This window comes from Chelativorans sp. ZYF759 (assembly GCF_012911015.1).
Lineage (GTDB): Bacteria > Pseudomonadota > Alphaproteobacteria > Rhizobiales > Rhizobiaceae > ZYF759.
Genome location: NZ_WVVV01000004.1, coordinates 57,146 through 169,228, shown reverse-complemented (window position 1 = coordinate 169,228; position 112,083 = coordinate 57,146). Strand labels below are relative to the sequence as shown.

The window sequence follows — 112,083 nt, the reverse complement described above, 5'->3', positions numbered from 1 at the left end:
TTCCTCGTGGAAGTCGTAGGGCATAGCGCTTCAGCCACCAGGCGATTGTCGGCAGCCGGACAGGACATCTATGCCTTCACCGCCCCGCTCGTTGGCGAAGCGATCGAGCGCATCCTGGATGGCCGCATCCGCGCCTTTGGAGCTCAAGCCCCCGGTGGCGTCTTTGATGCGGCGTCATTCCTGAAATCCCTTGCCGCGCACGGCCTCGTCACCCGCGCCGAGATCGCCCCTGATGATGAGAGGGATCGTCCCCACTCGGCGATGGGCGACCGAGCGCGGTAGTGTTGGAGATGAGCCAACCCGCTCACGCCTTCACATCGCCTCCTTCACCAGGTGCGGCCCGTTCCAAAGGTCTCGTTTGCTTGTTCACCGACACTCTCGGGATCTAACTTTTCGGGCCAGGCGCTCATCGCCACGGTGACGATTTCGTCCAGTTCGGATTCGGTCGCTCCATCGCGCGCCTTGATCGACATGCCCTGCAGGATGGTGGTGTAGAAAGCTGCAAGCCCTTTTGAATCGGCATCGGCGGGCACATCGCCGTTGGTCTTTCCGCGCTCGATGCGATCACCCAGTTCGGCCTCTCCCGCCTCTCGCCGCGCGACCAGGAGCGGGCGGATTTCCGTGCTCTCCGGTGTCCCGACCAGGTGCGAAAGCACGATCATGCAGCCACGCGGTCGTCCTTCCTCGACATAGACACGCGCATTGTGGCGGAGCGTTGCCTCGATGCCGGCACGCGCGGTCTGCGCATCGTCGAGCAGGCGCGTGATGACGCCGCCTTCGATGTCCTCGTAGAGCGCCAAGGCCTCCGCAAAGAGCTTCTCCTTGCTGCCAAACGCCGCGTAGAGGCTCGGGCGGTTGATGTTCATGGCCTGCGTGAGATCGGTCAGCGACGTTCCCTCATATCCCAAGGCCCAGAACATGTTCATTGCCGCCAAGAGGGCGGCATCGCGATCGAAGGATCGTGGTCTTCCAACTGGCGGCATGAGCACCCCTTTCTGTACCGTTCAGTAAATAACACTTGACCGGCAACCACAAGGTGACTTTTATGTACCGATAGGTACAGAAAAGGGCTGATCCATGAAGGAACTGAGAGGCAAGGCCGCGCTCGTGACCGGCGGCAGTCGCGGAATGGGGGCGGCGATAGCACGCGTGCTGGCCGCGCGCGGCGCATCGGTGGCCATCACCTATCGTGCTTCCGCCGACGCGGCTGAACAGGTGATGGCCGATCTGCGCCTGAATGGTGCGGATCACGTGGCAATTCAGGCCGATCATCGCGACGATGAAAGTACGGTCCGGGCAGCCGAGGCAGCGATCGCCCGGTTCGGACGGGTCGATATTCTGGTCAACAGCGCGGGCGTCTTTCCTTACGGCCCGATCGAGGAAACCGCCTTGGACGAGATCGACGACGTTCTCGCCATCCATGTCAGGACACCCTATCGGCTGGTGCAGGCCGTACTCTCCTCAATGGGCGAGGGCGGCAGGATCATCTGCATCGGTTCTTCGCTGGGCGGTCATGTCCCGGGACCGGGCGTAAGCCTTTATTCCATGAGCAAGGCCGCGCTGGTCGGGCTGACCAAGGCTCTGGCGCGGGAACTCGGGGGACGCGGCATCACGGTCAATCTAGTGAACCCCGGCTCGATCGATACCGACATGAACCCGGCCGACGGGCCGCAGGCCGATGCCGAGCGAAGCCTCATTCCGCTGGGCCGCTACGGCAGCGCCGGCGAGATCGCCGAAGCGGTCGCTTTCCTCGCCAGTCCCGCGGGCGCCTTTGTCAATGGCGCCATCCTTGCCGTGGACGGGGGAGCGACCGCATGATGGCGTGGGTTTACCTCATCGTGGCCGCGGCGGTCTCGAGATCGTCTGGGCGGTGGCCCTCAAGGCATCCGACGGCTTCTCCCGCCCCCTTCCGGCTGCCCTCGGGATGGCAATGGCGACATTGAGCCTCATCCTTCCTTCCCTTGCCTTGCGGTCCATGCCCGCGTCATGCTGGACGGAGTTGCCGCACTTCCGCGAAAGCCCTTGAAACTCAAGGGCGACCCAATCGCGACGGTGTGCGACATCAAGAAGGCCCTTCAGGGTCCCGACTCATTGAATGCAATGGTAGCGGAGGACTGCCACCGCCAATCCCTGCACCTGCCGGAATCCGTTACAGGCTCCGATGGTTCTCTCGGTTCATAGCGGCGTAGGCATGCCTGTCCCCGCTAACTCCCGCATTGCAACAGGCGCGCAAGAACCGGAGGAACGCAAGATGGGCCAACAAACGCGCTAATCCGCCCCGCTGCTCCTCGCCGTCGCGCTTCCGCTCCTTTTTGTGCCGGAGCTAGTTCTGTTCCTGCCGAAGGCGATCTTCGGTGCAAGAACTGCGTTTGAGACACCGCCCTGTCTGAAGGCAGTGTTGCTCGACGGAAAAGCTCTATCCAAAAATGGACCTAATCGTGCCGCCGTCAGCGCGGTGGGTCACACCGTTCATCGCGGCATTGGTCATGAGTTGTATCACGCCGCGCCCATGGAGCGCCGGATCGATCAGCTTCTGGGTCAGGTTGGATGGCTGCACCTCGCGATAGAAATCGCGCAGCGTCTCCTCGACACTCTTGCCCTGTTGCTTCGCCAAATCCGCGAAATAGGTCTCGACCGATTCGGTTGCGGTCGTTCCCGGCATGTAACTGTTGACCCGCACCGAGGTGCCGCGCGTCAGCTCGGCCAGAGAACGCCCGAGCCCGAGCATCGCCGTTTTGGTCACCGAATAGGGCACCATGTTGCCGATGGACCGGATCGCGGCCTCCGAAGAGATGAAGCAGATCGAGCCCTCGTCGCGTGCCAGCATGTCCTTCATGACGATGCGGGTGATGCGGATCGCCGTCATCAGGTTGTGCTCGAAATACTCGTGCCAGCGCTGGTCGGAGACTTCGAAGAAATCGTTGACGTCGAAGACGCCGACATTGTTGACCAGGAAGGAGACCGGGCCGAGTCGGCCTGCCTGTTCGGCCAGGATCTCCGACCCTTCCGCCGTCATCAGGTCGGCCACCACGCCGTGCGCATTCGGACCGATCGCGGAAGCGGCCGCCTCAATGCGGGCCTTGTCGCGGCCGTTGATGACCACCGTCGCACCTTCCTCAGAAAAAGTGCGGGCGATCGCGTTCCCGATGCCGGTTCCGCCGCCCGTCACGATCGCGATCTTGCCGTTCAAGCCGAAATCCATTTCTGCCTCCCTTGCGATGGGTTGCGCCGGTTTACGCGGCGCGCGTTGCCGTCTGCGCCGCCGCCCAGCCGGCCTTCATCAGATCGAGCGCAGAGCGCGCCGCCGCGTCGGAATCCGTCCAGGCTTCACGCCACAGGCGCACCCCGCCGACGAGATCCGGCCCCAGCACCTTCGAGGAAAACCCCTCGAAGGTGAGGTCGCCTTCATAACCGGCGGCTGCGAGCGCGCGGAAATAGGCTGCGAGATCGAAATTGCCCGTGCCGAGCGCGCCGCGGTGGCTGTCGGCGACATGCGCGTAGCCGAGCAGGCCGCCATTGCGGCCGATCGCGGCGGCGATGTCTGGCTCCTCGATGTTCATGTGGAAGGTATCCATATGAACGAACATGTTCTTGCCGCCTGATCGTCCAATCAGCCTCGCCGCCTGGTCGAGCGTGTTGACCATGTAGCTCTCGTAACGGTTGACCGGCTCGACGCCCAGCCGCAGACCGAGCTCACCGGCACGTCCATCGAGGCGCAAAAGGGAGGCTGCGACTTGGTCGAGCTGCCTGTCCGTCTGCGGTGCCGAATAGGTATTGAATGCCGCATAGGTGATGCCGCTCACGGCCGGCGCGCCTAGTTCGGAGGCTATCTCCAGTGCCAGCGCGACCGTTTGCTCGCCTCGCCTGGCAGTCTCTGGATCGTCGGAGGAGATGTCGGCATCTGCGCCCAGCGCCATGCCGAGGCGCAGCCCGAGCCCGGTTTCGGCGATCGCGCGGCGCGTCGCCTCTCGGTCCAGCGTCGCTGGGTCGAACATCAGCACCTCGATCAGATCGTAGCCGATCTCGGCCGCCTTTCGGCAGATCGCCGGCGCCGTTTCTCCGTCCCACCGGTCGGAGAATACGAGGCTGTGGACACCGAACTTCATGTTCATCGCGCTTCTCCCCGAGTTCCTGCTCACTCGCCGTAGGGTATCCAGATGTTCTTGACCTGCGTGGCTCTGGCCAGGAATAGTCGGCCCTGGCCCTCCGATCCGCCCCAGTTCCGGGCCGCACCGTCTTCGACCCATGTCTGCTTGAGATTGCCTGCGGAGGCCTCTTCGACCGCGCGACCGCCATCTTTCGTGCCGAAATACCAGACGGCATCGACGTCGTCGTGCTCCGCCAGCGTCTTTGTCAGCACCTCGCGCTCGCCGGTGACGATATTGACCACGCCGCCCGGCAGGTCGGAAGTGTCCATAACCTGGTAGAGATCGGTCGCGGCCAGCGGATGGATCTGCGAGGGAACTGCGACCACCCGGTTGCCCATGGCAATCACCGGCAGGACGAGCGACACGAAGCCGAGCAGGGGATGTGCGGTGGGGCAGGCGATCCCCATCACGCCTACCGGCTCGTTCATGGCCAGCGTGACATGGGCCGACTTGGTCGCGTGCACAGCGCCATCGAACTTGTCGGCCTGGGCGGCGTACCAGAAGATGCGCCGCAGCGCGGTCTCGACCTCACTCCTGGCCGCGGCGGCGGACTGGCCGAAACTCTTCAGCCGTTCCTCGAATTCCTTGGCGCGCGCTGACAGGTTCTCTCCGAGGAAGTAAAGCACCTGCGCCCGGTTGTGACCTGTCTGCGCACCCCAGCTTGAGGCCTTGTGAGCGGCTTCAACCGCATTGCGGATGTCCTTGCGGTTGCCCAATCCAGCGAGGCCGACAGGTCCTTTCGGGCCATTGACGGGATAGCTGTAGCCGCTGTCCGGCCGCGCCTGCTTGCCGCCCACATAGAGTTTCGCCGTGCGGTCGATATCGCCGCCCGCGATCGTTGCGGCCGGGACCGGTTCGAGCTTCTCGGGCGCGGCCTCCGGCTTCCTGGCCTGGGGCGCCGGCCACGCCAGATAGGCGGTCATGCCCTCGCGCCCGCCTTCGCGTCCAAAGCCGCTTTCGCGATAGCCGCCGAAGCCCGCGCCCGCGTCGAAGAGATTGGCGCAGTTCACCCACACCACGCCGGCCCTTATTTTCGCGGCAATGTCGGTCGCGAGATTGATGTTTTCCGACCAGACGGAAGCCGCCAGCCCGTAGCGGGTATTGTTGGCCAGCGTCACCGCGTCCTCGGGCGTGCGGAACGGCGTCAGCGTCACGACCGGGCCGAAGATCTCTTCCGTCGACAGCACCGAGGCGGGGTGCACGTTGGTGACCAGCGTCGGCGGGAAAAAGCAGCCGCCCGGCGCATCGGCCTGATGCAGCACCGCGCCTTCGGCGACGCCCTGTTCGACCAGCCCCCGGATGCGCTCGAGTTGCACTGGGTGAACGATGGCGCCGACATCGGTCGATTTCTGCAGGGGATCGCCCGTGCGCAGCTTTGCCAGGCGTCGGCGCAGCAATACCTCAAAACGCCTGGCCACGGCCTCGGCGACGAGGATGCGCGTGCCGGCGCAGCAGACCTGTCCCTGGTTGAACCAGACGGAATCGACGACACCCTCGACGGCCGCATCGAGATCGGCATCGGCAAAGACGACGAAGGGCGACTTGCCGCCCAGTTCGAGCGTTAGCGCCTTGCCCGAGCCGGCGATCTGCCGGCGGATGATTCGGCCGACCTCGGTCGATCCGGTGAAGGCGACCTTGTCCACGCCTTCATGCCCGACGACGGCTGCCCCCGTCTGCCCGTCGCCGGTGACGATGTTGAGCACGCCGGCCGGCAGGCCGCACTCACGCGCGATCTCGGCGAAGGCGAGGGCGGTCAGCGGCGTGTACTCGGCCGGCTTCAAGACCACCGTGTTTCCGGCCGCCAGCGCCGGCGCCACCTTCCAGGCCAGCATCAGGAGTGGGAAATTCCATGGAATCACCTGACCGCACACGCCATGGGGCCGGGCGCCCGGAAACTCGTCCTCCAGGATCTCCGCCCAGCCGGCATGATGATAGAAATGGCGGGCGACGAGCGGGATGTCGATGTCGCGGCTCTCGCGGATCGGCTTGCCGTTGTCGATCGTCTCCAGGACCGCCAGGAAACGGCTGTGCTGCTGCACGTGGCGGGCAAGGGCATAGAGATGCCTGGCACGATCGTGGCCCGATAGCGCCGCCCATTTCGGCTGGGCGGCGCGCGCCGCCTTCACCGCGGCGTCGACATCGGCCTTGGTGCCTTGGCTAACGCTGGCGATCTTTTTGCCGGTCGCCGGATTGGTGACGTCGAAGGTCTTGCCGGACGGCGTGAACTCCCCGCCGATGAAATGCCCGAAGCCGGATTTGTGCTGATCGAGCCACTTGCCGACAAAGCCGCAATCCTCTGGCGCGAGCCCGTAATCCATCGTTTCCAGTATCTTCGTTATCGCGTTCATCCTTGCCCCCTCAGCCGACCGCGTGGCGTGACGACGACGCGTAGCGTCCGGTGACGAAATGCTCGAGCTGGCGTTCGATGTCGGCCAGCATGGAAGAGGCGCCCAGGCGGAACAGGTCGGGCTCCAGCCATTCGCGGCCCATTTCCTCCATCATCAGGAACTGCCAGTTCAGCGCGTCCTTGGCACTCTTCATGCCGCCGGCCGGCTTGAAGCCGATTCTGTGGCCCGTCTCGTCGAAATAGTCGCGCAGCGCGCGCACCATGATCAGGCTCACGGGCAGCGTCGCATTGACACCTTCCTTGCCGGTCGACGTCTTGATGAAATCCGCGCCTGCCTGCATGGCGACCATGGAGGCGGCATAGACATTGCGCAGCGTCTGGAGGTCGCCGGTCGCGAGAATGGCCTTGAGATGCGCATGACCGCAGGCCTCGCGCATGGCCCGCACCTCGTCGTGCAGCGCCGACCAGTCAGCGTTGAGCACATGCTCGCGGGTGATGACGATGTCGATCTCGTCGGCGCCTTCCTCAACTGCGTAGCGGATCTCCGCAAGGCGCAGTTTCAGCGGCATCAGGCCGGCAGGAAAGCCCGTGGCGACCGAGGCGACCGGGATGCCGGAGCCCGACAGGGCCTTCACCGCGTGGGAAACCATGGTGGGATAGACGCAGACAGCTCCCGTGGTCAGCTCCAGTTCCTCGATACCCAGCCCCTTGACGATGTGCGGTGCGAGCGGCCGTCGTGCCTTGGCGCAGAGCCTGCGCACGCGATCGGCCGTGTCGTCGCCCGAAAGCGTCGTCAGGTCGATGCATCGGATGGCGTTCACCAGCCAGGCCGCCTGCCATTCCTTCTTCACCGAGCGTCGGGCGATGAGGCTGGCGGTGCGCCGCTCGGCGGCGCTGCGGTTGGCCGGATGGCCTTCGAACAGTACGGGCCGCAGCGCCATGCCGGGATTGCGGCGGTTGCTGGCGACGGAAAGCTGCGGGGCGGGTTGTGTGCCGGGTTCCATGTTCATCGTCGTTCTCCCGTCCTGGGATCGTCGTTCCGCTTAGGGCCTGAACAGCACCTTGGAGAAATGAATGTCTCTGGCGGCAAAGCGCCGGAAAATCTCGGGCAGTTCGGCGAGGTCGAGATCGTGAGAGATCATGAACTCCCATCGCAATTCGCCGGTGCCGAACTTTTCCAATGTCGTCGTCCATTGCGGGCCAGGGAAAGGGGGCCCGAAGCTGTTCCAGGACCCGTGCAGCGAGATCTCCTGGCGCAGGAAATGCTGGAAGGTCTTGTTGTCGAGCTTCACCTCGGGCACCGGAATACCGATGAAGGCGACATGCCCCCCAGGGCCGGCCAGCATGACTGCCGCGTTGATGGTGGCATCCAGCCCGACCGCCTCGATGACCATGTCGGCCCGGCGCGTGTTGGAAGCGAGATCGCCCGACAGGATGCAGACCGAGGCGCCGGCCTCGCGCGCAAGGGCGAGTTTCTCCTCCGAGACATCGACCGCGATCACCTCGCTCGCACCCATGAGCTTCAGCCATTGGATGGCGAAGAGGCCGATCGGCCCGCAGCCCACCACCGCGCCGGTCTTCCCCACAGTAATGCCGCCCGCTTTCCAGATGGCGTGGAGGGCAATCGAGGCCGGGTCCGTCATGGCGATGGCGCGCGGATCGAGATGCTGCGGCGCTTTGATAAGGTTTTCGACTGGCACGGCCACATATTCGGCATAGGCGCCGTCACGGCGGCTGCCGAAATAGTCGTAGTCGACGCAGCGCGAAAAATTGCCGGTCCGGCACTGGCTGCATTGACCGCAGGGCAGGAGCGGGGCGATGGCGACCAGTTCGCCCATATCCCAGCCTTCTACCCCTTCGCCGATTTCGCTGATGTGGCCGGCGAATTCATGGCCGGTAATTAGCGGCATCTTCCACGCACCCTTGACCAGCATCCGCGGCAGGTCCGAGCCGCACACGCCGACCGAGGCGACGCGGACCAAAACCTGTCCCGGACCGGCTTCGGGCCGCGGTCGCTCTTCGAGGCGGATGTCGCCGGGCGAATGCAGGACGATGGCGCGCATGGCGTCGTTGCTGGCAGCCGGTATTGTCATTGTCCTCCTCCCATCACGTTGTTTTCGGCAGAAAGCATCCGGTTCATCCGCGCGAAGAACGGTGAAAGTGTCGCTAGCGCGTCGATATAGGCGTCCACATAGGGGGCGTAGGCGGCCGTGACCTCGGGTCTCGACTTCGTCTCCGCCACGACCTTGCCGGCAAATTTCCTCGCCGTTTCTGCAATATCCGGGAACAGCCCTACGGCATGGCCTGCGATGATGGCGGAGCCCAGCGTTCCGAACTCCTCGCGCTCCAGTGAGTGGTAATCGATGCCCAGCGCATCGGCCTTGATCTGGCGGAGCAGCGGGCTGCGGGCCCCGCCGGCGATGTTGATGGCATGGCGGGCATCGTAATCCGGCGCGATCTCGCGCACGGCGCGCAGGTAGAAGGCATATTCGTAGGCGATACTCTCCATGATGGCGCGCACCATGTGCGGCTTGCCGTGCCGCCATGTCAGTCCCAGGAACGCGCCGCGCATGTCGGGATCGATCGGTGTGTTGCGGCCGGACAGATGCGGCAGGAAAAGAAGCTTCTCGGCGCCGGGCGGAATGGCAGCGGCCTCCTCCGCCAGCGCATCGTAGGGATTGATCCCCTGGCTCTCGCTCTGCGCCTTCTCAAGCGGAGAGACGCTGTCGCGGAACCAGCGGAGATTGAGTCCTCCGCCAGCCACATAGGCCATCGGGAAATAGAGGCCCTTGATGACATGCGGGCAGGTCATCAAGCATTTGTATTTCGTGTCGGTGCCGAAATGGTCGATTATGGTCGCGAAGACGGAAGCCGTGCCCGATGTGTCGAACACGACGCCCGGGTCGACGAGCCCCCCGCCCAGTACGTTGGCGCTCTGATCGCCGCAGCCGGCTGCGATCGGCAGGCCGGCCGGCAGGCCCGTCTCGCCTGCCCAGCGCGCAGTCAGGTGGCCGATGATCTCCCAGGGCTCTACGATGCGCGGGAATTTCGCGCGGTCGAGGCGGAAACGGTCGAGCAGGGCTTCGTTCCATTCGGCCTTTTCACCGGAGCCGAAGCCGGAAAAGACGAGATAGGTCCGGTCTGTGAAGGCATCGGCTCCGCTCAAGCCCGCCAGCCGTCCCGCGACATAGGCTGCAGGCTGGATGAAGCTGTGGATGCGCGCCCAGATATCGGGCCTGTCGCGCCAGTAGAGGAAGCGGGGGGCGTGGTTGAAGGCGAGAGCCATCCCGCAGGTGCGGATGATCTCGTCTTCATGCGGACGCAGCTCCTCCAGCCAGGGCGCACAACGCGTGTCCAGCCAGCTGTCGTAATGGGTCACCGGCTGCCATTCCGCGTCGATGGCCATGATCCCGGCCATCTGGCCGTCGAGCGCCATCGCCGCGATCCGCGAGGCATCAAGACCGGATGAAGCCAGCGCCGAGCGAATGGTGCGCACCGCCGAACCGAAGATCTCGTCGGGATCCTGCTCCACCTGGCCCGGCCCCGGATAACGCAGGATGGATTCCTCGAACGCGTCGCCGACCAGGCGTCCTTCTCGATCATAAATGCCGGTCTTTGTGCCGGTCGTACCGATATCGATGCCGATCACATGATCTCGCATGGCGGTCCTCCCTATTCTTCCCGCTCTGCCTGACTGGAACGGTTCCCCAGCATGCTCGTCTCTTGGCGGTCGTCCCAATTGGCGGCCAGCCGGCGGAACGGCGCCTCGGGCGCTTGCGGATAGATCACGATCTTGCCCGACACCTCGCCGCGATCGACGGCCTCCAGCGCCCGCGGCAGTTGCCTGAGCCCGCCTATGGCCTTCAGATTGGCGAGAAGATCCAGTTCACCCCGCTCGACCCGGGCGAGCACGTCTTTCATGTCGTCCACGGAACAGCCGGTCGAGCCGGTGAAACGTTTGTCCGAAACTGCCACGCCCGCCAGATCCAGCAGAACCGGGTTGCCGTAGGCGAAGCCGGCGAAGATGGCGAGCAGGCCGCCCGGTGCCAGCCACCGCGCGGCTTCCGCTACGGCTGAGGGGTCCGGCACCACGACCACCGCATCGTCCAGGCCCGCCGGCGCCTCGCGGGAGAGGGCAGCCGCAATGTCCGTGTCCTGAACCACAACGAGTCGCTTGGCCTGTGCCTGTGCCAACGCGGCGAAATCCTCTTCCAGGTCGCTTTGCCGACGCCGGCTGCGCGAGGTTGCGATAACGGTGGATGGACCGTTTTCCAGCTGCAGCAGGCGATGGACATGGATGCGGCCCATCGCCCCGCCGGCGCCATGGACCAGGACCGTTCCACCCGGCCTGACGTCGAAGCGCTGCCGTTGTGGGGCGAGGGCCTCCAGAATGTCGGGGGATGTCGTTCCTACGAAGGAGAGCGCGTCGTAGTGGATGCGCGCGGCATCGACCGGCACCGGATCGGCGGCACTGAGACGCGCCTGAAGCAGCATGCCGCCTTCGTTGAGGAGGGCGGGCAGTCGGGCGAGTTCGCCGGCATCCAGTTCTCCGAGCCCGACGATGTCGTCGAAGGTCTCGTTTCCGAGTTCGGCAAGTGACGAGACATGGAGGTCCGCGCTGCCGAGATTGGCCGGCAAGCATTTTTCGCTCGTTCCCACGACCACCGTTCGTCGCCAGCGCAGCGGCCGCGAGGCGTCGAAGGACTCCGAATTAGGACCCAGCACGATCAGGGCGGAACCCTCCGGCAGCAGCTCCTGGCGCGCATTCGGCCGATAGGCGCGCTCCACGCAACCATAGGGTTCCAGCAGCGCGATCTCTGCCGCCGTCAGCTTTTCGGGAACGTCGAAGACGTAGGCGTTCAGCGCTTCGGCGTCGAGGCGGAGATACTGGGCGAAGCCGCCCGGCACGTCGAAGCCGATCGTCTTGCGTTTGCCGTCCACCCGCATCGCCGGTTGCAGACCCAGCCGCTGGCCTGGTCGAAAGCGGTCGCGTTGCAGAGCGCCCACTTCCTCCACTCGCAGGCTGACCTCGTGGCCGAGTACCGTATCTCCTCCGTTCTCGGCTTGAGCGAGCAGCGGATGATCTACACCCATGCGAACGGCCTTGATGTCCGACGAACAGATCGAGACAGCCTCCACCCGCGCGATCACTTCGCCGGGTGCTGGCGGCGCGAGCGGCAGCGTTTCGGGCCGCGAGCGGAGCAGCGCATCGAGAGGCTCGCCGCGATAAGTCCAGCGAAGGTACTGCTTGCCTGCTGCGCCGGCGTCACTCGCTTCCATCATACTGCCTCACGCGACGGCTCTGCTGGATAAAGGCATCACCCCGCTGCAGCGAAGCCAGTGAAGTGTCGTAGTCCTGTACGGCGACGAGCGAGTAGAGGACGTCGATGGTCAGGAGCTGGCCGAACTTGCTGACCATGCTTTCGTACAGCGGCTCGTCGCCGGCCGCTGCGTAGCCCGTCGGGGTCACGAGGACGGCGTCAGCGGCTCGTGCAATCGTCGATTCCGTGAAGGATGTGATGGCGATCGTCTTGGCGCCCGATTCCTTGGCAGCTGTCAGGGCCAGGACCGTCTGGTGCGTGCGGCCTGAATCGCTGATCGCGATCGCCACTGCTCCGGGACGGATGGCTGCCGCGGCCAACAACTGGCTGTTGCGATCGCGATGGAAGATGGCGGGTTTGCCGATCCGAGAAAAACGCAGGAGCGCGTTTTCCGCCGCCAGCGCCGATAGGCCGGCTGCAAAGAAATAGATGGCTGGTGCTTGCTGTATCAGCTTGGCGGCCGTCTCGAGAGCAGCAGCATCCAGGGTCAACAAGCACGCCCTGGCGACATCGGCGTTGCGATGAGCCACTTTGGTGAGGATCGTCGAGGCGGTGTCGCCGCGCCCGATGGTCTCGTAGATCGAGCTTTGAGCACGCGGCAAATCTTCCTCGGCTGCCCCGCGCTCCTCTGCCATGCGGATCTGGAACGCCCTGAAGCTCGGCAGGCCGACCTCGCGTACAAATCGGCTGATCGAGGCCTCGGAGACGTCGCAGGCGGCGGCAAGATCCTTGATGTTCATGCCGCTGACCTGAGACGGACGCGACAGCACCGTATCGGCAACTGCCTGCAAAGTAGGCTTCAGCCGTCCACGGATCATCTGGATGTGCTCGAGGAGCCCGATCTCTCCACTCATTCTGTCGCTGGCCTCTCCCTTCAGCGCTCCGGCAACGCTGATGGACACACCATAGCCCGGTGTGAAATTTTCTTTCAAGGATTTTTCTTGCCTCGACAGAGAATTTCATGATTGCTATCGTTCGGTAAGGTTGCCGGATCGAGGACCGGCATCGTCACGTCACGGCGTCACGTTCTGGGAGGAGAACCGACGATGTTTTGCAGGGCTTCGTTCGCTGTCGAGGCACGTCTATTCGCGGGCGATCGCTTTCTCCCGATGACGGGCGGCCCCGCGCCGCGCGGCATCCTGTCGGCGGTGAAGTGATGGCCGAGCTGCGCATCGAGAACCTGGCAAAGACCTTCAAAGGCGGTTTCCAGGCCTTGAGCGGCATCTCTTTCGACGTGGCGGATCGCGAGGCCGTGTTCCTGCTCGGCCCTTCGGGCGCGGGAAAGACGACGACGCTGCGGCTCGTCGCCGGGCTCGAGCTTCCCAGCGAAGGCAGGATCACCATCGACGGGAAGGACGTCTCCGGGTGGCAGCCGCGCGAGCGCAACCTCGCCATGGTCTACGACAAGCACTCGCTTTTCCCCCACATGACGGTCTTCGAGAACCTTGCCTATCCGCTGCGCAACCGGAAGCTGAAGGACGCCGAGATCCGATCCCGCATCGGGACGGTAACGGAGACGCTGCAGGTCAGCGAATTGCTCGAGCGCTATCCGTCCCAGCTTTCCGGCGGCCAGATGCAGCGCGTGGCCATCGGGCGGGCCCTGGTTCGGGAAGCGAATGTCTATCTCCTCGACGAGCCGATCTCGCATCTCGACGCCAAGCTGCGCGCCCGCATGCGCGTCGAGTTCAAGCGGCTGCAGCGTGACTACCGCGCCACCATGCTCTACGTCTCCCATGACCAGCTCGAAGCCATGACCATGGCCGACCGGATCGTGCTCATCAATCAGGGGCGCGTGGAGCAGATCGCCCCACCCCAAGAGCTTTTTGACCGTCCCGAGACGCTCTTTGCCGCCACCTTCGTCGGCGAGCCGTCCATGAACGTCTTCGAGGCCCGGCTTCTCCAGCAGGATGGCGGCTTCGGACTTTCCTTGGGCAAATCGCGGATCGCGCTTGATCGCGACTGGTTTGCGACAGGCGAGCCGATTTCGCCCGACAGGGCCTATCTCGCGGGCATCCGTCCCCAGCACGTCACGCTGGCCGATGCCGGCGCGACGGGCGTGAACGTCGTCCACGGCACCGTCTTTGCCGTCGAGACGCTCGGATCGCGGATCATCTTCGACATCGAGGCGGAAGGTACGGTCGTTCGTGTTCTGACCTCGACGGACACGGGTCGCCAGTATTCACACGAAATCGGCACGCCGATCGCCTTCCGGGTCGCGCCCGAACTCATCTATCTTTTCGAGGCGCAGACCGGCCGCACCGTGCGCCAGGCGCAGTTCACGGACCCGGCAGGCCAGCTCGAAAACGGCTTCGCTCCCCAGGGAGCAAGAAGGCAGTGAAAAGAATGTCACGCTCATATCAGGAGGAGAAAACCATGAGACGGCGCATTCCTATAGCCATGGCCACGGCTCTGACGTTTTCGGTGGCTGCATCGGCAATCGCATATGCCCAGACTGAAGCGCAGCAAGAACTCGCCGGAGCCGAGATCCGGTTCTTGCAGCCGGCCATGCCGCAATTCGCGGCCCTGGAACGCTTCATCCCCGAATTCGAGGAGAAGTTCGGCATCAAGGTCACGGTCGACGAGATTCCGTTCGACCAATACCGTCAGCGCTCGCTGGTGGAAATGCAGCAGGGCACGGGCGCCTACGACATCTACGCTGTGGATGTGATGTGGCTCGCCGAATACGCCACGGCGGGTTTCCTGGAGCCGCTGATGCCGCTGGTCAGGAACGAGGATCTGACCGATCCGGACTATGACATTGATGACTTCCTGCCCCGCGTGATCAGCGGGACGGGCGTGTGGGACGACGTGCTCTACACCATTCCGCTCGGCGCGGGCCCGGTGGGCACGACCTTCCGCAGGGACGTCGCCGAAGAGGCCGGCATCACCATGCCCGAGCGCTTCTCGCCAGAGTTCACGACCGACTTCATGCACGAGGCGGCGACCAAGGTCCACAATCCGGAATCCGGCATGATGGGTTTCGCGCAGATGCCGGGCAGGTGGTTCTGGGGCATCACCTATCTGCCCTATCTCTACGCCTTCCAGACGCCGGAGACGGTGGGCGACGAATATGTCGATGAAGACTGGAACATCACCATCAATAACGAGCGGACGATCGAGTCGATCGACTATTTCGTCAGCTTCCGCGAGTTCATGCCGGCCGACAGCGCCAATTGGGGCATCGACGAGGCGACCTCGATGTACCAGTCGGGCCGCGCCTTCGGTCTGTGGAACTATCAGGACTTCATCAAGGGCTTCTTCGAGGACGAGGACGCGCATCCGGAGATCGCCGGCCAGAACGTTCATCTGCACACGCCGGCCGGTCCCCATGGCGTGATCGATCCGTGGTTCGGCGCCTGGTCGTTCGGCCTCTCGGTCGATTCCCGCAACAAGGAAGCGGCCTGGGTCTTCGTCCAGTGGATGACCTCCAAGGAGATCCAGGAGCGGGCCACCGAATTCGGAGCTGGTCCCTCGCGTCATTCGACCTACCGCTCGGAGACGCTCGCCCAGCACCAGCCCTGGTGGGTAGACGTCTATGACTTCATGCTGAACGACACCAACCCCGACGAGCGCATCCGCGTGCCGGAATGGGCCGAGATATCGGACATCATGGGCGAGGAAGGCAATCGCGTCTGGATAGGTGAGATCGATTCCGCAACTGCCGCGGCCAACATGGAACGGCGAATGACGGAAGTCATGCGCAGGGGCGGCTACTTCGTCCCCGGCCGCGAAGATCTGCCGCCGCAGCACTGGCGCGACCTGTCCTACTACGATCGTCTGCCGTCCGAGTGGAACTGACGATCCGCGAAAGATGAACTCGATCCGGGCGCGCGATGCGCCCGGATCTCCCGGCCCGACCAGATGCGCTCGCCGAGACGAGCTACGAGAACGAGCGGATGACCGACACCAAGCTGATCGAAGGCGAGAGATTGGCCCCCGTGGGTCCCATTGCGGGCGGCCCCCGGCGACGGCTGCTGGCCCGCCTCGGCCCGTCCAATCCGGCGGCCTTTCCGTGGGTCCTCATGGCGCCGACGCTGATCGTGCTTTTTGCCTTCGGCGTCTATCCGTTCCTGAATGCGCTCTACATCGCCAGTCAGAACATCATCCTGTCGCGACCGAACTCCCCCCGCTTCTTCGTTGGTCTCTACCAGTATCAGACAGTCATCCAGGATCCCGAATTCTGGCATGCGCTGCGCATCACCATCTGGTTCACGGTCCAGGCCGTCTTCATCCAGTTCTGGCTGGGGCTGGGATTGGCGCTGCTGTTCCGGCGCATCGTGCTCGGGGCCAGCATTCTACGTATCTTCATCCTCATCCCGATGATCCTGCCCCCGCTCGTGGCCGCGCTGATCTGGCGCTACATGTTCTATCCCGGGGGCGGGCTGGTCACCTATTATGCGGGCGGCATCACCCGCGCGCTCGGTCTGGGCGAAATACCGTTCCTGTCCGACCCCAGCATCGCCTTCCACACGCTGGTCTTCGTCGATGTGTGGGAGTGGACGCCCTTTATGTTCCTGATGATGACGGCAGGCCTCGCCTCCATACCGCGCCAGCCCTACGAGGCGGCCGAAATCGACGGCGCGTCCTCCTGGCGGGTATTCTGGACCATCACGTTGCCGCTCCTCAAACCTGCGATCCTGATCGCCGTGATCATCCGCACGATGGATGCCTTCCGCACCTACGAGCTGATCGTCGTCATGACCCGTGGCGGGCCCGGCAATGCGACCACCACGCTCAACGTCTATCTCACCAAGACGGGTCTGGAATTCTTCGACGCTTCGAAGGCGGCGGCCATCTCGCTGATCATGATGATGATCATCATCGTCATGAGCCTGATCTTCATTCGCGCCATGCGCATGCGCTCGCAAAGCGCGGCCTAGGGCTCGGGGAGTAATCATGACCAAGTCCCATACCCTGATGGTCTCTCCAGACGCCCCACCGGTCCAGCGCAACTGGTGGGCCTATGTGATCATCCTGATCATCTGTGTCTTCAACTTCCTGCCCTATCTCTATGTGGTCATGACGGGCTTCATGGATGCCACGACGTCCAACCGACCTGAACCCCAATGGTTCTTCACGCCGACGCTGGAAGCGTTCCGCTTCTTGCTCTTCGATAAGAACCTCATGCACAATTTCCGCAACAGTCTGGTGGTCTCGCTCTCCGCCACATTCCTGTCTGTCACGCTCGGCATGTTCTGTGCCTACGCCATCGCCCGTTTTGATTTCGGCGGCCGCGACGACGTTTCCTTCTGGGTGCTGACCAACCGGATGATGCCCCCGGTGGCCGTCCTGATCCCCATCTTCGTGACGTTCCAGACGCTGCGCCTGCTCGACACGTTGACCGGCCTCATCATCCTCTACACCGCCATGCAGCTACCCTTCGTGGTGTGGATGCTGACGGGCTATTTCAGGGACATCCCTCGCCGCTACGAGGAATCGGCGATGGTCGACGGCGACACCTGGTTCCAGGCCTTCCGCAAGGTGACCCTGCCTCTCATGATGCCGTCCATCACGGCGACCGCGATCTTCGTGATGATCCTGTCGTGGAACGAGTATGTGTTCGCTCTCTTTCTCACCTCCACCGGCGCCCGGACCATGCCGCCCGCCATCGTCGCCTATTCGATCGGTGCCAACATCTCGTGGAACGTTCTGGGCGCAGCCGTCGTCCTGATCACCGCGCCGCTCATATTGTTCGTCCTGATCGTCCAGCGGCAGCTGATCAGCGGATTGTCACAGGGAACCTTGCGCAAATGATGCCTGCATTCATTCCCATAGTGCAAATGAAGACCGCCAATGGCTGATCTCCTGATACGCGACCTCGTGAAGCGGTTCGGCGGTTTCACCGCCGTCGACGGTGTCGATATTTCGGTCGGCGACGGCGAATTCGTCTTCCTGCTCGGGCCTTCTGGCTGCGGCAAGACGACAACACTGCGCATGATCGCGGGCCTCGAAATGCCGACCGGCGGGCGCATCGAGATCGGGGGACGCAACGTCACCTACCTCCGGCCCCGCTATCGCAATGTCGGCATGGTCTTCCAGGATTACGGGCTCTACGCGCACATGACGGTGTTCGGGAATATCGCCTACCCGCTCAAGGTGCGCCGCATGTCGCGGGACGTCATCGCGCAGAAGGTCAGGGCGGTCGCGCAGACCATGCGGATCGTCGATGTGCTGGATCGCATGCCGGACCAGCTGGCCGCCGGTCAGCTTCAGCGCGTTGCCATTGCCCGCATGCTGGTGCGCGATGCCGACATCTTCCTGATGGACGAGCCCATGTCGCATCTCGACGCCCAGTTGCGCGGCCACATGCGTGCCGAGCTGCGCCACATCCAGAAGGAGATCGGCACGACCACCATCTTCGTGACCCATGACCAGCTGGAGGCCATGACGATGGCCGACCGGATCATCGTGATGAACGACGGCAAGATGCTGCAGTTCGCTACCCCGCTCGAGATCTTCGAGCGACCGGCGGACGAGTTCGTGGCCACCTTCGTGGGCGAGCCGCAGATGAACGTGATGAATGCAACTCTCCGCCGGGGTGAGGGGGGCTTGGTTGCCGACGTTGGAGCGTTCGTCGTTCCGCTCGATGCGGATTGGACGCGAGCCAACGCCCTCGGCGACCAGGAGGGCAAGGAGGTGCGGCTTGGCATCCGCCCCGAGCATATCAGGCTCGCGGCGGTCGCCGACGCGCTGCGTCCCGTCGAAGTCGAACTCTATTCCTTCGAGCCCACCGGCCCGGAGAACATCTTCGTCCTGCGTACCGGCGATGTCGAGTTGACGACCCGGAACCCGACAGCCGAGACTGTGGCCCTTGCCAGGGACGAGGGCTCGCCCATGGCCATCGGCTTCGACCCGAGATGGATCTATCTCTTCGATGCGCAGACGGGCCGGACGATCGCGCAGGCGGCAGCGAGCGTGAGCGAGGAGGAACTGGCGGCATGAAGAACGCGGTCGGAGTGTTCATCATCCTGGCTTTCCTGCTCGGCTCCTGCAGCGTGATGGCCGGCGACTTTTCGCACTGGCCGGCCTCGGTGATCGCCGTCGGCCTCATCGTCACGATGAAGGTCGTCAACGACAGGGTGCAGATCCTGCGCTGGCCGATGGAGTTCCTGCTGGCCTCCGCGGTCACCATGATCGTCGTCAATCTCGCCCGCCTCTACATGATCGACCCGGTCTTCTGATGATGGCAGTCGAGCCCGCGCTGAAGATTTCGGGACTGACGCGCTCCTTCGGGCGCAAGCGGGCCGTCGATGGCGTCGATCTGTCGGTGGCACGCGGCGAGATACTCGGTTTTCTGGGCCCGAACGGCGCCGGCAAGACGACGCTGATGAACCTGGTGATGGGGCTGCTCGCCCCCGATGGCGGCGAGATCGAACTGCTCGGAGTCAAGGGCGGCGCGCGCACCCGAGAGGTGAGGCTGCAGGTCGGCTATCTGCAGGAAAAACCTCGCATCTATCCCGAGATGTCGGCCAAGGCCTATCTCGACCTTTTTGCGAGGCTTTACGGAGTGCCCGGCCGGGATGCACGGGTAGCGGAGGTTCTGGCGCGCGTCGGGCTTTCGCAGGCGGCCGGAAAGCCGCTCGCCACCTTCTCTCGTGGCATGCAGCAGCGGGCTTGCCTGGCGCGCGTCATGCTGCACCGGCCCGAGTTCCTGCTGCTCGACGAACCCACGCTCGGTCTTGATCCGAGGGGCGTTGCGGAGATGCGCGAGATCCTGCTCGAGATGCGGGCCCAAGGCACGACGCTCTTCTTCTCGTCCCACCAGCTTGCCGAGATGGAGAGGATCTGCGACCGCGTTGCTTTCATGAAGGATGGGCGGCTCGTGGCCGTGGGCACACCGGCGCAGTTGCTGCCCGACGGGCGCCGCAACGTGATGCTCCTGGAGATCGCCGAGGTGGTCGCGGACCATCTCGATAAATTGCAGGTACCCGGCTGCCAGTCGGTTCGCGCGACCGGAGCATACACGGCCGAACTGGTCATGGATCCGGCGGCAAGCGAAGACGATCACGCTGCGCGTGCCGCCATCTCGCGCGCGGTGAGCGGATGCGGCCTGACCGTTCTGGCGGTCAAGACGGCCAGCCCTGGCCTGGAGGACATCTTCCTGGCCCTCGACAAATCCGGAACCACGACGACGCATTAGGAGCATAGAGATGGATTTGGGCTATAATGGCAAACGCTGCCTCGTCACGGCTTCGACCGGCGGGCTCGGTTTCGCGATCGCCCGCTGCATGGCGGCCGAAGGCGCGACCGTGGTGATCAATGGCAGGTCCGGCGAAACCACGGCAAAAGCCGCCGAGAGGATCGTCACGGAAGTGCCCGGCGCCTCGGTGGAGACCGTGGTGGGCAACAGCGGCACTGCCGAGGGATGCACGGCCATCATCGAGGCATGTCCGGACGTCGACGTGCTGGTGATCAATCTCGGCATCTACGAGGCCGTCGACATCTTTGAAGCAGGAGATGATCGCTGGTACGACCTGATCGAGATCAACGTGATGAGCGGCGTCCGCCTGGCGCGCCACTATCTGCCGCGCATGCTGGCACGCGACAGCGGCCGGGTCATCTTCATGGCCAGTGAATCCGCCATCAATCCGGCACCGGAACTGCCTGCCTACAGCGCTACCAAGACCATGCAACTGTCGCTTGCGCGCAACCTCGCCGAGACCACCAAATCGACCGGCGTCACGGTCAATTCCGTGCTCCCTGGCCCCTGCCGGACCGAGGGTGTCGCCAAGCTGATCGCCGGCCTCTATCCCGGCGTGGCGACGGAGGAGGCCGAGCGGCGCTTCGTCGCCGAGAATCGGCCCACCTCGCTCATTCAGCGCCTGTCGCGTCCGGAGGAGGTCGCGGACTTCGTCACCTTCCTCGGCAGCGCGCGCACCGGCATCGTCAACGGCGCGGCGCTCAGGATTGACGGCGGCCTCATCCGCACCGTCATGTAGGAGCCATGTCGCCCGCGTTGAACCCGCCTGGCCTTGTCGGCACCACCCTGCTGCTCACCCGCAGGAAACTTGCCGCGCGACTTCTGTCTCCCTGGCTCTACATCGTGGCGAGCCTCATCTGCCTGATCGCGTTCTTCTATGGCGGTGGCTTCCTGCGCAGCTTCGAGACCGAATCCGTGCTGGTTACGACCGATCCGCTGGCGGCGCTCAATGCGGTGGTGGTCGCGGTGCTGGCCGTGGTGCTGGGTCTGCGGCTCGCCACGAGCCTGGCCTGGGAGCGCGAGCACCGCACCATGGAGTTGTTGCTGGTCGGTCCCGTTTCCCACGAGGCGATCCTGCTGGCCAAGTTCTGCGCCGAGCTCATCCTTCTTGTACTGCTCATGGTCGTCTATGCCGCCTATCTCGTCGTCGCGCAGCCGCTCGGCGCCGGCGTGGTCGGTCTGGCCGATGCCGCCGCGATCGGGCGTATGCCACTCCATGCGCTGCCACTGATGGCTCTGGGCCTGCTGGTGTCGGCTTGGGCGCGCAGCGTGCGTGGCGCGGTCGTGGCCTATCTCGCGATCGTCGTCATCCTCGCCCTGTTCGAGATCGTGCTGGGCTTGCTGACGGCGCGCCAGCCCCAGGAGCTGAGCCTGGCCGCGGCCTATCTCCGCAGCGTCATGAGCGTGGCGGCGACGGTGGTCGATCCCGTGTCGGCTGTGTCCCGCCTGGCCGATCTGGCCGCGGGCCTGACCGTGCAGACGCCGATACCCGCTTCCCGCACGCTCATGGCCGTTGCTCTGGCAGTCGGCACGCTGGCGCTGGCTGCGCTCGTCTCCCGTGCCCGGGGAGCGGTCTGATGGCGCGCCTTGTCATGCTTCTCGCCGTGCTTGTCTCGATGCTCTCGGATCCCGCGACGGCCATGGAGCCCGAACAGCGCGAGGTGATCGTCATCAGCGCCAGGGCCTGGGAAGGCCATGAATATCGCGAGACCTTCATTCCCTCCACCGTGGGAGAACTCGTCCTGATCGCCGGTAACGACAGTGCGATCACCTATGCCCGGACGCTGGAATATTACTGGCCGCTGTCGCGCCAGGTCTATGTCGACTTTCAACGCCAGCGCGACATCGTCGAGGGTGAACTGGTCATCCGGCGCGGCGGCGCAGAGGTGGGGCGCCAGGAATTGCAGATCTTTTCGATCCATTATCCGGAGGGGGCGACCCGCGGCAAGGCTGAGCTCCTGTGGGGCGAGGGGGCGGAGCGCGCTCATGAGGAGCATCGCGAGGCCGAGCGTGCCTTCGCCCGCGACTTCGCCGCCGCGCGGCGCGCCCACACTGCCTATGAGCGCCAGCTGGTCGAGTCCGCACGTGCCCGCCAGGCCGGCGAGGCGCCTGAGGCGATCGAGCCGCCGCCGCCATTACCCGAGCCCAGCCTGAGTCTCGTCACACCGCCGCAGCCCGGCTTCCGCATCGCGCTCGAGCCCGGCGACTATACGATTTCGCTGGAGCGCGCTGATCGGCTCGTGCCGGGTACCGAGCGGCGGTTGCGCATGGTCAGCCCTTCCGGCGGGGATGTCCTGGTCGCCGACATCGTGCCCGCCGAGCGCTGGACGCGGCCGCTCGCCGCCAACATTGCGGCCGCGCGCGTCTATGCCCGCCCGGGTACGGTCTTCTACCTCACCCTTGCCGAGGCGAGCCGACATGCCGAGACCGACTATGTGCCGGTGGTGCGGCCGCAGGCCGAGCCTGTTGCTGGCCGGATGCTCTGGATCAGGCGCGGCCCGGCGTCCGTCGAGGAGCTAGGCATCGTCTGGCATGGGGCGGGCAACGGCACGCTTCATCGCGAGGCGCTCAAGGTCGAGCAGACTCGCGGCACGGGCTTCGGTTACCGGGTTCGTACGGCGCGCGAGGACGAGTCGCCTGATCTGAACGCCTTTACCGTCTCCGTGCCGGAAGACGCGGCGGTCGGGCGCGGCATAATCGGCGGCGCCGATCCGCAGCTTCGCCGCGAGATCGTCGTGGTCCACCCCCGCAACACCATGTTGGCGCTTTTCCTCGCGCTGGTGCCGCTTGGCGCATTTCTGGCCTACAAGAGACTTGCCGCCCGCCGTGCCGCGCGCGTCGATCCGTAGGACATGCCGGCTCGGTGGCGTACCAGGACGTTCACCAAGCTCTAGGGTTCTCTCCGCGGTCACCTGCAGCGGACGCCGCAGATTTGCGTCCAGGGTCGGGTAGAGCGAAATGGGGTGCGCGGATCTAGACGCACTCTGTCGTGTTCGGGAATGCATTTGCGCAGTGGTCTGCACACGCAAATCCGGTCAACCGCACAAGTGATAAGCAGGGTGGAGGCCTAATGTAACCTCCGCCATTGCGTCGTGCTCCATACGCCGACAACGCGGCTGCGGTCGCTGCGGTCGTGATTCCCACACGAAGGGGGCAGGGCGCACGTTTGGCAGCGAGTCCGGTCAGAACTTGGGCATGCCCTTGGGCGGCAATTCGCGCTTCTGGGCAGCGATTCGGAATGGAGCGTTGGGTGCGCCATATCCGCGGTAGCCGCCGCGCCTCTCGACGATCTCGAAGAAGAAGCCGTCGCCCTGGATGTGGCTGTAGAACTGGAAGTACTCGCCTGCCTCGTCACGGTCATACAGGATGCTGAAGTCCAAAAGACGCGCGGCGAATTCGGGCTCAAGCCCCAGCCTCGCTTCCAGATCGTCGTAATAGTTGCGCGGTATCTCGAGTGGCTGGAAGCCAAGATCGTGCATCGCGCGTGCGGTGGCAAAGATGTCGTCAGTGGCGAGCGCCAAGTGCTGGACGGAGGAGCCAAAACTCTCGGCCACGAAATGTCCGGCCAGCGTCTTGCGGTTCTCCGCCCCGTTCAGTGTCAGCCTGAGCGTGCCATCGCCATTCTCGATGACCTGGCTGCGCACCAGGCCACCCGGATCGACCACGTCCACCATGGGCAGCTTCCTGGCCCGGAAGATCGAGGTGTAGAACAGGACCCAGGACAGCATTTCCTCGTAGTTCATCGTCTGGGCGACATGGTCGATGCAGGTCAGGCCGGCCTGCGGCGTCGGGTCAGCCTCCGTCGGCTCGAACTCGATGTCCCAGACACGCGACAGCTCGCTCTTGCCATCGATGAAATAGATCACCCCCCCGCCTATGCCGCGTATGGCGGGAATGTGCAGTTCACCCGGCCCCCTGCGCTCGGCGAATGGCTCCGCGCCCAAGGCACGCGCACGCTCGACGGTCGCCGCCGCATCGTCCACCCTAAGGCCCATCGCATAGGCCGACGTGCCGTGCACCAGCCAGGAGGAATGGGCAAAACCCTCCTTCTCCAGATTGACCACGATGTTGATGTCGCCCTGGCGAAACAGCAGCACGTCGCGGCTCCTGTGGCGGCCGCGCTCCGCAAAGCCCATTACGCGCAGCAGGATCGAAAGCGTCTCCGCCTCGCTTTCGTCGGCGACGAATTCAACGAATTCGACGCCCTCGACCGCAATGCGCGGCGGAAGGTCGGGAAGTCCGGCCGCTGTGGTTGCGAGCTCGGGCTCAACGCGCCTGACCTCGTCCATCAGTGCCACCAGGGACCGCCTGCCGTCGATGGCGATCGACTTGGGCGAGCCGCCGCGGAACTGGTCGTTGAAGACCTCGAGCGAGATCGGTCCGTCATAGCCGGTGGCCATCACCGCGCGCATGAAGTCGCTCACCGCGAGGTCGCCCTGACCGGGCATGTTGCGGAAATGGCGGCTCCAGTAGAGAAGATCCATGTCGATCATCGGCGCGTCGGCAAGCTGCACGATGAAGATGCGGTCGCCGGGGATGGAACGGATCGACTCGACGTCGATCTTCCTGGCCAGTGTATGGAAGGAATCGAGGATGAGCCCGATCGATGCGTGGTCAGCCCGGCGAACGATTTCCCAGGCGTCGCGATGGTCGCTGACATGCCGACCCCAGGCCAGCGCTTCGTAGCCGACGCGCAGGCCCCGGCCTGCCGCGCGTTCGCCCAGTTCGCGCAGATCGGCGGCTGCCCGGTCGATGCCGCCCAGCGCCAGCGGCGAGACGCTGGAACAGATCAGCATGAGGTCGGTGCCGAGTTCGCCCATCAGGTCGAACTTGCGTTCGGCTCGATCAAACGCACGTGCGCGCTGCGGCTCCGGCAGTCCTTCAAAATCGCGGAAGGGCTGGAACAGGGTGATCTCCAGCCCGTGGTCACGGATCATGCGCCCGACGTCGCGCGGGCTGCCATCGAAGGTGAGGAAGTCCTGCTCGAATATCTCAACCCCGTCGAAGCCGGCCGCCGAGATCGCGGCCAGCTTCTCGGCAAGATCGCCGCTCAGGCAGACTGTGGCGATCGAGGTTTTCATGGATCGGCCTTCTCCAGGTTTCCCGATGCAAGCGCTTGCCTCAGTGCGGCGGCGTCCACCTCCAGCCCCGTGAAGAGGCTGAAGGCATCGATCCCCTGATGGAAGAAGAGTTCATAGCCGCTCATGATTTGGAGACCGGCGGAGGCGGCATCAACGAGCAGTTCTGTCTCGACAGGCGTATAGACGGCGTCGAAGGCCCAGGCGGCACCTTTCATCAGATGCTTGGGAATGGCGCTGCCGGAATACCCCGTCATGCCAAGCGGCGTGCAGTTCACCAGCCCATCGGCTCCCTGCGTGGCATCATCGATCGTGGGCGCAACCGTGACATTCATAGCCGAACCCGCCGCGGCAACCGAGGCCGCGAGCCGGCGCGCCTTGGCGTCGTCATGGTCGAATATCCGCAGCTCGCTGGCCTGCAGTTTGCCGAGTCCAAAGGCGACCGCCTTGCCGACCCCGCCGGCGCCCGCCATGGCCACGCGGCCCGGCGAAACTGACCCGAATGTTGCCCGAAAGGCTGCCATGAAGCCGGAATAGTCGGTGTTGTGGCCTTCGGGCTGCCCGTCGCTGAACAGGACCGTGTTGCACGCCCCAACGGCGGCGGTGGTCGGATCGGGCACACGCAGGCGCGCCACAACCTCCTCCTTGTAGGGATAAGTGACGTTGATCCCCCGGAAGCCCTGATCGACACAGCGCTCGAACACGGAACCGAACGGCAGGTCGAGATCGCGGGGAATCAGCCGCTCGTACGTCACCTCAATGCCACACAGCCTGCCGGCCTCGACATGAAGCCGAGGGGATTGCGAGCGCGCGATGTTGTCGCCGATGAGTCCAAGCCGCATGACTGGCACGGCATTCTCCTTGCTCATCCGGTTCAAGCCGGCTGGGGCAGGTTAAGACCGCGAGCTCACCAATTCAACACACAATTGCAGATTTATCCGATGATTCCATGTTCATCTGATTTTATCGAATGGTTCCAGTCGCGAGCGCGTGCTCGACACCGCCCTCGACGTGGCGTTTGAGAACCTCGCGCGCCGTTGCCGCATCCCGCTTGAGCGCGCTGTCATGCATGATCTTGTGCTCTTCGGCAGCGATGTCGCCGCGAAAGGACAGAGCGATCATCTGGTAGCGCAGATATTTGTCGAAAATGGCGGCATGGGCATCCATCAGCACATTCGAACCGCAGGCCGAGATGAGCGCCTGATGGAACTCCCAGTCATAGCGCTTCCAAAGCTCGGTTTCGCTGCGGTCGCCCTCGCGCATGCGCGCTTCGAGGCGCGCCAGCTTGTGATGTGCGGCAACGACCCGTCCCTCCCAGTCCATATCGCCGGCGGCGAAGGATTCTTCCAGGGCATGGGTCTCCAGCAGCAGGCGCAGCGCCGCAATCTCCTTGAGATTGTCCACGGACACAGGTGCGACCTCGAAACCGCGCTGGCCTTCGGCGATCACAAGGCCTTCGGAAGACAGGCGATTTAGGATTTCGCGCAGCGTACTGATGCTGACACCGTAAGGGACCCGCAGCTTCTCCAGCTTCAGTTTCTGGGCAGGCTGCAAGCGCCCGAAAATGATATCGGACCTGATCCGACGATAGGCGTTCTCTCCAATGGTGAGGAGAGTTCCAGCGTCTTCGTCCGTCTCGGCGTTCTTCATAGGAAACTGTTATTATCGGAGGAAGGGCGATGCAATGGCAGGGATGTGTGGTTGCGCCTCAGGCTGCGATCAGTCCGTTTTCAAGCGTGTGTTTCACGCAGGCTCCAATATGCCGCTTGAGGACGATGACAGCCGCGTCGTGGTCACGGTCCAGTGCGTGCTGCAAGAGACTGCGATGCTCGTCGGCGGCATCCTTGCCACGGAAGATGACGGCGATGATCTGGTAGCGCAGATACTGGTCGAAGATGCGCGCATGCGCGGCCAGGAGCGCGGATGAACCGCAGGCCGAGATCAGCGCGTGGTGGAATTCCCAGTCATATCGTTTCCAGGTCTCGGCCTCGGCGCGGTCACCCGCCAGCATCCGATCTTCCATCCGCGCCAGCTTGTGATGCGCCGCCACCACTTCGCCTTCCCAATCCACGTCGCCTTGGCGGAAGGATTCCCGCATGGCATGGCATTCGAGCAGTTCCCTCATCGCCGCGACCTCGCGGAAATTCTGCTGGGAAACGGGGGCCACCTCGAACCCGCGCTGCCCTTCCGCCGTGACGAGGCCCTCCGAAGAAAGGCGAAACAGGATTTCCCGCAAGGTGCTGATACTGGCCATGTACGGACCCTTGAGACGTTCCAGTCTCAACCGGGAACCAGGCGCCAGCAGCCCGAAGATGATATCGTGGCGAATGCGCCGATAGGCCGTTTCTCCGGCGGTATCCGGCGTTTGTGCGGGCGTCGCCATGCGGGTGTCCTCGTTCCGTATGCAGCGTCAATGCCAGCTTGCCACGGCTTGGGCAATGTCTCGGATCAATTTCAATTTCCAAATGACGTAGCTAATAATATCAGACGTTTTCCGTAACACCTATTGATTCAGTTTCTGTCTAGTGTCATGACTGCCGATCATGGCCAGATGCCGGCGCAGTCCGGCGGCCATCGAGCCAATTGAGGGAGGATCGACATGCACAGTTTCACAAGACGCACCCTGATGGTCGCGGGCGCAGCCCTGCTCGCAGCGGGCATATCGACATCCGGCTACGCGCAGGACCGGGAAACGCTGCGCTTCTCGGCCGTGTTTTCCGAACAGGACATTCGGGCACGCATGATGGAGCGCATATCCGAAGCGGTGGCCGAGGATTTTGAGATTGAAGTTCACTATGGTGGCACGCTGTTCAGCCAGGGCACCGAACTCGTGGCCTTGCAGCGCGGCAATCTGGAGATGGGCAACATCGCACCCCAGGATGTGGCCAACCAGATTCCGGCCTGGTCCATCCTGACCTCGGCCTATCTGTTCCGCGATGCCGATCACCTCATGACTTTCTTCGACAGTGAAGTTGGCGAGGAGATGAAGGCGATGGCCGAGGATCAACTCGGCATTCACATTCTTGGGCCCACCTTCTTCGGGACCCGCCATGTCGGACTGGTCCCCGACCGCAAGATCGACACGCCAGAAGACATGGCCGGCATCCGCCTGCGCATGCCGCCCGGCGAAGCCTGGCAGTTCCTGGGGGAGTCACTCGGCGCCAACCCGACCGCCATGGCCTACGCCGAGGTCTATACCGGCATGCAGACCGGAGCCATCGACGGCCAGGACAACCCGCTGCCCAACGTCGAGAACATGCGTTTTTACGAAGTCATGTCGCAGATCGCGCTGACCTCGCATCTCGTCGCCTTCGATCTGCTCACCATCTCCAAGACGGCGTGGGACGCGATGAGCGAGGAGCAGCAGGCCGCCCTGGAAGCCGCAGCCGATGAGGCGATGGCCTGGAGCGCAGCCGAGCACCAGCGACGTGAAGAGGAGCTTGCCGAGTTTATCCGCAGCGAAGGTGTGGAGGTCTATACCCCCAACATCGACGCCTTCCGCGAATACGCGCAGCAGCGCTATCTCGAGTCACCGCTTTCGGCCGACTGGCCCGAAGGCGTGCTGGAGCGCATCAACGCGCTCTGATCGTGACTGACGAGCCCGTCGTCCTTCGGGACGGCGGGAACGGAGGGCGCCATGCCACAGCTTCTGAGAAATGCAGCCAGCTGGTTTGCCCGCTGTGCCGAATTCGTAGCGGCCATGATGCTTGCCGTCATGTTCATTTCGTTCCTTGTGACCATCCTGTTCCGCTACGTGCTCAACTGGCCAGCCGGTTGGGCGTCTGAGCTTTCGACGGTCATGTGGATATGGCTCGTTCTCTGGGGCGCGGCTCTTGTAACGCGGGAACGGGACGAAATTCGCTTCGACATCTTCTACGGCGCCGTGCCGCCGACCGCCCGGCGGATCATGCTGCTGATCTTCGCGACGACCGTCATCGGTCTCTTCCTGCTCTCACTGCCGGCTGTATGGGACTACGTGACCTTCATGCGGGTTCAGCGAACCGCCTATCTGCGGATCCGCTACGACTGGCTGTTCTCGATCTACGTCATCTTCGCGGTGGCAGTCGTCATCCGCTACAGCTGGCTTGCCGCGCTGGCGGCGCGCGGTCACGACCCCATCGCCGACGAGCCCGAAATCCCAACCGAACCGCGAGGGCAATGATGGACCCCTTCACAGCCGCAGTTCTCGTCATCGGTGCGCTTGCACTTCTGGGTCTTCCGATCGGGCTGTCGATGATTTCAGGCTCCATCGTCTATCTGTTCGTGCGCGGCCAGGACATGGGCCTCGTCGCAGAGCGCCTGCTCAATTCCATGTTCACCGGCTATGTCATCCTGGCGGTCCCGCTCTTCATCCTCGCCGCCGAGATCATGAACATGGGTACGATGACGGACCGGCTGCTGCGGTTCTGCAACGCGCTCGTGGGCCGCTTTCGAGGTGGCTTGGCGCATGTCAACATCGTCCAGTCGATCATCTTTTCCGGCATGTCCGGTTCGGCGCTGGCGGACGCTGCCGGCTCCGGACGGATCATCGCCAACATGATGACCAAGGATGGCCGCTACAGCCGCAGTTTCGCGGCTGCGCTGACGGCCAGCGCCGCGGTGATCGGCCCGATCATCCCGCCCTCCATACCGATGGTGTTATATGCGCTCGTTTCCGGCGCCTCGATAGGCTACCTCTTTCTTGCGGGCATCATTCCCGGCCTGTTGATGGGGCTGATGCTGATGATCGTCGTCGTCTACATGAGCCGGCGGCGGAGCTTCCCCGTCGAGGAACCGGTGCCTCTGCGAGAACTTCCGGGGCTTACCGTCCGCTCGTTCCCCGCTCTGATGATGCCTGTTGTCTTGTTGGGTGGCATTTATTCGGGCGTCGTCACGCCCACGGAGGCGGCGGCGGTCGCTGCGGCTTACGCCCTATTGATCTCGGCGTTGCTCTATCGCAGCGTCAGCCTTGGCACGCTCTATGCCGGGCTGGTGCGCGGCGCGCGGTCCTCCATCGCCATCGGCATGCTGATCGCCGGAGCCCTGGTGTTCAATTACGTCGTCACTGCCGAAAACATCCCGCAGACTCTGCGGCTCTACCTGGCCGACTATAATCTGACGCCGCTACAGTTCCTGCTACTGGTCAACATCATCCTGCTGCTGTTGGGCGCGATCCTGGAAGGTACGGCGATCCTGCTCATCATCGTGCCCGTCTTCTTGCCCACGGCGACAGCACTTGGCATCGATCCTGTCCATTTCGGCGTTATCGCCGTCGTCAACATCATGATCGGCCTCGTTACGCCGCCCTATGGCTTGCTGATCTTTGTCATGCAGAGCATCACCCGGGCGCCGCTTAGATCGATCTTCCGAGACCTGATGCCGTTCATCGTCACGCTGCTGGCGGCGCTCGCCATCATCACCCTGTTCCCCGACCTCGTGCTGTGGCTGCCCCGGCAGTTCGGCTATTCGGGCTAGCCTCCAGAAGAAGAAGCAAGATGAGCAAGCCGATCTATGTCATCAACGGCCCGAACCTGAACCGCCTCGGCAAGCGCGAGCCGGACATCTACGGCCACACCACGCTCGCAGAAGTGGAGGCGATGTGCCGCGAGGCGGCGGGCGACACCGGCATCGTCTTTCGCCAGTCCAATGCCGAGCACGAGATCATCGGCTGGATCCATGAAGCGATCGACGAGGGCGCGGGGATCATCATCAACCCGGCCGCCTACACCTTCACCTCGATCGCCATCCTCGACGCGCTGAAACAGTTCGATGGGCCGATCATCGAGCTGCATATCTCCAATATTCATCGCCGCGAGGCGATCTACCACAATTCGCTCGTCTCCAAGGTGGCCACGGCCATCATTGCGGGTCTGGGTCCCCATGGCTACGAGACGGCGGTGCAGGCAATGGGCAGGCTCGTTACAGACAGTACCAACTAAGACTGGCCTGCCATCGCAAGCCTGGGATTCGACTGGTGCTAGACTGCATCGTCGAAGACGGCAATGGCATAGGGGTGCGAGTTTGGGCCGCTGGGTGAGTCCCATTCCTGAATGTCGCCCGTCACCGGGTCGTAGCGGCCCAGCCGCCCAAGCTCGGAATTGGCCCACCAGATGATCCCGTCCCCGTCGATGTCGAGCCTGCGCACGGTCGTGCCGGCTTGCGCCAAGGGGATCTCGCTGACCTCAAGCGTCTCGGTATCGACGCGCAGCAGACAGTTCGCACCATTGCAGGCCGCCGAGACCGAGCCATCCGCCGCGATCTTTACGCCGTAGGGCCGCGAATTTTTGCGCGGACTGTCAAACAGTTGTACGTCGCCGGCTGCCGGGTCCAGCCTGCCGTAGCCGAAAACCCTGGCTAGTCGAACAACCGAGACCGGTCGCCCGAACCGTGGACATTCCATCCTCCAGCGGTCAAAATCGGAGGCTGCCTTTATTCTGAGTGAACGCGGCTTGCTGGCTGCATTGTCTGGAAGTTGCATGACGAACTCGTTTCCACATGGCACCGTCCACGAGGCGGGTGAGGATCTTCAGGCAGCCTTGCGATCGGACCCGGATATCTTTGCCCTATGGCAAAGCCTGACCCCACTCGGTCGGAACGAGTTCATCTGCTGGGTCGATGACGCGAAACAGGCAAAGACGCGCCAGCGCCGCATAAAACGCACCTGCGAAGAACTGCTGGAGGGCATGAGGCGCCCCTGCTGCTGGGCGGGCTGCATTCATCGCACCGACAAGGCGCCGAGCCGATGGCAACAAGCGGTCCTGATCGATCGGAAGGCGAAGAACAGGCCGTAAGCAGGTCCGAGCGAACCGGGAAGATCCAGCCAGTCCGCAAGCCACCCCGTTGCAGATGTCGTGGGCGAACAACCTGCCGTACGAAGCGGTCATCCGGGGCGATCGTATGACCGCTCCATGTTCAAATTTCGGCCCGCTCAGCCAGAAGCAACGCGTGCTTGACGTCCACACCGAGGTACCGCACCGTATTCTCGATCTTGGTGTGGCCCAGCCGGATCTGGATGGCGCGCAGATTGCCCGTTGCCTTGGAGATCATGGCAGCTTTGGTTCTGCGGAGCGAGTGCGTGTCTTCCCGATGGCAGGGAGCGCGCGCCCCTCGATTTCAGCCGTCCTGATGGACTGCCGGCCCACAACCCATCCTGTGTCCACCAGCGTCGTTCCTGGCCCGAAAGCACACCTGCGCCGGACCTGCCCATCGAAGATCAAGCATCTCCGATGCATTGCGCGGCCCGGACGAGGCGGCACATTAGTTCACTGCATTCCTCGTCCGGCAGGCTCTGCTCCAGCGCCAGCGAGCGCCAGACAGGGAAAGAGAGCGCGTGGCCTATCGCAGCCTTAACGGTATCGCGTCGGGGGGGCGGGATCGTACGGCCGTCGAGGAGGATGTCGCGCGCGGCTTCGAGATATGCCCGATAGCCGCCCATCATCTGCTTGACCATCGGCATCACCTCCTCGTCGCGGTGGATGTTTGTCATCATCTGCCGTGTGCGCCGGTAGTAGGGATAGAGCCCGTTCAGAGCCGTGCTCAGCCGCTGCTCTGGGTCGGGTATTGTCGACCACGCAGATGGATCGGGCGGCGGGTTGATGCCCATCCAGTGCGATGTGCAGGCGGTGAAGAGCGCCAACTCGTCCGGAAAATGCCGATAGACGGTGGAGCGGCGGACACCGGCATGTTCGGCGATCGCGCTGACGGAGGTGCGCGAGGGTCCCAGCGCCTCGTGCAGGTCGACCGTGCTTTGCGTGATGCGCCTTCGTGTCTCCTCCTCGGCTTCGGCCCTCTTCTTCATCCTGTAGCGTCGCTTTTCGTCAGTCACCATTGTCCTTTCAATATTGACAGGAGATCGCTGATCTGCCTAACTTTCACAAGCCACCACTGTAGCGCGAAAGGATGCGATGATGGAAGCGGCGAGTGTAACGACCTCGGACGTGCACGTAGTCGGACCAGGCGATGGAAAAGCCGGCTTTCTCGGCAGCATCGGGGTACGGTTCATGGTGGATAGTGAGGCATCCGGCGGCGGCTTCTCTCTCGTGGAGCATCCAATGTCGTCTCGTGCTCTAGCGGCCCCGCTGCACCGGCACCTCAACGAGGACGAATACAGCTACGTTCTGGAAGGCCAGGTCGGCGCCCTGTTGGGAGACGAGGTCGTAACCGCCGGCCCCGGCACGCTGATCTACAAGCCCCGCAATCAGTGGCATACTTTCTGGAACGCCGGCGATGCCCCGGCAAGGATCCTGGAGATCATCTCGCCGGCCGGCTTCGAGCAGTTCTTCGCCCAAGTCGTGGAACTCGGCGGCATCATGAAAGCCGATCCGCAGCGGCTGGGCGAGCTTTCGGCCCAATACGGGCTGGAGATGGACCCTTCCTCGGTTCCCTCTCTCATCGAGCGGTTCGGCCTCAGATTTCCCGGAGAGCCGGTGGCGGCATCGTGAGCCGTCGACAGGCGCATAGTTGAATCCCAACACCAAAGGATAGCTCTCATGCCGCGCGTTTCGCAGCTCTACTTCAAGACCGCCATTGTCTTTCTGATCCTTGGCATCGGCTTGGGCTTGCAGATGTCGATCTCGGGAACCCACAACGTCACCGGCGCGCATGCCCACGCCAATCTGCTCGGCTGGGTGACCATGGCCCTCTTCGGCGGCTACTACGCGCTCAACCCCGCCAAGGCTCAAGCCAGGCTCGCCCTCGTCCAGTACGGCGTCTACACGGCGGGCGTGGTCATCATGATCCCCGCGCTCTACCTGATGCTGTCGGGCGATCCGTCGCTCGAGCCGGCCGTGGCGGCGGGCTCGCTGATCGCCTTCCTTGGCGTCATCCTGTTCGCGGTCGTGGTGTTCGGCCCGGATCGGAAGCAGGCGTCAAGCGCAACGCATCCTGCGGCAGCTGAATGATCGCCGGACGATGGCAAATGGGCGTTGCTTGAACCTAATCTAGCGGACGGTGGGTGCGAATGGTCGTGCGCCAGCGTCCGCTTTCTCCCTATGCCAACCAAAAGGGGAAAGGCAGGAAACCACTCCGTTCAGGGCCTTCAGGGGCGCGAACCCTGCTGTGGTCGGAGACTGGCAGGAGTCGACCCCGTTGTCGCCGTTCCAGGTGCTAATGGCGCCGCCCGAAACCTGCCATTAGTTCGGCCTCATCGGGACAGCATAGCTGGTCCATTAGCGGTTGACTCCGCTCGGGCTGTGAGCCGATGAGCAAACGTTCCTGCATGCCGGCTGTCGCTCTCAGGGAGGCTTCAAGGTGATAGGGAGGTTGCGCAGTTTCAAGAGCCGGTCGGGCCATCAATTCAGTCTATGGTCACGACAATCTTCCCAAACTGTTCGCCGGATTCGAGGAACTCGTATGCCGCACGGATGTCGTCCAGTGAAAAGCTCCGCGAGATAATCGGGCGTAGTGCACCTGAATCTAAGTGCTTGAGGATGAACGCCTTCGCGGCACTTAAGGCGGGCGCGTCACGGATCAGTTCGTGAACCAGATAGCCGCGAAGCGTGAGGCTCTTCGCTAGGAGCGACGCCGGGGGAAGCTCACTGGTCCGGAGATCCTGGGCGCCGTAACTGACGACGATGCCGCCGACCGCAGTGGCGGACACCAGCGTCGGTAACAGCGCGCCCCCAACAGCGTCCAATGCTATGCGCGCGCCGCTTGGACCGGAAACATCTCGGATTGCATCGGCAATGCCGCCCTGATCGCTCATCGCGACATGCTTGGCGCCAGCTGCAAGGAGTGCCTCGCGCTTGCGGTTCGAACGCGTAACGGCAATGGGCACGCCTCCAACCGCGTTCACGATCTGGATGGCCGCGAGCCCGACGCTGCTGGACGCCGCAGTAACCACCACATGATCACCTGGGCAGAGACTGGCTATTCCGAGGGCGCCGTAGGCAGTTAAGTAGGCCATCCAGGTCGCGGCGGCCTCTTCAAAGGATTGAGTGGCGGGGATTGGAACGGCAAACTCCGCCGGGAAATTGATCAGTTCGGCGTGCACTGGCCGCTGCCGCATCGAAACTGGAGGGACAAGCGCCACGCGATCACCCCTGACCAATCCGGTTACGCCGGGCCCTACGCTCTCGATCAGGCCAGCGGCCTCAAGGCCGCTGGCCGAAGGGAGATCGGGTTGTTCGATGTAGGAGCCGCTTCGAAACAGCGATTCTGCCCGGTTGAGACCGAGGGCTCGGACCGCAATTCTGACCTCGCCTGCCTTGGGAGGGTCGATCTCTGCCTCCTCGATCTCAAGAACTTCGGGACCTCCTAGGCGGCGAAAGCGAATGATTCGCGTCATCACAATACTCCTGCGGTTCTGACGTAATTCACTTAAGTTGGACCGAGTAGCGGGATAAACGGCATCTTCAGCGATGAACTCAGTCACAGGAGTGCGTAATGGATCGGCTATCGAGCATGGCGACCTTCGTGAAGGCCGCGGAACTTGGATCTTTCGCGGCCGTCGCGGAGGCGACCGGGCTCTCGGCGACGATGGTCGGAAAGCACGTGCTGTACCTGGAGACACGACTTGGGGTCCGGCTCATCAGCCGAACGACGCGTCGGCAGAGCCTGACGGAGTTCGGCCGAGCCTACTACGACAGATGCCGCACGATTTTGGAGGAAATCGAGGCCGCCGACGCACTGGCGTTTGATCACTTGAACGCGCCTCGGGGAACGCTGCGGGTGACGATGCCTGCCCTTCTAGGTCGCATCTGCGTGGCGCCGCTGCTGCTGGACTTGGCACGAAAGTATCCTGCGTTGCGACTGGAGATGTCGATGGACGACAGGATCGTCGACCTCTTCTCTGCCGGCTACGACCTCGCGGTGCGCACTGGTTTCTCAAGGGATCAGCCCGGCTTGAGACGTAAGCTGCTTGGGAGCCACCGAATGATCATGTGCGCCGCACCAGCTTGCCTTGATGCTGAGGGAACGCCTCAAACGCTGGAGGACCTTCAGGACCGTGCAGCCGTGACCTACGCCCGGCCAGGCTGGGACTACGCGTGGTTGTTCCGAGGCGACGATGATAAGATTATTAGCGTAGTGCCCCAGAGCCATCTCTTCCTCGACGACCTGGCTGCCGTCACCGACGCCGCTGTCGCAGGTGCCGGTTTGGCGTGGATCCCGTCGTGGCTGGCTCGGCCACACCTTGATAACGGCGAACTGGTGGAAGTGCTCCGGGACCAGCCGTCCTTCGCCTTCAACAACTACGCGATATGGCCCGAAGCACGCCACCTGCCGCTCAAGGTGAAGCTGGCGCTCGACGTTCTTGCAGCCGATCTCCCATCAAAGCTCGATAGGCGACCTTGATCGCGAACGATTGGCAAACTTCAGAATGGCGCTCCGCACACTGTGCGCTTGCCACAAGGTCTGGAAATGAGACTGCTCACGCGTCAGTGTCTAAGCCTGCTCGAGATCTAGTTAGGGATCGCTGCGCGACTCGTTGCCCCCGAACGCGTTGACCGGGCTTTAGCCCGAGCGGGGCGCCCGTTTCCATGATCCGCTCCCACAGCTCATCGCCGCGCGCGCCGTCGCGCAGATAGAGCTCATAGCCAAGCTCGCTCGACCAAGGGTGACACATCCGGTTCGTGGATTGTCACATCCAGCCCCGCATGCACCGCCACGCCCTTTGCCCAGAGCAGGATGTCGCTGTCGGCCAGCGAAAACCAGTAGTGGTTCTCGCCGAGCCTGAGCAGGATCGGATCGTAGAGAATGCCGCCCTCGGCATGGGTGATCAGTACATATTTGCACTGCCCGACCGCCAACTTCGAAAGGTTGCGCGGGGTCAGCATCTGGGTGAGACGGGCCGCGTCCGGGCCGGTGATCTCCACCTGGCGCTCCACCGCCACGTCGCACAGGATCGCGTCGTTCACGAGGTTCCAGAAGTTCTGCACCGGATCGCCCAGCCGAGGCACGCAGTAACCGCATCCGTTCACATCCGCCGGTTTAGGATACGCGCGCAAGCGGCGTGCACAGTTCGGCAATGGCCGATAATGTCGAGGGGGTCGCCGGCATGGGGCCACCAGAGGCAAACATACCGCAAGATCAGTGCCTTTGGAGCAATCGCTGCTTCGCGGGCGTCACCGGTGGTCGCTACATTCAACGCATCCGAACAGTGGGTCCCGACTTGCCCCTGATGAAACCCGTGGCCGCCCGCTTGTCCGATGAAGACATTGCAAATCTTGCAGCCTTCGTCTCGGCCAGCTTTCGGTAGTGCGTGTGCAGAAACAGCAGGAGCGACGAATTGAACGAATTGACCTATCGGATTGTCGAACACGACGGCGGCTGGGCCTATCGTGTGGACGGCACTTTTTCCGAGACCTTCCCCAGCCACGATGTGGCCTTCGGCGCGGCGCGACGGGCGGCCTGCAGACAGTTGCGGCCGGGAGAGACTAGGGGAATCGTTTGGGAAGACTCGACCGGCCACTGGCACGCGGAGCTCTCGCGCGCCGACGACAGGCCCAACCCAGGGGTCATCGGCTGATGTAGAGCTGCGGCCAAGGCGACTGCTGCGACGGTTCCCCGAACCGACACGCCCGAGCCCACTTCGAGGCCGTGGATCACCCGATCATTGAGGGTTATGGTCCTCCTGAGGGCTGGTCTTCCAAGGGAGGCCAGTGCCCCCAATGCGGAAGCGGACGCCGGCAAGCCATTGATCGCGGAGATTCATCGCCCCCCCCCGTCGTCGCCAACGCATCTGCCTTGTGTGAGAGAGGCCGGCTCATCGGGACGCACTCCAGAGCCTGCCTTGTTGGCCTCATCCTTCAAGTCCCGACGAATTTTTGGGTCAGCTACACGAAACTTTGTTCAGCAGCCGATTGAAGCGGTCTCGTCGACACGCAAAGGTCATGACGGGATATGAAGTCGCGCAGGAAATGGAGGGTGAGATGGCGGGTAGGATGAAGTTCGGTCTATCGATACTGGCGGCAACCTCCATGTGGTTGTCAGCCTCGGCTGGCGCTGAGAGCTTTCGTTGGTCAGCCACGACCGATCCGCAGACGATGGACCCGCACGCTGCCAATCTGGCGCCAGTCACATCGTTTCTGAACAATATCTACGAAGGCCTGGTGAGGCGCGCCCCCGACATGTCGATCGAGCCGTCCCTGGCCACCTCTTGGGAAAGGCTGTCGGATGAAAATGGCTGGCGCTTCACCCTGCGTGAAGGCGTTACCTTCCACGACGGATCCGACTTCAACGCCGACGATGTTCTGTTTTCCTATGAACGCGGGATATCCGAGCAGTCGGATGTCAAATCCTGGTTCGCTCCCGTTACCGAAGTCCGGGTGATCGACGACCATACCGTCGACTTCATAACGGCAGCGCCCAATCCGCTCTTTCCCGAAAGCATCGCCAACTGGTTGATCATGGATCGCGACTGGGCAGAGGCCAACGACGCGACCGAGCCGGCACGGGATCGGGAAACGGCTGCGACACGACAGGCAAACGGGACCGGGCCATTTCGGCTGGTCTCGCGCGACCCTGGGGTCGAGACGCGGCTCGAGCCAAATCCCGACTGGTGGGATGAGGCCGAGCACAATCTGTCCGAGGCGATTTTCAATCCGATCGAGAACTCCGCGACAGCGCTTGCCGCACTGCTTTCGGGAGAGGTCGACATGCTGCAGACGGTCCCTGTGCGGGATGTCGAGCGTCTGCGGCAAACCGATGGCATCGCGACTTTCGAGGGCATCGAAACGCGGGTCATCATGCTCGGCTTCGGCCATGACAAGGAAGATTTGTCATACTCGCAGGATGTCGAAGATGAAAACCCGTTCCAGGATGTGCGTGTTCGCCGGGCCGTTGCCCATGCCATCGATGTCGACACCATAATCCGAGTGCTCATGTCGGGCCTGGCGGAGCCAGCCAGCCAGTTGCTGCCTGCCGGACTCTCGGGATATTCCGAAGCCAATGATGAGCGTCCTTCCTTCGATCCTGATCTGGCGCGCGAATTGCTGGCAGAAGCCGGCTTTGCCGACGGCTTCTCCTTCAGCTTCAGATGCACGAACGATCGCTACCTCAACGATTCGGACGTGTGCCAGGCCGTGACATCCATGCTCGCGGCGGTCGGTCTCAATGCGGCGCTGGAGGCCATTCCCGTGGCGCAGTATTGGGGCGAACTGCGCGACGGCAATTACGACATGTTCCTGCTCGGCTGGTCACCAGGCACCTTCGATGCCGAGCATCCGATCCGCTTCCTGGCCCATACGCCGACGGACCAGCTCGGAACGTGGAACTTCGGCGGCTACTCGAACGCCCGCGTGGACGAACTCCTGCCATTGATACAGCAGGAGCTCGACCTGAATGCCCGGCAGGAGATGCTGGACGAGGTCGCGGCCACCCTTCAGGACGAGGTGGCCTATGTGCCGCTCTATACCGAACCGCTGCTGTGGGCTGCACGAGACGGCGTCGAGGTCACGCTGAGGCCTGACAACTTCTTCATGCTGCGCTGGGTGCGTGTCGACTGAGTTGATGACTGGAGCGGGTGGCTAGCCTCATTGTCGAGATCGGGGTCTTCAGAACATCGGTCGCGACGCGGCTCCTGTCGCTCTTTCTCGATGACTACCTTGTCGCTGAATTGCTACCGCGGATCTCGACCAGAGACGCAAGCAACTCCGTAACGGCTTGGGAGATTGCGTCATGGCCGCTCACCGACCGGTGAGGTTCGTGAAGAAACGCCCTCTCGTCATGGAGTTTGCGGATTGATTCGATGCGCCGGGCGGGATCGCGTTCGCTGAAGACCAACTCAAGGTTGGCCTGCATGATTGTTTCATAGTCCATCGGTGGCTTTCTCCAGCGTAGACATTCTTGCTTCACTCTGGAGACGAGAGACCGAGATGCCGCGGATCCCCCGCCATCTTCCTATGGCCGACGCACCACGTCATGCCATTCCGGATGGCGTTCGATCTGGGCCTTTGCGAACGGGCAGAGCGGAATGATGGTGACGCCGTCGCGCCTTGCATCCTCGATCGCTTGGCGCACCAGGCGCTCGCCGACCTTGCGGCCGCGCAGGGCGGCGGGAACTTCCGTATGGTCGATGATAATCTGGCGCTTGCCGACCCGGCTGTAGGCCATTTCCGCCTCGACGCCATCGACGACCAGGCGGTAGCGCCCCTTGGACGGGCCATCTTCGCGCTCGACCTTCTCGTCGCCCACCGAAGGCGCAACTGTCACCGACCCGGCATCCGGCCTGCGCACCTCGCGCGGCCGGCCCTGTGCGCATTCCAGAAGATCGCGGTCCCAACCGCCCAGATCAGCCGCCGCCTCGTAGGTCGAGACGAGGAAAGCCATCAGGTCCGCGTCGGGGTCGGCCGCGGACTGCACGGCCTCGTAGGGGAGGACAAATTCCGACAGGCCCTCGTGCCAGAACGCGGCATCGGGCTGGACGGCAGCGGCGCGGTAGCCGCCGGGCGCCGGGTAGGCGTAGGCGTAGAAGGCGGGGTAGTCGATGCCGTTGCCGCCCGGCCAAAAACCCGCCGAGGAGACCTCGCGGTCATAGGCCTCCTGCGCCACGTCGTCCGGCAAGGCGGGGATGCCGGCCGGGTGGAGCGGCGCGCGCCGGCCCGAAAATCGGGTGACAGCCAGATCGAGCGCGCCCCAGAAGAGATGAACCGGACTGGACTTGCCCAGAAACGACGTGCGGAACCGGTTGAAGACCTTGTCGACCGCGATCAGGGCCTGATGAAAGCGCTCGATGGCATCGCGGTCATAGGGCCGGTCGCGATCATCCTCGGCGAAGGGAACCGGGTAGGGCACTTCGTTCGGGCTGCCGTTGAAAGTGGGCGTGCCGCCGAGGTCGGAAATCAGCTGCACGAAGCTCGCATGGAATGTCGCGACCGTGGGCGGCCCCAGATCGAACGACGCCTTGCGGCCGTTGCCGCACGTGCCCACGACCTTGTGCTCGCGAAGGTCGAACAGGATTTCGATGCCCGGACCGTCGGGTATGGGCGAGGAGGCGAGCCCTTGGGGCGTGACGTAGAAGGTCGCGTTCCACGAATGGTTGAGCCAGGGCGTGTGCGCCAGCCGGTACTTGCCTGCAATCTGGAGATAGAGATGCAGCGCGGAGCACGTCTCGCGCCAGCCGAGATAGTCGAGTTGGGGCCACTTGTTCATTTTGATTTCTCCAGGCTGGTTCCGCTCAATCCGGAAGCGGAATGTGCTCTTCACGATCGTCGACAGGGAGGTCGAAGCGCCCTGCGCCCCAGTTCGCTGCGCGCCATTCGGCCTTTGCGACCTCAATCCGCTCCTTTGAGGAGGCGACGAAGTTCCACCAGATGTAGCGCGGTCCGTTGAAGGTCGCGCCGCCCAGGATCATCAGTCGCGCGCCCCGCTCTCCCGCGGCCACCGTGATGCGGTCGCCCGGACGGAACACCATCATCTGGCCGGCCTCGAATTCCTGTCCGGCAACCGATATCGACCCTTCGACGATGTAGATGCCGCGGTCCTCGTGATCGTCCGGCATGGGCAGGCGGCTTCCCGGCTCGAGCTTCACGTCGGCATAGAACGTCTCGGAGAGCATCGTCGCCGGCGCGGACTTGCCATAGGCGTTTCCAAGAATGAGCCGAACGGAGACGCCACGATCCTCGATGACGGGCAGGGTGTCCTTGCCGTGATGCTCGAAGCTGGCGTCGACGTCCTCGTGGCTGTCCGGCAAGGCGAGCCATGTCTGGATGCCAAACAGGCTGTTCGGCCCGGTCCGCGCCGTCGCGGATGTACGTTCGGAATGGGTGACCCCGCGCCCGGCGACCATCCAGTTCAGCGCGCCAGGGCGGATGATCTGGTCGGCGCCGGTGCTGTCGCGGTGGTGGAAATCACCCTTGAACAGGTAGGTGACCGTGCCGAGCCCGATATGCGGATGCGGCCGCACGTCGACGCCTTGCCCGGTCAGCAATTCGGCCGGCCCGGCCTGGTCGAAGAAGATGAACGGCCCGACCATCTGCCGCTTCGGCGCCGGCAACGCGCGGCGGACCTGAAAGTCACCGAGGTCGCGGGACCGCGGGACGATCAGTGTCTCGATCGCGTCGATGCCGACCTCATCGGGACAGCCCGGTTCGAGTGATGGGTTCCAGCTCATGCGCTCATCCTTTCTTGTCGGATCGCCTGATCCGGCCGAGTGATCGTGGTACCCGGCACATCGCCAGGCAGCTAGGCCCGCGAGCCGCCGAGCTGTGTCGCTTAAACCGGAACGCCTTCGCGACGACACGAGCAGGCATGGCTAGCGGCCCACCGCTGCCAGGCGCGGATCTTCCGCCAGGCACTCGATCAGAAGTTCGGTCAGCACGCGCACCTTTCGCGACGAATGCTGGCCCGGCGGCCGCACGACATAGACACCGGCCGATGGCACCGGGTAGCGTGTCATGATCGGCACGAGCGCTCCCGAGGCGACATAGGAATCGGTGACGCAATCTGGCAGCCATGCCACACCCAGACCGGCGGCTGCGGCCGCTGCCAGCGCGATGCCGTTGTCGGCCTTGTAGCGACCCTGCGGATTGACCGTGACCACCTCGTCGCCGTCCAGAAACTGCCAGGCCTCGGTGCCCTGCATCAGCGCCGGGTGGGCGGCGATCTCCGCCGGAGCCTCCGGCGCGCCATGCGCCTTGATGTAGTCAGGGCTGGCAAGCAGCTTGCCATGGATGGCGCCCACGCGCCTTGCGATCAAGTTGGAGTCCTGAAGGTAGCCCACCCGAACCGCGCAATCGAACCCCTCCGTGATAAGGTCAACGAAACGGTCGCTGTAGGAGGAATGGATGTGAAGTCTTGGGTGGCGACGCGCCAGTTCCGCCAGCACCGGCGCCAGATGCGTTGGGCCGAAGGTCAGCGGGATGGCAACGCGCAGCCTGCCTGTCAGGTCGCCTGCCGGTAGGAGCGTCTCCCTCGCCGCATCGATTTCAGAAGCCGCTCTCGCTGCGTGCTCTCTGAACGTGGCCCCGGCTTCGGTGAGAGCGGCGCCGCGAGTGGTTCGGGCAAGAAGCTGAACGCCGAGCTCGGCCTCGAGCCGGAAAAGCCGGCGGCTGACGATCGACTTCGATACGCTGAGCCGGCGGGCGGCGGCCGAGACGCCGCCTGCATCGGCAACTTCCACGAATGTCCGAAGGTCGTCGATATCCATCCGGCGTTTCCCGTTTCGCGACACTGCATGGCAGGAACAAGCTCTACCGTGTCGCCGATGGAGATGTAGTCTGTTCCGCTACCAGACAGTCTGGCGTCTTTCGGCAGATCGTCGTGGCACCGTCTTCGAGAAACCGGACGAACTCAAGCCTGCGTGCCTTGGGGCGCCGGATTAGGAAGCAAGAATGGCAACGGCCCGGCAGATACGGCACCGCAACGCTCGAGGGCGCCCTCTAATTTGAGTGGCCAGCCGCGTGGCCGATCGCCTTTCACCGGAGCCCTCGCGGCTGCCGAACTCCAGATCCATCAGGATCGACAACGCATTGCGAGAACCACCATGGAAATAGGCGTCGACAGCTTTGCAGCCATCCTTCCCGACCCGGCGACCGGTCTGCTTCCTTCCCCGACCGATCGCATGGCGGATCTGCTTGACGAGGTTGAAACCGCCGACCGTGTCGGGCTCGACGTCTTCGGCGTCGGCGAGCACCATCGCGCGGAGTTTCTCGATTCCGCGCCGGCCATCATTCTTTCGGCCGCCGCCGCCCGGACGAGCAAGATCCGTCTGACGAGCGCGGTGACGGTGCTGAGCGCAGCCGACCCGGTACGGGTTTTCCAGGAATTCGCGACGCTGGACCTGATTTCCAGGGGACGCGCCGAAATCGTCGTCGGGCGAGGCTCGTTCGGAGAAGCCTTTCCGCTGTTCGGCCTCGACACCCGCGCCTATGACGACCTGTTCGCCGAAAAGCTCGACCTGTTCCTGAAACTCGGCGAGGAGACCAACATCTCCTGGTACGGGCGCTATCGGCCGGCACTCCACGGAGAGGGCGTCTTCCCGCGTCCCCATCAGCCGCGGCTGCCGCTGTGGGTGGGCGTCGGCGGCACGCCGCGATCCTTCGAGCGCGCGGGCGAGCTCGGCCTTCCGCTGATGATCGCCATTATCGGCGGCACGTTCGACCGTTTCCGTCCGCTCGTCGATCTCTACCGCGAGGCCGGCAGGCGCGCTGGACACGCTCCCGAAAAGCTCGTTGTGGGCGTGCATGCGATGGGTTTCGTCGGCGAGACCGACGCCGAGGCCAAGGAGGCCTTTTTTCCCGGCTGGGCGCATCTGACCGGGACCATCGGACGCGAGCGCGGGTGGTCGACGCCTACGCGCCAGCCGTTCGAGGCGATGGCCAGCCCAGAAGGCGCTTTCCTGATCGGTGCCCCCGCGACGGTCGCCGCCAAGATGCTCGAGGCGAGCGAGACGCTCGGTGGCATCACGCGCGTCACCTTCCAGATGAGCACCGCCTCGCTCGAGACTGCCGCCATGAAGCGTTCGATCGAATTCCTGGGCACGGAAGTCGCGCCGATTGTCCGGGCCGCGCGAATAGCCGCAGCATAGACGTCCCCGGAATGGTCCCGCCTCGTCAAGCCGTGGCGCATCGTGCCTGCCCATGTATGATCGCCGCAGCGTTTCCGTCGATTGATCAATGCGAGGATTTAGACGATGCCCAAAGGATCCGACCTTCTTGTTGCCGCGCTGGAGAACGAAGGGGTGGAGCGCATCTTCGGCGTGCCGGGCGAGGAAAACCTCGACCTTCTTGAATCGCTGCGGACCTCCAGAATCAAGCTGGTCCTGACCCGCCATGAACAGGCGGCCGCCTTCATGGCGGCGACCCATGGTCGTCTCACGGGCAAGCCCGGCGTCTGCCTGGCGACGCTTGGGCCCGGCGCGCTCAATTTCTCGACGGGCGCGGCCTATGCGCATCTCGGCGCCATGCCGATGATCCTCATCACCGGCCAGAAGCCGGTGATGAGCGCCAAGCAAGCCCGTTTCCAGATCGTCGATATCGTCGCCTCGATGAAGCCGCTGACCAAGATGACGCGCCAGATCGTCAGTGCCGCCGCCATACCCTCGACGGTGCGCGACGCCTTTCGCGTCGCGATGGAGGAGCGGCCAGGTCCGGTACATCTGGAGCTGCCGGAGGACGTTGCGGGCGAGGAGGTCGCAAACGTCCCGGTCATTCCGGTCCACGCGACGGATCGGCCCGTTGCCTCGGCCCGGTCCCTCGACAGTGCGGCGGAGATAATCCTTGGTGCCAGCCGTCCGCTCGTCATGTTCGGCGCGGCAGGTAACAGGCCGGCGCTGGTCGATGCGCTTTCGAGTTTCGTGAGGCGCACGCGGTTGCCCTTCTTCAACACACAGATGGGCAAGGGGGCGGTGACCGGCGGCTCGAACCTCTACATGGGAACCGCTGCGCTCTCGGAGGGCGACTATGTCCACGAGGCGGTGGAACGCGCCGACCTGATCATCGCCATCGGCCACGACACGATCGAGAAGCCGCCCTTCCTCATGAAGAGCGCCGGCGGGCCGAAGGTCATCCATGTCGGCTATCAGTCGGCCACGGTCGAACAGGTCTACCATCCTGATTTCGAGGTGATCGGTGATATCGGGGCCGCGGTTGAGGGGCTTGCCGAGCGTCTCGAAGGGAAACTTTCGCCCGACGAGGGGATGCTCGACCTGCGCCAGCGAATCCTCGCCCGCATCAACGACCGTGCCGAGGAAGAACGCTTTCCGCCAACCCCGCAGTGCATCGTCCATGATGTCCGCAAGGTGATGCCGGAAGACGGCATCGTCTGCCTGGACAACGGCATGTACAAGATCTGGTTCGCCCGCAACTACCGGACCCATGTCGCCAACACGCTGCTGCTCGACAATGCGCTGGCCACGATGGGGGCCGGGCTTCCCTCGGCGATGATGGCGGCGATGCTGCACCCGGACCGGCGCGTCATGGCGGTCTGCGGCGATGGCGGCTTCATGATGAACTCGCAGGAGATGGAAACGTCGGTGCGACTGGGGCTGAACCTCGTCGTCGTCATCCTCAACGACAGCGCCTACGGCATGATCCGCTGGAAGCAGGCGGTGGACGGTTTTGCGGATTTCGGCATGAGCTTCGGCAATCCCGATTTCGTGCGCTATGCGGAGGCCTACGGCGCCAAGGGCTCGCGGGTCACGGTGGTCGAGGATCTTGTCCCCACGCTCGAAGCCGCTTTCGTCGGCGGCGGTGTTCATCTGGTCGATGTGCCGATCGATTATTCCGAGAACACCCGTGTTCTCGTCGACGAGTTGCGCAACCGCAGCCCCATGGTGGAACTCGGGTAATCCAGCAAAGGGAGACCGACAATGCTGACAGTCGTGCAGGCCTTCGATCGTGCGCCGATCGCCGAGATCGAGACAGACGATGCCGCCGCGCTGGAGCGAAAGTTGCAGGCCGCCGAGCGCGCCTTTAGGGACCGCGACGGCTGGCTGAAGCCGCATGAGCGCATGGCGATCCTGCGCAAGCTCGCCGCGCTGATGGAAGGCAAACGCGACCATCTCGCCATGCAGATCGCACGCGAGGGCGGCAAGCCGCTGCCCGACGCGATCATCGAGACCAACCGCGCCATCGACGGGGTCCACAATGCCGCCGATGAGCTGCGCAATCTCGCCGGCCGCGAGATTCCGATGGGCCTTTCCGCGGCCGCCGAAAACCGTTGGGCCTTCACCACCAGGGAGCCCATCGGCATCGTCGCGGCGATCTCCGCCTTCAACCATCCCTTGAACCTGATCGTCCATCAGGTGGCGCCGGCCATCGCTGTTGGCTGCCCGGTCATCGTCAAGCCGGCCTCCACGACGCCGCTGTCCTGCCTCGATTTCGTGGCGCTGCTGCGCGAGGCGGGCCTGCCCGAGCCTTGGTGCCAGACCTTCATCACCGATGACAACGCACTGGCCGAAAGACTGGCGACCGACGGACGCGTCGCCTTCCTGAGCTTCATCGGTTCAGCTCGGGTCGGCTGGTCGCTGCATTCCAAGCTCGCCCCCGGCACGCGCTCGGCGCTGGAGCATGGCGGCGCAGCACCAGCCATCGTCGATCGCAGTGCCGATCTCGGCAAGGTTATCGAGCCGATCGTCAAGGGCGGCTACTACCATGCGGGACAGGTCTGCGTGTCGACGCAGCGCATCTTCGTTCATGCCGACATCGCCGAGGACTTCACGCAGAGGCTCGTCGCGCGCGTCGAGAAACTGCGCACAGCCGATCCGACCCGGAAGGACACCGAAGTCGGCCCGCTGATCCTGCCGCGCGAGGCGGACCGGGTCGCACAATGGATCAAGGAAGCGGCCGAAGGCGGGGCCACGCTGGCCACCGGCGGCAAGCGCCTGTCCGAAACCATGCTTGAGCCGGCGGTGCTGCTCGACCCGGCTGCCGACGCGAAGGTTTCGACACTGGAGGTTTTCGGCCCGGTGGTCGCGGTCTATCTTTATGCCGATCTGGATGAGGCCATCCGTCAGGCCAATGCGCTGCCCACGGCTTTCCAGGCCAGCATCTTCGCCCAGGATATCGACGTCGCGATGCGCGCGGCCAATCGGCTCGATGCCTCTGCCGTGATGATCAACGATCCCACCGCCTTCCGCACTGACTGGATGCCGTTTGCCGGCCGCCGCCAGTCCGGATACGGCACCGGCGGCATCCCCTACACCATGCGCGACATGACGCAGGAAAAGATGATCCTGATGCGCAGAAGCTGATCCCCAGCGGCCGTCAGACCCGGCCTCGCGAAGCCTGCTCGCGCGGTTCGTTCCGGTGAGGGCCGACGAGAGCGCTTGGGGAGGGGCGGGGCTTGGCGCTCTCGTCGGCACACGTTCCGGCGGGAGGGGGACGGCCGGACGTGATCAGAATTGCGGGTCCACTGCATCCAGAGCAGCGCAGATTCCGGCGGCGAAATCCGGATGGACCTGGCGGAAAAGCTCGATCTGGCGTTCGACAATGAAGTCCGGGACGCCCTTCATTGCGGCGGCGACGTTGGCAAACAGGCGGGCCTTCTGCCCGTCGTCGAACAGCAGGAACAGCGCGCGCGGCTGGCTGAAATCGTCGTTCCCGTCCCGATGATCGAACCGGGCAGCCGGTCCCTCAATCGCGAGCGGCGGATCGCCGAACGCGACGTCCTCCACCGGGCCGGCGAAGCTGTTCGGCTCGTAATAGGCGTCCGCGTTGGGCATGTTGCCGAAGAAGCGCATCGCCCCGTCCTTGTGGTAGTGATGGACCGGGCATCGCGGTCGGTTGACCGGCAGCGCCTCGTAGTGCGTGCCCAGTCGGTAGCGATGGGCATCCGCATAGGCGAATATCCTGCCCTGAAGCATTCTGTCGGGCGAATGGCCGATGCCGCGAACGACGTTTGACGGGCTGAAGGCGAGCATCTCGATCTCGGCAAAGTAGTTGTCGGGATTGCGGTTGAGTTCGAGCACGCCGATGTCGATCGGCGGAAATTCGGCATGTGGCCAGACCTTGGTCAGGTCGAACGGGTTGGAGGGAAATTCCTCCGCCTCGGCCTGTGTCATGATCTGCACCTGCACGATCCATTACGGGAATTCTCCCGCCTCGATCGCGCCGAACAGCGCTTCCTGGTAACCTTCCCGGGTTCTTCCAACCACCTCTTCCGCCTCGGCATTCGTGTAGTGGCGATGGCCCTGTGACGTCTTGAAGTGGAACTTGACCCAGACCCGCTCGCCCTTGTCGTTCCACAGGCTGTAGGTGTGGCTGCCGTAGCCGTTCATGTGCATCGGGCTGACCGGCAGGCCGCGGTCGGAGAAGAGGATCGTCACCTGATGCAGGCTCTCCGGCGATAGGGACCAGAAGTCCCACATCGCCGTCGCCGATCGCAGATTGGTGCGCGGGTGGCGCTTCTGAGTGTGAATGAAGTCGGGAAACTTGAGCGGATCACGAACGAAGAAGACCGGCGTGTTGTTGCCCACCAGATCCCAGTTGCCTTCTTCGGTATAGAACTTGAGCGCGAAGCCGCGGACGTCCCGTTCATGGTCTGCGGCACCCATTTCTCCGGCAACCGTCGAGAACCGCGCGATCATGGGCGTCTCGGTGCCGGGCTGCAGCACCTTGGCGCAGGTCAGGTGCGATATGTCGCCCGTTATCCTCAACGTGCCATGCGCGCCCCAGCCCTTGGCGTGGACCACCCGCTCGGGAATCCGTTCGCGGTTCTGGTGGGCCAGCTTCTCGATCAACTGCCAGTCCTGCAGGAGGACCGGACCGCGATCGCCGGCGGTCAGGCTGTTCTGGTTGTCGGAAACCGGCGCGCCGGCGGTCGTTGTCAAGCGCAGCTTCTGATCGTCGTGTGGAGGCATCGTCAGCTCTTTCCTGGGTTCCCACCGGGTGCCGGCTGGCAGCGTATTGACCGGACCCTTCCGCGCCATTCACGTCTGTGGCTCGATAATATCGAGCCACACCGGCAAAGCGTCGCGGAGCCTGCTGTGACGAAGCAGTTCTTGCGATGAACAACCCAAGGTTGGAGACGGACGGACGATCGCGCGGTTGAACAAGACCGGCCTACTGCGTGCTCACACTGCCTGGTGCAAATGCCGGTTCAGCAGGCCTTTATGGCGGCTTCAACGGCTATGCCCAGTCTCTGCAGGTCGGCGCCCGTGCAGTTTTTCCCTCGGACGATCATGCGCGAGTAGAGGGGGGCAAAGAGTAGATCGAGCGCGAGCTCCCTGTTGAGGTCCGCATGCAGTTCGTTGCGGGCAATGGCGCGGTCCAGAAGCCGATGTCCGAACTGACGCCGCGCCTCGGAAATGCGATCCAGCATCGTAGCCAGGTCTTTCGACCGCAAACGTTCAGCCACCAGATCGGGGACAATTCGACAGACGAGAGGATGTCTCAGCACCGCGCGCGTTGCTCGCAGATGTGCGGTGACATCCGCGTGCAGAGACCCCTGGTCGTGGGAACCCAGCCGCATCACTTCGACGCTTTGTATCGCTTCGCACGCGAACTCCAGTTTAGATGGCCAGCGACGGTAAATAGCCGCCTTGCCCGCGCCCGCCCTGGCAGCCACACGCTCCAGGCTCACTGCGGCATATCCGGTCTCTGCCCACTCTTCGAACAATGCCCTGTACAGCGCGGTGGTCAGTTCAGGCTGCATGACCGCCGCACCGCTCGGGTTTCGCTTCTTTTTGCCGTCGATACTCTTGCGTTCCATCCAGAGTTCCTCCATCGTGGATGAGACGGTAGCGTTTCAACCATCAAGCGACAGAGGTTGAAGCAACCTTCAACGGATATTTTTCGGGTGGCCGAATACGAGCCTCGCCGCATTGCCTTTCGCGTGCGACCCCCGGGAAGAATTCTTGCTTTGACCCATGTCGCGCGATCGATCCCGGAGCGTGCAGTATGCGCGGCTAGGAACGTAGGGCTGCAGGTCGCATAGGAGACACAGCATGACTGTGCATGCCTATTCCTCCTTCGTGCAGTGGTTCCGTGATGGTCCATTTGCGCCCTATGTGCGCACCATCAAGAGCTCCGGCGGCTTCCTCAACATGATGGAAACTGCCATGCCTGCAGTCGAAATGTCGGACCCCGCCGTACCCGACCTGGTCCTGCATTACGATCTGAGGGGTGGCTTTGCCGTCAACGCCGACCTCGGCTCAGGTCGTTTCAGTGCGACGACCCGCCCGGGGGATCTCTTGCTGGCCGCGCCAAACTTCGCCAACTCGATCAGCGTCGACAGTGATCACCATGTTCGTTCGATTGCCTTCCCGATCGCATATTGGACGCGGCTTGTGGAGGACATTCCTCAGCGGGCTACCCACCTCGATTTCGGGGCACTACACCGAGGAACGTTCAACTCGTCCAGAATCCGGTCAGCGCAGCGCCAGCTTTGGCGCCTTTGTGACGACGAGGGGGCACCTTCGCGGTTGCTGGCGCAGGCCGCCGGCTGCGAAATTCTGGCCGAGCTTTGCAATTTGGCCGGTTCGCCGCTTGCCTCAGCGCGCGGAGGGCTTGCTCCTTGGGCGCAGCGGCGCTGTCTGGAACTGCTGCATGCGCGGCTTTCGGAAGACATCGGCCTCGACGAACTGGCGGCCGAGGCGCGGCTGTCTCCGTTCCATTTCGCACGCATGTTCAGGCAAAGCGTCGGCGTGCCGCCTCGGGTCTATCTGACGCGACTGAGGATGGAGAAGGCCTGCGAGCTCCTCGAGACGACGGACATGTCGGTCACCGAGATCGCGCAGGAGGTGGGATATTCGTCGAACCAGGTGCTCGCCCGTGTGTTCCTCAAGCACCAGCGCATGAGCCCGACCGACTACCGCCGGGCGGTCCGTGATCCGGTGCACCGAAGCTGACGTGTTGCGCGGGCGAGCGACCCTTCAGCATGTGAGATGACTGGGGACTGTGCCTGTCGGGTTGCGTTCAGCCTCAAGCAGGTATGCGCGCGATGGCCTTGATCTCGAAGTGGAAGCCCGAAAGCCAGGTCACGCCGACCGCGGTCCAGTTCGGATAGTCGGGGCCGGGAAAGACCTCGTCCTTGACGGCCATCATCAGCCCTGCATGGCGTTCGGGGTCGACATGAAAGGACGTGACGTCGACCACATCGCGGAACGTGCAGCCCGCTGCAGTCAGAACCGCACCCAGATTGTCGAAAGCCAGCCTGATTTGCGCGGCGATATCCGGTTCCGGGCTGCCATCCTCGCGGCTGCCCACCTGTCCTGACACGAACAACAGATCACCAGACCGGATCGCGGCCGAGTATCGGTTCTTTTTGTACAGCTCTTGCCGTCCTTCGGGGAAAATCGGAGTTGGTTTGGTCATAATGGGGTCCTTTCGCTGTCATGGTCGATGCGAGGCGCTGCTCGCTACGGTGTCAATGCTCGAGATACGACAGCCAGTCGGTCAGCATGGCCGCTCCGGCCGTTTCGAGATCGTCGGCATATCGCTGTGCATCGCGGCGCAGCGTGATGGGATCGATGCCCGCGCTGGCCAGTTCATTCGCGTGGCCCAGAAGCCAGTGCTCAAACCGCGCGCCAAGGAGCTCCGGGTGGAACTGGAGGCCGAGCACGTTCGGTCCGCGCGAAAAGGCCTGATTTGTGCAGAGCGCGGTGGAAGCGAGCAGAGTGCTGCCTTCCGGCAGGTCGAACGTGTCGCCATGCCAGTGAAGCACGGGAACGTCGCGCAGCGCGGCAAGAGGGTTGGGCGATGCCGTGTCCGATAGATCGAGTGCCGACCAGCCGATCTCCTTAGCCGGACCCGGATAGACGCGCGCGCCGAGGGCCGCCGCCATCAACTGCGCGCCGAGACAAATGCCGAGCGTCGGCCGGTCGGCCGCGAGCCGCGCCCGCAGCAGGCCTATCTCCTCGGTGACGACCGGATAGGCGTCATGGTCGTAGACTGCGATCGGGCCGCCCAGAACCACCAGGAGATCGGCGCCGAGAGGGTCGAGCGTTGCCGGGTCGCGCTCTGCCACATCGATGTATTCGATGTCGTAGCCGGCCTCTCGCAAGGGGGCCGCGAAGCTGCCCAGGTCCTCGAAGCCTATGTGCCGGATGGCCTGCACGGTCTTCACTGTCATTGCTCTCCTGCCTAACCGCCGATGCCCCGCGCTGCTCTTGCCGTCAGGATGTGTTCGAGATCCTTGAGCGCGGCGGCCGCGGTGGCGAGAGGCTCGGTTCCGGACCCGATGGCGATCGTCTCGCCCATTGCGTCCGTGGTGATGCGGATTGCCTTGTTCTTTCCCGACACTTGCGCGAGCGGATCGCTCAGTGGGTAGGTCCGGACACCGACGGCCGCCCGCGTCGCGCCATCCGTCCGGACCAGGCTTCCGACGAGTTTTGGAACGAGCCCCTGCTTCCGCCACGTTTCGATGTCGCGCGCGGCCACCGACTGAATGCCCTCGACGACCAGATCATCCATCGTCAGGTCGGCGTCGAGGCCGAAATTGGCGATCAGGATCAGCTTGCTGGCGGTGTCCCAGCCCTCGGTGTCGTTGCGTGGGTCGGCTTCGGCGAAACCGCCCGCCTGGGCGCGCGCCAGGGCTTCCTCGAAGCCGAGCTTCTGGTTCATCATCGCGTCGAGCAAATAGTTGGTGGTGGCGTTCAAAATGCCTTCGATTTCGAGCACTTCGCAGCCCTTCAGGCTGTGCTCGATGAGGTCGATCGTCGGCAGCGCGGCGGCGGCCGCGCCGCTGAGCTTCAGCATCGCGCCTGTGGAACGCGCGAGGGCCCGTAGTTCCGGCCCGCTATGGACCAGTGCGCCCTTCGAGATGACGATGGCGTCGCGTCCGGCCGACAGCGCCGAATGGATGTAGGCGAGGCCCGGCCCGCCGGTACGGAAATCGCTGGGGCCAGCCTCGATGAGAATGTCGGCGCCGCTTGCCTCGATGAATGCCGGACCCGAGAGGCCCGGCTCGAGCGCGTCCAGAAGCTCGGGCTCCAGGCCGCCTGCATCGGCCAATCCGGATCGCGATCCGCAGACCGCGACGAGGCGCAAGTCGACACCATGGACCTGCCGGTAGCGGTCGCGGCGGGCCAGGAGAAGGTTGGCCGTGGCGCGGCCCACGCCCCCGAAACCGGCGATCGCGACCTTGATGATATTCATGGTTTCCATGCGTCATCTTCCAGCATCGAGCACGGCTTGCCAACGCTTGCTAGAGCACCGAACACACTCGCCTCGAAAGCCGAGACTATCCGGAAGCGCCGATCGGCGGTCGCCATCCGTGCGGCCGCCGATCATCTCGGTCGAAGCCGTCTCAGGCGCGGATGAAGGCCAGCATGTCCGGGTTCACCACTTCGGGATGCGTGGCGAACAACCCGTGCGAAAGGCCGGGATAGGTCCTCAGCGTGCCGTCACTGACAAGCTTGATCGCCTTGTGCGCCGAATTCTCGATTGGGACGATCTGATCATCCTCGCCGTGAATGATCAGCACGGGAATGGTGAGTGCCTTCAGGTCCTCCGTGAAGTCCGTCTCCGAAAACACCACAATGCAGTCATGATGCGCCTTCGCGCCGCCGGCCATCCCCTGGCGCCACCAATTGTCGACCAGCCCCTGGCTGACCTTCGCGCCCTCTCGGTTGAAGCCGTAGAAGGGCCCGCTCGGCAGATCGCGATAGAACTGCGCGCGATTTGTCTCCAGGGCGGAGCGCAATCCGTCGAAGACCGCCATGGGAACGCCGTCCGGGTTCGCATCGGACTGAGCCATCACCGGCGGGATCGCGGCGATCAGGATGACCTTCGCCACCCGGCCACGCTCGGCCAGGGCCGCATAGCGCGTGACTTCGCCGCCGCCGGTCGAATGGCCGATATGGACCGCGTCGCGCAGATCGAGCGCCTTGGCGATCTCGGCCACGTCCGCGGCATAGGTGTCCATATCGTTGCCGGTATCGGTCTGGTCGGATCGGCCATGGCCACGCCGATCATGCGCGATCACGCGAAAGCCCTCGGAGAGGAAGAACAGCATCTGGTTGTCCCAGTCGTCGGCGCTGAGCGGCCAGCCATGATGGAACACGACAGGCTGCGCGTCCTTCGGCCCCCAGTCCTTGTAGAAGAGGGTAGTCCCGTCGGATGTCGTGATGGTTGCCATTGGATGTCTCCTTGCAAGCCAGATTGATCAGGCCGAGAAATTGGCGGGGTCTGAGCAGCCGCGATCTCATCTGGTCGGAACACGCGCCTGCGTCACGTGACGGTTCTAGCGTTTTGGCAAATTTGCCGCGGCGCGGAAGCTGCCATGAACGTGCCGATCTTGCGGACACCTGCTTGCAGCCAGGCATTCCGACCAGGTTTTCGGTCTCTGGTCGCCGGACCTTATTGCTGTGGATCCAATCGGTGATCGCGCTTACCCGCATTTCGAACTGCATCGCGTGCTTCGTCCCGGCCGGGTCGGCCGATCGAACCGAGGTGGGTGTGGCGGAAGCCGGCGGCATATTTGAGCCCGAAGCCCAGGCTGCGATCGAAGGCGGCATGAGCCACGAATATCAGGGCGACTTGCCAGAGCATGGCGTTACCGGTCAGAACACCGGCGACGCCCAGCGCGGCGTGCAAGATGTAGCTGTGGACGGCATTGTACAGAACCGCGCCCACCTTCCTGCCCGCCACATAGCCAACCAGACTGAGGTCTGGAGCAAAAAACAGGAGGGCGAATATCCAGAGCTCGCCGCCCAACAGGAAAAAGAGCGCGGTGCTGGCTGCGAACACCGAAAGCGCTTCCACACGAAGAAGCCGCTGGACCTGGCCGGTCGCCTGACCGTGGTCGCTTTGCCCGAAATCCGTTTTGGTGTTCATCGGCGGTCCAGTCATGCAGGAGAATTCGAGGCGATAACCGCCCGTATCGGCCCGGCTCGAGCACCAACTGTTGGCCATTGGCCGGCCCGCATCAGCGGTCGGTCAAACGTTCTGTTTCTTATTCACCCTAGCGACATCCGGGGCGCGGCGCGGTGCGGATGCTGCTGTGAAGGTGCACGGCTTGCTCCGCTCAGCCTCGGCTTGCTGGAGACGGTCCGCCCGGCAGCCGAGGCGCGTCTATCCGCCTCGTTCACTGCGGCATCTCGACATGCCCACCAAAGCCGAAGCGCATCGCCGAGAGAAGCTTGTCGCCAAAAGTGTGGTCGACGCGGCTGCGATAGCGCGCGAACAAGGCCGCCGAGAGGACATAGGCCGGGACGGCTTCCTCCATCGCCGCGTCGATCGTCCACTGTCCCTCGCCCGAATCCGAGACATGGCCGGAGAACTGTTCGAGCATCGGATCCTCGACCAGGCTGATAGCGCACAGGTCGAGCAGCCACGAAGAGATCACGCTCCCGCGGCGCCAGACTTCGGCAACGTCGGTCAGGTTGATGTCGAAGCGTTCCTCGGGCGCGAGCCGTTCGGAGGACTTGCTCTTGAGAATGTCGAAGCCTTCGGCATAGGCCTGCATCAGGCCGTATTCGATCCCGTTGTGGACCATCTTGACGAAATGGCCGGCGCCGGTGGGGCCGGCATGGATATAGCCGCGTTCGGCGCGATCGTCGGACGCGTCGCGACCGGTGGTGCGGACGACCGAGCCAAGGCCAGGCGCGAGGGTATCGAAGATTGGATCCAGGAGGTCGACGATCTCCTTGTCACCGCCGATCATCATGCAATAGCCGCGCTCAAGCCCCCAGACCCCGCCCGACGTGCCGACATCGACGTAGTGGAGCTGCTTGTCCTTTGCTGCGGCACCACGTTTGATGTCGTCCTTGTAGAAGCTGTTGCCGCCATCGATGATGATGTCGCCAGGCTCGGACAATTCCATAAGCGCGTCGACCGCGCTTTGGGTAGCAACGCCCGCCGGGAGCATCACCCAGAAGATACGCGGGGCAGTGAGCTTGGCGACGACTTCTTCGAGCGAACTCGCTCCGATGGCGCCTTCACCAGCGAGCGTGGCGACCGCGCCAGCATCGCGGTCGAAGGCGACGATCTCATGGTCGCCGAGCATCAGCCGGCGCGCGATATTGGCTCCCATCCGGCCGAGGCCGATCATTGCAAGACGCACCATCCTATTCCTTCTGTCAGAATTTCCACACGGCCTGGAAAGGCTAGACCAGGCACGTCGACGATGAAACCGTTGAACGTCTTCACGCCGTCCACGCGGAGCCGATCTTGGTTCCGCTGCGAAACACACGGTTGCTTGTTCAAATGTCCGCTTGTGGGTGAGGGTGAAGCTGAACTGAACGTTGGGCTTGAGGGCGCATAGCTGCCAGTGTCTGCTGAGCTCGAACGCATCAGCTTCCCACCCTGATGATTTCGTTGGAGGTCGATTCCAAGGCGGCTGTTCGGGTACGAAGCGCGATAGGGATGGCGACCCAGAAGGCTGCCACATGACGGGAGAACCTGGCTTGGACGTAGTAGCGACCATCACGCCGGAAAATGCCAGCCACGAGACATCTCCACGTGCATCGCCGCGAGATGTCTCACATTACCGGAACCTCCGTTCCGACTATGTGATTGATTTTCCTATCCGGGATCAATGGTAGCGGAGGAGGGATTCGAACCCCCGACACAAGGATTATGATTCCTCTGCTCTAACCTACTGAGCTACTCCGCCCCGTGTCCCCGGGCCGGCCGAAGGGCGGTGGGGTGGTCGCGAGGACGGGCGGATATAAGGGGGGTGCGTCCGGCCTGTCAAGCGTGGCCCGGGCACCTTTTGCCGGCTGGCGGCAGGCCGCCGGCGCTTCGCTTCCGCTCAACCCTGCGGACGCTGCGTCTCGGCGTCCTCATCCACCGACGGGCCGAGCGTATCGGCCATCACGGCGCCGCGCCTGCCCATGGGCCGGGGCTTGCCCGTCGTCGTGTCGACCGCCGTCTGGTGTTCGATCTCGGCGTTGAGCTGCGCGCCGACCAGCAGAACCATGACCGAAATCCATGTCCACATCATGAAGCCGATAGCGGCCCCCAGCGAGCCATAGGTGGCGTTGTAGTCGGCGAAACCCTGGAGGTAGAAGGAAAAGCCGGCCGAGGCCACGATCCAGACCAGGCAGGCCAGCATGCTGCCCCAGCTCACCCAGCGCCACTGCGCGCGCGCGCGGCTGGGCCCGAAGCGATACAGGACGGAAATGCCGATGCCCGCCACGACCAGGAGAATCGGCCAGCGCGCATAGCGCAGGATGAGATCCGTGAACTCGTCGACCGGGAGCAGCGCCAGCAATGCCGGCAGGATGCCCACCACGGCGATCAGCACGACGGCCACCAGCATGACGCCGATGGTGAAGACGAAGGACAACAGGTTGAGGGCCACGAAGGATCGTTTCTCGCGCTCGCGATAGGCGATGTTAAGCGCCTCGAAAAGCGTCTTCACGCCGTTATTGGCGCTCCAGAACGCGACCGCGAAGGCGATCAGGAAGCTGATGCCCAGCGTGTCCTGGCCCTCGCGGGCGAACTCCATCAGCTGGCCCTCGATCAGCTCGAGCCCGCCCTGAGGCAGAATGCCGGCGAGCATGCTCAGATGGCCGGCGATCGTCGTGGGATCGGCGAAGAAGCCGTAAATGGAGACGAAGGCAGCCAGGGCGGGAAACAGCGCGAGAAGAAGATAGAAGGTCGCGCCGGCCGCGATCAGCATGACGCGATCCTCGTTGAAGCGCGCGATCATGCGCCACATTATGTCCCGCCAGCCCAGCCGGGGAATCTGCGATGGCCATTCGGCGCCGCGTCCTCGAATGTCCTCGTTGCCGTCGCTCATGCCGCCCTCGATTGCCTCCTCAGAAGAACAGACGAAGGCGTTATCGGTTCCCGTATGCCGCGGCGGCCTGCGGTCGGGGGTCGCTCAGGCCTCCTTGCAGCAGGCGCAGCCCGGCGCCTTTTCCAGAAGCAGCCTGTCGACCTCGCAATCGACCTCGTGGAAAAAGGCGCCGACCGCCTCGTCCTGTTCGCATTCGCTCAGCCCGAGCGCCGCCAGACGGGCAAACATCGCGTCGGAGACGCGCGCGCATTCGCGGTCGGCGGCGGCCTGGCTGCGCTTGCGCGCCAGACGCCGGGCCAGATCCTCGATCTCTCTGGATTGCCTGGACAGCGGAAAAAGAACCACTGCGCGCTGCGGTTCTGCGACGATAAGCGACTGATTGTGAAACATGTTTACCCCAACTGTCCCCAAAAATCCGAATGCGCCAACCGCTGATCTTCGCACGAGCCCCTCGTTTTCGCGAATCAGCCGTCGGGCTTCAGTCACAATCGGCTCCACCCCTTTACGAGACGTTACCCTTGGCTGGCATCGGATGCATCGCGGCCCGCCCGATCCTGGCTCAGGCGCTTCAGTTCGGCGAGCAGTTGCGGTCCGTGCGCCACGGCAATGAAGCCCCCGAGCTCGCCCATGCCGGTCGATGGCGGCGTGTCGTGGAGGCCACGCGATCGCGGCTCGCGGATGAAAAGAACCGTGGTGGCGCCGTTTCCATGTTCACGGGTGAGGGGGGCATCGGCGAAGCGCGACGGCGCGGCATCCTCGATGCGCGAGTTGGCGCCGCCCACGAGCATGACCGCGCGGCGGTCGGTGAGGCCATAGGTCACGTATCTGGCCTCGGACCACCGGCGCAGCGGGCGCATCGCGAGCAGCCCGGCTGCCGCCATGCCCGGCACCGCGAGCATCAGCACCAGAAAGGCGCCGAACTCGAGCGCGACCATACGCGGCAGGACCAGCAGCACCAGCGCCCACCAGGCAAGCACAAGGCAGGCCATGCCAGCCAGGGCAACGGGCGACGGGCCGAAACCGTGCAAGGCATAGCGCGTCCGATCCGGGGCACCCGCCCAGAGCAGTTTCTCATCGGCCGCCAGATGACTGCCCAGTTCCCGGGCCGCGCGCGTATCCATGGCTGCTTATAGCGGCGGGGGGCGACCGGGATCAATGAACGAGGACCATGGCGTGACCGCGGGCACCGCGCTACCATCGCCAGATCGCGGCATGATGGCGGATTCGACATGAAGGACATTCTCGGGCTCGAGGTAACCGGCGCCGACGCCGGGAGCCTCGAAACCTATCACCAGGCACTGGCGGGGCTGCAGTGCTTCGTGGGCGATCCCGTGGCCAGGCTGAACTCGACCCTCGCCGCCCGGCCGGATTTCGTCATGGCGCATGTCCTGAAAGGCTATCTCTTCGCCCTGTCGACGGAAGCGGCGGCCGCCGAGACCGCCCGCAAGGCAGCAGCGGCGGCGCAGGCGCTGGCCGCCAACCAGCGCGAGGCGCGCCACGTCGGCGCGCTGTCGGCGCTCGCGGCGGGCCGATGGCACGAAGCGGGCGGGATGCTGGCGGCGCTGACGCGCGACCACCCGCGTGACGTGCTGGCGCTGCAGGTCGGCCACCAGATCGACTTCTTCACCGGCAGTTCGGTCATGCTGCGCGATCGGATCGCGGCGGCACTGCCTGCGTGGGACGCTACCATGCCCGGCTTTCACGCCATTCTCGGCATGCACGCCTTCGGGCTGGAGGAAAACGCGGATTATGCGCGCGCCGAAGCCGAGGGGCGCCGGGCGCTCGAGCTGGAGCCGCGCGACGGCTGGGCGCATCATGCGGTCGCCCATGTGATGGAAATGCAGTGCCGCCAGCGCGACGGCATCGCCTGGATGCGCGACAATGTCGACAACTGGTCGGCCGACAGCTTCCTCAAGGTCCATAATTGGTGGCATCTGGCGCTCTATCACTACGAGCTGGGCGAGGCCGACGAGGTGCTGGCGCTTTATGACGGGCCGATCTATGGCAGCCGATCGACGCTGGCGCTCAACATGGTCGACGCCTCGGCGATCCTGTGGCGGCTGCATCTGGGCGGCGTGGATGCGGGCGAGCGATGGGGCACGCTGGCCGACAACTGGCAGGCGGCAAGGCCCGGCGGCCATTACGCCTTCAACGACGTCCATGCCGCGATGGCCTTTGTCGGCGCCGGGCGCTGGCGCGACCTCGATGCGCTCGTGGAGGCGCAGGAAGCGGCGCTGGCGGGCGCGGGCGACAATGTGGTCTTCACCCGCGATGTGGGGCACCCGGCGACACTCGCCATTGTCGCCTTCGGCCGGGGCGACTACGCCGCCGCCACGCGCCATCTCCTGCCGATCCGCAAGCTGGCCAGCCGGTTTGGCGGCAGCCACGCCCAGCGCGACGTCCTCGAACTGACCCTGATCGAGGCCGCCATCAGGGCAGGGGAAAACGAACTGGCGGGGCTTCTGACGGCGGAGCGGCAGTCCGCGCGCGCCCACAGTCCCCTCAGCGGCCTGTTCGCCGCCCGCGCCGCAAAGCTGTCGGCGACTTGAAAAGCCTGCCGCTTCCGATTTATTTTGTGATGCGAAAAAAATCGGATGGCAGGGTCGGCGATTTCTGCTAGTCCTGCCGAAAGGCCCGCTTGGGAGGCGCGGCCCGTGGGAGGAAACCATGTTCCTGGGTATCGATCTCGGCACGTCCGGGGTCAAGGCTCTGCTGATCGACGCCAACCAGAAGGTGATCGGCGCGGGCACCGGCCATCTCGATGTCTCGCGTCCGGTCCCCGGCTGGTCCGAACAGGATCCCGCACACTGGATCGCCGCAACGGGGGCCGCGCTCGACGCGCTGAAGGCGCAGCACAGCCGCGAGCTTGCCGCCGTCAAAGGCATCGGCCTCTCCGGCCAGATGCACGGCGCGACCCTCTTGGACGCTTCCGACAATGTCCTTCGGCCCTGCATCCTGTGGAACGACACCCGCAGCCATGTCGAGGCCGCCGCGCTCGACGCCGATCTTCTGTTCCGCAAAATCACCGGCAACATCGTCTTTCCGGGCTTCACCGCGCCCAAGCTCGCCTGGGTCAGGAACAACGAACCCGAAATCTTCGCAGCCGTCGCCAAGGTGCTGCTGCCAAAGGACTATCTGCGCCTCTGGCTGACAGGCGAGCACATCTCGGAGATGTCGGATTCGGCCGGCACCGCCTGGCTCGACGTCGAAAGGCGCGCCTGGTCGCCCGAGCTCCTGGCCGCCACCGATCTGGATGAGGCCCACATGCCGCGCCTGGTTGAGGGCACCGAGCCCGGCGGGCACCTGCGCGCCGAACTCGCTTCGCGCTGGGGCTTGTCCGGCCCGGTGGTCGTGGCCGGCGGGGCAGGGGACAATGCGGCGTCCGCCTGCGGCATGGGCACCGTGGCTGCCGGCCGCGCCTTCGTCTCGCTCGGCACGTCCGGCGTGCTCTTTGCCGCCAATGATGCCTACCTGCCCAACCCGGAAAGTGCCGTCCACACATTCTGCCACGCGCTGCCTGCGACCTGGCACCAGATGGGCGTCATCCTGTCGGCCACCGATTGCCTCAACTGGCTCGAAGGCGTGACCGGCACCGATGCCGCGCAGCTCACCGGCGCGCTGGGCGATGATCTGCGCGCGCCGACCGGCGTGACCTTCCTTCCCTATCTGTCCGGCGAGCGCACGCCCCACAATGACGCGACCATTCGTGGCGCCTTTGTCGGGCTTGCCCACCAGACCGACCGAATTGTTCTGACCCAGGCCGTGCTCGAAGGCGTGGCCTTTGCGCTGCGCGACAATCTGGAGGCGCTGAAGGCCGCCGGCACCACGCTTCACCGCGTCACCGCGGCCGGCGGCGGCTCGCGTTCGCCCTACTGGCTGAAGGCCATCGCCACGGCGTTGAACATCCCCGTCGACGTGCCGGCTTCCGGCGAATTCGGGGCCGCCTTCGGCGCCGCGCGGCTTGGTCTGATCGCGGCGGAGAAGGCCGATCCGCTCTCCGTCTGCACGCCGCCCGCCACCGCCCTTTCGATCGAGCCCGACCGCGATCTGGTCGGCGCCTTCGACGATTCCTACGCGCGTTTCCGCGCTCTTTACCCAGCCATCAAGGGAGTTTCCTCGTGAGCACAGGCTATTTCGGCGACATCCGCCCCATCACCCATGAAGGCCCGCAGAGCGCCAACGATCTGGCCTTCCGCCATTACGATCCCGACGAGATGGTGCTGGGCAAGCGCATGGAGGACCATCTGCGCTTTGCGGTCTGCTACTGGCACAATTTCGTGTGGCCCGGAAACGACCCGTTCGGCGGCGAGACGTTCGAGCGCCCGTGGTTTCCGGCCGACACGATGGACCTGGCGCGCCAGAAGGCCGACGTTGCCTTCGAGATGTTCTCGCTGCTCGGCGTGCCCTATTTCTGCTTCCACGACGCCGACGTGCGCCCCGAGGGCGCCACGCTTAAGGAAAGCGTGTCGCGGCTCGACGAGATCGGCGACTATTTCGCTTCCAAGATGAGCGAGACCGGCATCAAGCTCCTCTGGGGCACGGCCAATCTCTTTTCCAACCGCCGCTACATGGCGGGTGCTGCCACCAATCCCGATCCGGAAATCTTTGCCTATTCGGCGGCCACGGTGAAGGCCTGCATGGACGTGACCCAGCGCCTCGGCGGCGAGAACTACGTGCTGTGGGGCGGGCGCGAGGGCTACGAGACGCTGCTCAACACCAATATCGGCCAGGAGCTCGACCAGCTCGGCCGGTTCCTGTCCATGGTCGTCGAGTACAAGCACAAAATCGGCTTCAAGGGCACGATCCTGATCGAGCCCAAGCCGCAGGAGCCCACGAAACACCAGTATGATTTCGACGTCGCCACCGTCTACGGCTTCCTCAAGCGCTATGGGCTCGAGGACGAGGTCAAGGTCAACATCGAGCAGGGCCACGCGATCCTGGCTGGCCATTCCTTCGAGCACGAGCTGGCGCTGGCCAATGCGCTCGGCATCTTCGGTTCCATCGACATGAACCGCAACGACTACCAGTCGGGCTGGGACACCGACCAGTTCCCCAACAACGTGCCCGAGATGGCGCTGGCCTTCTACGAGATACTCAAGGGGGGCGGCTTCACCACCGGCGGCACCAATTTCGACGCCAAATTGCGTCGCCAGTCGCTCGACCCGGCCGATCTGCTGCACGCCCATATCGGCGGCATGGATTGCTGCGCCCGCGGCCTGAAGGCAGCCGCGAAGATGATCGAGGACGAAGCGCTCTCGAAGCCGCTCAGCGACCGCTACGCCGGCTGGCAGGGTGCGGAAGCCCAGGCCATGCTCAAGGGCGAACGCACGCTGGAAGAGATCTCCGCCCGCGCGCTGAAGGAGGGGCTCGATCCCAAGCCGGTCTCGGGTCGGCAGGAATGGCTGGAGAATGTGGTGAACAGGTATGTGTGAGGGGAGTCCAAGCGGGGTTTTTGCAGCGGCACCTTAGATCTTGAGTCGCTTAAAGAAGGCCTCATTGCGGAGCCGCGCGTCCTTGAGGACATACCTATAACTGAGAGCTTGTATGAATGCATTGTACTCAGGGTTGTACCCGTAGAAGCCGCCGCCGCCGGGCAGTGGAACGTTGATCTGCGCCATTCTCAGCCACTTGCGTAGGTTTGGCGTCAAGTCAGCTATGATGTAGCAGAAGAACGGAGTTTTGTTGTCGACCTCCTGGATAACTCCGCCATCCCTGTCTGCGGCGGCGCCACCTCGCAGTTCCTCAATGTATCCGTATATCTGAGTAAACGGATTTTCATCCTCATTGTACTCATTGCGCGCAGGCTTCTTGAATTCGATAATTACGACGGGCTGATCGGTGCCTGGTCGGTGGAATGCAGTGCGGCCGTTAAAGAGAAGAACGTCGGGCCGATTCGATGACCCTTCTTCCTTAATGATCCTCTTCATCTGCTTGTCGGACGCCCAATGCTCATAGTAGGTGAGCTTATCGTCGACTATCCAGAGATTGTGGCTATCGATATGAACGTCGGTGCTCGTCACTTTCATCGGCACGACGAATTTGTGCAGCGCCTCCTCGGCGTGGTGCTTCATGGTTCCATCGGGCTTGTAGCCCAGCCTTTTTTCAAGCAAGTCGAGGACAATTTTTCTGCGAACCGTGTAATCGGCCAGAACTGAGAACTCCTGCTGTGAAAGGCGGTTGAGGAGGGTCGCAACACCGGCCTCGACGGGATCGTCATCCTCCGAACCCCGAGACATAGTTTCGACCTTTCTCTCGAGGTCGCGGTTTTCTCTGTAGTCATAGATCGCGAGTTGCTGATAGATTTGTTCTGCAGAGTTGAAGTTTCGTGGTACCTTGGCCTCGACGAAGGCACGGGGGTCGCCGACCAGGTATGAAAACCGTGGGTACTTCTTGATGACGTTTCGGGTAAGCTCTGTCTGGCGCTGAATGACCCGTCCAATCTGGGGGGATAAGATTTGCCGGATCCCCGTCAGTGCTGCTCTCTTGATCTCATCGATCAGATCGTCCTCTAGGTCGAAGGCCGTCCTTTCTGTGTTCACAGATTGATCCAGCATCTCGCCTGAAATAACCCCGGCATATACATATTGCTCGCCGTCCCGCTCGACGTATGTGTTGAGTCCGAGGGGTAGCCCAATCTCGTACTCCGCGACGACACGGCCGTTGGCGGCCAGGTAGATTTTGTGTGCTGCTTTGCCCTCTACGACACCGCGATCCAATAGATTGTGGGTAATGGTCAGGTTGCCGCTCTCAGCAATATCGAAATCGTCTGTGCCGAGTTCCACCTTCTTGGAAGCAAGAACCTCGACGAGGTCTTGGCTACTTTCGTCAGTCTCGATGGTTATAGACGGCACTTCCTGAGCGACGAGGTAGGGCAGAAAGTGTGCGACAATCTTGCGAAGGATTGTATCCATCTTTGTGGGCATGTGCCGGACGTATTCCGGTCTCATGCTCATCAGTTGGATGGACGTCCCAGTTGCAGTAGCTTCGGAGGGAGCCAAGGAGTAGTTTCTGATCGGGCTGGCATTGTCTAGCGCGACGGCGAACTGTCGCCGGTACATTTTCCCGTCGACGCCGAGAAAGTCGCTCACGACGGCCGCATGGTCGAAAACCTTCAGCCAAGAAAGCCTCCCTACGCCTTTTCCGCCCCTCCTGGCCTTATGGTCGCTGTCGTAGGTACGGAACGAAACAAAATTCTCGTCATCCAATCCGACGCCGTTATCCCGAATCTCAACGCTGGGAGAAGACCCGCCGTAGTCGATCATCGCAATGGCAATGCGGCCGGCGGTGCACCACTGATCTCCGAAGCGGTCCTGAATCGCATGCAGCGAGTTGTAAATGGCCTCGAAGATCGGCACCAAAGCGTTTGAGGGCGTCTTCGGTCCAAGGGCGAGATTGCGCACTCGACGGACGAGATCAGACTTAAAGGACAGATCAGGCTGCATGGTGCGCTCGCGCTGCGGTTGTCTTGGTTAGATCAGAATGTCGTAGGCGAAAGCAAGTGTGGTGCTGTTCCGGCATCAACTGAGAACTTGTGTCGCCTCACCCCATTAACCATTTTGTCCGCCCCCGCAAAATCCATCTCCAAATGGTCACGGGAACGTCAAGAGCTTGTCTTCCGAGCGTCACGGGACGGGTGCTATATCCCGCGCCATGATGAGGAACGAGCAAGACAACCGGCCGCAGGGGGCGCATCCAGCCCCGGAAAAAGTCCCCGCCAGTGCGGGCGAGGGCTCGCTGGTCGACGCGCTTCTGGCGCTGCCGGACGATGCGGAAGCCGCGCGGCAGGCGGCCGATGGCAGGCTGCAGGCCGAGCTTGCCCGCAAGATGCGTTCCCTGCTGCGCCGCCGCCCGCCCGAGGCGGCATGAAGCCGCTTGAGCCTCACTGCACCACGAAATAATCCTCGATCCGGCCCGCCGCTTGGCTAAGCAACGGCAGGAACTTCTCCTCCATCTCGTCGACGCTGGTGCGGGCCGACTGGGTCGAGACGTTGATCGCCGCCACGATGCGCCCCGAGAGATCGCGGATCGGCACGGCCAGCGAGCGCAGGCCGATCTCCAGCTCCTCGTCGACGATCGCAAAACCGTCCTGTGCCGCCTTGCGGATCGCGTTTGTGAGGGCGGCGGGATCGGTGATCGTCTTCTCGGTCTTCTTCTCGATGGTCGCGGAGCTGAGGAATTCGGCGAGTTCGGCGTCGGGGAGTTCGCAAAGCAGCACGCGGCCCATCGAGGTGCAGTGGGCCGGCAGCCTGGTGCCGACATGCAGCCCGACCGAGACGAGGCGCGCGCCCGCCACGCGGGCGACATAGACCACGTCATGGCCAGACAAGACGGCGGCCGAGCAGGATTCGCCCAGCCGTTCGGACACCTCGCGCATGATCGGCTCGGCGAAGCTCCACAGCGAGGCGCCGGAAACCCAGTTGCGGGCCAGCGAGATCAGGCGAGGGGAGAGCAGGAAACGTCGGCCGTCCTGCGTTGCATAGCCGCTGGAAGCGAGCGTCAGCAGCAGCCTTCGCGCGCCGGCGCGCGTGAGTGAGGCCTTTTCCGCCACCTCGGAGAGCGTCAGCCCGGCGCGGTGCGCGGCCAGGATCTCCATGACCGTCAGCCCCTTCGCCAGCGAGCCGACAATGTCCCTGTGCTCGCCCTCTTCCATTGACTCCTCACCTGCTTGCGACTAGTCATGTATCGCATGAGAAACTTTTGTTCGCAATACGAACGTTGTGGCGCGGACCAGGGAAGCGGGAACTGCACATGAACAAGATCTGCCCCAGCCTCGAGGAGGCGGTGGCCGGCATTTCGGACGGCATGTCCGTGATGATCGGCGGGTTCGGCGGCGCGGGCGCGCCGATCGAGCTAATCCACGCCCTTGTCGACCGCTACAAGAAGACCGGCTCGCCGGCCAACATCACCGTCATCAACAACAATGCCGGCAATGGCGCGGTCGGCATCGCGGCCATGATCTATGCCGGCATGGTGGCCAAGATGGTGTGTTCCTTCCCGCGCTCGTCGGACCCGAAAGCCTTCACCGACCGCTATCTGGCGGGCGAGATCGGGCTCGAACTGGTCCCGCAGGGCACGCTGGCCGAGCGCATCCGCGCCGGCGGGGCGGGCATCCCGGCCTTCTACACCCCGTCGAGCTACGGCACCGACGTCGCAGACGGCAAGCCGGTCGAGGAATTCGACGGCAAGCATTATGTGCGCGAGCGCTGGCTGAAGGCCGACGTTGCGATCCTCAAGGCGGAGACGGCCGACAGTAAGGGTAACCTCACCTACCGCAAGGCGGCGCGCAATTTCTCGCCGCTGATGGCGATGGCCGCCACCACGACCATCGTGCAGGCAAGCCGCATCGTGGAGCCCGGCCAGATCGACCCCGAACAGGTCATCACGCCCGGCATCTTCGTGAACCAGATCGTCGAGGTGCCCAATCCTGCCCAGGAAGAAGCCCTCTTGCGCGAGGAGACCAAGTGATGAGCGCCAAGCTGACTAACGCACAGATCGCCTGGCGCGCCGCGCAGGACCTGCCGGACGGCGCCTATGTCAATCTCGGCATCGGCTTTCCGGAGATGATCGCCAAGTTCAAGCCGGAAGGCCGCGAGGTGACCTACCACACCGAAAACGGCATTCTGGATTTCGGCGAGGCCCCGCCCGCCGGCTCCGAGGACTGGGACCTCATCAATGCCGGCAAGAAGGCCGTCACGCTGAACCCCGGCGCGTCCTTCTTCCATCATGCCGACAGCTTCGCGATGGTGCGCGGCGGTCATCTCGATGTCGCCGTGCTCGGCGCCTATGAGATTGCCGAGAATGGCGATCTCGCCAATTGGAGCACCGGCCCGGGCTCGGTCCCGGCCGTCGGCGGCGCGATGGACCTCGTCCATGGCGCCAAGCAGGTCTGGGTGGTCACCGACCACGTCACCAAGAAGGGCCAGCCCAAGCTGGTCGAGCGCTGCTCGCTGCCCTTGACCGGCGTCGGCTGCGTGACCCGCATCTATACGAGCCTGGCGGTGATCGACGTGGTCGACAAGCATTTCGTCCTGCGCGACAAGCTGCCGGGCATGAGCCTGGAGGAACTGCAGGCCGTCACCGGCGCGAAACTGCATATCGATGGCGACATCGCCGATCTCAACGTACCGGAGGTTTGACATGGCCGACGCCTATATCTGCGACTATATCCGCACCCCCATCGGCCGCTTCGGCGGTTCGCTCTCCTCCGTGCGCGCCGACGATCTCGGCGCCATCCCGCTGAAGGCGCTGATGGAGCGCAACGCCAATGTCGACTGGCAGGCGATCGACGATGTCGTCTATGGCTGTGCCAACCAGGCCGGCGAGGACAACCGCAACGTCGCGCGCATGGCGCTGCTTCTGGCCGGCCTGCCGAAGGAGATCTCCGGCTCGACCGTCAACCGGCTCTGCGGTTCCGGCATGGATGCGCTGACGATTGCCGCCCGCGCCATCAAGTCGGGCGAGGCCGAGATCATGATCGCCGGCGGCGTGGAATCCATGTCGCGCGCGCCCTTCGTGATGCCCAAGGCCGAGACGGCCTTCTCGCGCAACGCCGAGATCTACGACACCACCATCGGCTGGCGCTTCGTCAACCCGCTGATGAAGAAGCAGTACGGCATCGATTCCATGCCGGAGACCGGCGAGAACGTCGCCGAGGACTTTTCCATCAGCCGCGCCGACCAGGACGCCTTTGCCGTGCGCAGCCAGGAAAAGGCGGTTCGAGCACAGGAAAGCGGGCGTCTCGCCAAGGAGATCGTCCCGGTCACCATCCCGCAGCGCAAGGCCGATCCGATCGTCGTGGACAAGGACGAGCATCCGCGCGCCGGCACGACGGTGGAAAAACTCGGCAAGCTGGCCACGCCCTTCCGCGAGAACGGCACGGTCACGGCCGGCAATGCGTCGGGCGTCAATGACGGCGCGGCGGCGCTGATCGTGGCTTCGGAAGCGGCGGTCAAGAAATATGGCCTCACCCCCATCGCCCGCGTGCTGGGCGGTGCGGCGACCGGCCTCCTGCCGCGCATCATGGGTTTTGGTCCTGCCCCGGCAACGAAGAAGCTCTGCGCGCGGCTCGGCATCAAGCCGAGTGATTTCGACGTGATCGAGCTCAACGAAGCCTTCGCCTCGCAGGGCCTCGCGACACTGCGCGATCTCGGCATCGCCGACGACGCGGCGCATGTGAACCCGAATGGCGGCGCCATCGCGCTCGGCCATCCGCTCGGCATGTCGGGCGCCCGCATTTCGGGCACGGCCGCACTGGAGTTGCATGAGCGTGGCGGCAAGCTGGCACTCGCCACCATGTGCATCGGCGTCGGCCAGGGCATCGCCATCGCGATGGAGCGCGCCTGACGCTTAACGAATGCCGGCGCGGTCCTTCAGCTGCTTTGCATAGCTGTTGAGCGCCTCGCCGGCGCCCCAGCCCTTGCCGCCCTGGCTCGCCGCCAGCGCCCGCATGATGGCCACCAGATTGTCGTCGCGGATGGTCTCCAGTTCGCGGATCGACAGCCCGGCGGCCTGTTCGTCCGACTGGGTGGCAATCGTGTCGACCAGCTCGTCGGTCAGTTCCGGCACATCCGTCAGCTTGGTCCACGGCCATTCCAGGCACGGCCCGAACTGGGCCATGAAATGGCGCATGCCGGCCTCGCCGCCGGCGATGCGGTAGGTCTGGAACAGGCCCATCTGCGCCCAGCGCAGGCCGAAGGAATAGCGGATGATGTCGTCCAGCTCCTCGACCGTCGTCACCCCGTCCTTGATCAGCCACAGCGCCTCGCGCCACAAAGCCTCCAGCAGGCGGTCGCCGACAAAGGCCTCGATCTCCTTGCGGATGACGACGGGCTTCATGCCGATGGCGGCATAGACGTTCCTCGCCTTCTCCACCATGGCCGGGTCGGTCTTCTCTCCGGCCACGATCTCGACCAGCGGCAGCAGATAGACCGGGTTGAAGGGGTGGGCGACGACCAGCCTTTCGGGATGGGTCATCGGCGCCTGCATGTCGGTCGGCTTCAGGCCCGAGGTGGACGAGCCGATCAGCGCGTCGGGTCGTGCACGGGCGTCGATCTCCGCCAGCACCTTGTGTTTCAGGTCGAGCCGTTCCGGCACGCTTTCCTGGATGAAATCGGCCTCCTTCACCGCATCCTCGATGCTTGCCGCAAGGGTCAGCCGGCCTTCCGCAGGCAGCGTGTCGGTCATGGCACCATAGGCGCGTCGTGCGCCCGCCATCACCTCCTCGACCTTGCGCGCGGCATCGGGCGCCGGATCGAAGAGCGCCACATCGATGCCGTTCAACAGCAGCCGCGCCACCCAGCCGGCGCCGATCACCCCGCCGCCGATGCAGGCGGCCTTGCGAATGTCCTGCATGTCTACCACCGCTTCGTCAGCTTGAGTTTTTCGCGTACTTCATCGGGGCCGATCACCCGGCAGCCCATGCCGTGGGCGACCTGCATCGCGCGCTCGACCAGCTGTCCGTTGGTGGCCAGTTCCCCCTTGCCGAGCCAGAGATTGTCTTCGAGCCCCACCCGGATGTTGCCGCCGGCCAGCACGGCGAGCGCCGCATAGGGCAGCTGGTTGCGGCCGATCGAAAAGGCCGAGAAGGTCCAGCCCGCGGGCAGATTGTTGACCAGCGCCATGAAGGTCGCGATGTCGTCGGGCGACCCCCAGGGCACGCCCATGCAAAGCTGCACCATCACCGGATCGTCGATCAGCCCCTGGTCCTTCAGCCATTTGGCCAGCACCAGATGCCCGCCGTCGAAGATCTCGATCTCGGGGCGCACGCCGAGATCGCGGATGCCGGCGGCCATCGCCTTCAGCATGGCCGGCGAATTGACCATGATGTAGTCGCCCTCGCCGAAATTCATCGTGCCGCAATCGAGCGTGCATATCTCGGGCTTCAGCTTCGCCACATGTTCGAGCCGCTCGGTCGCGCCGGCCATGTCGGTGCCCTTGTCGGACGGCGGCAGCGGCGCCTCGGGTGAGCCCAGCGTCAGGTCGCCGCCCATGCCGGCGGTCAGGTTCAGCACCATGTCTGTGCCGGAAGCCCGGATCAGCTCGACCACCTCCTCGTAGAGCTCGATCCGCCGTGCCGGCGCGCCCGTCTCCGGATCGCGCACATGGATATGGGCGATTGCCGCGCCGGCCCTGGCCGCGTCGATGGCCGAGTCGGCGATCTGCCGGGGCGTGATCGGCACATGGGGCGATCGGGCGGTCGTGTCGCCTGCGCCAGTCACGGCACAGGTGATGAAGATGTCGCGGTTGGGTGTGAGCGGCATGAAGTCCTCTGGGCAAACAGGTTTCGGAGGCGGGGCGTGGTTTCGCAGACTAGTGGCGGTCGGGCGCCGGTGCTTTCCATTCTTCGTCTGGCGATGGCGTTTTCCAGCCATCGCGATCCCGTTTCGGGCGGCGGCGGGAACCAGATGCGCTGCCATCGGCGAGGGAGGCAGCACTGTCGAAACACGACCGATGCTGAAGCCATGCTGTCAGCACGGGGCGGCTAAGAAGCCCGTCCCGTGTCGGAACCGGCCGGCCCGGTGCGTTCTAGGTCGACCGCGGCCGTCGAGCAAGGAAATCCCGAATGTCGACAATCGAAATGCCATCCGCCAGCGCCTTCGTGCCCCGGAAGGCCACCCGCAAGGACTGGCTGGGCCTCGCCGTCATCGCGCTGCCCTGCATGCTCTATTCCATGGACCTGACGGTCCTCAATCTCGCCGTGCCGCAGATCGACATCAGCCTGCGCCCAAGCGCGGCGCAGATGCTGTGGATCGTGGATATCTATGGCTTCATGGTTGCCGGCGCGCTCATCACGATGGGCACGCTGGGTGATCGGATCGGCCGCAGGCGTCTCCTGATGATCGGTGCCGTGGCCTTCGGCGCGGCGTCGGTGCTGGCGGCGTTTTCGACCAGCGCGACCATGCTGATCGTCGCGCGCGCGCTGCTCGGCCTCGCCGCCGCGACGCTGGCGCCATCCACGCTTTCGCTGATCAGCAACATGTTTCATGACGCCCGCGAACGGACCTTCGCGATCAGCGTCTGGATCGCCAGCTTCTCGGCCGGCGCGGCCATCGGGCCGGTGGTCGGCGGCGTGCTCCTCAATTGGTTCTGGTGGGGATCGGTGTTCCTGATCGCGGTGCCGGTCATGGTCCTCTTGCTCGTGCTGGCGCCGCTGCTTCTGCCCGAGTACCGCAGTCCCGAGGCGGGTCGGCTGGACCTGACCAGCGCGGCACTCTCCGTCCTCGCTGTGCTGGGCGTCATCTACGGGGTGAAGGCGGCGGCCGAAGGCGGGCTCGACATGCAGTCGCTCGCCATCATGGCGGCAGGGCTCACCGCAGGCTGGATCTTCGTGCGCCGGCAGACACGGCTCGACGATCCGCTCATCGACCTCTCGCTCCTGCGGGTTCCTGCCTTCAGCGCCTCGCTGGGCGTCAATCTGGTGTCGTTCTTCGTGGCCTTCGGCTCGTTCCTGCTGATCGCCCTTTACCTCCAGCTGGTGCTTGGCCTCTCGCCCCTGATGGCCGGCATCTGGTCGCTTCCCTCGGCCGTGGGCTTCATCATCGGGGCCATGGCGGCCCCGGCAATGGTGGGAAGCGTGCGGCCGGCCTATCTGATGGCGACGGGGCTGACGGTGGCGGCCTGCGGCTTCGCTCTGCTTTCTGTCGCGGCCGGTGCGTTCTCGCTGCCGCTCACCGTGTCTGCCCTGTTCATCCTGTCGATTGGGCTGGCGCCCGTCTTCACACTGGCCACCGACCTCATCATCGGCGCGGCCCCGGGTGACCGTGCGGGCTCGGCCGCGGGCATGGCGGAGACGAGTTCGGAACTCGGCGGGGCGCTCGGCATCGCGCTTCTCGGTAGTCTCGTCACCGCGCTCTACCGCCTGAATCTCGGCGGCGCCATGCCGGAAAATACGGCGATGGCATCCACCGGCACCGTCGGCACCGCGCTGGTGGAGGCGGAGGCGCTGGGCGGATCCGCGGGAGAAACACTCGCGGCCGCGGCCCGTGTGGCTTTCGCGGAGGGGATGTCGACGGCGGCGATGATCTGCGCCGCAATCGCGCTGTTGGCAGCCGGGGTGACGGCGCGGGTGTTGCGCCGCGTCGGCCAGTAGCGGCGGGAGGGGGGAGCTGAGCCGCCGCCTAGTTGCCGCCGCTCTCCATGCGGCGTCCGGCAATGGCGTTTTCCAGCCAGCCGAGCTGCATTTCCGGCACGGAGGAAAGAAGCAGGTCGGTGTAGTCGTCGAAGGGCGGCTTCAGGACCTCGCTCTTGGTTCCGTAGCGCACCACCTTGCCCTGGTACATGACCGCGATGGAATCGGCGATCGCCTTCACCGTGGCGAGGTCGTGGGTGATGAACAGATAGGCCACCTGTTCCTCGCGCTGCAGTTCGAGCAGGAGCTTCAGGATTTCGTTGGCCACCAGCGGGTCGAGCGCGCTGGTCACCTCGTCGCAGATGATCAGTGTCGGCTTGGCCGCCAGCGCGCGGGCGATGCAGACGCGCTGCTTCTGGCCGCCGGACAGTTCGGCCGGGTAGCGGTCGGCATAGCCGGTGCCCATCTCGATCTTGTCGAGCAGTTCGGCCACCCGCCGGTCGCGCTCCTTGCCGCGCATGTTGAAGTAGAACTCCAGCGGCCGGCCGATGATGGTCGCCACAGTCTGGCGCGGGTTCATGGCCGTGTCGGCCATCTGGTAGATCATCTGCAATTCGCGCAGATCGTCGCGCGTGCGCTGGGCGAGTTTGGGCGAAAGCGTGCGGCCAGCGAACTCGATCTCGCCTTCCCGGGGCGTTAGCAGGCCGGTGATCACACGCGCCAGCGTCGACTTGCCCGACCCGGATTCGCCGACCACGGCCAGCGTCTGGCCGGGGAAGATGTCGACCGAGACGTCCTTGAGAACGTCGATCTTGCCCCCGCCATAGGCGGCGGTAATGTTCTTGACCGAGAGGGCAGGGGAGCCGGCGGGCTTCTGCTCCTCATGGTCGATGGCGTGTGCTGCGACCAGTGCCTTGGTGTAGTCTTCCTTCGGCGCCTCGATGATCTGGCGCGTCTCGGCCCATTCGACCGTCTTGCCATGGCGCAGAACCATGATCTCGTCGGAGACCTGGGCGACGACGGCAAGGTCGTGCGTGATGTAGAGCGCGGCCACGCCGGTGTCGCGGATCGCCTCCTTGATCGCCGCCAGCACGTCGATCTGGGTGGTCACGTCGAGCGCGGTGGTCGGTTCGTCGAAAACGATCAGGTCGGGCTCCGAGCACAGCGCCATCGCGGTCATGACGCGCTGCAGCTGGCCGCCGGAGACCTGGTGCGGATAGCGGTTGCCGATCCGCTCGGGCTCCGGCAGGCTGAGCTTGCGGAACAGCGCGACGGCGCGTTTTTCGGCTTCCTTGCGCGAGGCGCGGCCGTGTTCGACGGTGGCTTCCACCACCTGGTCCATCAGCTTGTGGGCCGGGTTGAAGGCGGCCGCCGCCGACTGGGCGACGTAGCAGACCTCGGCGCCGCGCAGGTGGCGGACGCCGCGCGTCTTTTCCTTCATGATGTCCCGGCCGTTGAGGATGACCTCGCCGCCGGTGATGCGCACGCCGCCGCGCCCATAGGCCATGGCCGACAGCCCGATGGTCGACTTGCCGGCCCCGGACTCCCCGATGAGGCCGAGAACCTTGCCCTTTTCGAGCTTCAGCGAGATGCCGTCTACGATGGTGATGTCGTGCGGGTCCTCGTCGGGCGGATAGACGGTTGCCTCGATCTTCAGATCGCGGATCTCGAGCAGGGCGTCGCCATGCGTCTTGTGTTTCAGGGCCTCAGCCACCGCGGCCTCCCTTCAGGCTTGAGGTGCGGTTGAGAACCCAGTCGGCGACCAGATTGACCGAGATGGCCAGCGCGGCAATGGCGGCGGCCGGGATGAGGGCGGCGCCGATGCCGAACACGATGCCTTCGCGGTTCTCGCGCACCATGCCGCCCCAGTCGGCGTTCGGCGGCTGCACGCCGAGCCCCAGGAAGGAGAGGGCGGAGAGGAAGAGCACCGCGTAGATGAAGCGCAGCCCGAGTTCGGAAACCAGCGGCGACAGCGCGTTGGGCAGGATCTCGCGGAAGATGATCCACATGCGCCCTTCGCCGCGCAGCTTGGCCGCCTCGACGAAGTCCATGACGTTGATGTCGGCTGCGACGGCCCGCGACAGGCGGTAGACGCGGGTCGAGTCCAGAAAGCCCATGACGAAGATGAGGACGGGAATGGTCGAGGGCAGGACCGACAGCACGACCAGCCCGAAGATCAGCGTCGGGATGGACATCAGGAGATCGACGAGGCGCGACATGATGGAGTCGAACCAGCCGCCGATGACGGCCGCCGCAAATCCGAGGATGGAGCCGAGCGAGAAGGCGAGCGCGGTCGCCATCGCCGCGATGAACACGGTCACCTGCGCACCGTAGATCATGCGCGACAGGAGATCGCGGCCCAGATTGTCGGTCCCCAGCCAGTGGCGCGACGAGGATGATTCCCACACGCCGCCGATGATGAGAGAGCCCGGATAGGGCGCGATCCATTGCGCGAAGATCGCGCAGAAGAGGAAGACGATGGTGAAGAAGAGGCCGATGGCCGCTCCGATGGGCACGCGTCCGAGCCAGGGCAATGCGATCATCTCGGATGCCTCAGGCGCGGGTTGGCGATGATGGCGGCGATATCGGCGATGAGATTGAGCCCTATGTAGACGGCGGCAAAGATGAGGCCCACGGCCTGCACCACCGGCACGTCGCGCTTGGAGACGTGATCGACCAGATATTGCCCCATGCCGGGATAGACGAAGATCACCTCGACGACGACCACGCCGACCACCAGGAAGGCGAGGTTGAGCATGACCACGTTGACGACCGGCGCGATGGCATTCGGCAGCGCGTGTCGGCGGATGATGTCGAACTGCGACAGGCCCTTGAGCTCCGCCGTCTCGATATAGGCCGACTGCATCACGTTGAGGATCGCCGCGCGGGTCATGCGCATCATGTGCGCCAGCACGACCAACGTCAGCGCGGCGGCCGGCAGGGCGATCGCCTGCATGCGCTGCCAGAACGGCATGCCTTCATAGACGGTCGAGAAGCTCGGGAACCAGTTCAGCGTCACGGCGAAGATGAAGATGAGGACGTAGCCGATGAAGAATTCCGGCAGCGAGGTGGAGGCGAGCGCCAGGCCGGAGATCGTCTTGTCGACGACGCCGTTGCGGTAGCGCACGGCGATCAGCCCGAGCAGGATCGCCAGCGGCACCGAGACGGCAGCCGCCCAGAAGGCCAGGAACAGCGTGTTGGCGAGCCGTGGCGCGATCGCGGAGGCGATGTCGCGGCGATTGGAAAGCGCCACGCCCAGATCGCCCGTCAGCACGCCGCCGAGCCAGGAGAAATAGCGCACGATGGCCGGCTGATCGAGGCCGAGTTCGCGGCGCAGATTCTCCAGCGCCTGCGGCGTCGCCGCCTGGCCGAGAATCGAGCTTGCGACGTCGCCCGGCAGGATCTCGGTGCCCATGAAGATGAGCACCGAAACCGCCAGAAGGAGAAGGACGCCCAGCGCGATACGCTGGGCGATCAACTTCAGTATGGAGCCCCAGCCCCCCAAGGTCCCGAACCTACGCCTGTTGGAGCCAGACGCGGATCGCCGCCCTCAGATTGGACGTCTCGTGGTTGGGGTCGCGGACCCAGCCCTGAACCTCTTCGCGACGCGCGTCGAGGAAGTCGTTGAACATGGGCAGGATCAGGCCGCCATCGTCACGCACCTTGGTGGCGGCGTCGCGATAGAGTTCCGCGCGGCGCGACGTGTCGAGCTCGGCGCGCGCCTCGAAGATGATGTCGTCGAAGCCTTCGTCGAAGAAGCGCGTGTCGTTCCAGTCGGCGCCGGTAATGTAGGCGGTCGAATACATGGAATCCTGCGTCGGGCGGCCGCCCCAGTAGGAGGCGCAGAAGGGCTGCGCGTTCCAGACTTCCGTCCAGTAGCCGTCGCCCGGCTCGCGCTGGACCTGGATGTCGATGCCGGCGGCCGAGGCCTGCTGGGCAAAGAGCTGGGCTGCGTCGACGGCACCGGGGAAGGCGACTTCCGACGTACGCAGCAGGATCGGGCCTTCATGGCCGGAGCGCTCGAAATAGTGGCGCGCCTGATCCGGATCGTAGGTCCGCTGCTCGATGCCCTCCGGGTAAAGCGCGTAGGACTCGTTGATCGGGAAGTCGTTGCCAAGCGAAGCGTGGCCGAGCAGGACCTGGTTGATCATCTGCTCGCGGTCGATCGACAGCTTCAGCGCCATGCGCAGATCGGCATTGTCGAAGGGCGCCGTGTTGCAATGCATGATGAACACGTAGTGGCCCTTGGAAGGCACGCCCTCGATCACGACACCCGGGGCGCGCGACAGGAGTTCCACGGTGCGCGGCTCGACCCGGTTGATGATGTGGACCTGGCCCGACTGCAGCGCGGAGATGCGCGCGGTCGAGTCGTTCATCACGATGATCTCGACGGAATCGACATGGCCGACATCGTCGCGCCAGTAGCCGTCATATTTGGTGCTGACGTGGCGCACGCCCGGTTCGTTGACCTCCACCTTGTAGGGTCCGGTGCCGATGCCGGCATCCGGCTCGTCCATGCCGCCATTGGGCTGGATCACGAGGTGGTAGTCGGTCAGGAGCAGCGGGAGATCGGCATTGCCGCGCGCCAGCTTGAAGACCACTACATTGCCGTCGACGGAAATGTCCTCGATGTCGCGCAACACGCCGAGAGCCGCGGATTCGGTGTTCTCGTCGGAGTGGCGGCGGATGGTCTGGGCCACGTCCTCGGCGGTCATTTCCTGACCGTTGTGGAAGGTCACGCCCTGGCGGATGTTGAAGCGCCACTCGGTGGCGTCTTCGGACGGTTCCCAGGACTCGGCCAGGACCGGCTCCGGCGAGCCGTCTTCGGGCGACTGGATCACCAGGGTCTCGCCCCAGGTCGAGCCGAAATTCTGCGGTACCTGGGTGAGCCAGGTCGCGGGGTCGAGGCTGTTGGTGGATTCGCCGCCCGTCAGGCCCATGCGCAGCGCGCCGCCTTTCTGGGGCTGCGCCTTGACGGCCTTGGTCAGCAGGGACGTGGCGAAGGGCGTCGCGATGCCGAGTGCTGCGGCGCGGCCAAGAAAGTCGCGGCGGCTCAGCTTGCCGGATGCAACGCGGTGGCTAAGAAACTTGAGTTCTTTGGACATGTCGTTCCTCACTCTGTTGTTCGTAAACGGTCTTCAGACCGCCGGGTGCTATTTCCGCAGCCTCTTTGGACGCGATAATGACGCGATATTTCGCGCTGCCGCAAGGTCATCTGCGACATCGCGCGACGTATTTGTCAGGAACACCCCTTGGCCATTTAATAGCCTCAGCAGGGACACTGATGCAACCGGATCGGCCAATTTATCATGAAAATTTGCCCCGAAACGGCTATCGCCGACCCCCGCTGCGACGGATCGAAAGCCTAGCGGAGACACGTGACAGCGCCATGAAATCCCGTGTCCGGCACTTGCCTGGCTGTCAGGGCAGGCGAACCTCGAAAGGCGCGTCGAAGGAGAATTCCTGCAGGTTCTCGCCGGCGCCGCCGCGGTCCACGACCAGGAAATCCTGCGGCGCGCCAATGGGCGTCAGGACCGCATGCCAGACGTTCCGATGGTAGTTCACGCCCTGGCCCGGCGCCGTCAGGAAGGCCTGCGGCGCGCCGGGTCCCTTCGTGCCCTCGTCCGGGCAGACGACGACGAGGAACGGCGCGGGCGAGAGCGGCATGAAGGCCTGGCTGCCGAAAGGATGGCGCTCGACCATTCCGAGCTTCAGCGGAAAATCGTAGGGCTTTCCCCGAAAGATCGAGATGATCACCTTTCCCTCCGGCCCGGTCGCCTCGACCTTCGCCATGTCGTGGAAGCGCTCCGTCATGCCCGCATTGATGGGGAAGCTGTTCTTCCAGTCGGTGTCGAGCACATCGCCGAAGGGCGCGAAGGCTTCGCGCGTCAGCGGGGCGGCGGTGAGGCTGCGGGTCATCGGAGATCGAGCCTCGGATGCCGGTTCACGTCCTTGTAGAGGAGATAGCGGAAGCGGCCCGGGCCGCCGGCATAGCAGGCCTGCGGGCAGAAGGCGCGCAGCCACATGAAGTCGCCGGCCTCGACCTCCACCCAGTCTTGGTTGAGCCGATAGGCCGCCTTGCCTTCGAGCACATAGAGCCCGTGCTCCATCACGTGGGTTTCCAGGAAGGGGATCACGCCGCCCGGCTCGAAGGTGACGATCGTGACATGCATGTCGTGGCGCAGATCTTCCGGGTCGACGAAACGTGTCGTGGACCAGCGCCCATCGGTGCCGGGCATCTGGGCGGGCTCGACCTCGTCATCATGCGAAAAGAGGGCTTCCGGCCCGTCGAGGCCGTCGACCTTCTCGTAGCGCTTGCGAATCCAGTGGAAGCGCGCGGCAGTGTCTCCGTCATTTCGCGCCGTCCAGCTGGAAGCGGGCGGTAGATAGGCGAAGCCGCCCGGAGTCAGCACGCGGTCGTTTCCGTCGAGCGTCACCGTCAGCTCGCCTTCCACGACGAAGAGCACGGCCTGGGCCTCGGCGTCCGGCTCAGGTCGATCGCTGCCACCGCCGGGCGCGACCTCCATGATCATCTGCGAAAAGGTCTCGGCAAAGCCCGAAAGCGGGCGCGCGAGAATCCAGGCGCGGGTGTCGTTCCAGAAGGGCAGGCGGCTCGTGACGATATCCTGCATGGTGCCCGCCGGCAGCACCGCATAGGCTTCCGTGAAGACCGCGCGGCCTGTCAGCAACTGGCTTTGGGGCGGATGGCCGCCATGGGGGGCGTAATAGCTTCGATCTGCCATGGCGGGTCCTTCAGGCGGGCAGGATGTCGTTCAGCCGGAGACGGGCGATGCGCTCCACCTGCCGGCAGGCGGTCGCAAATTCCGTCTCGCGGTCGTTGTCGATGCGCGCCTTGAAGGCTTCAAGGATGCTCGACTTGGTGTTGTCCTTCACCGCGATGATGAAGGGGAATCCGTGTTTTTCGACGTAAGCCGCGTTGAGACGCTCGAAGGTCGCGCGTTCCTCGTCGGTCAGCGCGTCGAGACCGGCGGAGGCCTGCTCGGCGGTCGATTCCGCCGTCAGGCGTTTGGCCGCCGCTAGCTTGCCGGCCAGGTCGGGATGGGCCTTGAGCACGCCGAGCCGCTCCTCCTCGGAGGCCGAGCGGAAGACACGCGCCAGCGCGTTGTGCAGGCCACCGGCCGAATCGTGGGCAGGTCCCAGTTCGCCGTCGAAGGCGCGTTCCGCGATCCAGGCGGAATGCTCGAAGATGCCGCCGAACCTGCCGACGAATGCCTCGCGGTCCATGCGGCTCGGCCGCAGGGCGGGCGGTGCATGGGGATGGGTCTTCATCCAGTGTTCGGCGATGTCGATGCGTCGGGCGAGCCACACCTTCTCATGCCCCTTCACGTAATCGATGAAGCGCTTGAGCGCGGCCGCGCGTCCCGGTCGCCCGATCAGCCGGCAGTGCAGCCCGACGCTCATCATGGCCGGCCGCCCGGCCTGTCCTTCCGCATAGAGCGTGTCGAAGCTGTCCTTCAGATAGGCGAAGAACTGGTCGCCGGAATTGAACCCTTGCGCGGTCGCAAAGCGCATGTCGTTGGCGTCGAGCGTATAGGGGATCACCAGTTGCGGATCGATCGGATTGCCGTGGCCGTCATGGTCGAGCCAGTAGGGCAGGTCGTCGTCATAGGTGTCCGAGATCCAGGCAAAGCCCCCTTCGGCTGCGGCGAGTTTGACCGAGTTGACGGATGTGCGCCCCAGGTAGATGCCCTTGGGCCGTTCGCCCGTCACCTCCTCGTGCAGGCGGACCGCCTCGACGAGATCGCGCATCTCGTCCTCTTCGTCATGGTCGCGATAATCGATCCAGCGCAGGCCGTGCGTGGCCAGTTCCCATCCCGCATCCTGCATGGCGGCAACCTGGTCGGGAGAACGCGCCAGCGCGGTCGCCACACCATAGACGGTAACCGGGACCCCGGCCTCGGTGAACATGCGGTGCAGGCGCCAGAAGCCGGCGCGCGCGCCATATTCATACATGGACTCGATGTTCCAGTGCCGCTTGCCGGGCCAGGGGGCGGCACCGACCACTTCCGACAGGAACGCTTCCGAGGCGGCATCGCCATGCAGGATGCAGTTCTCACCGCCTTCCTCGTAGTTCATCACGAACTGGACGCAGATTTGGGCGCCGCCCGGCCATTGGGGATCGGGCGGGTTGGCCCCGTAACCGCGCATGTCCCTCGGATATCGCATCCTGCTTGCCACCCTCGCGCTTGTCATTCTCAACTCTCGGGCGCAATGATAGACGAAAGGAATGAAGACGCATTCCCCTTTGAAAAATTGAAAGTCTTTCGAGGGGCGCTGCCTCTTATCCCGCGCCGCATTGCATTAGGCTTGCGCGGTGAACCATAACGAGAGTGCCGGATCACGGCAGCGAGGAGCATTCATGTCGAACGCCTCGGGCGGACGCCTCACCACCCATGTTCTCGATACGGCCTCGGGGCGCCCCGCCGCGGGACTGAAGATCGCCCTCTACGCGGTCAGCGGCAATTCGCATCGCAAGGTCAAGGAAGTCGTGACCAACGCCGATGGCCGCTGCGACGCGCCGATCCTGGAAGGCAAGGACTTCAAGACGGGCCAATACGAGCTGGTGTTCTTCGCCGGCGACTATCTGCGCGGCCTCGGCGCCGATCTGCCCGATCCGCTTTTCCTCGACCAGATTCCGATCCGTTTCGGCATGGCGGAGGCGTCGCACTACCATGTGCCGCTTCTGCTTTCGCCTTTCGGCTATTCCACCTACCGGGGAAGCTAAGTGGCCCGTTCCGAAATACGTTTCATCCTCAATGGCGAGGACATCGCCCTGTCGGCGGTGCGTCCCGACGAGACGCTGCTCGATTTCCTGCGCCTGCGCCGTTCGCTGCGCGGCACGAAGGAAGGCTGCGCGGAAGGCGATTGCGGCGCCTGCACGGTGCTGGTCGGCCGGCTTGCCGATGGCGAACTCGTCTATGAAGGCGTCAATGCATGCATCCGGTTCCTCGGTTCGCTTGATGGCAGCCATGTCGTCACCGTCGAGCATCTGCGGCGACCGGATGGCTCGCTGCATCCGGTGCAGCAGGCCATGGTCGATTTTCACGGCTCGCAATGCGGCTTCTGCACGCCGGGTTTCGTGATGTCGCTTTATGCGCTGTGGATGCGCGAACCGGCACCTTCGGATGCGGCGATCGAGAAGGCGCTGCAGGGCAATCTCTGCCGCTGCACGGGCTACGAGCCGATCGTGAAGGCCGCGCGGGCATTCGACACCTATGGCGATGCCGCAAGCGATCCGCTTGCGACCGAACGCACGGAGATGGCGCGCCGGCTGGCCGATCTGCGCGACGGTTCGCGCGTCGAGATCGGCGAGGGCAAGGACCGCTTGGTCGTGCCGTCCTCGCTCGACGATCTGGCCGATATTCTGGAAGCCGAACCGAAGGCGACCATCGTCTCCGGCTCCACCGATGTCGGACTCTGGGTCACCAAGCACATGCGCGACATCGCGCCCGTGGTCTTCATCGGCGGTGTCGAGGAGCTGCGCACGGTTATCGAAGACGAGACGTCGATCACGCTCGGCGCCAATGTAAGCTACACCGATGCCTATCGGTCGCTGGGCGCGCGCATCCCCGCCTGGCGCAGCCTGCTCGACCGCATCGGCGGCGATCAGGTGCGCAACATGGGCACCATCGGCGGCAACATCGCCAACGGCTCGCCCATCGGCGACACCCCACCGCCGCTGATCGCGCTCGGCGCCACGCTGACCCTGCGCAAGGGGGCCAAGACGCGCGACCTGCCGCTCGAGGATTTCTTCATCGATTACGGCAAGCAGGACCGGGGGTCAGGCGAATTCGTCCAATCCGTCACCGTCCCCTTGCCGAAGCCGGGCGCGATCTACCGCGTCCACAAGGTGACCAAGCGCCGCGACGAGGACATCACCGCCGTGCTGGGCGCCTTCCATCTCGAGATCGAAGGCGGTCGCTGCGTCTCCGCGCGCATCGCCTATGGCGGCATGGCGGCCACGCCGAAGCGGGCGAAGGCCGTGGAGGCCGCCCTTGTCGGGCGCGACTGGAACGAGGCGGCGATCGAAGAGGCCGTGGCGGCACTGGCCCAGGACTTCGCGCCCATCTCCGACATGCGCGCTTCGGCCGAATATCGGCTGCTCGCCGCCCAGAACCTGATCCGCCGGTTCTATCTCGAGACCGCCGGCGAAGAACGCGTGACGCTCCAGCGCTACGAGGAGGCGTGATGACCCGCCACCAGCCCAATCTCACGGCCGAGAAGATCGTTGGCGGCGTCGCCACCGACACGCGGCACGATTCCGCCCACAAGCACGTCACCGGCGAGGCGGTCTATATCGACGACATGGCGGAGCCGGCCGGCACGCTGCATGCCTGCCTCGGCCTTTCCACCGTGGCCCACGGCAAGATCATCGGCATGGACCTCACCGCCGTTCGCGCGGCGCCCGGCGTGGTGGAGGTGCTGACCGGGCATGATGTGCCGGGCGAAAACGACATCTCGCCCTCCGGCCGCCATGACGAACCCATTCTGGCGACCGAGAAGGTCGAGTTCTTCGGCCAGCCCATCTTCGCCGTCATCGCCGAGACGCGGGAAGCGGCGCGCCGCGCCTGCGCCAAGGCAAAGGTCACTTACGAGGAACTGCCCTTCGTCACCGATGTGGGCGCGCTCGATCCGGCCAGCGACAAGCTCGTCACCGAGCCCCTGACGCTGAAGCGCGGCGAGGCGGCAGAGGCGATCGCCGCAGCACCCCGCCGCCTGAAGGGCTCGATGCGGATCGGCGGCCAGGATCATTTCTATCTCGAGGGCCACATCGCCATGGCCGTGCCCGGCGAGGACGACGACGTCACCGTCTATTCCTCGACCCAGCACCCGAGCGAGGTGCAGCACATGGTGGCCCACGCGCTGGGGACCTCCTCGCATTCCGTCACCGTCGAGATACGCCGCATGGGCGGCGGCTTTGGCGGCAAGGAAACACAGGGCAACCAGTTCGCCGCCATCGCCGCGATCGCCGCCAAGAAGCTGAAGCGCGCCGTGAAGATCCGGCCCGACCGCGACGACGACATGATCGCCACCGGCAAGCGCCACGATTTTCTCGTCGACTACGAGGTCGGCTTCGACGAGGCCGGCAATATTCTGGGCGTCGACTATCTCTACGCCGCGCGGTGCGGCTTCTCGTCCGACCTTTCAGGCCCCGTCACCGACCGGGCGCTGTTTCACTGCGACAACGCCTATTTCCTGCCGGCCGTGAAGGCGGTCTCGGCACCGCTCTACACCAACACCGTTTCGAACACCGCCTTCCGCGGCTTCGGCGGGCCGCAGGGCATGGTCGGCATGGAGCGGGTCATCGACGAGGTGGCCTTCGCCACCGGCCTCGACCCGCTGGATGTGCGCAAGCGCAATTTCTACGGGACCGACGAGCGCAACGTCACGCCCTACCACCAGACGGTCGAAGACAACATTCTCGACCGCATCGTGGGCGAGCTCGAGAAAAGCGCGGATTATGCGGGACGGCGCGAAGCCATCGCCGCGTTCAATGCCGGGTCGAAAATCATCAAGCGCGGCATCGCGCTTACGCCGGTCAAGTTCGGCATCTCGTTCACCGCCACCCATTTCAACCAGGCCGGTGCGCTCGTGCATGTCTATACCGACGGTTCGGTGCATCTGAACCATGGCGGCACCGAGATGGGGCAGGGGCTCTACGTCAAGGTCGCCCAGGTGGTGGCCGAGGAGTTCCAGATCGACGCGTCCAACGTGAAGATCACCGCCACGACCACCGGCAAGGTGCCCAACACCTCGGCCACGGCGGCCTCGTCGGGCACCGATCTCAACGGCATGGCGGCCCAAAACGCGGCGCGCCAGATCAAGGACCGTCTGACGGCCTTTGCCGCGGAAAAATACGACCTGCCGGCCGAGCAGATCGTGTTCCTGCCCAACCGGGTCAGGATCGGCAACCAGGAGATCCCCTTCGGCGATCTGGTCAAGCAGGCCTACATGGCCCGCATCCAGCTTTCGGCGGCCGGCTTCTACAAGACGCCCAAGATCCACTGGGACCGGGACGCGGGTAGCGGACGCCCCTTCTATTATTATGCCTATGGCGCGGCCTGCGCGGAAGTCTCCATCGACACGCTGACGGGCGAATACATGGTCGACCGCGTCGACATCCTGCACGAGACCGGCCGCTCGCTGAACCGCGCCATCGATATCGGCCAGATCGAGGGCGGCTTCATCCAGGGCATGGGCTGGCTCACCACCGAGGAGCTGGTCTGGGACGACAGGGGCAGGCTGCGCACCCACGCGCCGTCGACCTACAAGATCCCGCTCGCCTCCGACCGCCCGAAGATCTTTAACGTCACGCTCGCCGACTGGGTGGAGAATGACGAGGAGACCGTCCACAAATCCAAGGCCGTGGGCGAGCCGCCTTTCATGCTCGGCATGTCCGTCCTCCATGCGCTGTCCGATGCGGTGGCCAGCGTCGCCGACCACCGCATCTGCCCGCGCCTCGACGCCCCCGCCACGCCTGAACGCGTGCTGATGGCGGTGGAACGGCTGAAACGGGAGGCATCTTCATGACGCGGATCAGGAAGGAGCAGCCTTTGACTTTCGAAGAGAAAACAGCCCGGCCTTCCACTGCCCAGGCGATCAAGGAACTGCAGCAGGGCAGGGGAAAGCGCTTCGAAAAGCCGGAAGCGCTGCTCGAGGATCTGGACATCTAGCCGATGCGTGCCGTCCTCCGCTCCGATCTCTTCAGAGAGTGAAAGCAGCGACAATAGCCATGACCTTCCTGTCTCGCTCCCTGCATGCCTTCCTCGCCTCCTCCCCGGCCGTGGCGCTGGTGGAGGTCGTGTCGGCCAATGGCTCGACCCCGCGCGAGGCGGGGGCGTGGATGCTGGTCTCGCCCGTGGCGATCTTCGGCACCATCGGCGGCGGGCAGCTCGAATTCATGGCGATCGACCGTGCGCGCGAGATGATCGAGGCGGGCCGGCCGGCAACCGACCTGCTCGACATTCCGCTCGGACCGGAGATCGGCCAGTGCTGCGGCGGCCGGGTGAAGATCGACATCGCGCTGGTGGATGAAGAATTGCGCGAGGCGATCCCTGGACGCATCGAATGGGAGGATGCACAGCGCCCGCATGTCTACCTCTTCGGCGGCGGCCATGTCGGCACCGCCCTGGCGGCGACCCTGTCGCTGCTGCCGCTTCATGTCGTGGTGGTCGAGACCCGCGCCGATGCTCTTGGTGACATGCCGGAGGGGATCGAGACCCGCCTGACGTCGGTCCCGGAAGAAGTGGTGCGCGATGCGCCTTCTGGTTCCGCCTTCATCGTGCTCACCCACGACCACGCGCTCGATTTTCTCATCGTCGGCGAGGCGCTCGCCCGCGCGGACTCCGCCTATGTCGGCATGATCGGATCGAAGACCAAGCGTGAGACCCTGCGTCGCTGGTATCTGAAGGAGGCCGGCGGCGACGAGGCGACCTTGTCGCGCCTCGTCTGCCCGATCGGCGGTGCGGACGTGAAGGACAAGCGCCCCGCCGTCATCGCGGCGCTGGTGGCGGCGGAGGTGGTGCGAGAGCTTTCCGCCGCATCAGCCCTCGGATCAGCGTGACGAAGAAGAAGATCGCGAAGCCGGGAATGGCGGACGCGATGGCGAAGGACGCAGCCCCCATCTCGCACCCGCCCGCATCGCCCGGTCCGCAGCCGCCGGCCGCATAGGCAAGCGCCAGCACGCCGAAGAAGGCGAGGATGGGGATTGCGATCAGGCCGGCGAGCCCGAAGAGCGTCGATCGCAGAAGCAGCATCGGCATGCGGGAACCTCGGCCGGATGATCGTTGTCACACTCTAGAGGCTCATGCATCGATGCGCCATCGGGATTTACGGCCATGCCATGTGGTGACTCTGGCCGTCATCGCCCGGCCAGGATCTCGCGGATCATGCGCTGGCAGCGCTCGGCCATGAAGTCGAGCAGCAGGCGGACCTTGGGATCCTGATAGTTCTTGTGCGGGTAGACGGCGGCCAGCTGCACCGGTGGGGGGGCATAATCGGCGAGCACGATCTTCAGCCGCCCGTCGCGGATGAAGGGCTCGATGTCGAAGCGCGGCTTGTTGATGATCCCGCGCCCGCTCAGCGCCCAGCCGGTGATGACGTCGCCATCGTCCGAATCGAATGGGCCGGCCACTTCGAACTTCTTTGGCCCTTCCGGCGTGTTCAGGGTCCAGTAATGCTCGAGCGTGCCGGGGAAACGCAGCATCAGGCAGTCATGGCGTTCACCGACAAGTTCTTCGGGGCGCGTCGGCTCGCCGCGCCGTGCGAGATAGGCGGGGGAGGCGGCCAGCACCCGTTCGCACTCCATGATGCCACGCCGCTTGAGGCTGGAATCCTCGAGCAGGCCAAGGCGGAAGCCGACATCGATGCCTTCACGCATGATATCCACGTTGTGGTCCGACAGGCGCAGCCGGACCTCGATCTCGGGATAGCGGTCGCGAAACTCCGGAATGCCGGAGGCGATCAGCCGGCGGCCGAGGCCGAGCGGTGCGGTCACCTTGATCGTGCCCCGCGGCTGGCCGGAGATGGCGGAGATCGCGGCCTCCGCTTCAGCGACCGCGTCGAGCACCCGCTTGGCGCCGTCATAAAAGACCCGGCCGTGCTCGGTCGGCATCAATTGCCGCGTCGTGCGGTTGAACAGCCGCACGCCGAGAAATTTTTCCAGTTCCTTGATCCGGTTGGAAGCCACCGCCGGCGAGATGCGCATGTCGCGACCCGCCGCAGACAAATTGCCGAGCTCGACGACGCGAACGAAGACGGCGATGTTGTCCAGATAAGCCATGAGAGCGACTTAGCCTCAAAATCAGCGGGTCTGCCATCATTTTCCAGATTTTTTTGAAAGTCATGGGCCTGCTCTCCCCTTTCGCTTGGCGCGGGAAGCCGTAATGTCGGCGTGATCAACCGACAGGCGCACGATGTACGAATTCACTATCCTCTGGGACTGGCTCAACTTCGGCGTGCGCTGGCTGCACGTCATTACCGCGATCGCGTGGATCGGCTCGTCCTTCTATTTCATCGCGCTGGATCTCGGGCTGGTGAAGCGTCCCGGCATGCCCGAAGGCGTGCATGGCGAGGAATGGCAGGTCCATGGCGGCGGCTTCTATCACGTCCAGAAATATCTGGTCGCGCCGGCCCGCATGCCCGAGCACCTGACCTGGTTCAAGTGGGAATCCTACGCCACCTGGCTATCCGGCTTCGCGCTTCTGGCCATCATCTATTATGCCGGCGCCGACCTCTATCTGATCGACCGCAACGTGCTCGACGTCTCCGCGCCCGTCGGCATCCTGATCTCGCTGGCCACGCTCGGCGTGGGCTGGCTGGTCTACGACCTCCTGTGCAAATCGCCGCTGGGCCGGAACGACAATCTCCTGATGATCGTGCTGTTCGCGGTGCTGGTCTTCATGGCGTGGGGCTACACGCATCTCTTCACGGGGCGTGCGGCCTTCCTGCATCTGGGGGCGTTTACCGCCACCATCATGACGGCCAATGTCTTCCTCATCATCATTCCCAACCAGAAGATCGTGGTCGCGGATCTCAAGGCAGGCCGTGCGCCGGACCCCAAATATGGCCGCATCGCCAAGACGCGCTCGCTGCACAACAATTACCTGACGCTGCCCGTCATCTTCCTGATGCTGTCGAACCACTACCCGCTGGCCTTCGCCACGCAGTTCAACTGGGTCATCGCGTCGCTCATCTTCATCATCGGCGTGCTGATCCGGCACTATTTCAACTCGATGCACGCCAGGAAGGGCAATCCGCACTGGACCTGGGCCGCCTCGGCCGTCCTCTTCCTGATCATCGCCTGGCTGTCGACCGCGCCGTCGGTGCTGACCGGCGAGCACCGCGCCTCCTCCACCGCCGAACGTTTCATGGCCTCGACACATTTTTCGGCAGCGCGGGATACGGTGATGGGACGATGCGCCATGTGCCACGCCGCCGAACCCGCCTGGGAGGGCATCCATGTCGCGCCCAAGGGCGTGCTGCTCGACAGCGACGAGATCATCGCCGAGCGCGCGCACGAGATCTACCTGCAGGCAGCCCGCAGCCACGCCATGCCGCCCGGTAATCTGACGCATATGACGCAGGAGGAGAGGGCATTGCTCGCGGCCTGGTTCGAGGAGGTGAGGAAGTGAGGGGCGTGCGGATCTCCCCCCCTCCGTCTCGGGCTGCGCCCGAGCCACCTCCCCCCCACTTCGTGAGGGGGAGGATAGGCCAATCGCCGACGCTGCGTATCCTCTCCTGCCCGGGGGAGTGGATACGCAATGGCAAGCCTGGCGCCCATCCTCCACCCCACCTCGTGGGGGGGAGGTGGCACGCGAAGCGTGACGGAGGGGGGGGGCTTTACTCCCGGGGAAGGCCCCACCCATGACCCTCCTCCTCCGCGGCCGTCTGCTCACCTTTCTCCGCGCGCCTGAAGGCGTCGACGACCGCACCGCCTATCGCTACGAGGAAGACGGCGGGCTGGTCATCCGCGACGGCAAGATCGTCGCCATGGGTGCCTTCGCCCCGATCTCGCAAGGCGAGGGCAGAGACCTCGAGGTGGTCGACCATCGCCCGCATCTCATCCTGCCAGGCTTCGTCGACGCGCATGCCCACATGCCGCAGATGCAGGTGATCGCCAGTTTCGGCGCCGAATTGCTCGACTGGCTGAACAACTACACCTTCCCCGAAGAGACGCGCTTTTCCGACCCCGCGCACGCCGCCCGCATCGCCAGGCGTTTTCTCGACGAGTTGATCCGCCACGGTACCACCACCGTGGCTGCCTATTGTTCGGTGCATCCCGAAAGCGTCGACGCGCTCTTTTCCGAAGCGCTTTCGCGCGACATGCTGGTGCTGGCCGGCAAGGTGATGATGGATCGAAATGCGCCGGACGGCCTGCGCGACACTCCCCGGAGTTCCTATGACGACACGCAGGCGCTGATTGTGAAATGGCATGGCACGGGGCGCCTGCACTACGTGGTCTCGCCGCGCTTTGCCATCACCTCCTCGCCCGAGCAGATGGAGATGGCGGGCGCGCTGATGCGAGAGCACCCCGAGCTCCATATGCAGACCCATCTGTCGGAAAATCGCGCCGAGATCGAGCTGGCCTGCAGCCTCTATCCTGAAGCGAAGGACTATACCGACATCTATGCGCGCTATGGCCTCTTGGGCGACAAGGCGCTGATCGGGCACTGCATCCACCTGTCCGAGCGCGAGGCCGACGCGATGTCGGAGACCCGTTCGGTCGCGGTCTTCTGCCCGACCTCCAACCTCTTCCTCGGCTCGGGCCTGTTCGACTGGCAGCGCTACCGCAAGCGCGACAAGCCGCTGCGCGTGGCGGCCGCCACCGATGTCGGCGGCGGCACCAACTACTCGATGCTGCGCACCATGGACGAGGGATACAAGATCATCGCGCTTCTGGGCGAGAAGATCGACCCGCTCTCCTCCTTCTGGCAGATCACCCGCGGCAATGCCGAGGCGCTGTCGCTCGGCCACCGCATCGGCACGCTTGAACCCGGCACGGATGCGGATCTGGTCGTGCTGAATTCCGCCGCCACGCCCAACATGGCCCTGCGCATGGAGCGCATCGAGACGCTGGCGGAAGAATTGTTCATGCTGCAGACGCTGGGCGACGACCGCGCGGTGGTGGAGACCTATGTCGCGGGCAGGGCGATGAAGGGCGGGTTGGGGAGTTGATCGCCCCCCGCGAGTTCTTCACCTCCCTCTTCACCGCCGCCGTCGCCGCGGCCGATCCCGAGCGAACCATCCGCGGCTTCCTGCCGGACAAGCCCAGGGGCCGGACCATCGTCATCGGCGCGGGCAAGGGGTCGGCGCAGATGGCGCGGGCCTTCGAGAATGCCTGGGACGGTCCCATCGAAGGTGTCGTGGTCACGCGTTACGGCTACGCCACGCCCTGCGAGCGCATCGAGATTCTGGAGGCCGCCCACCCGGTGCCGGACGCGGCGGGGCTCGAAGCCTCCCGCCGGCTGTTTAAGGCGGTCCAGGGCCTGACCGAAGACGATCTGGTCGTTGCCCTCATATCCGGCGGCGGGTCGGCACTGCTGCCGGCCCCGCCCGAAGGCATGAGCCTCGAAGACGAGATCGCCGTCAATGAGGCGCTGCTTGCCTCCGGCGCGCCGATCTCGGCCATGAACACGCTGCGAAAGCACCTGTCGGCCATCAAGGGCGGCCGCCTGGCGCTGGCCGCCCATCCGGCGCGTGTGGTCTCGCTGATCGTCTCCGACATTCCGGGCGACAACCCGGCCTTCGTGGCCTCCGGGCCGACCGTGCCCGATCCCGCGACGCGGACGGACGCGCTTTCAATCGTCGAGGCCTACGGCATCAGCCTGCCGGACGCGGCCAAACGCCATCTCGCGACGGATGCCGCCGACGCGCCAAAACCCGACGATCCACGCTTTTTCGGCAACACAGTGCACATCATCGCTTCGGCCGCCGTCTCGCTGGAGGCAGCCGCCGAAGAGGCGCGGCGCCACGGCGTCGAGGCTGTCATCCTGTCGGATGCGATGGAGGGCGAGGCGCGCGAGGTGGCAGGCGTCCATGCCGCGATCGCCCGCGAGATCGCCGCCCGCGACCGCCCGTTCAAGAAGCCGGTCCTGCTCCTCTCGGGCGGCGAGACCACGGTCACCATCCGCGAAAAGGGCGGCAGAGGCGGGCGCAACAGCGAATTCCTGCTGGCCTTCGCGCTCGCCATCGACGGCATTGAGGGCATCCATGCCTTCGCCGCCGACACGGACGGCATCGACGGATCGCAAGACAATGCCGGCGCCTTTGCCGACGCCACCACCGCCGCCCGCATCCGCGCCGCCGGCTTCGACCCCCGCGCCATGCTTTCCCGCCACGATGCCTGGACCGCTTTTCATGCCATAGGCGATCTCTTCGTGCCCGGCCCGACGGGGACGAATGTCAACGATCTGAGAGCGGTGCTGGTGGTGTGAGGCTCACGCCCCCATCAACCCCTTCACCTTGCGCATGTCGTCCAGGAAGCGGCCGCGTTCGGCGGTTTTGGTGGCCGCGTCGGGCAGCCGTAGCAGATAGGATGGATGCACGGTCACGAACACCTTCAGCCCGTCCTCGCGCTCCAGCGTCCGCCCGCGTTCCTTCGTCACCGCCACCGCGCGCCCCAGCAGCGCCTGCGCGGCGGTGGCGCCCAGCGCGACGGCAACATCGGGGCCGATCAGCCGCAATTCGTTGCCCAGCCACCAGTTGCAGGCCTTCACCTCGCCGGCATTGGGCTTGGCATGGATCCGCCTCTTGCCGCGCGGCTCGAACTTGAAGTGCTTCACCGCATTGGTGACATAGGTGATGCGCCGGTCGACGCCGGCCTCCTCCAGTATCTGGTCGAAGAGGCGGCCGGCAGGCCCCACGAAGGGTTTTCCGGCCAGATCCTCCTGGTCGCCCGGCTGCTCGCCCACGAAGACGATGCGGGCGTCGTCCGGTCCCTCGCCGAAGACGGTCTGGGTGGCCTCGCGCCAGAGCGGGCAGCGTCGGCAGCCTTCGGCCTGGCGGCCCAGTTCGGCCAGCGTGGCCGCTTCGCCATCGGCTACGGCCGTTTCCTCGGCCTTCGTCCAGTAGCGTTCCTGGACCTTGGCATGGTGTGGGGCAGGGGTGGTGGGTATGCGATCGATCATCTCCCTGGCGGATTTCTCGGCACCCTTGATCAGATCGGGAATGAGCGAGGCCTCGGGCAGGTTCCGCCAGTATTTCTTCGGCATCTCGGCCTGCATCGCCTTCACCTTGAGCCGGGCCGGGTTGAAGATGGAGGCGAAATAGGTCCGCCAGAGCTCGTTCTGGGCATCTTCTCCCGGTGCGTCGGCGCGGCTCGCTGCCGGCCCGATCGAGAGGTTTTCGCCATCCCAGTCGGCCGAGCCCTTGGGCGTCAGGATCGTCCAGCGCATGCCGGTGAAGCGGCGCACGAAAAAGGGTGCATTGCGCTCCACGATGAAATGCTCCGGCTCGAACCAGGCCACGAAACGTTCGTCGAACCCTTCGCCGACCTGAACGAAGCGCACGAAGGCGCGCATCTTGTGGCAGTCGCGGCGGACGGATTTCTCCATGCGCCCCAGCCGCACGACATCCGGATCGGACGCGATCTCCAGCAGCTTCGGTTCGGACGCAAGCCGCCACAGAATCCGGTAGAGGAAGGCGTACCGGTCGTGGTCCGAATGGCAGGCGACGGTCGCCGCCCGCTCGGGAAAGGCGCGCGGGACGCTCAGGACCGAGGCATTCTGAGGCAAGGGCGGCAGCGGCCGGTCGGCCGACAGCAGGTCGCCCACCCCATCGACCTGCCAGTCGATATCGTGCGGCGGGATGCCGTTCAGGACAAGCCTGCGCGCGGCCTCGCGCCAGCCATCCATGTCGACCGGCCCCGACAGCTGCACCGCATAGCGTGCCGGAACCAGCGCGGCCGTCATGCCGCGAAGAGGTCGAGCTGCGCCGGGCGCGGCGCGAGCTGGCCGCGCAGCTTCTCGCCGTCGAGGCTCGCGCCAGGCGACCAGCCTTCCGCCACGATGAAAGGCCGCACCTTGGCGATGGCGGGGCAGATGCGTCCGACATCTTCCAGGCGAAGGCTGCGGTGGCGGCGCGACTGGAGGATGCGATCGACCGTCCGAGTGCCGAAACCCGGCACCCGCAGCAGCATCTCGCGCGAGGCCCGGTTGACGTCGAGCGGAAACAGGCCGCGATTGTCGAGCGCCCAGGAAAGTTTTGGGTCGATCGCCAGGTCCAGCATGCCGTCCGGCCGGCCCGCCACGATCTCGGCGCGGTCGAAACCGTAGAACCGCATCAGCCAGTCGGCCTGGTAGAGCCGGTGCTCGCGCATCAAAGGCGGCTTCATGGCCGGCAGCGCGGCCGAGGCATCGGGGATGGGGGAAAAGGCGGAATAGTAGACGCGGCGCAGGCGGTAGCTGCCATACAGCCTTGCGCTGGTGCCCAGTATATCCGCATCGTTGGTGGCATCGGCGCCGACGATCATCTGGGTCGACTGCCCGCCCGGCGCGAACCTCTTCTTCCTCCTGGTCTGCAAGGTGGGTTCGGCATTCTCCTCGATCTTCGAACGCAACCCGGCCATCTGCCTGCGGATGCCGGCAGGCCGCTTCTGCGGTGCCAGCTGTTCCACGCCCTCGTCGGTCGGCAGTTCGACATTGATCGACAGCCGGTCGGCGTGAATTCCGGCCTGCTCGATCAGTTCCGCCGCCGCTTCGGGAATCGTCTTCAGGTGGATGTAGCCCTGGAAGCCATGGTCGACGCGCAGCCGCCGCGCGATCTCGACCATCTCGCCCATCGTCTCGTCGGGCGAGCGGATCACGCCTGACGACAGGAACAGCCCCTCGATGTAGTTGCGCTTGTAGAAATCCAGCGTCAGCTGGACGACTTCGTCGATGGCAAAGCGTGCGCGGCGGACGTTGGACGACGAGCGGTTGATGCAGTAGGCGCAATCATAGATGCAGAAATTGGTCAGCAGGATCTTTAGAAGCGAGATGCAACGCCCGTCGGGTGCGTAGGAATGGCAGATGCCGGAGCCTTCCGTCGAGCCGATCCCCTTCGATTTCAGCGAGTGGCGGCCCGCCGCGCCCGACGAGGCGCAGGACGCGTCATATTTGGCGGCGTCGGCAAGGATGGAGAGTTTTTCACGAAGGGGGATGGCGGGCATGAGTTCATGTTATGTTCCATTGCCTGCCCGCGCATTTAACTTTGACGTGATGATCAGCCCGATATGTCGATAATCCCGCATTCGCCCGTTTCGGCCCCGAAGGCGATGCGCTGGCCGGCGCTGTCCCAGGCCATCGCGGTGACCGCACCCTTGCCGGGGCGACGCAGAAGCACCTCCTTCTGGTCGGCGAAGCGGGCGGCGATCACCATGCCGTCGCCATAGCCGATGGCGAGGATGTCGGAATCCGGGTGGCAGGCGACGCAGGTGACCATCGTGTCACCGCGCGTCCCCAGTTCCAGCGGCGCCTTGCCCATCGGTCCGTCCTTGGCCTGGAAGGGCCATACGATCGCGGCTGGCGCGCCGGAGGAGGCGAGCCACTTGCCCTTCGCACTCCACGAAAAGCTCTTCACCTTCGCCGGATAGCCCGACATGCGCATGTGCTTGCCGTCGGAAAGCTTCCAGCCGTGCAGCGCGCTCTCCTGCATGGCGGTGACAAGGAAATTGCCGTCGGGCGAGAAGGTGACGGCCGTATGTGCGCCGGCCCATTCGAGTTCGGTCGGCTTGCCGTCGGTGGCAGGAAAGTGGAGCGTCGCCCCATTGTAGCGGGCGACCGCAATGCGCAGGCCCTTGGGCGCGAAGGCGACGCCTTCGACGGAACGGGGATGCTCGAGCTTCTTCTCCTTGGCGTCGGGCAGCAGGACATGGGCGATGCGCCCCGTGGCGAACGCGACGGCGCCCTGCGGTCCGGCGGCAAGGCTCGTGACCCATTTGCGGCCGATTTCGGCCAGGGTCTCGACGCCGCCTTCGGGCGAGATCTTGCAGACGCGGCCGTCCTCGCCCGCCGTCAGCAGCGCCTTGCCGTCGAGCGTGCGGGTCGCGGCCAGCAACCCGTCATTTGCCTCGACCTGCTTGTGGCCATTGTCGAGCCGGTGGACGACACCATCGGCAAGCGCGAAATGCGGGGTGTCATCCAGCCAGGCCGTGGCGATGCAATGGCTGTCGAGATCGAGCGGAGCGACGGTCGGCACGGCTCAGGCCTGGCACGCTTCAAAGGTGCGGCGCAGCCGCTCGGCGTCGAGGTCGCGGCCGATCAGCACCAGCCGGCTCTCCCGCTTTTCCTCTTCCCGCCACTCGCGCTGATGATCGCCTTCGAGGATCATGTGTACACCCTGGACGACATAACGCTCGGCATCGTCCTTGATGGCGATGATGCCCTTGAGACGCAGGATGTTGGGGCCGTCGATCTGGGTGGTCTTCTCGATCCAGGGGAAGAATTTCTTGGGATCCATCTCGCCCCCGCGCAGCGAAATCGATGTCACGCCGCTGTCGTGGGTGTGGTCATGGGCATGCTCGTCGTCAGCGTCGAGGAAATGCGGGTCGTTGTCGACGGCGCGCTTGAGATCGAAGGCGCCCCGGTCGAGCACCTCGGCCAGGTCCACGCCGGAACGCTCCGCCCTGTGAATGCGGGCTGCGGGGTTGATGGAGCGAATGGACGCCTCCACCTGCCGCAACTCGTCCTCCGTGACGAGGTCGATCTTGTTGAGCACCACCACGTCGGCAAAGGCGATCTGCTCGGCGGCCTCGTGGCTGTCCTTCAGCCGCAGCGGAAGGTGCTTGGCGTCGACCAGCGTCACCACGGCGTCGAGCCGGGTCTTGGCGCGCACGTCGTCATCCATGAAGAAGGTCTGGGCCACCGGCGCGGGGTCGGCGAGGCCCGTGGTCTCGACCAGAATGGCATCGAAGCGACCCGGACGGCGCATCAGGCCTTCGACGGTGCGGATCAGGTCGCCGCGCACCGTGCAGCAGATGCAGCCATTGTTCATCTCGTAGATCTCCTCGTCGGATTCCACGATGAGATCGTTGTCGATGCCGATTTCGCCGAATTCATTGACGATGACGGCGTAGCGCTTGCCGTGGTCCTCGGACAGGATGCGGTTCAGGAGCGTCGTCTTGCCGGCGCCAAGATAGCCGGTGAGAACGGTCACGGGAATTTGCGTCTGCGGGTCGGACATGGGGAGCCTCGGATAGAGTGCGGTCTGGCCCCGCGATATAGTGGCCATGGAGCCAATTTGCACGCCCCTCATTCCGGCCATTCGTCGTCCGGCCAGTTTCGCGCGCCGTGAATGATTCGGAGAATGACGATCATCTCGCCCTGAATGACATAGGCGATGATGTAGGGCGTTCGGCCCACGGATTTTTCGTAGGTACCCAGCACTCGCCCGGAACGGCCTGTTGGCATTTCGGCCAGGCGCCGGGCCGCGCGATCTATGCGCTCGGCCACGAGTTGCGCCGCCGAAAGGTCGTGTTCGGCTATGTAGGCGATATCCTGTTCGAAATCCGCCAGCGCGGTTTCCGCCCAGACCAGCCGCCTCATCTGGTCTGGCCAGTCCGGTCGATGGTGGCCTTGATCCGTCGCATTGCCTCGTCATGCGGCACCACCCGGCCCGCCGCCGCGTCCGCCAGGGCGCGATCGATACCTTCGACGACGGACAGTTCGCGCTCCGCGTAGTCGGCGATGGCCTGCGCCGCGAGAAAGGACAGGCTGCGATTGGTGTGTCCCGCCAAACGCTCGAGCTTGTCCTTGGCCTCGGTCGGCAGACGGACGGTCATCGTTGTACTGGTCATTTGCCGGTCCCGACATGTTTGATTGTACACAACTTAACACGACCTAGCACAGATCGGCCAGCTCGAACCGCTCCACATCGGCGACAAGCTCCGCCAGGCCCTTGACCGCATGATCCAGTATCCGCTCGCCGGCCTGGGCGCTGGCCGCTGCGGCGTTGCCGACCACGCCGTCTTGCGACAGGTCGCCCATCTTCCAGCCGAAGGCGTGCGGGCCATAGGCGCGCAGATGGCTGAAGTCGCGCGCAAAACCGCTCTGGGTCGAGGGGAAGTCCCGCGCCTTGTCCATCTCCACGAGGTCCGGGCGCAGTGCCAGCATGACGGAGGTCTCGATGAAACCGCCATGGATGCCGATGGCACGTTCTTCCTCCGCGACCAGATCCGGCGGATAGCCGAATCGCGTCCAGCTGGTGGCGACCGCAAGCATGCCGCAACGCACCCGCAATTCGGTCGCGACGATGGTCATCAGGGGGGAATTCCCGCCATGGGCATTCAACATCATGAATTTGCGTATGCCGCGCTCGCCGGCGCGCCTGCCGATGCCGATCCAGCGCTCGATCGCCTCGTCATAGTCGAGGCTTTGCGAGCCGGCGAAATCCAGATGCTCGGGCGAATAGCCGATCTGTTCAGCAGGTTCGAACACAACCCTGCCGGGATGGGGAAGGACCTTGGCCAGCCTCGCGGCGATCCCTTCGGCAATGATGGTGTCGGTCTCCAGCGGCAGATGCGGCCCGTGCTGCTCGGTCGCGCCGAGCGGCAGGATGGTTATCTCGGGCGAGACGGTTGTTTCGCTGGCTGTCATGTTTCTGCAACGTCGCTTTGCGATATGGACTGTGCGCGAGGAACGCTAGCGTGCCGATCGATGCTGCGGCAAGCTGTTTGGGTTCCGGCGCGCTGGCTGGGTGAAGAAGAGGACGTGCACATGTCGAAAACCGCGCGCGGGATGACCCTCAACCGGCTGCAGGCCGCCTCGCGTCTGACGCGCACGGCGCTTGCCGCTCGGCTGATCGCCCATGGTTTTTATGCGGGGCAGGACCAGGTGATGATCGTCTTGTCGCAGGAAGACGGAATCACGCCGGGCGTTCTGTCGAATCGCCTGGGCGTGCGTCCGCCGACCGTGACCAAGACCGTGGCCCGCCTGCAGGCCCAGGGGATGGTCGAGAAACTTGCATCCGCCAGCGACCAGCGCCAGGCCAATATCCACCTGACCGAAAAGGGCGGCGAGGCGATCAAGGCCATCGAGAAGGCGCTTCGCAAGACGGAGAAGCAGGCCTTGAAGGGCCTCGACAAGAAGGAGCAGAAGCAACTGGCCAAGCTGCTTGCGCGCGTCGAAGCCAATCTCACCGACATCGAGTTTGTCGAGGAGCCCGAGGACGCGAGCGAAGCCGAAGAGACGGAGCCCGCCTGAGAGCGAGGCACTTGCGCCATCGCGTCCGACAGTTGTAGTTGACCGATGTCCCGCCTGTCGGATCGGTATTCGTGAGTTCCTCAACCTCCACCCCGGAAGCTGCAGCGCCGTTCTCGGCGATCCTGTGCATGCTGGGCGCGGGGCTGCTGTTCACCTTTCTCGACACGACCGCAAAATATCTGGTGCTGGCCGGGCTCGACGTGCAGTTCGTGGTCTGGATGCGCTATGCCGTGCATCTCGTGCTGGTCCTCATCCTGTTCAGGGCGTGGTCGAGCGGCAAGCTCTTCAAGACGCGCAGCCTGCCCATGCAGGTTCTGCGGGCCGCCTTCCTGCTCGGCTCCACGTTGTTCAACTTCCTGGCGCTGCAGACGCTGCAGCTGGCGGAAACCGTATCGATCTTCTTCTTCGCGCCGATGGTGATCACCGCCCTGGCGGGGCCGCTTCTGGGCGAATGGGCGGGCTGGCGCCGTTGGGCGGCGGTCGGGGCGGGGTTCGTCGGCGTGATGCTCATCACGCGTCCGGGGCTCGGCACGTTCGGACTCGGGCACGTCTTTGCCCTCTGCTCCATGCTCTCCTACGTCTTCTACGCCATCATGACGCGCAAGATGGGCGCCACCGAGAGTGCGGAGAGCATGATCTTCTACTCCGCGCTCGCCCCCGTGGTGATGATGGCCCCGGTCGTGCCCGTCTACGGCTCGATGCCCGACAGCTGGCTGATCCTGATGCTGCTTCTGTCGCTCGGGGTCTATGGCGGTGTCGGCCACTGGCTGATCATCAAGGCGTTCAAGCAGGCGACCGCCACGGCGCTGGCGCCCTATCCCTATCTCCAGATGGTCTGGATGATCGGCGCCGGTTTCCTCGTGTTTGGCGACCTGCCCGATGGATGGACGCTGGCGGGCGCTGCGGTCATCGTGGCCAGCGGCCTCTACATCGTCCATCGCGAGCATCGGCTGCGCCTTGCCAGCCGGACGGCACCCAATACCGAGACCAGCGACCTGGCGAAAAAGCTTTGACTCCGCGTCGCGCAATGGCTTAAGCCCGATTTAAACAGTTTAACACTGTTGGGAGGGGCGGAGCGCTGGGACAAAAGATCAAGCTGTCGACGATGGCCGAGGCCTTGGGGGTCTCCACCGCCACCGTATCGCTGGCCCTGCGCGACAGCCCGCTGGTGGCCGATGCGACGCGCGAGCGCATCAAGGAACATGCCCGCGAGATCGGCTATATCTACAACCGGCGTGCCGCGAGCCTGCGCACGTCGAGATCCGGCATTCTGGGTGTCGTCGTGCGCGACATCATCAACCCGTTCTACGCCGAGATCCTGGGCGCCATCGAGGACGAGCTGGACCGCTCCCGCCAGACCTTTCTCCTGTCGAACCATTACGACCAGCTCGAAAAGCAGCGCAACTTCATCGATACGCTTCTGCAGCTGGGCGCCGACGGGGTGATCATGTCGCCGGCGATCGGCACACCGGCCTCGGATATCAGGATGGCGGAGGAAAACGGCCTGCCCGTGGTGCTGGTCGCGCGCTCGGTGGAGGGCGCCGACGTTCCCGTCTTCCGCGGCGATGACGCCTACGGCATCGGGCTGGCCACCACCCATCTGATCTCGCTCGGCCACAAGCGCATCGCGATGATCGGCGGCACCGACGAGACCTCGACCGGCCGCGACCGCTATCAGGGTTATGTCCGCGCGATGGAGGAGGCCGGTCTTGCCGTGAAGCCGGAATGGCGCATTCCGGGGCCTCGCAGCAAGCAGGCGGGCTTCGAGGCGACGGAAGCCTTCCTGGCGTTGCAGGACAAGCCGACGGCAGCGGTGTGCTGGAGCGATCTCGTCGCCATCGGCTTCATGAACGGCCTCGCCCGCGCCGGCTTCAAGCCCGGCGCCGACATATCCGTCACCGGCTATGACGATCTCGAGGAATCGGCGATCGCGACACCGGCGCTGACCACGGTCTGGAACGGGCAGCGCGACGTCGGGCATCGCGCCGCGCGCGCGCTTCTCGACCGTCTGACGGGCAAGGATGTCACCGGCAGCCAGGAACTCATCAGGCCCGAACTGCACATCCGCCAGACCACCGGCGCCCCGGTCGAGCGCTGAGGCGACATTGCCGCAACAAGGCGATCCCTCTAACCTTCGGCGAAATGCCGAACCAAACCTGGAGACCCGATTTGGCCGACCTGAAATCCGTGACCGTCCTTCTGCCCGGCAACGCGCATCCGCAGACCCTCAAGCGCCTCGAGGAGAATTTCGACCTCGTGCGCATCGAGCGCGCCGATCCGGCGCTGATCACCGAGGAGATCGCCGCCAGGGTCAAGGGCATTTCGGCCATGACGCGGATCGACGCGGCCACGATCGACGCCTTGCCCCATCTCGAGATCATCGCCAATTTCGGCGTCGGCTATGATGCGGTGGATGCGCCGCATGCGGGTAAGAGCGGCGTCATGGTCACGAATACGCCCGACGTGCTGACCGAAGAGGTCGCCGACACGGCCATCGCGCTGCTGCTCAACGCGGTGCGCGAACTCTACCGGGCGGAGGAGTGGCTGCGCCACGGCAAATGGGCCGGGCAAGGCCCGTACCGCCTGACCGCCGGCACGCTGCGCGGACGCAAGGTCGGCATCTTCGGGCTCGGCCGCATCGGCAAGGCGGTCGCTCGCCGCGTCGAGGCCTTCGGCCTGCCGATCGCCTATCACAACCGGCGCGAGGTGGAGGGCGTCTCCTATGACTACTACCCCTCGCTGGTCGAACTCGCGCGTAATGTCGACACGCTGATCTCGGTCGCGCCGGGAACGCCGGAGACCGACAAGGCCGTGAATGCCGATGTCTTGCAGGCGCTCGGCTCCGATGGCGTTTTCGTCAATATCGGTCGCGGCACGACGGTCGACGAGGATGCGCTCGCCAGGGCCCTGGCCGACGGCACCATCATGGCCGCCGGGCTCGACGTCTTCGAGAAGGAGCCGCATGTGCCGCAGGCCCTGATCGACGCGCCCAACGCGACGCTGCTGCCCCATGTGGGCTCGGCCACCGTCCACACCCGCAAGGCGATGGCCGATCTGCAGGTCGACAATCTGGTTTCCTGGTTCTCCAGGGGGGAAGCCGTGACGCCGGTCCCCGAGACGCGCCACGTCGCCAAGGGTGCACGCCAGGGCTGAGGCCGTCAGGCCGGCGTTTCCACTTCGTTAACCACACCCCGTCACCCTGGTGGCAGGCGGGGGTGATTCGGCAACGGAGATGGATCTGTGCGAATGATCTTTACGACCTGCCTTGCGGGTCTTTGTCTTGGCGGCCTCGCGAGTCTGGGTGAACCGGAAACCGCCGCCGAGGGCGCCATCGACCACATGGTGACGGGCGCCATTCCCACATCGGAGCGTTTCAGCCTGCACGTGAACGGGCAGGCGGCTTCCTGCGCGCTGGAGCGGTATGGCGACAGCTCCATGCGGGCGGTGGGGCCACAATGCCACGATCTGCCGCATGGGCTCGCGGACGCCTCCGACTGGACCGAAACGGCGGACGGGGCGGTGGTGCTGGCCCATGCCGATGGATCGGTCCTCATGCAGTTCGCCGTGTCCGACGGCGCGGCCTACGAATCCTTCGATCCGCCCCTGCCGATGGTTCTCCTGGCCGCCGAGTAGGAAGGCCTCATTCGGCCGCGCGCAGGCGGCGGCCGGCTGCATGATCGCGCACCGCATCGCCGAAGGCGCGAAAGATGCGCGCCGAGGCATCGTCGCTGGCCGCCCAATATTCCGGGTGCCACTGGACGCCAACGGCAAAACCGGGCGCATCGACGACGGAAACGGCCTCGACCGTCCCGTCCTCGGCCACCGCCTCGACGGTCAGGCGCGGCGCAAGCGCGCCGATGCCCTGGCGGTGCACGGAATTGACCATGATCTCGCCGGCGCCAAAAATGTCGGCCATGCAGGTTCCCGCCGCGATCCGCACGGGATGGCGGATGGCGAAGCGCTCGTCCTGGTCTTCGGAGGGCGCCGCGCGATGGTCCATCCGGCCCTCCATCTCCTGGATTTCGGTCGCCAGGGAGCCGCCGAGCGCCACGTTGAGCTCCTGTATGCCCCGGCAGATGGCCAGCACCGGCACGCCGCGCTCGATCGCCTTGCGAATCAGCGGCAGCGTGGTGGCGTCGCGCCGCTCGTCATAGGGGCCGTTCTTTTCGCTGGCCTCGCCGCCATAGAGCGCCGGGTTCACGTTGGTCTTGGAGCCCGTCAGCATCACGCCGTCGACGCTGGCCAGAAGCGTGTCGAGGTCCAGCCGGTCGCCGAAGGCCGGCACGAGAACGGGAAGCACGCCGGCCACCGCAACCGCCGCCTCCAGATACTGGTCGGGCGCGGCGTGCCAGGTGTATCTTTCGAACTCGCGGATATCGGTCGAGACGGCGACCAGGGGCTGAATCATGGACATTGTTCCTTGCGCGCGGCGTCCGCGACCTTCTTTCCTTTCCACTTAATGCCCTCCCACGGCAATTGGAACCGGGCAGTGCGGCTGGCTGAAGATGTCGGTTAGTCTTAAGCCCCGCAAATGCTGGACTTCGTAGCCTTCGAGTGTATGTTGCGGGCTTCGTGGAGGGGGCTGGGAAGAGACCGCGCCTCCTTTGTCGAATGCTCATTCAGTGAACATCCAGTGGGAGGACTACCCTAATGAATCGTCGTTCATTCCTGAAGAAAGCCGGCCTCGCCGGTGCCGGCGCGGCTGCCGCGTCGACGCTTGCGGCGCCCGCAATCGCTCAGGGCAACCAGACCTGGCGCATGGTCACCACCTGGCCGCGCAACTTCCCCGGCCTCGGCGTCGGCGCCCAGCGCCTTGCGGAACGCATCACCGAGGCAACCGACGGCCAGCTGACCATCCAGGTCTTCGCCGGCGGCGAGATGGTGCCGCCGCTGCAGGCGCTCGATGCCGTCATCGACGGCTCGGCCGAGATGAGCCATGGCGCGGCCTATTACTGGCAGAACAAGAGCGTCGGCCTGTCCTTCTTCACCGGCGTGCCGTTCGGCATGACCTCGCGCGAATTGACGGCCTGGGTGCGCTATCTCGGCGGCCAGGAGATCTGGGACGACATCTACGACCAGTTCGGCCTCAAGGGCTTCCTGTCGGGCGACACCGGCACGCAGGCCGGCGGCTGGTTCCCGGACGAGATCCAGAATCTGGAGCAGCTCCAGGGCATGCGGTTCCGCACCCCCGGCCTCGGTGGCCAGGTATGGCAGCGCATGGGCCTCTCGGTGACCAACATGGCTGCCGGCGAGATCTTCCAGGCGCTGCAGTCCGGTTCGTTGGATGCCGCCGAATTCGTCGGCCCCTACAACGATCTGGCGCTCGGTTTTCATCAGGTCCGCAAGCACTACTACACGTCGAGCTTCATCGAGCCCGGCCTTGCCACGGAACTGGTCGTCGACAAGGCGAAGTATGAAGAGCTGCCGGCCAATCTCCAGCGCATCATCAGCGATGTCTGCCAGGCCGAATACGATCAGGTCGCATCCGACTTCTACGCCAACGATCCGCGCGCGCTGCGCACGCTGATCGATCAGCATGACGTCATCGCGCATCCGCAGTTCCCCGACGACGTCCTGCAGGCTGGTGCCGAGGCATCCAAGGACATCCTGTCGGAGCTGCTCGATCACGAGGACGCGCTGACCAAGCGGACGGCAGAGAGCTTCGTCGAGGCCCTGCGCCTTCTGCGCACCCGCACCGAAGGCACGGATATGGGCTTCCTGCGGGCCCGCGAGCAGTTCTTCGACATCTGATCGATCGATACCGCGAAAACGGAAACGGCCGGAGCGCAAGCTCCGGCCGTTTTGTTTTGCCGATGACGTGTCGGGGGCCTCAGGTCAGTAGAGGACCCTCGGCAGCCAGAGCACGATGTCGGGGAAGATGAAGAGCAGCGCGATGGCCACGATCTGCAGCACCACGAAGGGAATCGCCCCGCGATAGATCATGCCGGTCGATATGCGGTTCGGCGCCACGCCGCGAAGGTAGAAGAGCGAGAAGCCGAAAGGCGGCGTCAGGAAGGAAGTCTGCAGGTTGACGCCGACCATGACGCCCACCCAGACCGGATCGAGGCCGAGCAGCAGCAGGACCGGCGCCGTGATCGGAATGACGATGAAGATGATCTCGAACGTGTCGAGGATGAAGCCGAGCACGAACATGATCATCATGACGACGATCATCGCGCCGATGGCGCCGCCGGGGAGCGCCGTCAGGAATTCATGCACCAGGTCGTCGCCGCCCATCTGCCGGAAGACGATGGCGAAGACCGACGCGCCGAACAGGATGATGAAGATCATGGCGGTGATCGAGGCGGTCGAGACGACCACTTCGCGCAACACCTTGAAGGAGAGCCGCCACCTGAGCGCCGCCAGCAGCGTCGCGCCGACCGCACCCACGGATGAGGCTTCGGTGGGTGTGGCGATGCCGCCAAGGATCGAGCCCAGGACGGCCATGATGAGCAGGAGCGGCGGCACGAGGGCGGTCAGGACCTCCTTCCACAATCCCTTGCGCTCTTCTTCCGGCACCGGCATGGCGGGCGCGGATTCGGGGTCGACGATCGCCTTGAAGATCATCCACGCCAGATAAAGCCCGACCAGCATGAGGCCGGGGAAGAACGCGCCTGCGAAGAGATCGCCGACGGACACCGATTGCGGCGCGAAATTGCCCTGCGACATCTGCACCTGCGCATTGATGCCGGCCAGCATGTCGCCCATGAAGATGAGCACGGTCGAGGGCGGGATGATCTGTCCCAGCGTGCCCGAGGCGCAGATGACGCCGCAGGCGAGCTTGGGATCGTAGCCCGCCCGCATCATGGCGGGCAGCGAGATCAGCCCCATCGTGACCACGGTGGCGCCCACGACGCCGGTCGAGGCGGCCAGCAGGGCACCCACCAGGATGACGGAGATGCCGAGACCGCCGCGCAGGCTGCCGAACATCTTGCCCATGGTCAGCAGCAGCTGCTCGGCGATCTTGGAGCGCTCCAGCATCACGCCCATGAAGATGAAGAGCGGAACGGCCACCAGGACCTCGTTGGTCATGAAGCCGATGTAGCGCCCGGCAAGCGCGCCGAAATTGGAGGGATCGAACACGCCGAAGATCATGCCGACCATGGCGAATATCAGCGAGGTTCCGGCCAGCGTGAAGGCCACGGGAAAGCCCAGCATCAGCATGCCGATCACGCCGAAGAACATCAGTCCGGCAAGGATCTCGCCGATCAGTACGGGGTCCATGCGGGCCTACTCCTCGTCGGACGGGTAGCGGTAATAGGGATGCAGAAGTTCCTCGCGCCCCGCCAGGACAAGGATCGAGCGCAGGAACATCGCGATGCCCTGTATCGCGACAAGACCCGCGAATACCAGGATGAAGGTCTTGAGGATGAAGAGCCCTGGCATGCCGCCAATATTGGCGGAGCCCTCATAGAGCCGCCACGAGCGCTGGATGAAGGGGAGCCCGTAGATGGTCACGATCCAGCAGAAGGGCAGGAGGAAGACCACGACGCCGATCATGTCGGCGATCGCCTTCCAGCGCAGCGAGGCCGGCCGGTAGAAGATGTCGACGCGCACGTGATCGCCCTTCAACAGGGCGTATCCCGCGACCGCGGTGAACATCGCCCCGTTCAGCCACACATAGAGATCCTGCATCCACAGCCTGGTGGTCGAAAACGCGTAGCGCTGCACCACGACGGCAAAGCAGACGATGACGATGGCAAGCGCCAGCCAGGCGAAGATGTTGCCGATCAGCCAGTTGAGCCCGCCAATGGCTCTCACGATGGTGGCTATTGCACGCAAGGGCAGGGTGCTCCGTTTCGGGCGTCTGGGGTCTCGCACAGCTCGGGGGAACAGGCACAGGGAAGGGGCATGCCGTCATGCATCGCGAATAAATCGTCGGATCGCGCCATGTGAGCCTCCCATTCCCGGTATCGTCCGCCAGGTTCCCTGCCGGCGCACGTCACCGTCTCCATCTGCCTTCCCGCCCGCGCGGGACACTTGTCGGTCCTGCTGCGCGGCGCGGTCGGGCTGGTCTATTAACAGCTTTGCCGACAGGCCGGAAGAAGATTTGGGCATATGTGAACAGTGCTTGTGATGCAATTCGCACCTTGGCCGGCGACACAATATTGCGCACGCGGCCATCAACCGTTTCGGTTTGTGCGCATTTGCCGGCCTTTCCCGAAAAGGTTTGACGCCGCCTTCGGTGCCGGAAAGACTGCGTGCCGACAGCGGGTTACACGCTGCTTCGGGAGGCCCTTGATGACGTTGCATGCGGTGTCGCTGGACGACAAGTTCGATCTGTCGAAGGAACGGATCTATGTCTCGGGTTCGCAGGCCGTGGTCCGTATGCTGCTCATGCAGCGCGAACTCGACCGGCGTGCCGGCCTCGATACGGCCGGTTTCGTTTCGGGATACCGGGGCTCGCCGCTGGGCGGGCTCGACCAGCAGCTGTGGAAGGCGCGGCGGGACCTTGAGCGCGCCAATATCATCTTCCAGCCCGGCATCAACGAGGAACTCGCCGCCACCGCCTGCTGGGGTTCCCAGCAGACCGAACTATTGGGCGAAGGCAGGCACGATGGCGTGTTCTCCGTCTGGTACGGCAAGGGCCCGGGCGTCGACCGCTCGGGCGACGTCTTCCGCCACGCCAATCTCGCCGGCACCTCGCCGCACGGCGGCGTGCTGGCCCTGATGGGCGACGATCATACGGCCGAATCGTCGACCAATGCCCATGCGACGGAATTCCTCTTCGTCGACACGATGATCCCGATCTTCAACCCGGCCGGCGTGCAGGAACTGATCGATTACGGGCTCTACGGCTATGCGCTGTCGCGCTTCGCGGGCACCTGGTCGGCCATCAAATGCGTGAAGGACAACATCGAATCAACGGCTTCGGTGGATGTCTCCATGGATCGATTCAACTTCGTGCTGCCCGAGATCGATCTGCCGCCCGGCGGGCTCAACATCCGCCACGAGCTCGACCAGATCGGCCAGGAAAGGCGCCTGCACGAATATAAGCGCGCGGCCGCGGCCGCCTTCATCCGCGCCAACGGGCTCAACCGCATCGTCTGGTCGGGCGGGCCGAAGGCCAGGATCGGCATCGTCACGGTCGGCAAGTCCTATCTCGATGTGCGCCAGGCGCTCGACGATATCGGCATCGACGAGGCGCGCGCCGGCCAGCTCGGCATCCGCCTGTTCAAGATCGCCTGCCCCTGGCCGCTCGACCTCGAACATGTGCGCGACTTCGCCAAGGGCCTCGACATGGTCATCGTGGTCGAGGAGAAGCGCTCGCTGATCGAGGTGCAGCTGCGCGAGGACCTCTACGGCACGGCCATGCAGCCCACGATCGTCGGCAAGAAGGACGAGCGCGGCGACTGGCTCTTCCCGGTCCATGGCGCGCTCGATCCCAACGAGATCGCGATCGCCATCGGCGAGCGGGTGCTCAAGGTCATTGGCCCGTCGGACGAGATCACTGCCCGCGTCGACCGGCTCAAGCAGTTCCAGGCGATGCTTGCCGACACGACCGACGTGGCCGCCCGCACGCCCTATTTCTGCTCGGGCTGCCCGCACAACACCTCGACCCGCGTGCCCGAAGGCTCGATCGCCGGCGGCGGCATCGGCTGCCACTTCATGGCGCTGTGGATGGATCGGGCGACCGTCGGCTTCACCGCCATGGGCGGGGAGGGCGCGCAATGGGTCGGCCAGGCGCCGTTCTCGACGCGCGATCACATGTTCCAGAATCTCGGCGACGGCACCTACAACCATTCCGGTTCGCTGGCGCTGCGCTTCGCCCTCTCGTCGGGCGCCAACGTCACCTACAAGATCCTCTACAACGACGCCGTCGCCATGACCGGTGGGCAGCCGCACGAAGGCGGGCTGACCGTCGACATGATCGCGCGCCAGGTGCGTGCGGAAGGTGTCGACCGCATCGCCATCGTCACCGACGAGCCGGAAAAATATGCCGGCAAGGTGGAGTTCCCCGCCGGCGCGACAACTCATCACCGCGACGATCTCGACGCCGTCCAGCGCGAGCTGCGCGAGGTCAAGGGCGTGTCCGTTCTGCTCTACGACCAGACCTGCGCGGCCGAGAAGCGCCGCCGGCGCAAGCGCGGCACCTTCCCCGATCCCGACCGCCGCGTCATCATCAACGAGCTCGTCTGCGAGGGCTGCGGCGATTGCGGCGTGAAGTCCAACTGCGTCTCCGTGCAGCCGGTCGAGACCGAATTCGGCCGCAAGCGGCGCATCGACCAGTCCTCCTGCAACAAGGATTATTCCTGCCTCAACGGCTTCTGTCCGTCCTTCGTCACCGTCCATGGCGGCAAGCTCAGGAAGACGGCGGGCGTGGCCGGGTCTGCCGATCCGCTGGACGGCGTACCGGGCGTGACGCCGGCCTCGCTCGACAGGGGGTGGTCCGGCATCGTCGACGGCATCGGCGGCACGGGCGTCGTCACCATCGGCGCGATCCTCGGCATGGCGGCCCATCTCGAAGGCAAGGGTTGCGGCATCATCGACATGGCGGGGCTGGCGCAGAAGGGCGGGGCGGTGTTCAGCCACATCCGCATCGCCGAGACGCCGGAAAAGATCGCCGCCATCCGCGTGTCGGCTGGCAAGGCCGATCTGGTGCTCGGCTGCGATCTCGTGGTCTCGGCCAACAAGAAGGTGCTGTCTGCCGTGCGCGAGGGCGAGACGCTGTTTATCGCCAACACGGCCGAGGTGATGCCTGGCGACTTCGCGCGCTCGGCCGATTTCTCGCTGCCCACCGAGCGCATCAAGAAGTCTATTCGCGCGGCCGCCGGCGAGGAGCGGGCGCATTTCTTCGACGCCAGCAAGGCGGCCGCCGCCCTGTTCGGCAACGCCCTGGCCGCCAACATGATGCTGCTTGGCATGTCATGCCAGCACGGCGGCCTGCCGGTCTCGGCCGAGGCGATCGAAAAGGCGATCGAACTCAACGGCCAGGCCGTGGCCATGAATCTGGCCGCTTTCCGCTGGGGACGGCGGGCCGCGCACGATCCCGCTTTCGTCACGGGACTTGTCGATCGGGCCGGCGGGAGCGGGCGCGCCGCACCCTCGACCACGCTGGACGAGATCGTCGACAAGCGGGCCGACTTCCTCGCCGCCTATCAGGACGCGGCCTATGCGAAACGCTACCGCGACCGTATCGCGGCACTCCGCCAGGCCGAGGAACATGCAGCCCCCGGCTCGACGGCCGTCACCGAGGCAGCCGCGCGCAACCTCTTCAAGCTGATGGCGATCAAGGACGAATACGAGGTGGCGCGGCTTTATACCGACGGGGCCTTCATCAGGCAGCTTTCGGCAGAGTTCGAAAGCTACGAGAAGCTGGAATTCCATCTCGCGCCGCCCATCCTTGGCCGCAAGGGAAGTGACGGCAAGCCGCGCAAGTCGCGCTTCGGTTCCTGGATGATGTCTTCCTTCCGGCTGCTGGCACGGCTGAAAGGGCTGCGGGGCACCGCGTTCGACATCTTCGGCTACAGCGCGGAACGGCGCATGGAGCGCGCGCTTCTGGCGCGCTACGAGGGTGACCTGGACCGCGTCGTCGAGAGGCTCGCGCCAGGGCGGATCGATGCCGCCGCCGCGCTCCTGTCCGTTCCCGCCATGATCCGCGGCTTCGGCCATGTGAAGGAGGCGAATGCGGCGAAGGCGGCGGGCGAACGCGAGCGGCTTCTGCAAAGGCTGGACGCCTCGCCGGAACCGGCGCTCGAAGCCGCGGAATGAAGGCCGACGCGGCCGAAACGGGCCCCTGGACAGCATAAAGTTTCATTAATTTGGGTTTGTTATCATCCGAGCGCGCGCAACTAAGGTAGCTCAGTGACGACAGCCAGGATTCCAGACTCCGATTATGTCTACGTCGGTTTTGTGCGTTCGCTGTTCAATGCCCCAGCGATCCTGCTCATCGGTGGCGTGATCCATGCCCTGATCAGCCTGACGATCTTCAGCGCATCGGGCGATACGGTCTATGTGTTGCTGGCGGCCGCGCTGCTTTTTGCGGGTGTCTACCGCTTCCACGGGATCCGGGAGGGCCAGAGGGCGATCGACCGGATCGTCGATCTCGCCTCCGCCAAGGAATGGGAAAACCGATACCTGATCGGCGGCACGTTGCAGGCGTTCCTGCTCGGGTTGCTCTGCTTCACCACGCTCTACATCGCGCCGGTTCCCTTCGGCGAACTCGCTTCGATCACCGTCGTGCTCGGCTCGACCGTCTCGATCGTGGGCCGCAATTATGGCTCGCGCCAGATGGTGGCGGTCCAGGCCATCGCGGTCGTCGTTCCCATCGGCGCAGGCCTGATGCTGAAGAACGACGTCTACTACTTCATGCTGGGATTGTGCCTGGCGCCTTACATCTACGTGCTCATCAAGATGGCCCAGCAGGTCCGTCTGGTGCTCTTCAACGCGCTGAACGAGGAGCGCAAATCCTGGCAGATCGCGCAGCGCTTCGACCGCGCCCTCAACACGATGGGCCACGGCCTCGTGATGCTTGGTTCGGATGGACGCGTGGTCGTCGCCAACCAGGAAGCAGCCAAGGTGGTGGGCTTTCCCGGCGCCGACAAGATGCTGGGCCGCACGCTGCGCTCCCTGTTCGCGCGCGCGGTCGCCGCCGGCCTGATGACGCGCAAGGACATGAATTTCCTGTCCTCGCAGATCGTCAATCGTTTCGGGCAGATGCATGACAGAAAGCTGATGGTGCCCCTGTCCGACGGGCGTTATTTCGAGATCACCACACGCGAGGGCACCAACGATCTCGGTGTCCTGACATTCGAAGAGATCACGCAGCGCGTGAAGGCGGAAGAGCGCATCCGCTACATGGCCCGCTACGACAGCCTGACGGGACTTCCCAACCGCGCCTATTTCCACGAGACGGTCGCCGAGATGGTGGCCGCCGGCGATCGCGATCGCCTCTGCGGTATCGCCATACTCGACCTCGACGACTTCAAGAGCGTCAACGATACGCTGGGCCATGCCGTCGGGGATGGGCTGATCGCCGCCATCGCCAACTTCCTGGGTGATTTCACCACCGCGGACATCGTCGTGGGACGTGTCGGCGGCGACGAGTTCACCCTGTTCGTGAATTCGATCGAGCACCCCGACGAACTCGGCGAGATCATGGACCGCGTCTTCCGCGAATTGCGGGGCGAGATGGACATTGCCGGACATGCCATCAATGTCATGCTCAGCGGCGGCG

104 protein-coding genes, 1 tRNA gene and 2 pseudogenes (2 of these 107 only partly in view) are annotated in these 112,083 nt (G+C 64.5%); 50 read left to right on the top strand and 57 right to left on the bottom strand.

Annotation, left to right across the window (positions count from 1 at the left end; genetic code table 11):
• Positions 1-282, top strand: partial view of a trans-acting enoyl reductase family protein gene (locus GRZ55_RS08675; protein WP_368856601.1) — the 3' portion only. The gene continues 798 nt to the left of window position 1, outside the view; only the last 282 of its 1,080 coding nucleotides appear in the window; its start codon lies beyond the left edge, outside the window; its stop codon occupies positions 280-282.
• A 44-nt stretch (positions 283-326) separates the two neighbouring features.
• Here GRZ55_RS08675 and GRZ55_RS08670 read toward each other — a convergent pair whose 3' ends face one another.
• A complete protein-coding gene (locus GRZ55_RS08670; RefSeq protein ID WP_169286502.1) occupies positions 327-983 on the bottom strand; it encodes a TetR/AcrR family transcriptional regulator in 657 nt (218 codons plus the stop codon).
• 94 nt (positions 984-1,077) lie between these two features.
• On the opposite strand from GRZ55_RS08670, the gene GRZ55_RS08665 reads away from it, so the two are divergent.
• On the top strand, positions 1,078-1,818 hold the full coding sequence (locus tag GRZ55_RS08665; RefSeq protein ID WP_169286501.1) for an SDR family NAD(P)-dependent oxidoreductase: 741 nt from the start codon (positions 1,078-1,080) through the stop codon (positions 1,816-1,818).
• 598 nt (positions 1,819-2,416) lie between these two features.
• Here the strand turns inward: GRZ55_RS08665 and GRZ55_RS08660 are convergent.
• The 8 genes from GRZ55_RS08660 to GRZ55_RS08625 all read right to left on the bottom strand — a co-directional run bounded on the left by GRZ55_RS08660 (position 2,417) and on the right by GRZ55_RS08625 (position 12,748).
• Complete coding sequence (locus GRZ55_RS08660; protein WP_169286500.1) at positions 2,417-3,202, bottom strand: SDR family NAD(P)-dependent oxidoreductase; 786 nt, start codon at positions 3,200-3,202, stop codon at positions 2,417-2,419.
• A gap of 31 nt (positions 3,203-3,233) precedes the next feature.
• Positions 3,234-4,112: a sugar phosphate isomerase/epimerase gene (locus GRZ55_RS08655; protein ID WP_169286499.1), complete on the bottom strand. Its 879-nt coding sequence runs from the start codon at positions 4,110-4,112 to the stop codon at positions 3,234-3,236.
• A gap of 23 nt (positions 4,113-4,135) precedes the next feature.
• Positions 4,136-6,496 carry an aldehyde dehydrogenase family protein gene (locus GRZ55_RS08650; RefSeq protein ID WP_169286498.1) on the bottom strand — a complete coding sequence of 787 codons (2,361 nt, stop codon included), beginning with the start codon at positions 6,494-6,496 and terminating at the stop codon, positions 4,136-4,138.
• A 10-nt stretch (positions 6,497-6,506) separates the two neighbouring features.
• Positions 6,507-7,436 carry a deoxyribose-phosphate aldolase gene (gene deoC / locus GRZ55_RS08645; RefSeq protein ID WP_246734630.1) on the bottom strand — a complete coding sequence of 310 codons (930 nt, stop codon included), beginning with the start codon at positions 7,434-7,436 and terminating at the stop codon, positions 6,507-6,509.
• A 102-nt stretch (positions 7,437-7,538) separates the two neighbouring features.
• Positions 7,539-8,558 carry a galactitol-1-phosphate 5-dehydrogenase gene (locus GRZ55_RS08640; RefSeq protein WP_169286660.1) on the bottom strand — a complete coding sequence of 340 codons (1,020 nt, stop codon included), beginning with the start codon at positions 8,556-8,558 and terminating at the stop codon, positions 7,539-7,541.
• 26 nt (positions 8,559-8,584) lie between these two features.
• Positions 8,585-10,156: an FGGY-family carbohydrate kinase gene (locus GRZ55_RS08635; RefSeq protein ID WP_169286496.1), complete on the bottom strand. Its 1,572-nt coding sequence runs from the start codon at positions 10,154-10,156 to the stop codon at positions 8,585-8,587.
• An 11-nt stretch (positions 10,157-10,167) separates the two neighbouring features.
• Positions 10,168-11,778, bottom strand: coding sequence for an alcohol dehydrogenase catalytic domain-containing protein (locus GRZ55_RS08630; RefSeq protein ID WP_169286495.1), 1,611 nt, complete (start codon positions 11,776-11,778; stop codon positions 10,168-10,170).
• Complete coding sequence (locus GRZ55_RS08625) at positions 11,762-12,748, bottom strand: MurR/RpiR family transcriptional regulator (protein ID WP_169286494.1); 987 nt, start codon at positions 12,746-12,748, stop codon at positions 11,762-11,764. Before GRZ55_RS08625 ends, GRZ55_RS08630 begins: the two co-directional genes overlap by 17 nt.
• Positions 12,749-12,972: 224 nt before the next feature.
• Between GRZ55_RS08625 and GRZ55_RS08620 the strand changes: the two genes are divergently transcribed.
• The 10 genes from GRZ55_RS08620 to GRZ55_RS08575 are packed head-to-tail and all read left to right on the top strand — an operon-like array spanning position 12,973 to position 22,865.
• On the top strand, positions 12,973-14,154 hold the full coding sequence (locus GRZ55_RS08620; protein WP_169286493.1) for an ABC transporter ATP-binding protein: 1,182 nt from the start codon (positions 12,973-12,975) through the stop codon (positions 14,152-14,154).
• Positions 14,155-14,189: 35 nt separating this feature from the next.
• Positions 14,190-15,614 carry an ABC transporter substrate-binding protein gene (locus tag GRZ55_RS08615; protein WP_169286492.1) on the top strand — a complete coding sequence of 475 codons (1,425 nt, stop codon included), beginning with the start codon at positions 14,190-14,192 and terminating at the stop codon, positions 15,612-15,614.
• A 35-nt stretch (positions 15,615-15,649) separates the two neighbouring features.
• The gene (locus GRZ55_RS08610; protein WP_246734608.1) at positions 15,650-16,696 is read left to right on the top strand and encodes a carbohydrate ABC transporter permease; all 1,047 of its coding nucleotides are present in this window, start codon (positions 15,650-15,652) and stop codon (positions 16,694-16,696) included.
• 16 nt (positions 16,697-16,712) lie between these two features.
• Positions 16,713-17,570 (top strand): carbohydrate ABC transporter permease, encoded by an 858-nt coding sequence (locus GRZ55_RS08605; RefSeq protein WP_169286491.1) that lies wholly within the window; start codon positions 16,713-16,715, stop codon positions 17,568-17,570.
• Positions 17,571-17,609: 39 nt separating this feature from the next.
• Entirely contained in the window at positions 17,610-18,758 is a 1,149-nt protein-coding gene (locus GRZ55_RS08600) for an ABC transporter ATP-binding protein (protein ID WP_169286490.1), read from the top strand.
• Positions 18,755-18,997 (top strand): hypothetical protein, encoded by a 243-nt coding sequence (locus GRZ55_RS08595; RefSeq protein ID WP_169286489.1) that lies wholly within the window; start codon positions 18,755-18,757, stop codon positions 18,995-18,997. The genes GRZ55_RS08600 and GRZ55_RS08595 overlap by 4 nt, the downstream gene beginning before the upstream one ends.
• Positions 18,997-19,956, top strand: a complete 960-nt coding sequence (locus GRZ55_RS08590; RefSeq protein WP_246734607.1) for an ABC transporter ATP-binding protein — start codon at positions 18,997-18,999, stop codon at positions 19,954-19,956. The genes GRZ55_RS08595 and GRZ55_RS08590 overlap by 1 nt, the downstream gene beginning before the upstream one ends.
• Positions 19,957-19,966: 10 nt before the next feature.
• A complete protein-coding gene (locus GRZ55_RS08585; protein WP_169286488.1) occupies positions 19,967-20,755 on the top strand; it encodes an SDR family NAD(P)-dependent oxidoreductase in 789 nt (262 codons plus the stop codon).
• A gap of 5 nt (positions 20,756-20,760) precedes the next feature.
• On the top strand, positions 20,761-21,594 hold the full coding sequence (locus tag GRZ55_RS08580) for an ABC transporter permease subunit (protein ID WP_169286487.1): 834 nt from the start codon (positions 20,761-20,763) through the stop codon (positions 21,592-21,594).
• Positions 21,594-22,865, top strand: coding sequence for a hypothetical protein (locus tag GRZ55_RS08575; RefSeq protein WP_169286486.1), 1,272 nt, complete (start codon positions 21,594-21,596; stop codon positions 22,863-22,865). Before GRZ55_RS08580 ends, GRZ55_RS08575 begins: the two co-directional genes overlap by 1 nt.
• Positions 22,866-23,198: 333 nt before the next feature.
• Here the strand turns inward: GRZ55_RS08575 and GRZ55_RS08570 are convergent, their stop codons facing one another.
• The 4 genes from GRZ55_RS08570 to GRZ55_RS08555 form a co-directional block, all read right to left on the bottom strand.
• Positions 23,199-25,097: a bifunctional sugar phosphate isomerase/epimerase/4-hydroxyphenylpyruvate dioxygenase family protein gene (locus GRZ55_RS08570; RefSeq protein WP_169286485.1), complete on the bottom strand. Its 1,899-nt coding sequence runs from the start codon at positions 25,095-25,097 to the stop codon at positions 23,199-23,201.
• Entirely contained in the window at positions 25,094-25,963 is an 870-nt protein-coding gene (locus GRZ55_RS08565) for a shikimate dehydrogenase (protein WP_169286484.1), read from the bottom strand. Before GRZ55_RS08565 ends, GRZ55_RS08570 begins: the two co-directional genes overlap by 4 nt.
• Before the next feature lie 94 nt (positions 25,964-26,057).
• Positions 26,058-26,744 (bottom strand): GntR family transcriptional regulator, encoded by a 687-nt coding sequence (locus GRZ55_RS08560; RefSeq protein WP_169286483.1) that lies wholly within the window; start codon positions 26,742-26,744, stop codon positions 26,058-26,060.
• Between the two features lie 58 nt (positions 26,745-26,802).
• On the bottom strand, positions 26,803-27,477 hold the full coding sequence (locus GRZ55_RS08555; protein ID WP_169286482.1) for a GntR family transcriptional regulator: 675 nt from the start codon (positions 27,475-27,477) through the stop codon (positions 26,803-26,805).
• A 216-nt stretch (positions 27,478-27,693) separates the two neighbouring features.
• Between GRZ55_RS08555 and dctP the strand changes: the two genes are divergently transcribed.
• The 4 genes from dctP to GRZ55_RS08535 are packed head-to-tail and all read left to right on the top strand — an operon-like array spanning position 27,694 to position 31,012.
• Positions 27,694-28,680: a TRAP transporter substrate-binding protein DctP gene (dctP, locus tag GRZ55_RS08550; RefSeq protein WP_169286481.1), complete on the top strand. Its 987-nt coding sequence runs from the start codon at positions 27,694-27,696 to the stop codon at positions 28,678-28,680.
• Between the two features lie 51 nt (positions 28,681-28,731).
• Positions 28,732-29,256 (top strand): TRAP transporter small permease, encoded by a 525-nt coding sequence (locus GRZ55_RS08545; protein ID WP_169286480.1) that lies wholly within the window; start codon positions 28,732-28,734, stop codon positions 29,254-29,256.
• Entirely contained in the window at positions 29,256-30,548 is a 1,293-nt protein-coding gene (locus GRZ55_RS08540; RefSeq protein WP_169286479.1) for a TRAP transporter large permease, read from the top strand. The genes GRZ55_RS08545 and GRZ55_RS08540 overlap by 1 nt, the downstream gene beginning before the upstream one ends.
• Before the next feature lie 20 nt (positions 30,549-30,568).
• Complete coding sequence (locus GRZ55_RS08535) at positions 30,569-31,012, top strand: type II 3-dehydroquinate dehydratase (RefSeq protein WP_169286478.1); 444 nt, start codon at positions 30,569-30,571, stop codon at positions 31,010-31,012.
• Between the two features lie 38 nt (positions 31,013-31,050).
• Here GRZ55_RS08535 and GRZ55_RS08530 read toward each other — a convergent pair whose 3' ends face one another.
• Positions 31,051-31,551, bottom strand: coding sequence for a hypothetical protein (locus GRZ55_RS08530; protein ID WP_169286372.1), 501 nt, complete (start codon positions 31,549-31,551; stop codon positions 31,051-31,053).
• Here GRZ55_RS08530 and GRZ55_RS08525 point away from each other — a divergent pair.
• Positions 31,550-31,864 carry a YdeI/OmpD-associated family protein gene (locus tag GRZ55_RS08525; protein ID WP_169286657.1) on the top strand — a complete coding sequence of 105 codons (315 nt, stop codon included), beginning with the start codon at positions 31,550-31,552 and terminating at the stop codon, positions 31,862-31,864. The two genes, GRZ55_RS08530 and GRZ55_RS08525, sit on opposite strands and share 2 nt — an antisense overlap.
• A 121-nt stretch (positions 31,865-31,985) precedes the next feature.
• Here GRZ55_RS08525 and GRZ55_RS08520 read toward each other — a convergent pair.
• Positions 31,986-32,150, bottom strand: a pseudogene (locus GRZ55_RS08520) (integrase); the annotation flags it as partial.
• Positions 32,151-32,286: 136 nt separating this feature from the next.
• Positions 32,287-32,901: a TetR/AcrR family transcriptional regulator gene (locus GRZ55_RS08515; RefSeq protein ID WP_169286477.1), complete on the bottom strand. Its 615-nt coding sequence runs from the start codon at positions 32,899-32,901 to the stop codon at positions 32,287-32,289.
• A gap of 223 nt (positions 32,902-33,124) precedes the next feature.
• On the opposite strand from GRZ55_RS08515, the gene GRZ55_RS08510 reads away from it, so the two are divergent.
• Positions 33,125-33,514 carry a cupin domain-containing protein gene (locus GRZ55_RS08510; protein WP_246734606.1) on the top strand — a complete coding sequence of 130 codons (390 nt, stop codon included), beginning with the start codon at positions 33,125-33,127 and terminating at the stop codon, positions 33,512-33,514.
• A 48-nt stretch (positions 33,515-33,562) separates the two neighbouring features.
• On the top strand, positions 33,563-33,973 hold the full coding sequence (locus GRZ55_RS08505; protein ID WP_169286475.1) for a hypothetical protein: 411 nt from the start codon (positions 33,563-33,565) through the stop codon (positions 33,971-33,973).
• A 395-nt stretch (positions 33,974-34,368) separates the two neighbouring features.
• On the opposite strand, the gene GRZ55_RS08500 is transcribed toward GRZ55_RS08505, so the two are convergent.
• Positions 34,369-35,358: a zinc-dependent alcohol dehydrogenase family protein gene (locus GRZ55_RS08500; protein ID WP_169286474.1), complete on the bottom strand. Its 990-nt coding sequence runs from the start codon at positions 35,356-35,358 to the stop codon at positions 34,369-34,371.
• A gap of 98 nt (positions 35,359-35,456) precedes the next feature.
• Between GRZ55_RS08500 and GRZ55_RS08495 the strand changes: the two genes are divergently transcribed.
• Positions 35,457-36,365 (top strand): LysR family transcriptional regulator, encoded by a 909-nt coding sequence (locus GRZ55_RS08495; protein WP_169286473.1) that lies wholly within the window; start codon positions 35,457-35,459, stop codon positions 36,363-36,365.
• 236 nt (positions 36,366-36,601) lie between these two features.
• On the opposite strand, the gene GRZ55_RS23225 is transcribed toward GRZ55_RS08495, so the two are convergent.
• Complete coding sequence (locus tag GRZ55_RS23225) at positions 36,602-36,970, bottom strand: hypothetical protein (RefSeq protein WP_210257277.1); 369 nt, start codon at positions 36,968-36,970, stop codon at positions 36,602-36,604.
• 329 nt (positions 36,971-37,299) lie between these two features.
• Between GRZ55_RS23225 and GRZ55_RS08485 the strand changes: the two genes are divergently transcribed.
• Both GRZ55_RS08485 and GRZ55_RS08480 read left to right on the top strand, forming a co-directional pair.
• On the top strand, positions 37,300-37,539 hold the full coding sequence (locus tag GRZ55_RS08485) for a DUF2188 domain-containing protein (protein ID WP_169286472.1): 240 nt from the start codon (positions 37,300-37,302) through the stop codon (positions 37,537-37,539).
• Between the two features lie 364 nt (positions 37,540-37,903).
• Positions 37,904-39,517 (top strand): ABC transporter substrate-binding protein, encoded by a 1,614-nt coding sequence (locus tag GRZ55_RS08480; protein WP_210257276.1) that lies wholly within the window; start codon positions 37,904-37,906, stop codon positions 39,515-39,517.
• Between the two features lie 94 nt (positions 39,518-39,611).
• Here the strand turns inward: GRZ55_RS08480 and GRZ55_RS08475 are convergent, their stop codons facing one another.
• The 4 genes from GRZ55_RS08475 to GRZ55_RS08460 all read right to left on the bottom strand — a co-directional run bounded on the left by GRZ55_RS08475 (position 39,612) and on the right by GRZ55_RS08460 (position 43,158).
• The gene (locus tag GRZ55_RS08475; RefSeq protein WP_169286471.1) at positions 39,612-39,830 is read right to left on the bottom strand and encodes a hypothetical protein; all 219 of its coding nucleotides are present in this window, start codon (positions 39,828-39,830) and stop codon (positions 39,612-39,614) included.
• A gap of 81 nt (positions 39,831-39,911) precedes the next feature.
• Entirely contained in the window at positions 39,912-41,162 is a 1,251-nt protein-coding gene (locus GRZ55_RS08470; protein WP_210257275.1) for a DUF5996 family protein, read from the bottom strand.
• Positions 41,163-41,187: 25 nt separating this feature from the next.
• Positions 41,188-42,123 carry a pirin family protein gene (locus GRZ55_RS08465; protein ID WP_169286470.1) on the bottom strand — a complete coding sequence of 312 codons (936 nt, stop codon included), beginning with the start codon at positions 42,121-42,123 and terminating at the stop codon, positions 41,188-41,190.
• Positions 42,124-42,264: 141 nt separating this feature from the next.
• Positions 42,265-43,158 carry a LysR family transcriptional regulator gene (locus tag GRZ55_RS08460; RefSeq protein WP_210257274.1) on the bottom strand — a complete coding sequence of 298 codons (894 nt, stop codon included), beginning with the start codon at positions 43,156-43,158 and terminating at the stop codon, positions 42,265-42,267.
• A 336-nt stretch (positions 43,159-43,494) separates the two neighbouring features.
• Between GRZ55_RS08460 and GRZ55_RS08455 the strand changes: the two genes are divergently transcribed.
• From GRZ55_RS08455 to GRZ55_RS08445, 3 genes are all read left to right on the top strand, one after another.
• On the top strand, positions 43,495-44,538 hold the full coding sequence (locus tag GRZ55_RS08455; protein WP_169286468.1) for an LLM class flavin-dependent oxidoreductase: 1,044 nt from the start codon (positions 43,495-43,497) through the stop codon (positions 44,536-44,538).
• A 105-nt stretch (positions 44,539-44,643) separates the two neighbouring features.
• Entirely contained in the window at positions 44,644-46,299 is a 1,656-nt protein-coding gene (locus GRZ55_RS08450) for an acetolactate synthase large subunit (RefSeq protein WP_169286467.1), read from the top strand.
• A 21-nt stretch (positions 46,300-46,320) separates the two neighbouring features.
• Positions 46,321-47,703, top strand: a complete 1,383-nt coding sequence (locus GRZ55_RS08445; RefSeq protein WP_169286466.1) for an aldehyde dehydrogenase family protein — start codon at positions 46,321-46,323, stop codon at positions 47,701-47,703.
• 144 nt (positions 47,704-47,847) lie between these two features.
• Here the strand turns inward: GRZ55_RS08445 and GRZ55_RS08440 are convergent.
• Positions 47,848-49,311, bottom strand: a pseudogene (locus GRZ55_RS08440) (catalase).
• 239 nt (positions 49,312-49,550) lie between these two features.
• Complete coding sequence (locus tag GRZ55_RS08435) at positions 49,551-50,162, bottom strand: TetR-like C-terminal domain-containing protein (protein WP_169286465.1); 612 nt, start codon at positions 50,160-50,162, stop codon at positions 49,551-49,553.
• Positions 50,163-50,397: 235 nt separating this feature from the next.
• Between GRZ55_RS08435 and GRZ55_RS08430 the strand changes: the two genes are divergently transcribed.
• The gene (locus tag GRZ55_RS08430) at positions 50,398-51,300 is read left to right on the top strand and encodes an AraC family transcriptional regulator (protein ID WP_169286464.1); all 903 of its coding nucleotides are present in this window, start codon (positions 50,398-50,400) and stop codon (positions 51,298-51,300) included.
• Positions 51,301-51,373: 73 nt separating this feature from the next.
• Here GRZ55_RS08430 and GRZ55_RS08425 read toward each other — a convergent pair whose 3' ends face one another.
• The 10 genes from GRZ55_RS08425 to GRZ55_RS08380 all read right to left on the bottom strand — a co-directional run bounded on the left by GRZ55_RS08425 (position 51,374) and on the right by GRZ55_RS08380 (position 59,260).
• Positions 51,374-51,766, bottom strand: coding sequence for a RidA family protein (locus tag GRZ55_RS08425; protein ID WP_169286463.1), 393 nt, complete (start codon positions 51,764-51,766; stop codon positions 51,374-51,376).
• Between the two features lie 52 nt (positions 51,767-51,818).
• Entirely contained in the window at positions 51,819-52,523 is a 705-nt protein-coding gene (locus GRZ55_RS08420; protein ID WP_169286462.1) for a glutamine amidotransferase, read from the bottom strand.
• An 11-nt stretch (positions 52,524-52,534) separates the two neighbouring features.
• Positions 52,535-53,557 (bottom strand): homoserine dehydrogenase, encoded by a 1,023-nt coding sequence (locus GRZ55_RS08415; protein WP_246734605.1) that lies wholly within the window; start codon positions 53,555-53,557, stop codon positions 52,535-52,537.
• A 142-nt stretch (positions 53,558-53,699) separates the two neighbouring features.
• Positions 53,700-54,530, bottom strand: a complete 831-nt coding sequence (locus GRZ55_RS08410) for an alpha/beta fold hydrolase (RefSeq protein WP_169286461.1) — start codon at positions 54,528-54,530, stop codon at positions 53,700-53,702.
• Between the two features lie 221 nt (positions 54,531-54,751).
• The gene (locus GRZ55_RS08405; protein ID WP_246734604.1) at positions 54,752-55,306 is read right to left on the bottom strand and encodes a DUF4260 domain-containing protein; all 555 of its coding nucleotides are present in this window, start codon (positions 55,304-55,306) and stop codon (positions 54,752-54,754) included.
• A gap of 172 nt (positions 55,307-55,478) precedes the next feature.
• On the bottom strand, positions 55,479-56,456 hold the full coding sequence (gene gnd, locus GRZ55_RS08400; protein ID WP_169286653.1) for a phosphogluconate dehydrogenase (NAD(+)-dependent, decarboxylating): 978 nt from the start codon (positions 56,454-56,456) through the stop codon (positions 55,479-55,481).
• 475 nt (positions 56,457-56,931) lie between these two features.
• A tRNA-Met gene (locus GRZ55_RS08395) sits at positions 56,932-57,008 on the bottom strand.
• Between the two features lie 138 nt (positions 57,009-57,146).
• The gene (locus GRZ55_RS08390; RefSeq protein WP_169286460.1) at positions 57,147-58,139 is read right to left on the bottom strand and encodes a YihY/virulence factor BrkB family protein; all 993 of its coding nucleotides are present in this window, start codon (positions 58,137-58,139) and stop codon (positions 57,147-57,149) included.
• 84 nt (positions 58,140-58,223) lie between these two features.
• Positions 58,224-58,529 carry a DUF6074 family protein gene (locus tag GRZ55_RS08385; protein WP_169286459.1) on the bottom strand — a complete coding sequence of 102 codons (306 nt, stop codon included), beginning with the start codon at positions 58,527-58,529 and terminating at the stop codon, positions 58,224-58,226.
• A gap of 122 nt (positions 58,530-58,651) precedes the next feature.
• Positions 58,652-59,260 carry a hypothetical protein gene (locus GRZ55_RS08380; protein WP_169286458.1) on the bottom strand — a complete coding sequence of 203 codons (609 nt, stop codon included), beginning with the start codon at positions 59,258-59,260 and terminating at the stop codon, positions 58,652-58,654.
• Between the two features lie 108 nt (positions 59,261-59,368).
• Here GRZ55_RS08380 and GRZ55_RS08375 point away from each other — a divergent pair, with 108 nt between their 5' ends.
• The 3 genes from GRZ55_RS08375 (at position 59,369) to xylA (ending at position 63,571) form a co-directional block, all read left to right on the top strand.
• On the top strand, positions 59,369-60,688 hold the full coding sequence (locus GRZ55_RS08375) for a tetratricopeptide repeat protein (RefSeq protein WP_169286457.1): 1,320 nt from the start codon (positions 59,369-59,371) through the stop codon (positions 60,686-60,688).
• Between the two features lie 118 nt (positions 60,689-60,806).
• Positions 60,807-62,261: a xylulokinase gene (gene xylB, locus GRZ55_RS08370; protein WP_169286456.1), complete on the top strand. Its 1,455-nt coding sequence runs from the start codon at positions 60,807-60,809 to the stop codon at positions 62,259-62,261.
• Positions 62,258-63,571 (top strand): xylose isomerase, encoded by a 1,314-nt coding sequence (xylA, locus tag GRZ55_RS08365; protein ID WP_169286455.1) that lies wholly within the window; start codon positions 62,258-62,260, stop codon positions 63,569-63,571. The genes xylB and xylA overlap by 4 nt, the downstream gene beginning before the upstream one ends.
• Before the next feature lie 33 nt (positions 63,572-63,604).
• On the opposite strand, the gene GRZ55_RS08360 is transcribed toward xylA, so the two are convergent.
• Complete coding sequence (locus tag GRZ55_RS08360) at positions 63,605-65,581, bottom strand: type I restriction endonuclease (RefSeq protein WP_169286454.1); 1,977 nt, start codon at positions 65,579-65,581, stop codon at positions 63,605-63,607.
• Between the two features lie 208 nt (positions 65,582-65,789).
• Between GRZ55_RS08360 and GRZ55_RS08355 the strand changes: the two genes are divergently transcribed.
• Complete coding sequence (locus tag GRZ55_RS08355; RefSeq protein WP_169286453.1) at positions 65,790-66,005, top strand: hypothetical protein; 216 nt, start codon at positions 65,790-65,792, stop codon at positions 66,003-66,005.
• Positions 66,006-66,018: 13 nt separating this feature from the next.
• Here GRZ55_RS08355 and GRZ55_RS08350 read toward each other — a convergent pair whose 3' ends face one another.
• Positions 66,019-66,789 carry an IclR family transcriptional regulator C-terminal domain-containing protein gene (locus GRZ55_RS08350; RefSeq protein ID WP_169286452.1) on the bottom strand — a complete coding sequence of 257 codons (771 nt, stop codon included), beginning with the start codon at positions 66,787-66,789 and terminating at the stop codon, positions 66,019-66,021.
• 98 nt (positions 66,790-66,887) lie between these two features.
• Between GRZ55_RS08350 and GRZ55_RS08345 the strand changes: the two genes are divergently transcribed.
• Genes GRZ55_RS08345 through pcaF form a run of 3 tightly spaced genes read left to right on the top strand, consistent with a single transcriptional unit; the run spans position 66,888 to position 69,482 of the window.
• Positions 66,888-67,604: a 3-oxoacid CoA-transferase subunit A gene (locus tag GRZ55_RS08345; RefSeq protein ID WP_169286451.1), complete on the top strand. Its 717-nt coding sequence runs from the start codon at positions 66,888-66,890 to the stop codon at positions 67,602-67,604.
• Positions 67,604-68,275, top strand: coding sequence for a 3-oxoacid CoA-transferase subunit B (locus GRZ55_RS08340; protein ID WP_169286450.1), 672 nt, complete (start codon positions 67,604-67,606; stop codon positions 68,273-68,275). The genes GRZ55_RS08345 and GRZ55_RS08340 overlap by 1 nt, the downstream gene beginning before the upstream one ends.
• Position 68,276: 1 nt before the next feature.
• Positions 68,277-69,482 (top strand): 3-oxoadipyl-CoA thiolase, encoded by a 1,206-nt coding sequence (gene pcaF, locus GRZ55_RS08335; RefSeq protein ID WP_169286449.1) that lies wholly within the window; start codon positions 68,277-68,279, stop codon positions 69,480-69,482.
• Positions 69,483-69,485: 3 nt separating this feature from the next.
• Here pcaF and GRZ55_RS08330 read toward each other — a convergent pair whose 3' ends face one another.
• Together GRZ55_RS08330 and GRZ55_RS08325 are read right to left on the bottom strand one after the other, a co-directional pair.
• Entirely contained in the window at positions 69,486-70,490 is a 1,005-nt protein-coding gene (locus tag GRZ55_RS08330) for a carnitine 3-dehydrogenase (RefSeq protein ID WP_169286448.1), read from the bottom strand.
• 2 nt (positions 70,491-70,492) lie between these two features.
• The gene (locus GRZ55_RS08325) at positions 70,493-71,398 is read right to left on the bottom strand and encodes a 3-keto-5-aminohexanoate cleavage protein (RefSeq protein ID WP_169286447.1); all 906 of its coding nucleotides are present in this window, start codon (positions 71,396-71,398) and stop codon (positions 70,493-70,495) included.
• 302 nt (positions 71,399-71,700) lie between these two features.
• On the opposite strand from GRZ55_RS08325, the gene GRZ55_RS08320 reads away from it, so the two are divergent.
• Positions 71,701-73,227: an MFS transporter gene (locus GRZ55_RS08320; protein WP_246734603.1), complete on the top strand. Its 1,527-nt coding sequence runs from the start codon at positions 71,701-71,703 to the stop codon at positions 73,225-73,227.
• Between the two features lie 28 nt (positions 73,228-73,255).
• Here the strand turns inward: GRZ55_RS08320 and GRZ55_RS08315 are convergent, their stop codons facing one another.
• The 7 genes from GRZ55_RS08315 to puuE all read right to left on the bottom strand — a co-directional run bounded on the left by GRZ55_RS08315 (position 73,256) and on the right by puuE (position 81,393).
• The gene (locus tag GRZ55_RS08315) at positions 73,256-74,920 is read right to left on the bottom strand and encodes an ABC transporter ATP-binding protein (protein ID WP_368856600.1); all 1,665 of its coding nucleotides are present in this window, start codon (positions 74,918-74,920) and stop codon (positions 73,256-73,258) included.
• On the bottom strand, positions 74,913-75,749 hold the full coding sequence (locus tag GRZ55_RS08310) for an ABC transporter permease (protein ID WP_169286446.1): 837 nt from the start codon (positions 75,747-75,749) through the stop codon (positions 74,913-74,915). Before GRZ55_RS08310 ends, GRZ55_RS08315 begins: the two co-directional genes overlap by 8 nt.
• Positions 75,746-76,711 (bottom strand): ABC transporter permease, encoded by a 966-nt coding sequence (locus GRZ55_RS08305; protein WP_246734601.1) that lies wholly within the window; start codon positions 76,709-76,711, stop codon positions 75,746-75,748. The genes GRZ55_RS08310 and GRZ55_RS08305 overlap by 4 nt, the downstream gene beginning before the upstream one ends.
• A gap of 10 nt (positions 76,712-76,721) precedes the next feature.
• Entirely contained in the window at positions 76,722-78,311 is a 1,590-nt protein-coding gene (locus GRZ55_RS08300; protein ID WP_169286445.1) for an ABC transporter substrate-binding protein, read from the bottom strand.
• 316 nt (positions 78,312-78,627) lie between these two features.
• Positions 78,628-79,125, bottom strand: a complete 498-nt coding sequence (locus tag GRZ55_RS08295) for an ureidoglycolate lyase (protein WP_169286444.1) — start codon at positions 79,123-79,125, stop codon at positions 78,628-78,630.
• Positions 79,122-79,949 carry a bifunctional allantoicase/(S)-ureidoglycine aminohydrolase gene (locus GRZ55_RS08290; RefSeq protein WP_169286443.1) on the bottom strand — a complete coding sequence of 276 codons (828 nt, stop codon included), beginning with the start codon at positions 79,947-79,949 and terminating at the stop codon, positions 79,122-79,124. Before GRZ55_RS08290 ends, GRZ55_RS08295 begins: the two co-directional genes overlap by 4 nt.
• A gap of 10 nt (positions 79,950-79,959) precedes the next feature.
• A complete protein-coding gene (gene puuE, locus GRZ55_RS08285; protein WP_169286442.1) occupies positions 79,960-81,393 on the bottom strand; it encodes an allantoinase PuuE in 1,434 nt (477 codons plus the stop codon).
• Between the two features lie 193 nt (positions 81,394-81,586).
• Here puuE and uraH point away from each other — a divergent pair, with 193 nt between their 5' ends.
• From uraH to xdhC, 5 genes are read left to right on the top strand one after another with little or no spacing between them, the layout of a single operon-like run.
• Complete coding sequence (gene uraH, locus GRZ55_RS08280) at positions 81,587-81,952, top strand: hydroxyisourate hydrolase (RefSeq protein WP_169286441.1); 366 nt, start codon at positions 81,587-81,589, stop codon at positions 81,950-81,952.
• Positions 81,953-83,416, top strand: coding sequence for a xanthine dehydrogenase small subunit (xdhA, locus tag GRZ55_RS08275; RefSeq protein WP_368856599.1), 1,464 nt, complete (start codon positions 81,953-81,955; stop codon positions 83,414-83,416).
• Positions 83,416-85,758, top strand: coding sequence for a xanthine dehydrogenase molybdopterin binding subunit (gene xdhB, locus GRZ55_RS08270; protein ID WP_169286440.1), 2,343 nt, complete (start codon positions 83,416-83,418; stop codon positions 85,756-85,758). The genes xdhA and xdhB overlap by 1 nt, the downstream gene beginning before the upstream one ends.
• The gene (locus GRZ55_RS08265; protein WP_169286439.1) at positions 85,755-85,901 is read left to right on the top strand and encodes a hypothetical protein; all 147 of its coding nucleotides are present in this window, start codon (positions 85,755-85,757) and stop codon (positions 85,899-85,901) included. Before xdhB ends, GRZ55_RS08265 begins: the two co-directional genes overlap by 4 nt.
• Before the next feature lie 59 nt (positions 85,902-85,960).
• Positions 85,961-86,791: a xanthine dehydrogenase accessory protein XdhC gene (xdhC, locus tag GRZ55_RS08260; protein ID WP_169286438.1), complete on the top strand. Its 831-nt coding sequence runs from the start codon at positions 85,961-85,963 to the stop codon at positions 86,789-86,791.
• On the opposite strand, the gene GRZ55_RS08255 is transcribed toward xdhC, so the two are convergent.
• Together GRZ55_RS08255 and GRZ55_RS08250 are read right to left on the bottom strand one after the other, a co-directional pair.
• Positions 86,721-86,990, bottom strand: coding sequence for a hypothetical protein (locus GRZ55_RS08255; RefSeq protein ID WP_169286437.1), 270 nt, complete (start codon positions 86,988-86,990; stop codon positions 86,721-86,723). The two genes, xdhC and GRZ55_RS08255, sit on opposite strands and share 71 nt — an antisense overlap.
• Positions 86,991-87,088: 98 nt before the next feature.
• Positions 87,089-88,009: a LysR family transcriptional regulator gene (locus GRZ55_RS08250; RefSeq protein ID WP_169286436.1), complete on the bottom strand. Its 921-nt coding sequence runs from the start codon at positions 88,007-88,009 to the stop codon at positions 87,089-87,091.
• 133 nt (positions 88,010-88,142) lie between these two features.
• On the opposite strand from GRZ55_RS08250, the gene GRZ55_RS08245 reads away from it, so the two are divergent.
• From GRZ55_RS08245 to GRZ55_RS08235, 3 genes are all read left to right on the top strand, one after another.
• The gene (locus tag GRZ55_RS08245; protein ID WP_169286435.1) at positions 88,143-89,360 is read left to right on the top strand and encodes a urate hydroxylase PuuD; all 1,218 of its coding nucleotides are present in this window, start codon (positions 88,143-88,145) and stop codon (positions 89,358-89,360) included.
• 232 nt (positions 89,361-89,592) lie between these two features.
• Positions 89,593-90,903 (top strand): guanine deaminase, encoded by a 1,311-nt coding sequence (guaD, locus tag GRZ55_RS08240; RefSeq protein ID WP_169286434.1) that lies wholly within the window; start codon positions 89,593-89,595, stop codon positions 90,901-90,903.
• On the top strand, positions 90,900-92,162 hold the full coding sequence (locus tag GRZ55_RS08235; protein WP_169286433.1) for a glycerate kinase: 1,263 nt from the start codon (positions 90,900-90,902) through the stop codon (positions 92,160-92,162). Before guaD ends, GRZ55_RS08235 begins: the two co-directional genes overlap by 4 nt.
• 3 nt (positions 92,163-92,165) lie before the next feature.
• Here the strand turns inward: GRZ55_RS08235 and GRZ55_RS08230 are convergent, their stop codons facing one another.
• The 7 genes from GRZ55_RS08230 to GRZ55_RS08200 all read right to left on the bottom strand — a co-directional run bounded on the left by GRZ55_RS08230 (position 92,166) and on the right by GRZ55_RS08200 (position 98,300).
• Entirely contained in the window at positions 92,166-93,638 is a 1,473-nt protein-coding gene (locus GRZ55_RS08230) for a UdgX family uracil-DNA binding protein (protein ID WP_169286432.1), read from the bottom strand.
• Complete coding sequence (locus tag GRZ55_RS08225; RefSeq protein ID WP_169286431.1) at positions 93,635-94,876, bottom strand: putative DNA modification/repair radical SAM protein; 1,242 nt, start codon at positions 94,874-94,876, stop codon at positions 93,635-93,637. Before GRZ55_RS08225 ends, GRZ55_RS08230 begins: the two co-directional genes overlap by 4 nt.
• Positions 94,877-94,929: 53 nt before the next feature.
• A complete protein-coding gene (locus tag GRZ55_RS08220) occupies positions 94,930-95,904 on the bottom strand; it encodes a WD40 repeat domain-containing protein (protein ID WP_169286430.1) in 975 nt (324 codons plus the stop codon).
• A 3-nt stretch (positions 95,905-95,907) separates the two neighbouring features.
• Positions 95,908-96,888 (bottom strand): GTP-binding protein, encoded by a 981-nt coding sequence (locus GRZ55_RS08215; RefSeq protein WP_169286429.1) that lies wholly within the window; start codon positions 96,886-96,888, stop codon positions 95,908-95,910.
• A gap of 68 nt (positions 96,889-96,956) precedes the next feature.
• A complete protein-coding gene (locus GRZ55_RS08210) occupies positions 96,957-97,250 on the bottom strand; it encodes a type II toxin-antitoxin system RelE/ParE family toxin (protein WP_169286428.1) in 294 nt (97 codons plus the stop codon).
• Positions 97,247-97,501 (bottom strand): CopG family ribbon-helix-helix protein, encoded by a 255-nt coding sequence (locus GRZ55_RS08205; protein WP_169286427.1) that lies wholly within the window; start codon positions 97,499-97,501, stop codon positions 97,247-97,249. The genes GRZ55_RS08210 and GRZ55_RS08205 overlap by 4 nt, the downstream gene beginning before the upstream one ends.
• Before the next feature lie 43 nt (positions 97,502-97,544).
• Positions 97,545-98,300: a creatininase family protein gene (locus GRZ55_RS08200; RefSeq protein ID WP_169286426.1), complete on the bottom strand. Its 756-nt coding sequence runs from the start codon at positions 98,298-98,300 to the stop codon at positions 97,545-97,547.
• A 120-nt stretch (positions 98,301-98,420) separates the two neighbouring features.
• On the opposite strand from GRZ55_RS08200, the gene GRZ55_RS08195 reads away from it, so the two are divergent.
• The 5 genes from GRZ55_RS08195 (at position 98,421) to GRZ55_RS08175 (ending at position 102,539) form a co-directional block, all read left to right on the top strand.
• Positions 98,421-98,906 (top strand): MarR family winged helix-turn-helix transcriptional regulator, encoded by a 486-nt coding sequence (locus GRZ55_RS08195; RefSeq protein WP_169286425.1) that lies wholly within the window; start codon positions 98,421-98,423, stop codon positions 98,904-98,906.
• A 71-nt stretch (positions 98,907-98,977) separates the two neighbouring features.
• The gene (locus tag GRZ55_RS08190) at positions 98,978-99,919 is read left to right on the top strand and encodes a DMT family transporter (protein WP_368856598.1); all 942 of its coding nucleotides are present in this window, start codon (positions 98,978-98,980) and stop codon (positions 99,917-99,919) included.
• A gap of 65 nt (positions 99,920-99,984) precedes the next feature.
• Positions 99,985-101,004 carry a LacI family DNA-binding transcriptional regulator gene (locus GRZ55_RS08185; RefSeq protein ID WP_169286647.1) on the top strand — a complete coding sequence of 340 codons (1,020 nt, stop codon included), beginning with the start codon at positions 99,985-99,987 and terminating at the stop codon, positions 101,002-101,004.
• Between the two features lie 44 nt (positions 101,005-101,048).
• A complete protein-coding gene (locus tag GRZ55_RS08180; protein ID WP_169286424.1) occupies positions 101,049-102,059 on the top strand; it encodes a 2-hydroxyacid dehydrogenase in 1,011 nt (336 codons plus the stop codon).
• Between the two features lie 93 nt (positions 102,060-102,152).
• Positions 102,153-102,539 carry a hypothetical protein gene (locus GRZ55_RS08175; protein WP_169286423.1) on the top strand — a complete coding sequence of 129 codons (387 nt, stop codon included), beginning with the start codon at positions 102,153-102,155 and terminating at the stop codon, positions 102,537-102,539.
• 7 nt (positions 102,540-102,546) lie between these two features.
• Here GRZ55_RS08175 and GRZ55_RS08170 read toward each other — a convergent pair whose 3' ends face one another.
• The gene (locus GRZ55_RS08170; RefSeq protein ID WP_169286422.1) at positions 102,547-103,314 is read right to left on the bottom strand and encodes a gamma-glutamyl-gamma-aminobutyrate hydrolase family protein; all 768 of its coding nucleotides are present in this window, start codon (positions 103,312-103,314) and stop codon (positions 102,547-102,549) included.
• A gap of 242 nt (positions 103,315-103,556) precedes the next feature.
• On the opposite strand from GRZ55_RS08170, the gene GRZ55_RS08165 reads away from it, so the two are divergent.
• The gene (locus GRZ55_RS08165) at positions 103,557-104,657 is read left to right on the top strand and encodes a TRAP transporter substrate-binding protein (protein ID WP_169286421.1); all 1,101 of its coding nucleotides are present in this window, start codon (positions 103,557-103,559) and stop codon (positions 104,655-104,657) included.
• Between the two features lie 84 nt (positions 104,658-104,741).
• Here GRZ55_RS08165 and GRZ55_RS08160 read toward each other — a convergent pair whose 3' ends face one another.
• The gene (locus GRZ55_RS08160; protein WP_169286420.1) at positions 104,742-106,130 is read right to left on the bottom strand and encodes a TRAP transporter large permease subunit; all 1,389 of its coding nucleotides are present in this window, start codon (positions 106,128-106,130) and stop codon (positions 104,742-104,744) included.
• A 6-nt stretch (positions 106,131-106,136) separates the two neighbouring features.
• On the bottom strand, positions 106,137-106,688 hold the full coding sequence (locus GRZ55_RS08155) for a TRAP transporter small permease subunit (protein WP_169286419.1): 552 nt from the start codon (positions 106,686-106,688) through the stop codon (positions 106,137-106,139).
• A 459-nt stretch (positions 106,689-107,147) separates the two neighbouring features.
• Between GRZ55_RS08155 and GRZ55_RS08150 the strand changes: the two genes are divergently transcribed.
• The gene (locus GRZ55_RS08150) at positions 107,148-110,618 is read left to right on the top strand and encodes an indolepyruvate ferredoxin oxidoreductase family protein (protein WP_169286418.1); all 3,471 of its coding nucleotides are present in this window, start codon (positions 107,148-107,150) and stop codon (positions 110,616-110,618) included.
• Between the two features lie 93 nt (positions 110,619-110,711).
• Positions 110,712-112,083, top strand: partial view of an EAL domain-containing protein gene (locus GRZ55_RS08145; RefSeq protein ID WP_169286417.1) — the 5' portion only. It continues 941 nt past the right edge of the window; only the first 1,372 of its 2,313 coding nucleotides appear in the window; it begins with the start codon at positions 110,712-110,714; its stop codon lies off the right edge, out of view.

What these genes read in the sequence shown, in the direction of transcription:
- GRZ55_RS08410 (WP_169286461.1), bottom strand. Translation starts at nt 54,530, where the DNA reads ATGGCAACCATCACGACATCCGACGGGACTACCCTCTTCTACAAGGAC.
- GRZ55_RS08575 (WP_169286486.1), top strand. Translation starts at nt 21,594, where the DNA reads ATGGCGCGCCTTGTCATGCTTCTCGCCGTGCTTGTCTCGATGCTCTCG.
- GRZ55_RS08670 (WP_169286502.1), bottom strand. Translation starts at nt 983, where the DNA reads ATGCCGCCAGTTGGAAGACCACGATCCTTCGATCGCGATGCCGCCCTC.
- GRZ55_RS08585 (WP_169286488.1), top strand. Translation starts at nt 19,967, where the DNA reads ATGGATTTGGGCTATAATGGCAAACGCTGCCTCGTCACGGCTTCGACC.
- puuE (WP_169286442.1), bottom strand. Translation starts at nt 81,393, where the DNA reads ATGCGATATCCGAGGGACATGCGCGGTTACGGGGCCAACCCGCCCGAT.
- GRZ55_RS08555 (WP_169286482.1), bottom strand. Translation starts at nt 27,477, where the DNA reads ATGGCGACGCCCGCACAAACGCCGGATACCGCCGGAGAAACGGCCTAT.
- GRZ55_RS08565 (WP_169286484.1), bottom strand. Translation starts at nt 25,963, where the DNA reads ATGAGCAAGGAGAATGCCGTGCCAGTCATGCGGCTTGGACTCATCGGC.
- GRZ55_RS08445 (WP_169286466.1), top strand. Translation starts at nt 46,321, where the DNA reads ATGCTGACAGTCGTGCAGGCCTTCGATCGTGCGCCGATCGCCGAGATC.
- GRZ55_RS08620 (WP_169286493.1), top strand. Translation starts at nt 12,973, where the DNA reads ATGGCCGAGCTGCGCATCGAGAACCTGGCAAAGACCTTCAAAGGCGGT.
- GRZ55_RS08610 (WP_246734608.1), top strand. Translation starts at nt 15,650, where the DNA reads ATGCGCCCGGATCTCCCGGCCCGACCAGATGCGCTCGCCGAGACGAGC.
- pcaF (WP_169286449.1), top strand. Translation starts at nt 68,277, where the DNA reads ATGGCCGACGCCTATATCTGCGACTATATCCGCACCCCCATCGGCCGC.
- GRZ55_RS08630 (WP_169286495.1), bottom strand. Translation starts at nt 11,778, where the DNA reads ATGATGGAAGCGAGTGACGCCGGCGCAGCAGGCAAGCAGTACCTTCGC.
- GRZ55_RS08640 (WP_169286660.1), bottom strand. Translation starts at nt 8,558, where the DNA reads ATGCGCGCCATCGTCCTGCATTCGCCCGGCGACATCCGCCTCGAAGAG.
- GRZ55_RS08265 (WP_169286439.1), top strand. Translation starts at nt 85,755, where the DNA reads ATGACGCGGATCAGGAAGGAGCAGCCTTTGACTTTCGAAGAGAAAACA.
- GRZ55_RS08175 (WP_169286423.1), top strand. Translation starts at nt 102,153, where the DNA reads ATGATCTTTACGACCTGCCTTGCGGGTCTTTGTCTTGGCGGCCTCGCG.
- GRZ55_RS08560 (WP_169286483.1), bottom strand. Translation starts at nt 26,744, where the DNA reads ATGAAGAACGCCGAGACGGACGAAGACGCTGGAACTCTCCTCACCATT.
- GRZ55_RS08590 (WP_246734607.1), top strand. Translation starts at nt 18,997, where the DNA reads ATGATGGCAGTCGAGCCCGCGCTGAAGATTTCGGGACTGACGCGCTCC.
- GRZ55_RS08200 (WP_169286426.1), bottom strand. Translation starts at nt 98,300, where the DNA reads ATGACAGCCAGCGAAACAACCGTCTCGCCCGAGATAACCATCCTGCCG.
- GRZ55_RS08475 (WP_169286471.1), bottom strand. Translation starts at nt 39,830, where the DNA reads ATGGACTATGAAACAATCATGCAGGCCAACCTTGAGTTGGTCTTCAGC.
- GRZ55_RS08425 (WP_169286463.1), bottom strand. Translation starts at nt 51,766, where the DNA reads ATGACCAAACCAACTCCGATTTTCCCCGAAGGACGGCAAGAGCTGTAC.
- GRZ55_RS08665 (WP_169286501.1), top strand. Translation starts at nt 1,078, where the DNA reads ATGAAGGAACTGAGAGGCAAGGCCGCGCTCGTGACCGGCGGCAGTCGC.
- GRZ55_RS08345 (WP_169286451.1), top strand. Translation starts at nt 66,888, where the DNA reads ATGAACAAGATCTGCCCCAGCCTCGAGGAGGCGGTGGCCGGCATTTCG.
- GRZ55_RS08545 (WP_169286480.1), top strand. Translation starts at nt 28,732, where the DNA reads ATGCCACAGCTTCTGAGAAATGCAGCCAGCTGGTTTGCCCGCTGTGCC.
- GRZ55_RS08635 (WP_169286496.1), bottom strand. Translation starts at nt 10,156, where the DNA reads ATGCGAGATCATGTGATCGGCATCGATATCGGTACGACCGGCACAAAG.
- GRZ55_RS08480 (WP_210257276.1), top strand. Translation starts at nt 37,904, where the DNA reads ATGACGGGATATGAAGTCGCGCAGGAAATGGAGGGTGAGATGGCGGGT.
- xylB (WP_169286456.1), top strand. Translation starts at nt 60,807, where the DNA reads ATGTTCCTGGGTATCGATCTCGGCACGTCCGGGGTCAAGGCTCTGCTG.
- GRZ55_RS08470 (WP_210257275.1), bottom strand. Translation starts at nt 41,162, where the DNA reads ATGAACAAGTGGCCCCAACTCGACTATCTCGGCTGGCGCGAGACGTGC.
- xdhB (WP_169286440.1), top strand. Translation starts at nt 83,416, where the DNA reads ATGACCCGCCACCAGCCCAATCTCACGGCCGAGAAGATCGTTGGCGGC.
- GRZ55_RS08605 (WP_169286491.1), top strand. Translation starts at nt 16,713, where the DNA reads ATGACCAAGTCCCATACCCTGATGGTCTCTCCAGACGCCCCACCGGTC.
- GRZ55_RS08595 (WP_169286489.1), top strand. Translation starts at nt 18,755, where the DNA reads ATGAAGAACGCGGTCGGAGTGTTCATCATCCTGGCTTTCCTGCTCGGC.
- GRZ55_RS08215 (WP_169286429.1), bottom strand. Translation starts at nt 96,888, where the DNA reads ATGTCCGACCCGCAGACGCAAATTCCCGTGACCGTTCTCACCGGCTAT.
- GRZ55_RS08205 (WP_169286427.1), bottom strand. Translation starts at nt 97,501, where the DNA reads ATGACCAGTACAACGATGACCGTCCGTCTGCCGACCGAGGCCAAGGAC.
- GRZ55_RS08325 (WP_169286447.1), bottom strand. Translation starts at nt 71,398, where the DNA reads ATGCCGCTCACACCCAACCGCGACATCTTCATCACCTGTGCCGTGACT.
- deoC (WP_246734630.1), bottom strand. Translation starts at nt 7,436, where the DNA reads ATGGCGCTGCGGCCCGTACTGTTCGAAGGCCATCCGGCCAACCGCAGC.
- GRZ55_RS08525 (WP_169286657.1), top strand. Translation starts at nt 31,550, where the DNA reads ATGACGAACTCGTTTCCACATGGCACCGTCCACGAGGCGGGTGAGGAT.
- GRZ55_RS08300 (WP_169286445.1), bottom strand. Translation starts at nt 78,311, where the DNA reads ATGTCCAAAGAACTCAAGTTTCTTAGCCACCGCGTTGCATCCGGCAAG.
- GRZ55_RS08460 (WP_210257274.1), bottom strand. Translation starts at nt 43,158, where the DNA reads ATGGATATCGACGACCTTCGGACATTCGTGGAAGTTGCCGATGCAGGC.
- GRZ55_RS08580 (WP_169286487.1), top strand. Translation starts at nt 20,761, where the DNA reads ATGTCGCCCGCGTTGAACCCGCCTGGCCTTGTCGGCACCACCCTGCTG.
- GRZ55_RS08420 (WP_169286462.1), bottom strand. Translation starts at nt 52,523, where the DNA reads ATGACAGTGAAGACCGTGCAGGCCATCCGGCACATAGGCTTCGAGGAC.
- GRZ55_RS08210 (WP_169286428.1), bottom strand. Translation starts at nt 97,250, where the DNA reads ATGAGGCGGCTGGTCTGGGCGGAAACCGCGCTGGCGGATTTCGAACAG.
- GRZ55_RS08655 (WP_169286499.1), bottom strand. Translation starts at nt 4,112, where the DNA reads ATGAACATGAAGTTCGGTGTCCACAGCCTCGTATTCTCCGACCGGTGG.
- GRZ55_RS08310 (WP_169286446.1), bottom strand. Translation starts at nt 75,749, where the DNA reads ATGATCGCATTGCCCTGGCTCGGACGCGTGCCCATCGGAGCGGCCATC.
- GRZ55_RS08150 (WP_169286418.1), top strand. Translation starts at nt 107,148, where the DNA reads ATGACGTTGCATGCGGTGTCGCTGGACGACAAGTTCGATCTGTCGAAG.
- GRZ55_RS08350 (WP_169286452.1), bottom strand. Translation starts at nt 66,789, where the DNA reads ATGGAAGAGGGCGAGCACAGGGACATTGTCGGCTCGCTGGCGAAGGGG.
- GRZ55_RS08225 (WP_169286431.1), bottom strand. Translation starts at nt 94,876, where the DNA reads ATGCCCGCCATCCCCCTTCGTGAAAAACTCTCCATCCTTGCCGACGCC.
- GRZ55_RS08380 (WP_169286458.1), bottom strand. Translation starts at nt 59,260, where the DNA reads ATGGATACGCGCGCGGCCCGGGAACTGGGCAGTCATCTGGCGGCCGAT.
- GRZ55_RS08245 (WP_169286435.1), top strand. Translation starts at nt 88,143, where the DNA reads ATGTACGAATTCACTATCCTCTGGGACTGGCTCAACTTCGGCGTGCGC.
- GRZ55_RS08415 (WP_246734605.1), bottom strand. Translation starts at nt 53,557, where the DNA reads ATGGAAACCATGAATATCATCAAGGTCGCGATCGCCGGTTTCGGGGGC.
- guaD (WP_169286434.1), top strand. Translation starts at nt 89,593, where the DNA reads ATGACCCTCCTCCTCCGCGGCCGTCTGCTCACCTTTCTCCGCGCGCCT.
- GRZ55_RS08170 (WP_169286422.1), bottom strand. Translation starts at nt 103,314, where the DNA reads ATGATTCAGCCCCTGGTCGCCGTCTCGACCGATATCCGCGAGTTCGAA.
- GRZ55_RS08290 (WP_169286443.1), bottom strand. Translation starts at nt 79,949, where the DNA reads ATGGCAGATCGAAGCTATTACGCCCCCCATGGCGGCCATCCGCCCCAA.
- GRZ55_RS08355 (WP_169286453.1), top strand. Translation starts at nt 65,790, where the DNA reads ATGATGAGGAACGAGCAAGACAACCGGCCGCAGGGGGCGCATCCAGCC.
- GRZ55_RS08600 (WP_169286490.1), top strand. Translation starts at nt 17,610, where the DNA reads ATGGCTGATCTCCTGATACGCGACCTCGTGAAGCGGTTCGGCGGTTTC.
- GRZ55_RS08530 (WP_169286372.1), bottom strand. Translation starts at nt 31,551, where the DNA reads ATGCAACTTCCAGACAATGCAGCCAGCAAGCCGCGTTCACTCAGAATA.
- GRZ55_RS08510 (WP_246734606.1), top strand. Translation starts at nt 33,125, where the DNA reads ATGTCGTCTCGTGCTCTAGCGGCCCCGCTGCACCGGCACCTCAACGAG.
- GRZ55_RS08385 (WP_169286459.1), bottom strand. Translation starts at nt 58,529, where the DNA reads ATGTTTCACAATCAGTCGCTTATCGTCGCAGAACCGCAGCGCGCAGTG.
- GRZ55_RS08540 (WP_169286479.1), top strand. Translation starts at nt 29,256, where the DNA reads ATGGACCCCTTCACAGCCGCAGTTCTCGTCATCGGTGCGCTTGCACTT.
- GRZ55_RS08255 (WP_169286437.1), bottom strand. Translation starts at nt 86,990, where the DNA reads ATGCCGATGCTGCTTCTGCGATCGACGCTCTTCGGGCTCGCCGGCCTG.
- GRZ55_RS08500 (WP_169286474.1), bottom strand. Translation starts at nt 35,358, where the DNA reads ATGACGCGAATCATTCGCTTTCGCCGCCTAGGAGGTCCCGAAGTTCTT.
- GRZ55_RS08660 (WP_169286500.1), bottom strand. Translation starts at nt 3,202, where the DNA reads ATGGATTTCGGCTTGAACGGCAAGATCGCGATCGTGACGGGCGGCGGA.
- GRZ55_RS08320 (WP_246734603.1), top strand. Translation starts at nt 71,701, where the DNA reads ATGTCGACAATCGAAATGCCATCCGCCAGCGCCTTCGTGCCCCGGAAG.
- GRZ55_RS08330 (WP_169286448.1), bottom strand. Translation starts at nt 70,490, where the DNA reads ATGCAGGACATTCGCAAGGCCGCCTGCATCGGCGGCGGGGTGATCGGC.
- GRZ55_RS08295 (WP_169286444.1), bottom strand. Translation starts at nt 79,125, where the DNA reads ATGACCCGCAGCCTCACCGCCGCCCCGCTGACGCGCGAAGCCTTCGCG.
- xdhC (WP_169286438.1), top strand. Translation starts at nt 85,961, where the DNA reads ATGACCTTCCTGTCTCGCTCCCTGCATGCCTTCCTCGCCTCCTCCCCG.
- GRZ55_RS08340 (WP_169286450.1), top strand. Translation starts at nt 67,604, where the DNA reads ATGAGCGCCAAGCTGACTAACGCACAGATCGCCTGGCGCGCCGCGCAG.
- GRZ55_RS08515 (WP_169286477.1), bottom strand. Translation starts at nt 32,901, where the DNA reads ATGGTGACTGACGAAAAGCGACGCTACAGGATGAAGAAGAGGGCCGAA.
- GRZ55_RS08180 (WP_169286424.1), top strand. Translation starts at nt 101,049, where the DNA reads ATGCCGAACCAAACCTGGAGACCCGATTTGGCCGACCTGAAATCCGTG.
- uraH (WP_169286441.1), top strand. Translation starts at nt 81,587, where the DNA reads ATGTCGAACGCCTCGGGCGGACGCCTCACCACCCATGTTCTCGATACG.
- GRZ55_RS08505 (WP_169286475.1), top strand. Translation starts at nt 33,563, where the DNA reads ATGCCGCGCGTTTCGCAGCTCTACTTCAAGACCGCCATTGTCTTTCTG.
- GRZ55_RS08535 (WP_169286478.1), top strand. Translation starts at nt 30,569, where the DNA reads ATGAGCAAGCCGATCTATGTCATCAACGGCCCGAACCTGAACCGCCTC.
- GRZ55_RS08165 (WP_169286421.1), top strand. Translation starts at nt 103,557, where the DNA reads ATGAATCGTCGTTCATTCCTGAAGAAAGCCGGCCTCGCCGGTGCCGGC.
- GRZ55_RS08405 (WP_246734604.1), bottom strand. Translation starts at nt 55,306, where the DNA reads ATGGCCAACAGTTGGTGCTCGAGCCGGGCCGATACGGGCGGTTATCGC.
- GRZ55_RS08650 (WP_169286498.1), bottom strand. Translation starts at nt 6,496, where the DNA reads ATGAACGCGATAACGAAGATACTGGAAACGATGGATTACGGGCTCGCG.
- GRZ55_RS08375 (WP_169286457.1), top strand. Translation starts at nt 59,369, where the DNA reads ATGAAGGACATTCTCGGGCTCGAGGTAACCGGCGCCGACGCCGGGAGC.
- GRZ55_RS08195 (WP_169286425.1), top strand. Translation starts at nt 98,421, where the DNA reads ATGTCGAAAACCGCGCGCGGGATGACCCTCAACCGGCTGCAGGCCGCC.
- GRZ55_RS08455 (WP_169286468.1), top strand. Translation starts at nt 43,495, where the DNA reads ATGGAAATAGGCGTCGACAGCTTTGCAGCCATCCTTCCCGACCCGGCG.
- GRZ55_RS08430 (WP_169286464.1), top strand. Translation starts at nt 50,398, where the DNA reads ATGACTGTGCATGCCTATTCCTCCTTCGTGCAGTGGTTCCGTGATGGT.
- GRZ55_RS08570 (WP_169286485.1), bottom strand. Translation starts at nt 25,097, where the DNA reads ATGAAAACCTCGATCGCCACAGTCTGCCTGAGCGGCGATCTTGCCGAG.
- GRZ55_RS08495 (WP_169286473.1), top strand. Translation starts at nt 35,457, where the DNA reads ATGGATCGGCTATCGAGCATGGCGACCTTCGTGAAGGCCGCGGAACTT.
- GRZ55_RS08230 (WP_169286432.1), bottom strand. Translation starts at nt 93,638, where the DNA reads ATGACGGCCGCGCTGGTTCCGGCACGCTATGCGGTGCAGCTGTCGGGG.
- GRZ55_RS08435 (WP_169286465.1), bottom strand. Translation starts at nt 50,162, where the DNA reads ATGGAACGCAAGAGTATCGACGGCAAAAAGAAGCGAAACCCGAGCGGT.
- dctP (WP_169286481.1), top strand. Translation starts at nt 27,694, where the DNA reads ATGCACAGTTTCACAAGACGCACCCTGATGGTCGCGGGCGCAGCCCTG.
- GRZ55_RS08465 (WP_169286470.1), bottom strand. Translation starts at nt 42,123, where the DNA reads ATGAGCTGGAACCCATCACTCGAACCGGGCTGTCCCGATGAGGTCGGC.
- GRZ55_RS08450 (WP_169286467.1), top strand. Translation starts at nt 44,644, where the DNA reads ATGCCCAAAGGATCCGACCTTCTTGTTGCCGCGCTGGAGAACGAAGGG.
- GRZ55_RS08250 (WP_169286436.1), bottom strand. Translation starts at nt 88,009, where the DNA reads ATGGCTTATCTGGACAACATCGCCGTCTTCGTTCGCGTCGTCGAGCTC.
- GRZ55_RS08160 (WP_169286420.1), bottom strand. Translation starts at nt 106,130, where the DNA reads ATGGACCCCGTACTGATCGGCGAGATCCTTGCCGGACTGATGTTCTTC.
- GRZ55_RS08360 (WP_169286454.1), bottom strand. Translation starts at nt 65,581, where the DNA reads ATGCAGCCTGATCTGTCCTTTAAGTCTGATCTCGTCCGTCGAGTGCGC.
- GRZ55_RS08390 (WP_169286460.1), bottom strand. Translation starts at nt 58,139, where the DNA reads ATGAGCGACGGCAACGAGGACATTCGAGGACGCGGCGCCGAATGGCCA.
- GRZ55_RS08615 (WP_169286492.1), top strand. Translation starts at nt 14,190, where the DNA reads ATGAGACGGCGCATTCCTATAGCCATGGCCACGGCTCTGACGTTTTCG.